115 protein-coding genes, 1 tRNA gene, 2 pseudogenes and 1 riboswitch (2 of these 119 cut by a window edge) are annotated in these 110,000 nt (G+C 66.4%); of the genes and pseudogenes, 73 read left to right on the forward strand and 45 right to left on the reverse strand.

Annotation, left to right across the window (positions count from 1 at the left end; all coding sequences use genetic code 11):
- The 6 genes from OK349_RS15320 to OK349_RS15345 form a co-directional block, all read right to left on the reverse strand.
- On the reverse strand, positions 1–825 hold the 5' end (the start) of the coding sequence (locus OK349_RS15320; RefSeq protein ID WP_265118779.1) for a peptidoglycan D,D-transpeptidase FtsI family protein. The gene continues 933 nt to the left of window position 1, outside the view; the window shows 825 of its 1,758 coding nt (coding positions 1–825); the start codon lies at positions 823–825; the stop codon falls past the left edge of the window.
- Complete coding sequence (locus tag OK349_RS15325; protein ID WP_265118780.1) at positions 822–1,502, reverse strand: hypothetical protein; 681 nt, start codon at positions 1,500–1,502, stop codon at positions 822–824. Before OK349_RS15325 ends, OK349_RS15320 begins: the two co-directional genes overlap by 4 nt.
- 10 nt (positions 1,503–1,512) lie before the next feature.
- A complete protein-coding gene (gene rsmH / locus OK349_RS15330; RefSeq protein ID WP_372340584.1) occupies positions 1,513–2,451 on the reverse strand; it encodes a 16S rRNA (cytosine(1402)-N(4))-methyltransferase RsmH in 939 nt (312 codons plus the stop codon).
- Positions 2,452–2,459: 8 nt separating this feature from the next.
- The gene (locus tag OK349_RS15335; RefSeq protein WP_265118782.1) at positions 2,460–2,945 is read right to left on the reverse strand and encodes a division/cell wall cluster transcriptional repressor MraZ; all 486 of its coding nucleotides are present in this window, start codon (positions 2,943–2,945) and stop codon (positions 2,460–2,462) included.
- A 355-nt stretch (positions 2,946–3,300) separates the two neighbouring features.
- Entirely contained in the window at positions 3,301–3,603 is a 303-nt protein-coding gene (locus tag OK349_RS15340) for a hypothetical protein (RefSeq protein WP_265118783.1), read from the reverse strand.
- A 60-nt stretch (positions 3,604–3,663) separates the two neighbouring features.
- Positions 3,664–4,656, reverse strand: a complete 993-nt coding sequence (locus OK349_RS15345) for a cysteine synthase A (RefSeq protein ID WP_265118784.1) — start codon at positions 4,654–4,656, stop codon at positions 3,664–3,666.
- 134 nt (positions 4,657–4,790) lie between these two features.
- Here OK349_RS15345 and OK349_RS15350 point away from each other — a divergent pair, with 134 nt between their 5' ends.
- Positions 4,791–5,210: a hypothetical protein gene (locus OK349_RS15350; protein WP_265118785.1), complete on the forward strand. Its 420-nt coding sequence runs from the start codon at positions 4,791–4,793 to the stop codon at positions 5,208–5,210.
- Here the strand turns inward: OK349_RS15350 and OK349_RS15355 are convergent.
- Positions 5,207–5,533, reverse strand: a complete 327-nt coding sequence (locus OK349_RS15355) for an Mpo1-like protein (protein ID WP_265118786.1) — start codon at positions 5,531–5,533, stop codon at positions 5,207–5,209. The two genes, OK349_RS15350 and OK349_RS15355, sit on opposite strands and share 4 nt — an antisense overlap.
- 25 nt (positions 5,534–5,558) lie before the next feature.
- Here OK349_RS15355 and OK349_RS15360 point away from each other — a divergent pair, with 25 nt between their 5' ends.
- The 10 genes from OK349_RS15360 to OK349_RS15405 all read left to right on the forward strand — a co-directional run bounded on the left by OK349_RS15360 (position 5,559) and on the right by OK349_RS15405 (position 16,171).
- On the forward strand, positions 5,559–6,065 hold the full coding sequence (locus OK349_RS15360) for a DNA-deoxyinosine glycosylase (protein ID WP_265118787.1): 507 nt from the start codon (positions 5,559–5,561) through the stop codon (positions 6,063–6,065).
- Positions 6,066–6,153: 88 nt separating this feature from the next.
- Positions 6,154–6,501, forward strand: coding sequence for an ArsR/SmtB family transcription factor (locus OK349_RS15365; RefSeq protein WP_265118788.1), 348 nt, complete (start codon positions 6,154–6,156; stop codon positions 6,499–6,501).
- Positions 6,485–6,970 carry an SRPBCC family protein gene (locus OK349_RS15370; protein ID WP_265118789.1) on the forward strand — a complete coding sequence of 162 codons (486 nt, stop codon included), beginning with the start codon at positions 6,485–6,487 and terminating at the stop codon, positions 6,968–6,970. The genes OK349_RS15365 and OK349_RS15370 overlap by 17 nt, the downstream gene beginning before the upstream one ends.
- Entirely contained in the window at positions 6,967–7,371 is a 405-nt protein-coding gene (locus OK349_RS15375; RefSeq protein WP_265118790.1) for a DoxX family protein, read from the forward strand. The genes OK349_RS15370 and OK349_RS15375 overlap by 4 nt, the downstream gene beginning before the upstream one ends.
- 23 nt (positions 7,372–7,394) lie before the next feature.
- The gene (locus OK349_RS15380) at positions 7,395–7,808 is read left to right on the forward strand and encodes a VOC family protein (RefSeq protein WP_265118791.1); all 414 of its coding nucleotides are present in this window, start codon (positions 7,395–7,397) and stop codon (positions 7,806–7,808) included.
- Positions 7,808–8,242 (forward strand): VOC family protein, encoded by a 435-nt coding sequence (locus OK349_RS15385; RefSeq protein ID WP_265118792.1) that lies wholly within the window; start codon positions 7,808–7,810, stop codon positions 8,240–8,242. The genes OK349_RS15380 and OK349_RS15385 overlap by 1 nt, the downstream gene beginning before the upstream one ends.
- Positions 8,243–8,297: 55 nt before the next feature.
- Positions 8,298–8,500: riboswitch (cobalamin riboswitch) on the forward strand.
- A 112-nt stretch (positions 8,501–8,612) separates the two neighbouring features.
- The gene (gene metE, locus OK349_RS15390; protein WP_265118793.1) at positions 8,613–10,913 is read left to right on the forward strand and encodes a 5-methyltetrahydropteroyltriglutamate--homocysteine S-methyltransferase; all 2,301 of its coding nucleotides are present in this window, start codon (positions 8,613–8,615) and stop codon (positions 10,911–10,913) included.
- 144 nt (positions 10,914–11,057) lie between these two features.
- Complete coding sequence (locus OK349_RS15395) at positions 11,058–11,825, forward strand: acyl-CoA thioesterase (RefSeq protein ID WP_265118794.1); 768 nt, start codon at positions 11,058–11,060, stop codon at positions 11,823–11,825.
- A gap of 351 nt (positions 11,826–12,176) precedes the next feature.
- Entirely contained in the window at positions 12,177–14,708 is a 2,532-nt protein-coding gene (locus OK349_RS15400; protein WP_265118795.1) for a TonB-dependent receptor, read from the forward strand.
- Entirely contained in the window at positions 14,708–16,171 is a 1,464-nt protein-coding gene (locus OK349_RS15405; RefSeq protein ID WP_265118796.1) for a CehA/McbA family metallohydrolase, read from the forward strand. The genes OK349_RS15400 and OK349_RS15405 overlap by 1 nt, the downstream gene beginning before the upstream one ends.
- Before the next feature lie 90 nt (positions 16,172–16,261).
- Here the strand turns inward: OK349_RS15405 and OK349_RS15410 are convergent, their stop codons facing one another.
- Positions 16,262–16,816, reverse strand: coding sequence for a DUF2939 domain-containing protein (locus OK349_RS15410; protein WP_265118797.1), 555 nt, complete (start codon positions 16,814–16,816; stop codon positions 16,262–16,264).
- 103 nt (positions 16,817–16,919) lie between these two features.
- Here OK349_RS15410 and OK349_RS15415 point away from each other — a divergent pair, with 103 nt between their 5' ends.
- The gene (locus tag OK349_RS15415; protein ID WP_265118798.1) at positions 16,920–17,180 is read left to right on the forward strand and encodes a helix-turn-helix domain-containing protein; all 261 of its coding nucleotides are present in this window, start codon (positions 16,920–16,922) and stop codon (positions 17,178–17,180) included.
- Between the two features lie 3 nt (positions 17,181–17,183).
- Here the strand turns inward: OK349_RS15415 and cas1 are convergent, their stop codons facing one another.
- Positions 17,184–18,254 (reverse strand): CRISPR-associated endonuclease Cas1, encoded by a 1,071-nt coding sequence (cas1, locus tag OK349_RS15420; protein WP_265118799.1) that lies wholly within the window; start codon positions 18,252–18,254, stop codon positions 17,184–17,186.
- A 75-nt stretch (positions 18,255–18,329) separates the two neighbouring features.
- Here cas1 and OK349_RS15425 point away from each other — a divergent pair, with 75 nt between their 5' ends.
- From OK349_RS15425 to OK349_RS15440, 4 genes are all read left to right on the forward strand, one after another.
- Positions 18,330–18,932 (forward strand): hypothetical protein, encoded by a 603-nt coding sequence (locus OK349_RS15425; RefSeq protein WP_265118800.1) that lies wholly within the window; start codon positions 18,330–18,332, stop codon positions 18,930–18,932.
- A gap of 102 nt (positions 18,933–19,034) precedes the next feature.
- Positions 19,035–19,604: a hypothetical protein gene (locus OK349_RS15430; RefSeq protein ID WP_265118801.1), complete on the forward strand. Its 570-nt coding sequence runs from the start codon at positions 19,035–19,037 to the stop codon at positions 19,602–19,604.
- Positions 19,605–19,617: 13 nt separating this feature from the next.
- The gene (locus OK349_RS15435; RefSeq protein WP_265118802.1) at positions 19,618–19,962 is read left to right on the forward strand and encodes a hypothetical protein; all 345 of its coding nucleotides are present in this window, start codon (positions 19,618–19,620) and stop codon (positions 19,960–19,962) included.
- Positions 19,959–23,027: a hypothetical protein gene (locus OK349_RS15440; protein ID WP_265118803.1), complete on the forward strand. Its 3,069-nt coding sequence runs from the start codon at positions 19,959–19,961 to the stop codon at positions 23,025–23,027. Before OK349_RS15435 ends, OK349_RS15440 begins: the two co-directional genes overlap by 4 nt.
- 157 nt (positions 23,028–23,184) lie before the next feature.
- Here OK349_RS15440 and OK349_RS15445 read toward each other — a convergent pair whose 3' ends face one another.
- The 3 genes from OK349_RS15445 to OK349_RS15455 are packed head-to-tail and all read right to left on the reverse strand — an operon-like array spanning position 23,185 to position 28,309.
- Entirely contained in the window at positions 23,185–24,006 is an 822-nt protein-coding gene (locus tag OK349_RS15445) for a winged helix-turn-helix domain-containing protein (protein WP_265118804.1), read from the reverse strand.
- Between the two features lie 15 nt (positions 24,007–24,021).
- Positions 24,022–25,791, reverse strand: coding sequence for a hypothetical protein (locus OK349_RS15450; protein WP_265118805.1), 1,770 nt, complete (start codon positions 25,789–25,791; stop codon positions 24,022–24,024).
- 1 nt (position 25,792) lies between these two features.
- Positions 25,793–28,309 (reverse strand): ATP-binding protein, encoded by a 2,517-nt coding sequence (locus OK349_RS15455; RefSeq protein WP_265118806.1) that lies wholly within the window; start codon positions 28,307–28,309, stop codon positions 25,793–25,795.
- A 264-nt stretch (positions 28,310–28,573) separates the two neighbouring features.
- On the opposite strand from OK349_RS15455, the gene OK349_RS15460 reads away from it, so the two are divergent.
- Both OK349_RS15460 and OK349_RS15465 read left to right on the forward strand, forming a co-directional pair.
- A complete protein-coding gene (locus tag OK349_RS15460; protein ID WP_265118807.1) occupies positions 28,574–28,924 on the forward strand; it encodes a hypothetical protein in 351 nt (116 codons plus the stop codon).
- Positions 28,914–30,185, forward strand: a complete 1,272-nt coding sequence (locus OK349_RS15465) for a site-specific DNA-methyltransferase (RefSeq protein ID WP_265118808.1) — start codon at positions 28,914–28,916, stop codon at positions 30,183–30,185. The genes OK349_RS15460 and OK349_RS15465 overlap by 11 nt, the downstream gene beginning before the upstream one ends.
- Before the next feature lie 440 nt (positions 30,186–30,625).
- Here the strand turns inward: OK349_RS15465 and OK349_RS15470 are convergent, their stop codons facing one another.
- Together OK349_RS15470 and OK349_RS15475 are read right to left on the reverse strand one after the other, a co-directional pair.
- On the reverse strand, positions 30,626–31,321 hold the full coding sequence (locus OK349_RS15470) for a DUF899 domain-containing protein (protein WP_265118809.1): 696 nt from the start codon (positions 31,319–31,321) through the stop codon (positions 30,626–30,628).
- A 21-nt stretch (positions 31,322–31,342) separates the two neighbouring features.
- The gene (locus tag OK349_RS15475; protein ID WP_265118810.1) at positions 31,343–31,570 is read right to left on the reverse strand and encodes a hypothetical protein; all 228 of its coding nucleotides are present in this window, start codon (positions 31,568–31,570) and stop codon (positions 31,343–31,345) included.
- 79 nt (positions 31,571–31,649) lie between these two features.
- Between OK349_RS15475 and OK349_RS15480 the strand changes: the two genes are divergently transcribed.
- From OK349_RS15480 to OK349_RS15510, 7 genes are all read left to right on the forward strand, one after another.
- On the forward strand, positions 31,650–32,870 hold the full coding sequence (locus tag OK349_RS15480) for an HTH domain-containing protein (protein ID WP_265118811.1): 1,221 nt from the start codon (positions 31,650–31,652) through the stop codon (positions 32,868–32,870).
- A 29-nt stretch (positions 32,871–32,899) separates the two neighbouring features.
- Positions 32,900–33,313 carry a GFA family protein gene (locus OK349_RS15485; protein ID WP_265118812.1) on the forward strand — a complete coding sequence of 138 codons (414 nt, stop codon included), beginning with the start codon at positions 32,900–32,902 and terminating at the stop codon, positions 33,311–33,313.
- A gap of 29 nt (positions 33,314–33,342) precedes the next feature.
- Complete coding sequence (locus OK349_RS15490; protein WP_265118813.1) at positions 33,343–33,990, forward strand: NHL repeat-containing protein; 648 nt, start codon at positions 33,343–33,345, stop codon at positions 33,988–33,990.
- 171 nt (positions 33,991–34,161) lie between these two features.
- Positions 34,162–35,466: a Y-family DNA polymerase gene (locus tag OK349_RS15495; RefSeq protein WP_265118814.1), complete on the forward strand. Its 1,305-nt coding sequence runs from the start codon at positions 34,162–34,164 to the stop codon at positions 35,464–35,466.
- Positions 35,467–35,563: 97 nt separating this feature from the next.
- Positions 35,564–35,950, forward strand: a complete 387-nt coding sequence (locus tag OK349_RS15500; protein WP_265118815.1) for a hypothetical protein — start codon at positions 35,564–35,566, stop codon at positions 35,948–35,950.
- Positions 35,951–36,091: 141 nt separating this feature from the next.
- Positions 36,092–36,562, forward strand: a complete 471-nt coding sequence (locus tag OK349_RS15505) for a carboxymuconolactone decarboxylase family protein (RefSeq protein WP_265118816.1) — start codon at positions 36,092–36,094, stop codon at positions 36,560–36,562.
- Positions 36,563–36,564: 2 nt separating this feature from the next.
- Positions 36,565–37,422 carry a sigma-70 family RNA polymerase sigma factor gene (locus OK349_RS15510; RefSeq protein WP_265119296.1) on the forward strand — a complete coding sequence of 286 codons (858 nt, stop codon included), beginning with the start codon at positions 36,565–36,567 and terminating at the stop codon, positions 37,420–37,422.
- A gap of 9 nt (positions 37,423–37,431) precedes the next feature.
- Here OK349_RS15510 and OK349_RS15515 read toward each other — a convergent pair whose 3' ends face one another.
- Positions 37,432–39,045 (reverse strand): serine hydrolase domain-containing protein, encoded by a 1,614-nt coding sequence (locus OK349_RS15515; protein ID WP_265118817.1) that lies wholly within the window; start codon positions 39,043–39,045, stop codon positions 37,432–37,434.
- A gap of 68 nt (positions 39,046–39,113) precedes the next feature.
- Positions 39,114–39,245 carry a hypothetical protein gene (locus OK349_RS15520; protein ID WP_265118818.1) on the reverse strand — a complete coding sequence of 44 codons (132 nt, stop codon included), beginning with the start codon at positions 39,243–39,245 and terminating at the stop codon, positions 39,114–39,116.
- Positions 39,246–39,328: 83 nt separating this feature from the next.
- Here OK349_RS15520 and OK349_RS15525 point away from each other — a divergent pair, with 83 nt between their 5' ends.
- Together OK349_RS15525 and aat are read left to right on the forward strand one after the other, a co-directional pair.
- Positions 39,329–40,054 (forward strand): ParA family protein, encoded by a 726-nt coding sequence (locus tag OK349_RS15525; protein WP_265118819.1) that lies wholly within the window; start codon positions 39,329–39,331, stop codon positions 40,052–40,054.
- Positions 40,051–40,809 (forward strand): leucyl/phenylalanyl-tRNA--protein transferase, encoded by a 759-nt coding sequence (gene aat, locus OK349_RS15530; RefSeq protein ID WP_265118820.1) that lies wholly within the window; start codon positions 40,051–40,053, stop codon positions 40,807–40,809. The genes OK349_RS15525 and aat overlap by 4 nt, the downstream gene beginning before the upstream one ends.
- 35 nt (positions 40,810–40,844) lie before the next feature.
- On the opposite strand, the pseudogene OK349_RS15535 reads toward aat, so the two are convergent.
- The 5 genes and pseudogenes from OK349_RS15535 to OK349_RS15555 form a co-directional block, all read right to left on the reverse strand.
- Positions 40,845–41,273: pseudogene (locus OK349_RS15535) on the reverse strand (DUF2155 domain-containing protein); the annotation flags it as partial.
- A complete protein-coding gene (locus OK349_RS15540; protein WP_265118821.1) occupies positions 41,273–41,665 on the reverse strand; it encodes an NADH:ubiquinone oxidoreductase subunit NDUFA12 in 393 nt (130 codons plus the stop codon). The gene OK349_RS15540 and the pseudogene OK349_RS15535, both read right to left, overlap by 1 nt.
- A 170-nt stretch (positions 41,666–41,835) precedes the next feature.
- On the reverse strand, positions 41,836–42,300 hold the full coding sequence (locus tag OK349_RS15545; RefSeq protein WP_265119297.1) for a DUF192 domain-containing protein: 465 nt from the start codon (positions 42,298–42,300) through the stop codon (positions 41,836–41,838).
- A 7-nt stretch (positions 42,301–42,307) separates the two neighbouring features.
- Positions 42,308–42,865, reverse strand: coding sequence for a cold-shock protein (locus OK349_RS15550; protein ID WP_372340577.1), 558 nt, complete (start codon positions 42,863–42,865; stop codon positions 42,308–42,310).
- A 101-nt stretch (positions 42,866–42,966) separates the two neighbouring features.
- A complete protein-coding gene (locus OK349_RS15555; protein ID WP_265118822.1) occupies positions 42,967–43,512 on the reverse strand; it encodes a regulatory protein RecX in 546 nt (181 codons plus the stop codon).
- Positions 43,513–43,648: 136 nt separating this feature from the next.
- Between OK349_RS15555 and OK349_RS15560 the strand changes: the two genes are divergently transcribed.
- The 5 genes from OK349_RS15560 to OK349_RS15580 all read left to right on the forward strand — a co-directional run bounded on the left by OK349_RS15560 (position 43,649) and on the right by OK349_RS15580 (position 50,798).
- A complete protein-coding gene (locus OK349_RS15560) occupies positions 43,649–45,418 on the forward strand; it encodes a fatty acyl-AMP ligase (protein WP_265118823.1) in 1,770 nt (589 codons plus the stop codon).
- Positions 45,419–45,514: 96 nt separating this feature from the next.
- On the forward strand, positions 45,515–47,878 hold the full coding sequence (locus tag OK349_RS15565; protein WP_265118824.1) for a putative bifunctional diguanylate cyclase/phosphodiesterase: 2,364 nt from the start codon (positions 45,515–45,517) through the stop codon (positions 47,876–47,878).
- A 54-nt stretch (positions 47,879–47,932) separates the two neighbouring features.
- On the forward strand, positions 47,933–48,856 hold the full coding sequence (locus OK349_RS15570) for a helix-turn-helix domain-containing protein (protein ID WP_265118825.1): 924 nt from the start codon (positions 47,933–47,935) through the stop codon (positions 48,854–48,856).
- 146 nt (positions 48,857–49,002) lie between these two features.
- Complete coding sequence (locus OK349_RS15575; protein ID WP_265118826.1) at positions 49,003–50,175, forward strand: hypothetical protein; 1,173 nt, start codon at positions 49,003–49,005, stop codon at positions 50,173–50,175.
- Between the two features lie 26 nt (positions 50,176–50,201).
- Complete coding sequence (locus OK349_RS15580) at positions 50,202–50,798, forward strand: hypothetical protein (RefSeq protein ID WP_265118827.1); 597 nt, start codon at positions 50,202–50,204, stop codon at positions 50,796–50,798.
- A gap of 110 nt (positions 50,799–50,908) precedes the next feature.
- Here the strand turns inward: OK349_RS15580 and nusG are convergent, their stop codons facing one another.
- The 6 genes from nusG to OK349_RS15610 all read right to left on the reverse strand — a co-directional run bounded on the left by nusG (position 50,909) and on the right by OK349_RS15610 (position 53,481).
- Positions 50,909–51,445: a transcription termination/antitermination protein NusG gene (gene nusG, locus OK349_RS15585; protein WP_265118828.1), complete on the reverse strand. Its 537-nt coding sequence runs from the start codon at positions 51,443–51,445 to the stop codon at positions 50,909–50,911.
- A gap of 23 nt (positions 51,446–51,468) precedes the next feature.
- Positions 51,469–51,666 carry a preprotein translocase subunit SecE gene (secE, locus tag OK349_RS15590; RefSeq protein ID WP_265118829.1) on the reverse strand — a complete coding sequence of 66 codons (198 nt, stop codon included), beginning with the start codon at positions 51,664–51,666 and terminating at the stop codon, positions 51,469–51,471.
- Positions 51,667–51,878: 212 nt separating this feature from the next.
- Positions 51,879–52,130: a hypothetical protein gene (locus OK349_RS15595; protein ID WP_265118830.1), complete on the reverse strand. Its 252-nt coding sequence runs from the start codon at positions 52,128–52,130 to the stop codon at positions 51,879–51,881.
- A 244-nt stretch (positions 52,131–52,374) separates the two neighbouring features.
- Entirely contained in the window at positions 52,375–52,626 is a 252-nt protein-coding gene (locus tag OK349_RS15600; RefSeq protein ID WP_265118831.1) for a hypothetical protein, read from the reverse strand.
- 176 nt (positions 52,627–52,802) lie between these two features.
- The gene (locus OK349_RS15605; protein ID WP_265118832.1) at positions 52,803–53,381 is read right to left on the reverse strand and encodes a YqaA family protein; all 579 of its coding nucleotides are present in this window, start codon (positions 53,379–53,381) and stop codon (positions 52,803–52,805) included.
- Positions 53,382–53,404: 23 nt separating this feature from the next.
- Positions 53,405–53,481: transfer RNA gene (locus OK349_RS15610), tRNA-Trp, on the reverse strand.
- Positions 53,482–53,727: 246 nt separating this feature from the next.
- On the opposite strand from OK349_RS15610, the gene rplK reads away from it, so the two are divergent.
- Positions 53,728–54,159, forward strand: coding sequence for a 50S ribosomal protein L11 (gene rplK / locus OK349_RS15615; RefSeq protein WP_265118833.1), 432 nt, complete (start codon positions 53,728–53,730; stop codon positions 54,157–54,159).
- A gap of 2 nt (positions 54,160–54,161) precedes the next feature.
- Positions 54,162–54,860, forward strand: a complete 699-nt coding sequence (gene rplA / locus OK349_RS15620) for a 50S ribosomal protein L1 (RefSeq protein WP_265118834.1) — start codon at positions 54,162–54,164, stop codon at positions 54,858–54,860.
- A gap of 57 nt (positions 54,861–54,917) precedes the next feature.
- Here the strand turns inward: rplA and OK349_RS15625 are convergent, their stop codons facing one another.
- The 3 genes from OK349_RS15625 to OK349_RS15635 are packed head-to-tail and all read right to left on the reverse strand — an operon-like array spanning position 54,918 to position 56,149.
- Entirely contained in the window at positions 54,918–55,541 is a 624-nt protein-coding gene (locus tag OK349_RS15625; RefSeq protein ID WP_265118835.1) for a protein-L-isoaspartate(D-aspartate) O-methyltransferase, read from the reverse strand.
- Positions 55,542–55,567: 26 nt separating this feature from the next.
- The gene (locus OK349_RS15630) at positions 55,568–55,849 is read right to left on the reverse strand and encodes a DUF3175 domain-containing protein (RefSeq protein WP_265118836.1); all 282 of its coding nucleotides are present in this window, start codon (positions 55,847–55,849) and stop codon (positions 55,568–55,570) included.
- A 6-nt stretch (positions 55,850–55,855) separates the two neighbouring features.
- On the reverse strand, positions 55,856–56,149 hold the full coding sequence (locus tag OK349_RS15635; protein WP_265118837.1) for a plasmid stabilization protein: 294 nt from the start codon (positions 56,147–56,149) through the stop codon (positions 55,856–55,858).
- Positions 56,150–56,471: 322 nt separating this feature from the next.
- On the opposite strand from OK349_RS15635, the gene OK349_RS15640 reads away from it, so the two are divergent.
- The 12 genes and pseudogenes from OK349_RS15640 (at position 56,472) to OK349_RS15695 (ending at position 65,784) form a co-directional block, all read left to right on the forward strand.
- Entirely contained in the window at positions 56,472–58,184 is a 1,713-nt protein-coding gene (locus OK349_RS15640) for a DEAD/DEAH box helicase (RefSeq protein WP_265118838.1), read from the forward strand.
- Positions 58,181–58,639, forward strand: coding sequence for a YaiI/YqxD family protein (locus OK349_RS15645; protein WP_265118839.1), 459 nt, complete (start codon positions 58,181–58,183; stop codon positions 58,637–58,639). Before OK349_RS15640 ends, OK349_RS15645 begins: the two co-directional genes overlap by 4 nt.
- Positions 58,640–58,704: 65 nt before the next feature.
- Entirely contained in the window at positions 58,705–59,526 is an 822-nt protein-coding gene (locus OK349_RS15650; protein ID WP_265118840.1) for an alpha/beta hydrolase, read from the forward strand.
- Between the two features lie 13 nt (positions 59,527–59,539).
- A pseudogene (locus tag OK349_RS15655) lies at positions 59,540–59,710 on the forward strand (multidrug efflux SMR transporter); the annotation flags it as partial.
- A gap of 78 nt (positions 59,711–59,788) precedes the next feature.
- On the forward strand, positions 59,789–61,288 hold the full coding sequence (locus tag OK349_RS15660) for a L,D-transpeptidase family protein (RefSeq protein WP_265118841.1): 1,500 nt from the start codon (positions 59,789–59,791) through the stop codon (positions 61,286–61,288).
- Positions 61,289–61,434: 146 nt separating this feature from the next.
- On the forward strand, positions 61,435–61,743 hold the full coding sequence (locus tag OK349_RS15665; RefSeq protein ID WP_265118842.1) for a hypothetical protein: 309 nt from the start codon (positions 61,435–61,437) through the stop codon (positions 61,741–61,743).
- A gap of 110 nt (positions 61,744–61,853) precedes the next feature.
- Complete coding sequence (locus OK349_RS15670; RefSeq protein WP_265118843.1) at positions 61,854–62,369, forward strand: regulatory sequestration protein YfiR; 516 nt, start codon at positions 61,854–61,856, stop codon at positions 62,367–62,369.
- Positions 62,366–63,583, forward strand: coding sequence for a diguanylate cyclase DgcN/YfiN (locus OK349_RS15675; protein ID WP_265118844.1), 1,218 nt, complete (start codon positions 62,366–62,368; stop codon positions 63,581–63,583). The genes OK349_RS15670 and OK349_RS15675 overlap by 4 nt, the downstream gene beginning before the upstream one ends.
- Before the next feature lie 5 nt (positions 63,584–63,588).
- On the forward strand, positions 63,589–64,080 hold the full coding sequence (locus OK349_RS15680; RefSeq protein WP_265118845.1) for an outer membrane lipoprotein YfiB: 492 nt from the start codon (positions 63,589–63,591) through the stop codon (positions 64,078–64,080).
- Positions 64,081–64,378: 298 nt separating this feature from the next.
- On the forward strand, positions 64,379–64,894 hold the full coding sequence (rplJ, locus tag OK349_RS15685) for a 50S ribosomal protein L10 (RefSeq protein ID WP_265118846.1): 516 nt from the start codon (positions 64,379–64,381) through the stop codon (positions 64,892–64,894).
- Between the two features lie 53 nt (positions 64,895–64,947).
- Positions 64,948–65,325: a 50S ribosomal protein L7/L12 gene (gene rplL, locus OK349_RS15690; protein ID WP_265118847.1), complete on the forward strand. Its 378-nt coding sequence runs from the start codon at positions 64,948–64,950 to the stop codon at positions 65,323–65,325.
- Between the two features lie 93 nt (positions 65,326–65,418).
- Positions 65,419–65,784: a hypothetical protein gene (locus tag OK349_RS15695; protein WP_265118848.1), complete on the forward strand. Its 366-nt coding sequence runs from the start codon at positions 65,419–65,421 to the stop codon at positions 65,782–65,784.
- Here OK349_RS15695 and OK349_RS15700 read toward each other — a convergent pair.
- The 5 genes from OK349_RS15700 to OK349_RS15720 all read right to left on the reverse strand — a co-directional run bounded on the left by OK349_RS15700 (position 65,781) and on the right by OK349_RS15720 (position 72,337).
- Positions 65,781–66,968, reverse strand: a complete 1,188-nt coding sequence (locus tag OK349_RS15700) for a hypothetical protein (protein ID WP_265118849.1) — start codon at positions 66,966–66,968, stop codon at positions 65,781–65,783. The genes OK349_RS15695 and OK349_RS15700 overlap by 4 nt on opposite strands.
- 116 nt (positions 66,969–67,084) lie before the next feature.
- Positions 67,085–68,512: a hypothetical protein gene (locus tag OK349_RS15705; RefSeq protein WP_265118850.1), complete on the reverse strand. Its 1,428-nt coding sequence runs from the start codon at positions 68,510–68,512 to the stop codon at positions 67,085–67,087.
- Positions 68,513–68,683: 171 nt separating this feature from the next.
- The gene (locus OK349_RS15710; protein ID WP_265118851.1) at positions 68,684–70,093 is read right to left on the reverse strand and encodes a M16 family metallopeptidase; all 1,410 of its coding nucleotides are present in this window, start codon (positions 70,091–70,093) and stop codon (positions 68,684–68,686) included.
- A 1-nt stretch (position 70,094) separates the two neighbouring features.
- A complete protein-coding gene (locus OK349_RS15715) occupies positions 70,095–71,513 on the reverse strand; it encodes a M16 family metallopeptidase (RefSeq protein WP_265118852.1) in 1,419 nt (472 codons plus the stop codon).
- Positions 71,514–71,581: 68 nt separating this feature from the next.
- A complete protein-coding gene (locus OK349_RS15720; RefSeq protein ID WP_265118853.1) occupies positions 71,582–72,337 on the reverse strand; it encodes a competence/damage-inducible protein A in 756 nt (251 codons plus the stop codon).
- Positions 72,338–72,400: 63 nt separating this feature from the next.
- On the opposite strand from OK349_RS15720, the gene map reads away from it, so the two are divergent.
- From map to OK349_RS15735, 3 genes are all read left to right on the forward strand, one after another.
- Complete coding sequence (map, locus tag OK349_RS15725) at positions 72,401–73,228, forward strand: type I methionyl aminopeptidase (protein ID WP_265118854.1); 828 nt, start codon at positions 72,401–72,403, stop codon at positions 73,226–73,228.
- Positions 73,228–73,410 carry a hypothetical protein gene (locus tag OK349_RS15730; RefSeq protein WP_265118855.1) on the forward strand — a complete coding sequence of 61 codons (183 nt, stop codon included), beginning with the start codon at positions 73,228–73,230 and terminating at the stop codon, positions 73,408–73,410. Before map ends, OK349_RS15730 begins: the two co-directional genes overlap by 1 nt.
- A gap of 142 nt (positions 73,411–73,552) precedes the next feature.
- Positions 73,553–74,737, forward strand: coding sequence for a BaiN/RdsA family NAD(P)/FAD-dependent oxidoreductase (locus OK349_RS15735; RefSeq protein ID WP_265119299.1), 1,185 nt, complete (start codon positions 73,553–73,555; stop codon positions 74,735–74,737).
- 15 nt (positions 74,738–74,752) lie between these two features.
- Here the strand turns inward: OK349_RS15735 and OK349_RS15740 are convergent, their stop codons facing one another.
- On the reverse strand, positions 74,753–76,567 hold the full coding sequence (locus OK349_RS15740) for a DUF885 domain-containing protein (RefSeq protein ID WP_265118856.1): 1,815 nt from the start codon (positions 76,565–76,567) through the stop codon (positions 74,753–74,755).
- Between the two features lie 299 nt (positions 76,568–76,866).
- Between OK349_RS15740 and OK349_RS15745 the strand changes: the two genes are divergently transcribed.
- From OK349_RS15745 to OK349_RS15770, 6 genes are all read left to right on the forward strand, one after another.
- Positions 76,867–77,205: a P-II family nitrogen regulator gene (locus tag OK349_RS15745; protein ID WP_265118857.1), complete on the forward strand. Its 339-nt coding sequence runs from the start codon at positions 76,867–76,869 to the stop codon at positions 77,203–77,205.
- A 108-nt stretch (positions 77,206–77,313) separates the two neighbouring features.
- A complete protein-coding gene (glnA, locus tag OK349_RS15750) occupies positions 77,314–78,726 on the forward strand; it encodes a type I glutamate--ammonia ligase (RefSeq protein WP_265118858.1) in 1,413 nt (470 codons plus the stop codon).
- 226 nt (positions 78,727–78,952) lie between these two features.
- Positions 78,953–81,274: a TonB-dependent receptor plug domain-containing protein gene (locus tag OK349_RS15755; RefSeq protein WP_265118859.1), complete on the forward strand. Its 2,322-nt coding sequence runs from the start codon at positions 78,953–78,955 to the stop codon at positions 81,272–81,274.
- The gene (locus OK349_RS15760) at positions 81,274–82,338 is read left to right on the forward strand and encodes a phytase (protein WP_265118860.1); all 1,065 of its coding nucleotides are present in this window, start codon (positions 81,274–81,276) and stop codon (positions 82,336–82,338) included. The genes OK349_RS15755 and OK349_RS15760 overlap by 1 nt, the downstream gene beginning before the upstream one ends.
- A gap of 116 nt (positions 82,339–82,454) precedes the next feature.
- On the forward strand, positions 82,455–83,930 hold the full coding sequence (locus OK349_RS15765) for a PQQ-dependent sugar dehydrogenase (protein ID WP_265118861.1): 1,476 nt from the start codon (positions 82,455–82,457) through the stop codon (positions 83,928–83,930).
- A 38-nt stretch (positions 83,931–83,968) separates the two neighbouring features.
- Positions 83,969–85,261, forward strand: coding sequence for a M20/M25/M40 family metallo-hydrolase (locus OK349_RS15770; RefSeq protein ID WP_265118862.1), 1,293 nt, complete (start codon positions 83,969–83,971; stop codon positions 85,259–85,261).
- Between the two features lie 143 nt (positions 85,262–85,404).
- Here the strand turns inward: OK349_RS15770 and OK349_RS15775 are convergent, their stop codons facing one another.
- Positions 85,405–86,379 (reverse strand): quinone oxidoreductase family protein, encoded by a 975-nt coding sequence (locus OK349_RS15775; protein ID WP_265118863.1) that lies wholly within the window; start codon positions 86,377–86,379, stop codon positions 85,405–85,407.
- Between the two features lie 88 nt (positions 86,380–86,467).
- Between OK349_RS15775 and OK349_RS15780 the strand changes: the two genes are divergently transcribed.
- Positions 86,468–87,892 (forward strand): aldehyde dehydrogenase family protein, encoded by a 1,425-nt coding sequence (locus OK349_RS15780; RefSeq protein ID WP_265118864.1) that lies wholly within the window; start codon positions 86,468–86,470, stop codon positions 87,890–87,892.
- A 38-nt stretch (positions 87,893–87,930) separates the two neighbouring features.
- On the opposite strand, the gene OK349_RS15785 is transcribed toward OK349_RS15780, so the two are convergent.
- Together OK349_RS15785 and OK349_RS15790 are read right to left on the reverse strand one after the other, a co-directional pair.
- Positions 87,931–88,296 carry a TFIIB-type zinc ribbon-containing protein gene (locus OK349_RS15785; RefSeq protein ID WP_265118865.1) on the reverse strand — a complete coding sequence of 122 codons (366 nt, stop codon included), beginning with the start codon at positions 88,294–88,296 and terminating at the stop codon, positions 87,931–87,933.
- 66 nt (positions 88,297–88,362) lie between these two features.
- On the reverse strand, positions 88,363–88,566 hold the full coding sequence (locus OK349_RS15790; RefSeq protein ID WP_265119300.1) for a hypothetical protein: 204 nt from the start codon (positions 88,564–88,566) through the stop codon (positions 88,363–88,365).
- A 194-nt stretch (positions 88,567–88,760) separates the two neighbouring features.
- Between OK349_RS15790 and OK349_RS15795 the strand changes: the two genes are divergently transcribed.
- The 3 genes from OK349_RS15795 (at position 88,761) to OK349_RS15805 (ending at position 90,405) form a co-directional block, all read left to right on the forward strand.
- Positions 88,761–88,961, forward strand: a complete 201-nt coding sequence (locus OK349_RS15795; protein WP_265118866.1) for a hypothetical protein — start codon at positions 88,761–88,763, stop codon at positions 88,959–88,961.
- 27 nt (positions 88,962–88,988) lie between these two features.
- Complete coding sequence (locus OK349_RS15800) at positions 88,989–89,834, forward strand: amidohydrolase family protein (RefSeq protein ID WP_265118867.1); 846 nt, start codon at positions 88,989–88,991, stop codon at positions 89,832–89,834.
- Between the two features lie 121 nt (positions 89,835–89,955).
- The gene (locus OK349_RS15805; protein WP_265118868.1) at positions 89,956–90,405 is read left to right on the forward strand and encodes a hypothetical protein; all 450 of its coding nucleotides are present in this window, start codon (positions 89,956–89,958) and stop codon (positions 90,403–90,405) included.
- Here OK349_RS15805 and OK349_RS15810 read toward each other — a convergent pair.
- Positions 90,402–91,022 (reverse strand): S24 family peptidase, encoded by a 621-nt coding sequence (locus tag OK349_RS15810; RefSeq protein ID WP_306310669.1) that lies wholly within the window; start codon positions 91,020–91,022, stop codon positions 90,402–90,404. The genes OK349_RS15805 and OK349_RS15810 overlap by 4 nt on opposite strands.
- A 117-nt stretch (positions 91,023–91,139) precedes the next feature.
- On the opposite strand from OK349_RS15810, the gene OK349_RS15815 reads away from it, so the two are divergent.
- Positions 91,140–91,313 carry a hypothetical protein gene (locus OK349_RS15815; RefSeq protein WP_372340578.1) on the forward strand — a complete coding sequence of 58 codons (174 nt, stop codon included), beginning with the start codon at positions 91,140–91,142 and terminating at the stop codon, positions 91,311–91,313.
- A complete protein-coding gene (locus OK349_RS15820; RefSeq protein WP_265118871.1) occupies positions 91,310–91,624 on the forward strand; it encodes a hypothetical protein in 315 nt (104 codons plus the stop codon). Before OK349_RS15815 ends, OK349_RS15820 begins: the two co-directional genes overlap by 4 nt.
- 10 nt (positions 91,625–91,634) lie before the next feature.
- On the opposite strand, the gene OK349_RS15825 is transcribed toward OK349_RS15820, so the two are convergent.
- Both OK349_RS15825 and OK349_RS15830 read right to left on the reverse strand, forming a co-directional pair.
- Positions 91,635–92,717, reverse strand: coding sequence for a hypothetical protein (locus tag OK349_RS15825; RefSeq protein ID WP_265118872.1), 1,083 nt, complete (start codon positions 92,715–92,717; stop codon positions 91,635–91,637).
- On the reverse strand, positions 92,687–93,928 hold the full coding sequence (locus tag OK349_RS15830; RefSeq protein ID WP_265118873.1) for a TIGR04063 family PEP-CTERM/XrtA system glycosyltransferase: 1,242 nt from the start codon (positions 93,926–93,928) through the stop codon (positions 92,687–92,689). Before OK349_RS15830 ends, OK349_RS15825 begins: the two co-directional genes overlap by 31 nt.
- A 92-nt stretch (positions 93,929–94,020) precedes the next feature.
- Here OK349_RS15830 and OK349_RS15835 point away from each other — a divergent pair, with 92 nt between their 5' ends.
- Genes OK349_RS15835 through OK349_RS15845 form a run of 3 tightly spaced genes read left to right on the forward strand, consistent with a single transcriptional unit; the run spans position 94,021 to position 97,285 of the window.
- Entirely contained in the window at positions 94,021–94,170 is a 150-nt protein-coding gene (locus tag OK349_RS15835; RefSeq protein WP_265118874.1) for a hypothetical protein, read from the forward strand.
- Positions 94,163–95,524 (forward strand): DUF5935 domain-containing protein, encoded by a 1,362-nt coding sequence (locus OK349_RS15840; protein WP_265118875.1) that lies wholly within the window; start codon positions 94,163–94,165, stop codon positions 95,522–95,524. Before OK349_RS15835 ends, OK349_RS15840 begins: the two co-directional genes overlap by 8 nt.
- An 18-nt stretch (positions 95,525–95,542) precedes the next feature.
- Positions 95,543–97,285 carry an asparagine synthetase B family protein gene (locus OK349_RS15845; RefSeq protein WP_265118876.1) on the forward strand — a complete coding sequence of 581 codons (1,743 nt, stop codon included), beginning with the start codon at positions 95,543–95,545 and terminating at the stop codon, positions 97,283–97,285.
- On the opposite strand, the gene OK349_RS15850 is transcribed toward OK349_RS15845, so the two are convergent.
- Positions 97,282–98,151 (reverse strand): dienelactone hydrolase family protein, encoded by an 870-nt coding sequence (locus OK349_RS15850; RefSeq protein WP_265118877.1) that lies wholly within the window; start codon positions 98,149–98,151, stop codon positions 97,282–97,284. The two genes, OK349_RS15845 and OK349_RS15850, sit on opposite strands and share 4 nt — an antisense overlap.
- 89 nt (positions 98,152–98,240) lie before the next feature.
- Complete coding sequence (locus OK349_RS15855; RefSeq protein WP_265118878.1) at positions 98,241–98,924, reverse strand: winged helix-turn-helix transcriptional regulator; 684 nt, start codon at positions 98,922–98,924, stop codon at positions 98,241–98,243.
- A gap of 127 nt (positions 98,925–99,051) precedes the next feature.
- On the opposite strand from OK349_RS15855, the gene OK349_RS15860 reads away from it, so the two are divergent.
- Positions 99,052–100,185: an acyl-CoA dehydrogenase family protein gene (locus tag OK349_RS15860; RefSeq protein WP_265118879.1), complete on the forward strand. Its 1,134-nt coding sequence runs from the start codon at positions 99,052–99,054 to the stop codon at positions 100,183–100,185.
- A 39-nt stretch (positions 100,186–100,224) separates the two neighbouring features.
- Here the strand turns inward: OK349_RS15860 and OK349_RS15865 are convergent, their stop codons facing one another.
- Positions 100,225–100,884: a DUF1013 domain-containing protein gene (locus OK349_RS15865; RefSeq protein WP_265118880.1), complete on the reverse strand. Its 660-nt coding sequence runs from the start codon at positions 100,882–100,884 to the stop codon at positions 100,225–100,227.
- Between the two features lie 219 nt (positions 100,885–101,103).
- Between OK349_RS15865 and OK349_RS15870 the strand changes: the two genes are divergently transcribed.
- From OK349_RS15870 to OK349_RS15905, 8 genes are all read left to right on the forward strand, one after another.
- Positions 101,104–101,379, forward strand: a complete 276-nt coding sequence (locus OK349_RS15870) for a hypothetical protein (RefSeq protein WP_265118881.1) — start codon at positions 101,104–101,106, stop codon at positions 101,377–101,379.
- Positions 101,380–101,444: 65 nt separating this feature from the next.
- Complete coding sequence (locus OK349_RS15875) at positions 101,445–101,618, forward strand: hypothetical protein (RefSeq protein WP_265118882.1); 174 nt, start codon at positions 101,445–101,447, stop codon at positions 101,616–101,618.
- Between the two features lie 4 nt (positions 101,619–101,622).
- A complete protein-coding gene (locus tag OK349_RS15880; protein ID WP_265118883.1) occupies positions 101,623–102,555 on the forward strand; it encodes an aldo/keto reductase in 933 nt (310 codons plus the stop codon).
- Position 102,556: 1 nt separating this feature from the next.
- The gene (locus OK349_RS15885; protein WP_265118884.1) at positions 102,557–103,381 is read left to right on the forward strand and encodes a phytanoyl-CoA dioxygenase family protein; all 825 of its coding nucleotides are present in this window, start codon (positions 102,557–102,559) and stop codon (positions 103,379–103,381) included.
- Positions 103,382–103,624: 243 nt separating this feature from the next.
- Positions 103,625–104,521, forward strand: a complete 897-nt coding sequence (locus OK349_RS15890; protein ID WP_265118885.1) for a LysR family transcriptional regulator — start codon at positions 103,625–103,627, stop codon at positions 104,519–104,521.
- Positions 104,522–104,664: 143 nt separating this feature from the next.
- Positions 104,665–105,879, forward strand: a complete 1,215-nt coding sequence (locus OK349_RS15895) for an FAD-dependent oxidoreductase (protein ID WP_265118886.1) — start codon at positions 104,665–104,667, stop codon at positions 105,877–105,879.
- Between the two features lie 48 nt (positions 105,880–105,927).
- The gene (locus OK349_RS15900; RefSeq protein WP_265118887.1) at positions 105,928–108,945 is read left to right on the forward strand and encodes a TonB-dependent receptor domain-containing protein; all 3,018 of its coding nucleotides are present in this window, start codon (positions 105,928–105,930) and stop codon (positions 108,943–108,945) included.
- 189 nt (positions 108,946–109,134) lie between these two features.
- Positions 109,135–110,000 carry the 5' portion of a dicarboxylate/amino acid:cation symporter gene (locus OK349_RS15905; RefSeq protein WP_265118888.1) on the forward strand. The gene runs 445 nt beyond the window's last position, so the window shows 866 of its 1,311 coding nt (coding positions 1–866); the start codon lies at positions 109,135–109,137; the stop codon falls past the right edge of the window.

Genomic DNA, 110,000 nt, shown 5'->3' on the forward strand with positions numbered 1-110,000 from the left:
ATAGACGCTCTGCGTCACGTTGTTGCGGAAATGCTCGGGGTTCGAGCCCTTGATGTTGTTGGGGTTGAAGGTCGGCAGCGAAGCCAGCGCCACCACCTCGCCGCTCGCGACGTCGAGAATCACGCCGGCCGCGCCGCGCGCCTGAAACGTCGTCATCGCCGCGCCCAGCTCGCTCTCCAGCGCCGCTTGCGCGCGCAGGTCGAGCGACAGCGCGACCGGCTCGCCGCGTCGCGCCGGATCGGTCAGCTGCTTGTCGAGCGCCAGCTCCATGCCGGTGACGCCGTTGCCGTCGAAATCGAGATAGCCGAGCACATGCGCGCCGAGGCTCGCCTGCGGATAGAGCCGCTGCGGCTCGCGCGCGAATTCGATTCCCGGCTCGCCCAGCGCGTGTACCGCCGCGACCAGCTCGGGCACCGCCCGGCGCTGGAGATAGGTGAAGCGCGAATCGCTGTTCAGCAGCCCGGCATATTCGGCCTCGCTCTTGCCGGGCAGCGTCGCTGCCAGCATCCGCGCCAGCCCGGCCTTGTCGCCGATCACCTTGCCGGGTCGCACCCCGATCGACCAGGCGTCGATCGTGCGGGCGAGCGGGGCGCCGTTGCGGTCGACCAGGTCGCCGCGCAGCGGCACCAGCATCGCGTTGACGCTGGTGGCGCCGGCGGGCTCGGCGATCAGCGCGAGCAGTGTCAGCCGCCCGACGATCACCGCGATCCCCGCCGCGAACACCAGCGCCAGGATCATCAGCCGCACATGCGCGACCGCCATCGTCGCGTGCCGGGAACCCGGGCGCGTGCGATTGCGGGGGGCAGGCGCGACGAGGACGGTCACCGGACGCGGCGCGCCTCGGCGCGGACGCCCTTCATCAGGTCGCCGAAGCTCGAATCCTTGAGCAGCTTGCGGTCGAGCATCGCCACCTCCGCTTCGCGCGGGGTCCGGGCGGCGAGCTTGACGGGCTTCGGCGCGGCCTTCTCCGCCACGTTGACTGGCTTGGGCGCCGTCTTTTCCGGCGCCTTGACCGGCTTGGGGGTGACCGCTGCCACCTTCTCGGGCTTGGGCGCCGGCTTGACCGCAGCGACGGCCGCGTCCTTCACCTTCGCGCCCGCGGGCGCCGCCGCCACGGCGTCCGACGCGGTCCGCGGCGTTCCCGCCACGACATCGGGCACGCCCTCGGGCACCACCATCGCGGCATAGCGTTCGGCCACGCCCTCGGTCTCGAGCGCGCGCATCGAGGCGAGCGCGGTGTCACTCGCCAGGAACTGCTGCGGCGTCGGCGCGGTGTAGCGCATCACTTCGCCGTTCCAGCGCTCGAGCTGGGCGAGGTTGGCGCGCGTGTCGAACTCGGTCTCGAGCCCGCGAATGTCCTTGTGCGCCTCGGCGATGGCGCGCTCGACCGCATCCACCCGCGTCCGCTCCGCCGCGACCATCGACGAGACGAGGTAACAGCCCGGCGCGACGATCAACCCCGCAGCATACCAGCCCAGTCCGTTCAGTGCCTTGATCGCCATGTCCGCCTCCTCAACTCGCCCACGCTTCGGCCGCGGTGCGCCGCGCGACGCGGAGCGTCGCCGATCGGGCACGCGGGTTCGCCGCAATCTCTTCCTCGCTCGCGCGCACCGCCTTGGCCGGGGCCTCGAAGCTCGGCGCGCGCGCCGCGGCCACCGCCGGGCGGTGCCGCGATCCGGCGGGCTCGCTGCCCGAGCGCTCGCGCAGGAATTTCTTGACCATCCGGTCCTCGAGGCTGTGGAAGGTCACCACCGCCAGCCGCCCGCCGGGCTTGAGCACCCGCTCCGCCGCCGCCAGCCCCTCGGCCAGCTCGTCGAGCTCGCGGTTCACATGGATGCGGATCGCCTGGAAGGTCCGCGTCGCCGGGTCCTTCTTGTCGTGCGGCTTGTGCCCCAGCGCCCTGCGCACGACGTTGGCCAGCTCGCTGGTGCGCGTCAGCGGGCGCGCGGCGACGATCGCCCTGGCCACGCGCCGCGCGCGCGGTTCCTCACCATAATGATAGAGCACGTCGGCGATCTCGGTCTCGTCCGCCTCGTTGACGAAATCCGCCGCGGTCATCCCCTCGCCCGCCATGCGCATCGACAAGGGGCCGTCCTGCTGAAAGCTGAACCCGCGCTCGGCCTGGTCGAGCTGCATCGACGAGACGCCGATATCCATCGCCACGCCGTCGACCGGCGTCAGCCCGCGCGCCTCGAGCTCGCGATCCATGTTCGAGAAGGGCGCCTCGATCAGGATCAGCCGGCCATCGCTCGCAGTGAGAAGGGCTTGGCCGCCCTCGATCGCGTCCGGATCGCGATCAAAGGCGGCCACCTCGGCTCCCCGCTCGAGGAACGCCAAGCTGTAACCCCCTGCGCCGAAGGTCGCGTCGACGATGCGCTCGCCGGGCTGGATCGCGAGCGCTTCGACGGTTTCGTCGAGAAGCACGGAGACGTGTGGACGCACACCGGGCAGCGCGGCGCTCACAGCGTCACCTTCTTCTCTTCGAGGTGGTAGCGGCACGCCGCCTTCATGCTCTCGGGCAGCGAGGGATGCGCGAGCAGCGTGGCGGGGTCCCAGATCTCGACCACCGGGCCGACGCCATAGAAAAAGGCGTAGCCTGACTTGCGGATGCCGGCATGCTGGCACAGCATCCCCGGCATGACGAACCGGCCCGAAGGGTCGAAGGCGATGTTCTCGCTGGGGCCGACGCCTTCGCGCCAGATGTTCGAATCCGTGCGCCCACGATCGCCGGCATATTCCAGCGAACGCGCATTGAGCCGCTCCATCAGGGCATCGAAGTAAGGCTCGTCATAGGCGATCAGGCAACGGTCGCTCTCATGGGCGGAGAGGATGGCGACGCGGGAATCCTTGGTGTCGACGGGGGCGCCGCTGTTCTTCTCGAGCGTGGCGCGCAGGGTCGAGGGGATGGCGACACGACCCTTGTCGTCCACCAGCTGCAACCCCACGCCTCTGTACCCCGTCCGGTTCACTCCCGCCCTCGCTTGCGGCGGGCAAACCTTTCCCGTCCCCGAAAGCGCACGTTCCCGCGCGCCCCGGACCCGATTCCGGCTGACGATAAGGTTGCCCTGTTTAACCAGCGGCGTATCGTAACAGCCGCTGGTTTTCAATGCCTGAACGCGGGAATCTACGGTATTCAGCCCCACTTTCTGCCTGAAACGGGACGTGTTTTACCAATATTCGTCAATTGGACATCTTATGTTCCAAGCGCGTTTGGACTGCCAAACCTGTCGTTTGGAAGCCGATGACTGGTTGTGGGGCGATTTCCCGTAAGACCCCGCGGCCGGCGCGGGGGCGGCGCAGTTACGGTTCGGGGATCGGATAGGGCGTGATCGCGGGCTCGGGGGATTCCGCGGTGCGCGGCGCGATGCCAAGCTCGGCGATCGGCTCGTCCTTGGTCGCCATGTCGTTGCCGAGCACGCCGTCAGTCATGTTGGCGACCACCTCGGGCTTCGACGCGCCGTCGGCGCGCACCGGCCGCTCCTTGTTCGCCGAGGAGAAGATCGCGCTCGCGATGCCGATCAGCAGCAACACGCTCGCCAGCCCGGTCAGGCCGACGCGGACGCGCTGCATGCTTTGCTTGGGATCGGTCGGAAGCGACTTCATGGCTGTGGCATAAATGTAACGCCTAGCCAGCCGATTGCGAACCCCTGATTTTAAACTGCATCAGGCCCGGTCGAGCCAGGGCGGCACCGGCAGCCCCTTGGAGCGCAGCCAGTCGCAGTTGTAGAGCGTTGAAAGATAGCGGAAACCCGTGTCGCACAGGATCGTCGCGATGCGCTTGCCGGGCCCGAGCTCGCGTCCCAGCCGGATCGCACCGGCGACGTTGATCCCCGATGACAGGCCGAGGCACAGCCCCTCCTCGGCGAGCAGCCGCTCGACCCATTCCAGCCCTTCCTCGTCGGAGATGCGATATTGCGTGTCGATCGGCGCGCCCTCGAGATTGGCGGTGATCCGTCCCTGCCCGATCCCCTCGGCGACCGAATGGCCCTCGGCCTTGAGCTCGCCATGCGCATAATAATCGTAGAGCGCGGCGCCGTGCGGATCGGACAGCGCGATCGTGACCGTCTCGTCTTTCTCCTTGAGCCCGAGGCCGACGCCGGCGATCGTCCCGCCGGTCCCCGCCGAGCAGGTGAAGCCGTCGATCCGCCCGTCCATCTGCGCCCAGATCTCCTCGGCGGTGCCGACGATGTGCGCCTTGCGGTTGGCGATGTTGTCGAACTGGTTGGCCCAGACCGCGTTGGGCGTCTCCTCCGCGATGCGGCGGCTGGTGTGCACGAAATGGCCAGGGTTCGAATAGGGCGCGGCAGGGACCAGCACCAATTCGGCGCCGAGCGCGCGCAGCGTGTCCATCTTCTCGCGGCTCTGCGTCTCGGGCATGACGATGATCGTCTTGTAGCCCTTGGCGTTGCCGACCAGCGCGAGGCCGATGCCGGTGTTGCCCGCGGTCCCCTCGACGATCGTGCCACCCGGCTCGATCAGCCCGCGCTCCTCGGCATCGCGCACGATGAACAGCGCGGCGCGATCCTTCACGCTCGCCCCGGGATTGGCGAACTCGCACTTGCCGAAGATGTCGCAGCCCGCCGCCGCGCTCGGCCCCTTGAGCCGCACCAGCGGCGTGTTGCCGATCAGCGCGATCGTATCACTTGCTACCTGCATGCCCTGACCATTTGCACGCCATGCGGGAGCGGGCAAGCAAGCGATGCTTGGCGCGGGGCAATATCCCGGCGCACTCGCTTGACCCTTCGCCGCGTATTGACTACAAGTGTAGTCATAACGTCGGGAGAGGACGAATGACCTGCATTCCATTGTTCGCGATCGTCTCGATCGCCGCACTCGCCGCCACACCGGGCAGCGCCCGCGACAAGGCCGGCGAGAAGCTGTCCAAGGCGATCCACCGCGAGATGGCCGCACAGGGGCCGATCGTGACCGACGCCGATCATGCGCTGATCGCCAGGAAGTGCGGCGACACGCCGGGAATGAAGAATGCGGACATCCACATCGACGACGACACGCTGCATTGCGCCAACGGCAGGCATGTCGCCATGGACGGCGAGCTCCGCGCGATGACACGGCGCATCTCGGCACGGGCGCAGCGTCATGCCGATCGCGCGATGAAGAGCGCCGCGGTGGCGGAGGCCCAGGCTCGGGTCGCGGAGGAAGCAGCGGCGCGCGCGATGAAAGAGGCGCGCGCGGCCCTCCGGCAACGCTAGGCGACGCCAGCCTGTTTGAGATGCGGCCCCAGTCGTCCGGTCAGCCACAGGAAGAACATGCGATAGTCACTGACCAGCGACCACAGCGGATAGGTGAAGGTCGCCGGGCGGTTCTTCTCCACACCGAAATGCGCCGCCCAGGCGAAGCCGTAGCCGGCGAGCGGGATCGCCAGCAGCCACCAGGCGCTGAGCCAGATCCCCGCGGCCAGCGCGGCGAAGGTCAGCGCGGTCCCGGCATAGTGCAGCGCCCGCGTCTCCGCCTTCGCATGTTCGCGAAGATAATAGGGCCAGAACTCGGCATAGCGGGTGATCGCGCGCGCCATGGCACGATGCTAGGACGGCGGGACGATGCAATCAACTCCGCTCAAGGCCAGCTTCCCGCCCGTCGTCGACCGCCATGTCCGCGTCCTCATCTGCGGCAGCCTGCCCGGCGACCGCTCGCTCGCCGCGCGGCAATATTATGCGCATCCGCAGAACCAGTTCTGGCGGCTGATCTCCGCCGTGATCGGCCGCGACCTAGTAACCCTGACCTACCCCGAACGCCTTGCCGCGCTCCTCGGCGCGTATGTCGGCCTGTGGGACGTTGTCGCCACCGCGCAGCGCCGGGGCAGCACCGATGCCGCGCTCGTCTCGATCAGCCCGAACGACATCGCCGCGCTCGCTGCCACGTTGCCCGATCTCCGCGCGATCGCGTTCAACGGCGGCACCGCGCTCAGGCACGGCCTGCGCCAACTCGGCGCCGCCGCCGGCCACCACGCGATCGTCGCCCTGCCCTCCTCCAGCCCGCTCCACACGATCGGCTTCGAAGCCAAGCTCCCCGCCTGGCTCGGTCTGCGCATGCATCTCGACGACTGATCTCCCGGCAAATCGCCGCGATTTCCAGCGTGCTTGACATCGTCCGTCACTGTATTTAACAGATCGGTTAAATACAGGACCTGAGTCGATGCACAGCGATCCCTTGAGCACCCAGTTCGCCGCCCTCGCCGATCCCACCCGCCGCGCGATCCTCGCCCGGCTGGCGCAGGGCGAGGCGTCGGTGAACGAACTCGCCGAGCCGTTCGACATGAGCCTTCCGGCGGTGTCGCGGCACATCAAGGTGCTGGAGAATGCCGGGCTGATCAGCCGCGGCCGCACCGCGCAATGGCGCCCGGCGAAGTTCGAGCCGCTGGCGATGAAGAGCATCGCCGACTGGCTCGACCAGTACCGCCATTTCTGGGAGTCGAGCTTCGACCGGCTCGACGCCTATCTCAAATATATCCAGACGGCGGGCGGCAATGACGAGCGCCACTAAGCCCGCGCCGCCGCCGGTGCTTCGCCTGATGCGCGTGTTCGATGCGCCGCGCGACCTGGTCTGGCTCGCCTGGACCCGGCCCGAGATGACCGTCGCCTGGCTCGGCCCGGTCGAGTGGCCCGCGGTCAAGGTCGAGCAGGACCTGCGCGTCGGCGGCGCGTGGCGCGCCTGCCTGCGCTCGCCCGAGGACGGCCGCGTGTTGTGGCAAGGCGGCACCTATCGCGAGGTCGTGGCGCCAGAGCGGCTGGTCTATACCTTCAAATGGGACAGCGACGATCATGAGGACGGCGTGCCCGTCGATACGCTGGTCACCGCGCTGTTCGCCGAGCTTCCCGACAATCGCACGCATCTCGACTTCACCCATGAAGGGCTCAAGTCGGCGGAAAGCCTTGCCGGGCATCGCCATGGCTGGACGAGCACCTTCTCGCGCTTCGACGCTTGGCTCGCACAACAGGAGAGGAATCGATGAACACCACCACCCCGGCAATGCTGTGGACCGGCCGCGTCCTGACCGGCCTGTTCGCGCTGTTCATGCTCGGCGCCTCGGTCGCGCCCAAGCTGCTGATGCTGCCGATCGCCGAAGAGACCATGGCGCAGCTCGGCTGGCCCGCCGGCTATGCCTTCATGATCGGCATCTTCGAGCTGGCCTTCCTCGTGCTCTACCTCATCCCGCAGACCCGCATTCTCGGCGCGGTGCTGATGATGGCGCTGCTCGGCGGCGCGATGGCGACGCAGATCCGCGCCGGCAGCCCGCTGTTCAGCCACATCCTGTTCAGCGTCTATCTCGGCCTGTTCATGTGGGGCGGGCTGTGGCTGCGCGATCCCCAGCTGCGCGCGCTGTTCCCCTTCGCATCCACCCCCAAGGCCTGAGCGCCAACCCCAGGAGAGAAGCCATGTCCACCAAGTCGATCTTCATCAACCTGCCCGTCCGCGATCTCGCCAAGTCGACCGCCTTCTACGAAGCGCTCGGCTTCACTAAGAACGACATGTTCAGCGATGACAACGCCTCGTCGATGATGTGGTCGGAGAACATCGTCGTGATGCTGCTGGTGCGCGACTATTACTCGACCTTCACCACCAAGCCGATCGCCGACGCCCACGCCACCAGCGCGATGCTGATCGCGCTGTCGCAGGACAGCCGCGAGGCGGTCGATGCGATCGTCGAGAAGGCCGGCGCCAATGGCGGCCAGGCCGATGTGCGCGCGCCGCAGGACCTGGGCTTCATGTACGGCCGCAGCTTCGCCGATCCCGACGGCAACGTGTTCGAGCCGATGTGGATGAACCCCGCGGGCATGGGCGAAGGGTGATGCCGACGCCTCCGCCCTTCGCCCCACCGTTCAAGATGCGCGGGATCGATCACATCGTCCTGCGCGTCGTCGATCTCCCGCGCATGCTTGCCTTCTACCACGACGTGCTCGGCTGCACCGACGAGCGCGAGCAAGAAGCGATCGGCCTCTACCAGCTCCGCGCCGGCGCCGCGCTGATCGATCTGGTGACGATCGACGGCAGGCTCGGCGCGCGCGGCGGCGCAGCGCCGGGCGCGGAAGGCCGCAACCTCGATCATTTCGCGCTGGCGATCGACCCGTTCGATGATGCCGCTCTGCGCGCGCACCTTGCCGCTCACGGCGTCGAGATCGTCGAGGAGGGCCCGCGCTACGGCGCCGAGGGCGAAGGCCCCTCGATCTATGTCCGCGACCCCGAGGGCAATGTGATCGAGCTCAAGGGCCCGACCGAACATTGATATAAAGACATAAAGAAATCTTTATATCATACTTGACGAGACCCCCGGCCCGCGCGATATTGCAAGGGTCGAAGGTTCTCCGGCCGGCGTCGCTCGCGCCGGAGCTAAGACGGGAAGCCGGTGCAAATCCGGCGCTGCCCCCGCAACTGTAAGCGGCGAGCGGCGGTCGATACGTGTCACTGGAGCTTGCTCCGGGAAGGCCAGACCGTCCGCATTGACCCGTGAGCCAGAAGACCTGCCCGCGACGCGATAACGTCCACCGGCGGGGTGCCCGGTCTGGCCGCATGCGCAATGCGCGGCCGGATCCCCACCGGCGGCGCAGGCCCGCACGCGTCCGGCTTCTCCCCGCCCTCTTCGGGGTAGAAGACCAATGACCGTCACCATCGCCACGCTCGGCTTCCCGCGCATCGGCCCGCGCCGCGAGCTCAAGTTCGCGCTCGAATCCTTCTGGTCGGGCAAGTCCGGCGAAACCGCCCTGCTCGAAGCCGCCGCGGGTCTCCGCACCGCCGCCTGGGCGCGCCAGACCGCGCTCGGCGCCGACTGGCTGCCGTCGAACGATTTCTCGCTCTACGACCATGTCCTCGACTTGAGCGTGATGCTCGGTGCGATCCCCGCCCGCTACGGCGCAGCGGACGGCGAGGCGACGCTCGCCACCTATTTTGCGATGGCCCGCGGCACCACCGGCGCGTTGGAAGGCTGCGCCCATTCGCACAGCCTCACCGCGTGCGAGATGACCAAATGGTTCGACACCAACTACCATTACATCGTCCCCGAGCTTTCCGCCGGACAGAAGCTCGCGCTCGGCCGCCTCAAGGTGGTCGAGGAATATCGCGAGGCCAAGGCGCAGGGTTATGAGACGCGCCCCGTCCTGCTCGGCCCGGTCACCTGGCTCAGCCTGGTGAAAGCCGCGGGAGTCGATCCGTTCGACACTCTCGACGAAGTACTCGGCCTCTACGGCGTGATCCTGGGTCACCTCGCCCATGCCGGCGCCGAATGGGTTCAGATCGACGAGCCGATCCTGGTCACCGACCTCAGCGAGCAGCAGCGTCGCGCCTTCACCCGCGCCTATGCCCGGCTCGCGCGCTCGACGCCGCAGATCATGCTCACCACCTATTTCGGCGGGCTCGGCGACAACCTCACCCTCGCAGCGGCGCTGCCCGTCGCAGGCCTGCACGTCGATCTCGTCCGCGCGCCCGAGCAGCTGACATCCGTGCTCAAGGCCGCGCCCAAGTCGCTCGCTTTGTCGCTCGGCGTGATCGACGGCCGCAACATCTGGCGCGCCGATCTCGCCGCCTTGCTCGACTGGATCGAGCCGCTCGCGGCCGAGCGCGACCTGATCCTCGCGCCATCCTGCTCGCTGCTCCACGTCCCCGTCGATCTCGGTCTGGAGAGCAAGCTCGATGCCGAAGTCAGGCAGTGGCTCGCCTTCGCCGTCCAGAAGGTCGAGGAGCTCACCATCCTCAAGCGCGCGCTCAACGAAGGCCGCGCCGCCGTCGCCGCCGAGCTGGAGGCGTCGTCGCAGGCTGCCGCCAACCGCCGCACTTCGCCGCGCATCCACGACGAAGCCGTCGCCGCGCGCATCGCCGCGATCACCCCCGACATGCGCGAGCGCCGCTCGGATCATGCCACCCGCATCGCCGCGCAAGCCGACGTACTGGGCCTTCCGCTCTTCCCCACCACCACGATCGGCTCCTTCCCGCAAACCGCCGAGGTCCGCCGCGCCCGCGCCGAGCACAATCGCGGGAATCTCGACGCCGCTGCCTATGAGGCGTTCCTGCGCGCCGAGACGCTGCGCACGATCCGCTGGCAGGAGGAGGCCGGGCTCGACATGCTCGTCCATGGCGAGTTCGAGCGCAACGACATGGTCCAGTATTTCGGCGAGCAGCTCGCCGGCTTCGCCTTCACCGTGAATGGCTGGGTCCAGTCCTACGGCTCGCGCTGCGTGCGCCCGCCGATCCTCTACGGCGACGTCTCGCGCCCTGCACCGATGACGGTCGAATGGTGGCGCTACGCCCAGTCGCTCACCGACAAGCCGGTCAAGGGCATGCTCACCGGCCCGGTGACGATCCTCAACTGGAGCTTCGTGCGCGACGACCAGCCGCGCGAAGCCTCGTGCCGCCAGATCGCGCTCGCGATCCGCGACGAGGTGCAGGACCTCGAGGCGGCGGGCTGCCAGGCGATCCAGATCGACGAGGCCGCGCTACGCGAGGGCCTGCCGCTGCGCCGCAAGGACTGGCAGCCCTATCTCGACTGGGCGGTCGACAGCTTCCGCCTCTCCGCCGCGGGCGTCGCCGATGTCACCCAGATCCACACCCATATGTGCTATTCGGAGTTCAACGACATCCTGCCCTCGATCGGCGCGATGGACACCGACGTGATCTCGATCGAGACCGCGCGCTCGCAGATGGAGCTGCTCGAGGGCTTCGCGGCCTATGACTATCCCAGCGCGATCGGCCCCGGGGTGTACGACATCCACGCCCCGCGTGTGCCGGGCAAGGACGAGATGGTCGCGCTGATGCGGCTGGCGCAGCTCCACCTCAAGCCTGCGCAGCTCTGGGTGAACCCCGATTGCGGCCTCAAGACCCGCAAATGGGAGGAAGTGCGCCCCGCGATCGACGCGATGGTCGCCGCCGCCCGCACGCTCCGCGCCGAAGTGGCGGTGGTAGCGTAGGCAAATCCTCCCCCGCCAGGGGGAGGTGGCGCCGAAGGCGACGGAGGGGGAGGACGGCGGCACGACTTGAGTGCATCGCGACCTCCCCCTCCGTCAGCTGCGCTGACACCTCCCCCTGGCGGGGGAGGATTATTGGAAACAGCAATGCCCCACTCCGACGAACCGATCGTCCGCCTGATCGACATGGTCTTTCCGGGCGATACCAACCACCACGGCACGCTCTTCGGCGGCGTGGCGCTCGCGCATATGGACAAGGTCGCGTTCCTCGCCGCCAGCCGGCACGGGCGCGCGCCCTTCGTCACCGCGGCCTCGCAACGCATCGACTTCGCCGCCCCGGCACGCGCCGGCGAGATGGTCGAGGCGTCGGGCCGCATCGTCCGCATCGGCACCAGCGCGCTCGACGTCGAGGTGACCCTGGTCGCCGAAGCCCCGGTCAGCGGCGAGCGGCGCCTGTGCACGCGCGGCGTGTTCACCCTCGTCGCGGTCAAGGGTCCGGACACGCATCTGCCCCTTCCCCCGCTCACCCCGCCGACGCCTCCGGAGCCCGGCGTGCTGCGCATGGCCGAGATGGTCTTCCCGCCGCAGACCAACCACTACGGCACCCTCTATGGCGGCGATGCCTTGAAAATGATGGGCAAGGCCGCCTTCATCGCCGCCACCCGCCATGCCCGCGCGGTGATGGTGATGGCCGCCTCCGACCGCGTCGACTTCACCCGTCCGATCCGCGCCGGCGAGACGGTCGAGCTGGTCTCGCGCATCCGCATGACCGGGCGCAGCTCGGTCGCGGTCGGGGTCGAGCTCTGGTCCGAGGACCTGCTCTCCGGCGAGCGCCGCCATGCCGCCACCGCAGCCTTCACGATGGTGGCGGTGGGGCCGGACGGGAAGGCCACGCCGATCCGCGGCGCCGGGTGACGCCATCTTGCGATGGTGCATGGATCGGTTACCATAGGCGCGGGGGGATCATCATGTCGCGACTTTGGATCGTCACGCCGTCCGTCGTGCTCACCATGGCATTCGCCGCATCTGCGATCGCGCGGAACGCCGCCACACGCGTGGTGCCGAGCGCGCTTCCTACCCGGATCGGCTCTCGCATTCCCGACTGATCAGCGCGGACTGAAGCCATCCGCCGCGGCCACGCGTCGCAAATCGGTCATGCAATCGTAATCACCCGGTCATGAACCCGCCGCCATTGTGAAACCGGTTCCCCCTAGGGCCGCGCGAGCAGCACCGCTGCCCATGAAATCCATATCAAAGGGGACGACCATGACCATCCGCACGGCGCTTGTTCGCGCCAGCGTTTCCGCGCTCCTGCTTTCCGTCAGCCTGCCCGCCCTGGCGCAGGACCAGGCGCAGAACCAGACGGCGAGCGCGCCCGAGGTCGGCACCCAGGATGACGAGATCATCGTCACCGGCCGCGCCGGCGCCGGCGAGCGCACCAAGCTCGAGACCAGCTACGCGATCACCACGCTGTCGAACGACATGCTGCGCTCGCGCGCGCCGTCGAGCGTGACCGAGACGCTGAAGTCGGTCCCCGGCTTCTGGGTCGAGGCGTCGGGCGGCGAGGGCTCCGGCAACGTCCGCGCGCGCGGCATCCCGGTCGATGGTTTCGGCTCGATCAACCTGCTCGAGGACGGCCTCCCCGTGCAGCACGATCCCGCGCTCGGCTATCTCAACGCCGACCAGGCCTTCCGCATCGACGAGTCGATCGACCGGATCGAGGTCGTTCGCGGCGGCCCGTCATCGGTCTTCTACTCGAACGCCCCGGGCGGCGTGGTCAACTACATCACCCGCCGCGCGACCGACGAGGTGACCGGCAACGCCCGCCTGCTCTACGGCCCGACCGCCGATCTCTACCGCTTCGACGGCTGGGTCGGCGTACCGGTAGCCGAGGGCTGGTCGGTCGATGTCGGCGGCTTCTACCGCCATGAGCGCGGCGTGCGCGATCCCGGCTATACCGGCAACAAGGGCGGCCAGATCCGCGCCGCGGTGCATGGCGAGTTCGCCGGCGGCCGCACCTCGATCAGCTACAAGCACCTCGCCGACAACGCGATCTTCTACACCGGCATCCCGCTGACCAAGGACAGCGAGGGCGACGTGGTCGGCCTGCCCGGCTTCGACCCGCATTACGACACCACCGCCAGCCGCCAGACCCGCCGCCTGACGCTCAAGAGCGCCACCGGCCCGGTCGACTTCCGCCAGGAGGAAGGCTCGCGCATCCGCCTCGACCAGCTGAGCTGGATCACCGACTGGGAGTTCGGCGACGGCTGGAAGCTCAGCCACAAGCTGCGCTACCGCGAGTCCGACACAGTGCGCAACGGCGTCTATCCTGCCTCGGTCAGCACTGCGACCGCGCTGCTCAACACCTATCGCCCGCAAGTCCTCGCCGCCTTCCCGGGCGCGACCAGCGTCCAGCTGCGCTATGTCGATGACGGCAGCGCGTTCGACGTCACCGGCCAGAACGGCAATGGCGACGTGTTCATCAACGCCGCGCGCCCGGTGACGATCGAGGAGAGCGAGCTGCTCAACGACGTGCGCATCGCGCACCAGTTCGAGGCAGCGGGGACGCACGATGTCGCGGTCGGCGTTTATTACGCCTATATCGACGAGACCTTCCGCCGCTACTCGGCCTCGACCGTGCAGGACGTGTCGGGCAATTCGCGCCTGCTCAACCTCGTCGCCTTGAACGCCGCGGGCCAGGTGGTCGGCGCGCTCACCGAGAACGGCGTCGCACGCTACGGCTCCGAGTTCGCCAACGGCTATGGCTCGCAGAATACCTTCGCGGTCTATGCCTCGGACGAGTGGCAGATCACACCGCAGCTGCGCATCGACGGCGGCCTGCGCTATGAGGAAGTCACCACCCGCGGCGCGCAGGAAGGCAGCCGCACCGTCAACCTCGGCAACGCCGCGACGCTTGCTGACGACAGCGTGCTCACCGGCAACGGCGTGTTCACCCCGTTCAGCCGCAAGTTCGACCGGCTCGGCTGGACGCTCGGCGCCGACTGGCAGTTCGCCGAGCGCGCGGGCGTCTTCGCGCGCTACACCTCCGCCTTCCGCCTGCCCAGCGTCGGCAGCTTCATCACCAGCGCCACCGCGCAGCCGGTGACCCAGGGCATCGACATGTGGGAAGCGGGGCTCAAATACAGCTCGCGCTTCCTCAGCCTCTACGCGACCGCTTTCCTCACCGACTTCGACTCCTTCGGCATCGGCAACACCCGTTTCGATCCGGTGACTCAGGGCTATGTCAGCCAGACCGTCTACACCGACACGCGTTCCTACGGCGTCGAGTTCGAGGGCACGGTGCGCCCCGCCCCGTGGTTCGACTTCACGCTCAACGCGACCTGGCAGGACCCGACCTTCCGCAACCTGCGCTATGACGAGCTCGGTCAGGACAATTCGACGACGCCGCCAACCCCGACGCTGATCCCGCGCGACTATTCGGGCAATCAGTTGCTGCGCGTGCCGCGCCTCGCGTTGCGCGCCACCCCGGCGGTCACCCTGTTCGGCGACCGCCTGCGCGCGCAGGCGGATGTCGAATATTATTCGAAGCGCTATGCCGATGCCGCCAACATCTCCGAGCTGCCCGCCTATACCGTGGTCAACGCCAGTGTCCGCTTCAAGGTGACCGAGAGCATCCAGCTCTGGGCCTATGGCGACAACCTCACCAACACGATCGGCCTGACCGAGGGCAATCCGCGCGCGGGCGAGCTAACCAGCGGCCAGGCCAACGACCTCTTGTTCATCGGCCGCCCGATCCTTGGCCGCAACTTCCGCTTCGCCGTGGACTTCAAGTTCTGATGCGCGCGGTCCATCTCCTGCTCGCGGCACTTGTGTGCCTTGTCACACCGGCCGCCGCGCAGGAGGCGGACCGCACCGTCACCGGCGAGATCACCGGCACTGACCATCAGACCTATCGCGAGATCCCGTTCGACGTCCCCGCGGGCGTCGAACGGATCACCGTGCGCCTGACTTACGACAAGGCCAACCGCACCGTCGTCGATCTCGGCGTGTTCGATCCCGAGCGCTTTCGCGGCTGGAGCGGCGGCACGCGCGACCGCTTCACCCTCGCGCCCAGCGACGCCACCCCCGGCTACCTCCCTGGCGCGCTTCCGCCAGGCCGCTGGCACGTCCAGTTCGGCGTCCCCAACGCGCGCAAGGACAGCCACAGCGCCTTCCGCGTCGAGATTTTCTTCGACCGCGGCGACACCCGCAACGCCAGCGCCGCGATCGCCGATGCGCCGGTCCGCTCCGGCCCCGGCTGGTACCGCGGCGACCTCCACATGCACGACGCGCATTCGGACGGCAGCTGCGCCAGCCAGCAGGGCAAGCGCGTGCCCTGCCCGCTCTACCGCACCGTCGCGGCGGCGGCCGATGCGGGCCTCGATTTCATCGCGGTCACCGATCACAACACCAGCTCGCATTTCTCCGCCCTGCGCGAGCTTCAGCCTTACTACGACCGGCTGCTGCTGATCCCGGGCGCAGAGATCACCACTTTCGGCGGCCACGCCAACATCTTCGGCCAGTCGCGCTGGGTCGACTTCCGCGTCGGCAGCGCGAACGTGCCCGACATCGCCGCGCTCCAGCGCAACGTCGCGGCGGCGGACGCGATCCTCTCGGTCAACCATCCCGCCTTGCCCTCGGGCGAGGCATGCATGGGCTGCGGCTGGGTCTGGCCCGGCACCGACTGGCGCCAAGTCACTGCGATCGAGGCGATCAACAGCCTCACCACCCAGCCCCCGCTCGCCGGCCTCGACTTCTGGTACGACAAGCTCAACCGCGGCTATCGCATCACCGGCATCGGCAGCAGCGACAATCACGATCCCGCCGCTGGCCCCGGCAAGGCGCCGATCGGCCGCCCCGCCACCGTCGTCCATGCCCGCGAGCTCTCGCAACCCGCGATCCTCGACGGCATCCGCGCCGGCAACGTGTTCATCGATGTCGAGGGCACGCGCGACCGCATGCTCGAGGTCGCGGTCGTCGCGGGCAAGACGCGCGCCGCGATGGGCGAAACGATCGCGGCGCCCGCGGCCAGGCTCGAGGTCGAGGTGCGCGTCACCGGCGTCGCGCAGGGGATTGTGCAGCTCATCGCCAACGGCAAGGAACACAGCCGGCTCCCGCTCGGCACCTCCCCCGCCGCGCTCCCGATCGACCGCGCCGCCGCCTGCGGCTGGGTCGCGGTCAATGTGCTCGGCCCGAACGACCGCAAGCTGCTGATCGGCAACCCCGTCTACATCCAGTGCAAGGCGGCACCCCGGCGCTGAACGGCCAGTCCATCATTCCTCCCCCCGGAGGGGGGGTATAGTGATAGCGGGTGGAAATTGTCTCTGAGACCACAGTGGCGCAGGAGACCGTCACTCCGGATGCGGAATCATGGCCGTGTCGGTCGGTCGAGCAAACGCTCGATGGAGGTCATAGGGTAACTTCACGTCCGTTACCTGCCAGCTCAATCCACGCCGCTCAAATCTTACGGCGATCGTGTCGTCCGGATCGAGGGGTAGATGAAACTGATTGAAGCCGTCTCGGCGAATGGGTTGGAGGCCGATTGAACCTTCGGGCTCATTGCGTTCGGTTTGCTGTGCAACGCGTTCCATCCCTAGCCGAATTGCTTGCGGGCTAACCAGGCCATCCACCATCGCTTCAACGGATTGGAGTCGGGTCGCCGCGTATTCGGGATTCAATCCGGGCCGACTAACATTGTTGCCCATAAGGCGAGCGGCGAATTGCGCTTTGAGATTGGAGCGTAGCGCGTCGAAATCGATATAGCCGTTCAGCGCTACCCCATCGCGATTGAGTATGGCCGACCGAAATCCCTGCACCGTCCGATATGGAGACGTGTAGTCCCAAACGCCGAACATCGCTCCACCCAGCAGCGTTGCTCCGATGGCAAGTTTGATCATCTTCCGCATTGCTGACCCCCCACTGGCGAGGGCCCGAGAATACGTCGGCATTCGTTAATTAGATGGATATAGCCAGTGGTTTATTGGCCTTCAAAAAGTTTGCTGTCACGTCATGCGTGGGCGCGAACTTGTGGGATCAAACCTTCGGCGGCTGCGCATTGAACGGGACATTTCGCAGGAACGGCTCGCCTTCGATTCCGGCGTCGATCGATCCTATCTCGGTGGAATGGAACGGGGCGAGGAAAACCCCACAGTGGATATTCTCGACCGGGTAGCCGCAACTCTTTCGGTTCCAGTTGGAGAGTTGTTCCTTCCGATCGAAGGCAAGGTGCCGAAAGGATTGCGGCGCGGACGGAAGCCGTCGAACGCCTGACGTTCAAAGGATCAGGCTGGCTACCGCACGGGCGAGTTGCGGGGATAGGCGACAAACGCCGTCCCTTGTAATGATGAAGTCAGCGGCGGCGAACGTCTGCTCACGAACGAACTGCAAGATCGCCGCATCGACCGCTGCCCGTTCCAGCTCGATCATGTCCAACACCCATGCTGGGCTGCCACGCTGGCTATTGTGCACGATGCCAAGCGTCGGATCGAAGCCATCGGCAATTGCTTCGATCTGCATCTTCGCGAGCTTCACCGCATAGGCATAATTCAGCATCGCGTTAATCGGGTGAGAAGCGTTGCGGTTCTTGGACTTCAATCCATTCGCACGGGAGCTGCGCCCGTCATAGGCGTGCCACTCGGACGGAACCGGACGACGCTCGATCCCTTTCCAGCGAACAGGGAGTCCATGCCATGACCGGAAATAGGCAGCCGCGCACTCGCCTTCGATCGCAAAGAGCGTAGGGATATCTCCGATATATTCTCGGTCCAGCCGCTCAATCCCGGCGTTCGCTTTTTCCAGCGCCGTATCGCGGGCTTTGGAGAGTGGAATATGGACCTCCAGCGTAGGAATACTGGATATGATTTTCCGTCGGATCAGATCGGCGGCAAACGCTAGACGCTTAGTCTCATCTGCGCGGGTGGCCTGCTGCCACTCGACCTTCTCGCGATCGGCGGCATAGCCTGTGCCGCTTGCGACAGTCGCAATCTCTCCGCTTCCCCTGATGCGGGCGAGCGCGACCCCCTGTTCAGCAAGCCAGGACAGCACGTCGAATGACAATGTGCCGCTACCGTCGAGCAACAGGATACGGGTCGGCAAATCGAGATCGCGCGGGAAAAAGCGATATCGTGCCTGCTGTTGCGGATAATGCGTGAAGCCGTCGCGAATAACCAACGCACCATTTTCGACGCGAAGTGACACGCCATGACCATTGAGGATTAAAGGCGCCGGGTTTCGCTGACGGAGTTTTCGCGAGGGTTTTTGCGCGTCGGCAGTACGTTGCCAGAAGGCGGAGCGCACCGCCCAATCGTCGTCGCTATCGGGCGTGAAATCTGTTTCGAGCAACATGCGCCATTATAGCCGAAATCCGCCGCGAAGGCGCGGAAATTCAAAGTTAATTGGTCCGGTTTAGGTGCAATCGCAATGGCCAGCCCGCGATCCAAAACGATATGGGATGCGAGTATCGCTCTATCGACTTATGTCGTTCGGGAAGCCGTACGCAAATCGGACGATGGGCCGTTCGTTGCTACATCATCAGCTTGGCAAATACTCGAATATTTGATGCGCTTCGCTGATAGCTTTTTCGGGGAGGAGTGCATCCCCGACCAAGTGCGAGACGACATAAAGCGCGGTCGATTGATCGCGACCGGTATTCGCGACCTTCCGTCGCGGAGCACGGGGCCGGTCAGAATTCCGCCCGATCAATTTTTGACCGGACGGTTCCGTTTGTTGTGCGATGTCGTTGAAAGCAGCGAATTCCGGTATGATCACGTGCGGCTAATTGAAAAGAGCGCCTTATCGGAAGCGCTAATCATCGATCGCCCAAACCAGCGAACGCGTCGAAACCGCATAGCTGAGACAATTCGCCAATTAGCAAAATCGGGAAATTTGGACGGCAAATTGCGCAAGCAGCAAATTCCGATCGCACGAGATGCACTCGAAAAAGCTGGTATTGAAAATATCGGTACGGATAAAACAATCGAGCGGCTAATTCGAGATTATAGCGGCGATCTAATAGCCAAATAAGCGTTCGCACTTTGCGCCAGCTCGGTCGAGACTCTTCGCGCCACTTCCCACGATCCTAACGCTGAGGGCGACGATTCGCGTCGGCCCGACAGAGGATCGATCGTGGCGCGGACACGCGACTATCAAGCGGAATATCGACGGCGGATCGAGCGAACCGCGGCACGCGGATTGAGCCGTTCGCAAGGCCGTGGGCATGCTCGTGTCGGTGAAGCGCCGATCCGCGTTCGCAATGCGCCAAGTGACGATCGGCTGGAAGCGGCACTCAGAAACTATCGGCGATCAGGAAGCCAAGCCGTCGCGGCTAGAGAGGTTGGCGTATCGCCCGAACGGCTGCGTCGGTTCCTACGCGAGAACGTATCGATCGAGGGACACGGCCGATCGCGTAGGATTATCGACCGCCGGCATCGTGTCATGTGGGTCATTTCGGGCGGTGAGATACGCGAGCGCCTGCTGCTCGATTTTGAGCAGGCCTCGCTCAACGGGACTTACCTTAACGCCGTTAAAGCCTTCCTGCTTAGAAACGATATCGATTTGCTTGTGCCATTCGTCGGCCAATTCGTGATCGACGCCAAAGGCAAGCGGCACGTTTTCGAGACCAATCCGAACATGCTCTACCGCCTCGCTGCCGCTGGCAACGAGGTATTCCACGACATCTACCGACTGGTGCTTTGAGAAAGGAAAATCCGTGCTCGACGACGATCTGAAAAGAGAGGCTCGCAAGCAAGCGCGGCTCGAGGCGCTAGATAGCAATGATCCAGCGTGCGCGATGTGCGGCGAAAGCGATTGGCGGTGCATGGAACTGCACCATGTCGCTGGCCAGCAACACGATGCAGCGGTCGTGTGCCTATGTCGCAATTGCCATCGTAAAGTGAGCGACGATCAGCGTGACTATCCGCCAATCGCGCGAGGCGATCCGATGCTCGACTCGATCGGCCGCTTCCTGCGCGGCTTGGCCGATATGCTGCGCGTGATTGTCGAGCGGCTATATGCGTTTTCCGCGTTGCTGATCGAGCAGGCGGCGTTGCAATGACGATCCCACCGATCAGCGACGAGCTGCGCATCGCCTTGCGCTGCTACGCTGGCCCGCAGTTTAGCGAGCTGCGTGCACCAGTCCGTGAAGGGCGTCGCAAGCAGCCGTTGGGGGCGTCGGGCTGGGCAATCATCTTCGATACCGAAACAACGACCGGTCCAGATCAGGCATTGCGGTTCGGCACCTACCAAGTCCGGTATCGCGATGCACTGCGCGAGAGTGGTATTTTCTACGATCCCGAAGGCGTGTCGGCGGCCGAATTGGCGACGCTTCAAGCATATGCGGCGGAAAACGACCGTACACTCCTTTCCCGCGATGCCTTTGTCGATGATGTTTTCTTCCGGATCGGCTGGCAGCTTCGCGCGACGATCATCGGCTTCAACCTGCCATTCGATATTTCGCGGCTCGCTATCGCGCATGGTCCAGCGCGACGTGAGATGCGCGGCGGCTTCAGCTTCACGCTGTCCCGCCAGAAAATCTACCCGCATGTTCAAGTCAAACACCTGTCGCGCCGAGCTGCGTTCATTCGCTTCGCTGGCGTCATGGGACAGCTCGATGCGCGCAGCGCCCGCAAACGCGGCACGTTGAAGCCGCATCGCGCTGGTCATTTTGTCGATGTCAAAACGATCGCAAGCGCGCTGCTGTCGCGTGGCTTCTCACTCGATACGCTGGGGCAGTTTCTCGGCGTCGAAAACCCCAAGCTAGCGCATGATGATTTCGATGGGCCGATCGACGATGCGATGATCCGCTACGCCGCGCGCGACGTGCAAACGACGTGGGAATGCTATGTCGCACTGCGCGATCGGTTAGCTAGCTTGAATCTGTCCGATCTCGCGCCGGAAAAAGTCTATAGCGAGGCGAGTATCGGGAAAGCCTATCTTCGAGGGATAGGGATCGTGCCATGGCAGAAGAGTCAGCCTGATTTCCCGACCCAGCGCACCGCCTATATCATGAGCGCCTATTTCGGCGGCCGATCGGAGGTGCGGATACGGCGCGAGATATGTGAGGTGATGCTCTGCGACTTCCTGGCGATGTATCCGACCGTTTGCACGCTGATGGGATTATGGCGCTTCGCAATTGCCGAGGGTGTCACTTGGACGAGCAGCACAGCCGAAACGCGCACCTTCCTCGCCAATATCGATCTCGATGCTTTGCAGAAGAAAGCGGTCTGGCCCGAGCTCGCGACCTTGGTGCGAGTGAAGCCGGTAGGAGACATCTTTCCCGTTCGCGCCAGCTACGGCGGTGGGGCGCAGCATACGATTGGTGCGAACCACCTCACCAGCGAACCGCTCTGGTTTACGCTCGCTGACTGCATTACGGCGAAACTCCTTACCGGCCAAACTCCCGAAGTTGTGGAAGCCGTGACGTTTGCGCCGGGGCCGGTACAAACCGGGCTTCGCGCGATCGATGTCAACGGCAATCCCGCGTTTCGTGTCGATCCGCAAACGGATGATTTCTTCAAGCGCGTCACCGAACTGCGCCAAAGGACCAAGCAAGCAAGGGATGCCGCCGAAGGCGATGCGCGGGCCGTCCTCAATATCGAGCAGAACGCGCTCAAAATCTGCGCCAATTCGACCAGCTATGGCGTGTGGATGGAGGTAAATGTTGTCCGTCAACCGGAGAAGCGCGCCGTCACGGTGAAAAGTGCGATCGGAGATCCTTTCAGCTTTCGTGCCGACAAGATCGAGGAACCGGGACCGTATTTCCATCCGTTGATCGCGACGTTGATTACCAGCGCGGCCCGCTTGATGTTAGCGATTGGCGAACGACTGATCGGCGATCACGGCTTAGGATGGGCGTTCTGCGATACCGACAGTCTGGCGATTGCGAAGCCGTCTGATTTATCGCGCGATACATTTCACGAGCGCGTCATCAAGATTGTCGATTGGTTTGCGGCGCTCAATCCGTATGATTTTGCCGGGTCGATCCTAGAAATTGAAGAGGTCAACCAGTCACTCGAAACAGGCGAACCCGAACCACTCCATTGTCTGGCGATTTCGTCGAAGCGCTATGCATTGTTCAACCTAGGCCGCGACGACCGGCCAATCCTGCGCAAGGTATCGGCGCATGGTTTAGGACATTTGCTCTCACCGTATCAGGCCGGTGAAACAAATGCCGGTATTCCTGCGCCGCATCCGTCTGTTCTGGGCGAGGGAATCGCTCACTGGCACTGCGACCTATGGTATCGGATTGTGTCAGCGGCACTGAACGGCACTCTTGATCGGCTGTCCTTCGCGAACGATACCGTCATGCGTCGGGCAGCCCTCAGCCGATACGCCGCGACCTCACCCGATCTCCTGCGCTGGTTCAATCCCTACAATTCAACCCGCGCCTATCGTGATCAGGTGAAGCCGTTCAATTTCATGCTCGCGATGAGTGAAGCCGCCCAGCTCAATTGCGAGCCGGTCATCGGTAAGCGCAAACGGGGTCGGCCGCGAAAGGTGGCGAAGCGCAGGCCTGTCGCACCATTCGATCAGGATGTCGCCAAGGCGGCCGATCATGCGTTCGATCGGGATACCGGCCTGCCGGTTCCGGTTGGCCACTTGAAAACCTACGCCGAAACCTTGGCGCAATATCATCTGTCACCGGAGAGCAAATTTCTGAATGGCAATTTTGTTGACCGTGGCGAGACATTGCGACGGCATGTGCGGGCGACCGGTGTTCGCTTGATTGGCAAGGAATCGTATGATTGGGAGCGGCAAGCTCTGCTTGGTCTCAATCTCGATAGTGAGATCGCCTACGATCAGCCTGTCGATGATCTATCTACAAAGCTTCAATCGCTGATCGATCAATTTGGCGAACGAACCGCAGCGAAGGCGTTGGGCATTCCCGTCGCAAGAGTACGGAAGCTGGCGATAGCCTCGAAAGGCGATTCAAACACCCTCGCAACTCAGGTTGTCGCGGTACGCCTTCCGGCAGCGCTTAACTTACGTGTGAAACTCAACCGGGATCGGAAAACAGAGCTGGAAGGGCTGCGAGTGGCTGTGAAACGCGATGGACTGCGTCACACGGCGCGGCGTTTAGGGATTGACCCGTCGAACCTACGGCGCAGGCTCCATTCGTAATCGAACACGCAGCAATGCGCCCTCAACTCGGTCATTCGGGCCCTTTGCCGATTTCCGAAGCAGACGTCGGATAGATCTCGGTTAAACGGCTAATGTGGGACGATCCGAACAGTTCGTTTCCATCGCACTGCAGGTAAGTAAGCTTCGGATCGCACGATCATTCAAGCGCCATTTTATGAAGTGAGTCATGCCAAGCGCGGTCCACCCGCTCTCGGCAACATCGTACTCTTTCGCCAGCAGTCCTAACATCACTTAATTCAGTCAGGATCAACTGCTCCATTTTGTAAGCCTCTGCTGCATTGTTCCATGGATGGCGGATAGCCGACATCCATTTATCCTGAATTACTTCATGCGGAATGTGCTGATTCAGCTGCCTAGCGCGACCGTCAACGTCACACGCAAGTCCAATTTTCCAAATCGAGGTTTGGCCGAACTGCATCGCATACGTCCAGCACAACGACTTTGTGGAGCGGACGATTGTCCCGACCCAATCTACCGGGACGGGCCCCCTAGTCGGAGCAAATCCCTCACTTGATAGAACTTCTCCCTCCACATCCGCACCGGCAGCACCATGGCGCCGAGCAACAAGGGCCCTGGCACCGTCAACGGTAAGAAAAGTGGTTTCGCCAGCAGGCGTTAAACCCCACTTCCCGTTTCGCTCTCGCTTAATCAAACTTGCGCCGAAAAGCTCCTGCCGGGCAAATCGGACCTCCTTGTGAAACCTTGATCCGCCATCCTTCTGAATGATGACCTGATCATCCTTGCGAGCAATACCTTGCTCAATCATCCATCGATAGGCGTCTTGTGGAGACGTAGGCCCACGGCGCCGGATGAAATCTAGCAATGCAATCATATAGAGGTAGCGAGATCTAACTGGCTGGATATCTCTAGCTATACGACTGCGAACCTTAGCCAAAATGAACACCCCGCGATGATGGTCGAAACGTTCGAGCCGTTCAGTGCCCGCCCCCTTCCTCACTCCACTAACGGCTCCTCAAATGGTGTAATCGCTATCGAAGGCGCGCCTCCCTAGCGTCCTTAGGGCTCGTTCAAGCAGGAACGCCGAGTACGGTGCGCGAATCCGGCCTTCTCTTCGTAAGAACCAAGTTACTCTATCGGGCAAAGCCTGCAGATGATGACCAGGAGGTGGCACGTACGCTTCCATACGCACTCCCATACGGACGCGCTCCCAAGGCGCATTACTACTCATCGTGAGCAGGAGTCGATCGTCGATCGGCATTCGCTGACCAGGCGCTGCGGCTATTGGAACTGGTGCCGCAAGACAACTATCCGCAGCACTAGTTCGTCTTTCGTAGATAGATTTTCCTCCGGCCAATAATCCAGACGGCGGACTGTGACCGGCTTCAACCCTCACACAACCATCCGGACGTAGGCAGGCCAGATCGAGCACATCCAATCGGACATATGCCAACCTACGCAGATCGAGTTTGAATTTCTTTGACTGGAAGCGAAAAGGCAGCTCTGGCGATTTGTCGGAATCATCTTCATGCGGGTCGTTAGGATCTGGGACCGGCAAGCCGTCGTCACCCTGCTCGATCAACGGCACGAGCATAGCTACGTCACTTACGCGCCTTCCGTCTGGTCGTAGCATAATGTCACACGGTTGACCCAGAAGTACAAAAAGTCGAGGCGAATTTGGTGAACTAGGATCTTTGTTATCAAAACAAAACACATCTCCATTTGCGAGCGGTGTGAAGGCTGCGTTGATCACTTCACTACCATCCCAGACCTCAGAGTTTCGTAGGTCCGCGAGGATAGGCCCCGCATCCTGGGCTCTAGTGTCGAGTGGGATACTCTGTAAGGCGCGCAAAGCCGACATACCCGCAAGGACAATAGCGTTAGAGGCAAAGAAGGTTCGCAAATCCTTGGAAGCACCAGCGCTAAGAGCTCTCTCGACAACACTCAGCTCTGAGACGCCCTCCACTCTACCTCGCTCATATACAAACTGTTCCAACCGTTCCGGTTCAACCGTAAGTAAAGACGCCGCGGTCGCTTTATACGCCTCGGATGCACGACTTGATGCAGCGGTCAAAACTCTATGCAAAGTCCGTCGCAATCCAGCTCGTTTTAAAGCAATGGAGAGCGCGCCTTCGATATTAGCACCGTCCGCAGTTAGTCTTCCCTTCGAAATTACCGTCAACGGCTGGGGAAGTGCGACTTGCGCGCCAGCTGCGCCAGCTATTGCATCTGCAAGTTGAGTTTCAAGGACTGCTTCACCACCTATAGCAGCTTCGTGGGTCAGGATAAAAGCTACTCCCGCTGAATTCGCAGCGCGCAGTTGAGCCAACATGTCCAATCCACGTTGCCCCGGGCCTCCTCCTTCTTTCAGGTCAATCACGTACGCAACTGAAGCATCATCGCCATTATTCTGGGCGAGCTGCGCATCCCCCTCTTGGAATGCCCATCGATCCTCTTTAGCGACCCCGAGATGACCGCAAGCCTCCTCAATAACATCCGCCGACAGTTCCTGTGTAGGCGCCTGCTCGGCATCCTGCTGAAGCAATACTTCCCGTAGCGCCGTGCGGCGGTCGTCACCAAGATCGCGAATAGCCTGAGCTAACTCAGCGTCCACATCGCCGAAGCCTTCAATCTGGAAAGCAGCCCTGAGTTCGGGAAACTCATCTTGAATGTTCGGGTGCGCTCTAGCCAAAATAGCGAGATCAACAACGGGATCTCCAAAAACGTCGTCGATCCAAATCACCCGATCGATACCGAGCGCTGCCTTGATATCCCCCAATGCCATACTAGCTTCCTCGACGAACTACCGATAAGTCGATGAAAAACTTATATTTTCTCCTATTCCGATTCCGATCCGGCAACAGCGAAATGCTGCAGCCATCGAGTGCAAGTAGTTCGCTCGATATGAACAATCCGAGACCTTGCCCGCCCTGTTCATGCTGCCGTGTCGTAACAAATAGGTCGAATAATGTTTCTTCTACAAGCGGATCAATCCCGGGGCCATTATCCGAGAATATGAAACCTCGCTGATCAACAGCCACATCAATGCGCCTATCTCGACCTTTAGGGAGCTGGCTCAACCAAAAAATACTATTTCTGGTTAGATTGTCGATTGCTTGTAGCAGCCTCGACTCGCTCATGCGGACAACGAGATCGCCACCCGTCACTTCCACGGAGATATCCACCGTACTCAGAATCCCTGCTCTTTGCTCGAAATAGGATCTAATCACACTATCCACCGAGAACGAGTTCTTTGGCTCGCGTACGCGCGGTATTAAGGGGTCCACCTGCGCAGCGGCTTGAGCAATCGCGTTACACGACCTTCGAATAGCAGTGAGATGGGCAGAGACCTCTCGGCTGACTCCAGCGCTCCGCTCGATGTTAGTCACTCGATGCCTAATTTCAGCAAGGTGCGCTCTTAGCTCGTGGGTAAGCCCGCGTGAGGCTAGGCCAGCAGCAGCGCTTTCGATGAGCGCGATTGTTCGTTCACGGCCTTCGTTAAGCTCCCTTTCGATGCGGCCTACGAGAATCTCAGGAGACTCGGCCCCAGACATAGCGGCGCTCGATAGGCTCTCCGCATTCTTTGTGAGGGCAATGACACGATTTTTACGTTCTTCGTTGTCGTTCTTCTCGCTGCCCAGTTGCGACACTTCATGCGCAATGCTTGTAATAAGCTCACTTAATTTAGTAGTAGCTTCCGCCAGGGAGCCGACCCGCGAGAGATCGTCATCAGAAGAGGTGGTTGATCTCTGAGCGTCCTTTAGCTCTTTATCATATTCGTCAAGTGACCTGCGTACATTTACAATCGCATCATTTGCAAAATCACGGCAAGTGCGAGCAATAGCGAGGAACCCCCGATAGGCGGCGTTGTCAACAAATCCTTCCCGGTCAGATTTTTCAGTAAGCCTATAATTTCTTTCGCCACTGAGCGAAAAATATCCAAGTGTATTTTCAGGTCGGAGATTGTAGGTGCTTCCGGAAGTCATGCCCGCAGACAGGCCGAGCCAATCTCCTCGGTTTCTAACTTGGAAGCCGTCCCTTAATATTGCGATTCCTGCCAAATCCCGAACGATACGTAGATTTGCTCCAGTTCCAGATGCCGCCCCTGTCTGATCTTCTTCATCACCTACAAAATGGAAGAAGTAAAATGCTCCAGAGAATATGCCAGGATTCTGTGTTGAATGGTCCGATTTCGAGAAAAGGTCCGATCCTTTATATATATGCTCAATCTCGGCGAACCATGGCGTTTGTGGATCGATAGTCTTGCTTGCGTAGCCCTTCAAGCGCCGGCTGCTTTTGAGATACTCTGCAAACGCCCTTCCTCCATCCTCCTCAAAGACTCTAGCAGTCCTCTCGCGCAGAGCTCGAGTGCGCTGGGAGGTCAGAAGACGGCGATGCAGCCTTGCTTTCGCGATAAGGACTGGCTTTCCGTCGATGTTCTGCCAATCAAATTGAAAATCGGCGACGGCTCTTGCAAGCAGCTCTTCCGTGACGAGCGCCAGCGATTGCTCTCCCTCGTTCAGCTCGACAGTAACTGGAAAGGTTGAAGCGGCCTCAAAGGGAGAGATCAGTCGGGCTAGGCTGCGCGTAACTTCCCCTAATCGGTCTTTTCGCCGCCACTCCTCCAGGTCCCGTAATCCAAGGACGGAAACACGTGTCCCCTTAAAGCCAGTGGTGTTCTCAGTTCGGGAAAGTTTTACGGGGATTTCGTCAACCGTCTGCGCGCGCTCGCAGTCCGCCCATCGAAACCACGCGGAGGCGATTTCACCTGAGGGAGACGTTGCCGACTCAACGAGCAGGATGTCGCCGAGTTTCATCGTTCCAAGGCGGCCCAATCCCTTGTCCCCTAAGGGCGTGCGGCCGAGCACAGTCTTGCTCTTTGGCCCATCATTCCCACTGCGCTTAATCGACGCACTGATCACCAGCCATGATCTGCTCAGGTCTTCAAAGGAAATTCCCGTCCCTGAGTCTTCAATCGATATTCTACCCTGATACTCGATCCTTCGCACAATGGGGGCGGGCGGATCGGGCTGCCTTTGAAGAGGGCTGCCATCTTCCGTCACGAACCTGACGGTCACATTTTCTGCCGGATCCCGAAACTTGTAGAGGGCCTCGGAGCTATCGCTCTCCTCAAGGTGGCCCCGCTCCTCGGTTTGAATTTTAATTCTGCAACCAGGTGAGTCAGCGTCGTAGGCGTTCTTAACGCACTCAAGTAGCGCTTGCTCGACGTCAGTGACGAGTTCGCTCCCAAGTTGAACAAGTACGTGTGCGCCAACACGTAGGGCGCCCCGTTCATCAGTCACAAAGCATGCCCCTTAAGCGCCCTCCAACTCACCGTAGCCATGCGAGCACGGGACAGCAACTACGGCATTGTTAGACCAGTAAGCCGACACTCCGAGAGAATGCAATTGGCCCGATGGATTTGCTGACTGGGTGGAGCGGTGGACGGCTCGCCCAGGTTGAGCACGAGCCCTCGCCCACGAGATAAGAACGCATCTGTAACGACGGCCATCACGGTGTATCGGTTGTTGCGCATAAGACAAACATGCGATACATCATGAAACACGATGCCAAAAGTCCATCCCGACACCGCCCTCTATAACGCCGTCGAGGCACTCGTCGATGCAGCCGGCGGCAATGAATCCGAAGCCGCTCGTCGTGTGGGTACAACAAGGCTCAGGATAAATCGAATTCGTAAATCGCGGGGAGCGGTAACGCCAGCGGTCCGCAGCGAATTATGGAAAAAACTTGAACTTTTTGCGCAAGGTAATCCGCCTGCGCAGAAAAGTGATACATTTGATACGGAAACGATACAGATTGTTCGGGATGTTCCCGGAGTGGCACTTCAAGTGCTCCGATACATGACCGGGATTATCCAACGGGATATTGGCCGGGAGGGTCATGCAAATGAGCGTTGAAATTCAGTCGCCGCAGCCTGTCAATTTCAGAACAGACCCGCTCGTCGCGGCGCCGGCATCACGACCCTCGGAATATTTGACGCTGTCAGCACAGGAAGAGGCCGCGCTTGTCGAAACCGCGCGTGATCCACGAAATGTTGAAGGCCTGACTCACCGGCATTACCACTACCCAGCTCGCTTTTCACCAGTCTTCGTCGGTCAAGCCATTGATACGTTTACCGATCCTGGTGATCTAGTTGTTGATCCATACGTTGGCGGTGGAACAACGCTTGTTGAGGCTTATGCCCGTGGAAGAAACGCGGTCGGTAGCGATATTAGTACTTTGGCGACGTTCGTCTCCAAGACAAAATTGCTCCGCCTATCGTCAGACCAAGCTGAAGTTTTTCTGCAGCTAGCAGGTCATGTCACTAATCAGATTAATGTTCATCGCCCAGAGCCTGCTTTCGAAAGCTGGGTCCAGCTCGGATACTTTCGCAACCTCAATAGCTCCAAGCGTTGGCGCATTCGAAAGGCAATTGCGCAAGCCATTGCTGCGATTGAAGAAATTGCTGATCCTGTGTTCGAAGATTTGGCTCGTTGTGCAGTATTGCGTACCGCGCACTGGGCTCTCGACGGACGAAAGCAGTTGCCTTCCATGGCGGATTTTCGGCGAATACTGGAAGCCAGCTCCGAGGGGATTTCGAGAGGTGCAGTGGCACTTCATGAAGCCGTTCGCGAGCACCCGATTGCTTGTCCAACAGTCATCAATCGTTCTATTATCGGCCTTGAAACGGACGCGCATGTTCGCGAGGCGGGTCCCCCACGCTTAATCATCACGAGCCCGCCATACCCAGGCGTACACGTCCTCTATCACCGTTGGCAGGTTGATGGACGAAAGGAATCGCCCGCGCCGTTCTTCATTGCAAAAGCCTTGGACGGTTCCGGTGAAAGTTACTACACAATGGGCGGGCGCAAGGCTCATGGACTCCGTACTTATTTCGAGCAGTTGGAGGAAGCGCTTCGGTCGCTTGCCGCTATAGCAGATGACAAGACCACATTGGTGCAGGTCGTGGCATTCGCCAATCCAGAGTGGCAATTGAACCGCTATCTAGAAGTCGCGAGAAACTCGGGCTGGCAGGAACTCGGCCTTTCGTGTCTGATCAGCGAAGAAGATGGCCGACTGTGGCGTATCGTCCCAAATCGGAAATGGCACGCTACGAGCCGTGGGCAGACGGGCGGCGCGCGTGAAGTGGTACTTTTCCATCGACTGCAGAAGTGTTGATTGCGGGCGACTAGAGATTTGCACTCAACTCTGTGCATCGGCGAGTGACGATGCGGCGACAAGTAACGAAAGGGCTAGTGTGGATTCAGCTACCTCATGCATGTTCTCGCTCGGTAGCCCGCACGCCCTTTCCTCGGGCATCGCCACGCCGTTGGTCACGCATGGCATTTTCTTCGGAAACCTTCGTTCTAATAGCCTGCAGATTAGAATGATTTCGACGCCTTCATCGCGTCGGCTGATAGTGATCTGATTGCGATCAACAAGCCGCCGAACCGGCCGGATTGATTAGGATGCCCACCCATCCCTCTCGAAAGCCGATCATCTGCTACTGGCCCAACTGTGGTCATAGGAGCAATTACTGTCCAATATCACTATACCCCCCCCCCGGAGGGGGAGGAATAGCTCGTCCTCGAATGTCGGCGCGCTCTCGCGCGAAGCCCTCAATATTCGTCGTGCAGCCGCACCCAGCTCATCGTCCCGCCGGTCTCGTTGCGGCCCTTGGGCGTCAGGTCGAGCCAGTTCATCGCACCCATCAGCAGTTCGGTGCCGCGATGATAGGTTGAGTAGCTGTGGAAGATCTCGCCCGCGTCGTTCTTCGCGAACACGCTCACCCCGAACATGTCGGCGCTACGCTGGATCTGCGTCAGTCCGTAGTTGTAGAGCGCGGTCCCCGCTTCCCGGTCCTCCTGCTTGAACGAGACGCAGAAGTCATAGTTGAAGTCGCCCTCGTCCGACGAGACCCAGGGGAAGGTCCAGCCCATCCGCTGCTTGACCGCCTCGATCTGCTCGACCGGCGCACGTGACACCGCGGCAAAGGCGAGGTCGGCATGCTCGAAATGCTGCCGCGCCGCGTCGGTGTGGTCCATCGTGTAGGAGCAGCCGGGGCAGAGATGCTCCGATCCCGGCGCCAGCATGAAGTGATAGACGGCGAGCTGGCTGCGCTCCCCAAACAGGTCGCCCAACGTGCGCGGCCCGTCCGGCCCTTCGAATACATAATGTTTCTGCACCCGCACCCAGGGCAGCCCGCGCCGCTCGGCGCGCAATTCGTCGAGCGCATGGGTCATCGCGCGTTCCTTCTCGAACAGCGCCTTGCGCGCGGTCATCCATTCCTCGCGCGATACGATTTCGTGTTGCATCTCTCGTCTCCTTCTTGATCGTCAGCCGCGCCCGGCAAACCTCAGCCAGGGCGGCAGGTGGAACAGGCTCATCAGCAGGTACATCGCGGTCATGCCGTCGATCGGCAGCAGCGTGGCGCCCGCCGCGCAGAGCGCGAGCGGCGGGGCGTCGGCGGCCGAGATCAGCGCCATCGCGGCGAAGGCCGGCGCGGCGGCGAGCGCCAGCCAGTGCGCCGGGGCTTGCTTGTTCGCGGGTTCGGACCTTGCCATGTTCGCAGCTCCTGCGGTTCGATCCTGAACCTAGGTGCGCCGCGCGCCGGGTGAGAGTTACAAGTGTGACGCGATTTAGATGGACTCGCTGATCAACGCCGCCGCTCGAGCGCTCGCCGCGGGCAATCCGCTCGCTGCGCTCGACCGCGTCGCGCTGCGCGAGGACCCGGCTGCACTCGCGCTGCGCGGTATCGCCATGGCGCAGCTCGGCGACCTGGCCCGCGCCCGCGATCTGCTGCGCCGCGCCGCCCGCGCCTTCGGAACGCGCGAGCCGGTGGCACGCGCCCGCTGCATCGTCGCCGAGGCCGAGATCGCGCTGGTCTCGCGCGATCTCGGCGCACCGATGCGCGGTCTCGACGCCGCGCGCGCCACGCTCGCGGCGCATGGCGACCGCGCCAATGCCGCGCATGCCGGCTATCTCGAGGCGCGGCGCCTGCTGCTGATCGGGCGGCTCGAGGATGCCGCAGCGACGCTCGCCGCCCTCGATGCCGATGCGCTGCCGCTCGCGTCGCGCGCCGGCGCTTGGCTGGTGGCGGCGGGCATCGCGATGCGCCGCATCGAGGCCGCACCCGCCCGTGCCGCGCTCGACCGTGCAGCCAGCGCCGCGCATCAGGCCGGCATCCCCGCGCTCGTTGCCGAGGTGGATCAGGCGGTCCGCGCGTTCGAGGCACCCGCCGCTCGGCTGGTGACGCAAGAGGACGCGCGGCTGCTCGGCCTTGCCGAGGTCGAGGCGCTGCTCGCCTCCGATACGCTGGTCATCGACGCCTGCCGCACGGTGATACGGGCGCGCAAGGCCACCGTCCCGCTCGCCAGCCGCCCGGTGCTGTTCGCGCTCGCCAGCACGCTGGCCGAGGCGTGGCCGGGCGACGTTCCGCGCCTCCAATTGCTCCAGCGCGCGTTCCGCGCCCGCGAGGCCGACGAGTCGCATCGCGCCCGCCTGCGCGTCGAGATCGGCCGGCTGCGCGCCGAGCTCGAATCCCTGGCGGAGGTCAGCGCCACCGAGGACGGTTTCATTCTGAAGCCACGTGCCGGCCGCGCGGTCGCGCTGCTCCTCCCCCCGCAGGAGGAAGCCCATGCCGATGTGCTGGCGCTGCTCGCCGATGGCGAGGCCTGGTCGAGCTCGGCGCTCGCGCTCGCGCTCGACGTCAGCCCGCGCACCGTCCAGCGCGCGCTCGAGGTGCTGACGGCGGCGGGCAAGGCCGACGGATTCGGCCGCGGCCGCGCGCGCCGCTGGATGGCGCGGCAGACCGTGGGTTTCCCGACAAGCTTGTTACTCCCGGCGGTTCTGCCGGGGGCTTAGGTCTGGCTCCGCAACCAAGGAGTGACGACATGACCGAACCCTATACCGGCGGCTGCGCCTGCGGTGCGATCCGCTACCAGGTCTCGAGCGAACCGGCGATGATGAACCTCTGCCAGTGCCGCCAGTGCCAACGCGACAGCGGCACCGGCCATGCTGCGCACGTCACCTTCGTCGGCGCGCAGGTGGAGACCAGCGGCCAGCCCAGCTTCTGGGAAATGGTCGGCGAGGGCGGCACCCGCAAGCATCGCGCTTTCTGCCCGACATGCGGCTCGCCCGTCTACATCGCCTTCCCCGACATGCCCGAGGTGTTCGTGGCGAGCGCCGGCAGCCTCGACGATCCGTCGCGCTACCATCCGCAGGTGGTGCTGTGGACCGCCGCGCGTCAGGCCTGGGATCATCTCGATCCCGCGCTCACCGCCTTCGACAAAATGCCCCCGATGTGATCCCCCGCCCCTCAAGCCGGAGAAATGACATGAACCATGCAGCATCCGCAGAAATCATCCGCGAATACGGCCCCTTTCCCACCGGCGACGTCGCCGGCGTCAGCTTCGACGGCGCGCGCGTCTGGTTCGCCACCGGCGAGCGCATCGAGGCGCTCGACCCCGACAGCGGCGAGATCACCGGCGGGGTGGATGTTCCCGCCGACGCCGGCACCGCGTTCGACGGCACCCACCTCTGGCAGATCGCCGAGGCGGTGATCCGCAAGGTCGATCCCAGGACCGGCGCGGTGCTCGCGACCATCCCCGCCCCCGGCAAGGGCGGCGACTCCGGCCTCACCTGGGCCGAAGGCTCGCTCTGGGTCGGCGAATATCGCGCCGCCAGCATCCACCAGATCGATCCAGCGACCGGCAAGGTGCTGCGTACGATCAAGTCCGACCGCTTCGTCACCGGCGTCACCTGGGTCGATGGCGAGCTGTGGCACGGCACCTGGCAGGACGATGCCAGCGACCTGCGCCGCATCGATCCCGACAGCGGCAAGGTGCTGGAGCGGCTCGACATGCCCGAGAGCACCGGCATCTCCGGCCTCGAATCCGACGGCGCCGGCCGCTTCTTCGCGGGCGGCGGCCAGAGCGGCAAGGTCCGCGCGATCCGCCGGCCGGGTCATGCGGCGGCCGCTTGAAGGGCCTGCTTTTCTAACCCTCTCCCGCTTGCGGGAGAGGGAGGGCCCCGCCGCGAAGCGGTGCGAGGGTGAGGATCTTCTTCTTTTTGGGCGCCAGAAAGAAGAGGGGCTATTGTGGCCTACCCCTCACCCTCGCGTGACTCCACCGCGCGGTTCCTATATTGTTCCGGCATGGCGACGGCGCCTCTCCTCGACTTGCCCCCGCGGCCGCTGCGCTGGCTGTATCTCGACCTCAACAGCTTCTTCGCCGCGGTCGAGCAGCAGCTGAATCCGGAGCTGCGCGGCAAGCCGGTGATCGTCGCGCCGGTCAACAGCGACACCACCGTCGCCATCGCCGCCTCGGTCGAGGCCAAGAAGTACGGCATCCGCACCGGCACCCCCGTGTGGGAAGCCAAGCGCCTGTGCCGCGACCTCCTCATCGCCCCCGGCCAGCACGAGAAATATGTCGAGTTCCACAATGCGATCGTCGCGGAGGTGTGGCGGCACATCCCGGTCACCCATGTCTGCTCGATCGACGAGGTCGCCTGCCGCCTGCTCGACAACGAGAACGACCCCGCGACCGCGATCGCGCTGGCGAAGCGGATCAAGGCCGGCATCCGCGCCAATGTCGGCGAGTGTCTGACCAGCTCGGTCGGCATCGCCCCCAACCGCCTGCTCGCCAAGCTCGCCAGCGACATGCAGAAGCCCGACGGCTTGACCATGCTGACGCAGGACATGCTGCCCCACCGCCTGTTCGACGTCCCCTTGCGCGACATCGCCGGGATCGGCGCCAAGATGGAGAAGCGGCTGGCGCAGCAGGGCATCCTCGACATCGGCCAGCTGTGCGAGCGCCGCCCGCGCGATGCCGGCTCGGCCTGGGGCGGGGTCAATGGCGACCGGCTCTGGTATCTGCTGCACGGCTTCGACCTGCCCGAGAAGCCCACGCAGAACAGCACCATCGGCCACAGCCACGTCCTCTCGCCCCGCAAGCGCGGGCTCGAACCCACCCGCCTGACCGCCCGCCGCCTCGCGCTCAAATCCGCCAGCCGGTTGCGCCGCAAGGGCTATGTCAGCCGCCTGCTCGTGCTCCACGCGCGGTTCGAGGACGACAAGTCGACCTGGCGCACCTCGATCAAGCTGCCTTCGACTCAGGACAGCTTCACCGTGCTCCATGCGCTCGACTCGATCTTCCCGCGCCTCGCCGCCGCCGGCCGCACCCGTCCCGGCGTCTTCGCGATCCGCATGGTCGGCGTGACGCTGGCCGAGATCGCCCCGCTCCAGGGCGAGCAGCAATCGCTGTTCGCCGCGCTCGACCCCAACGATCCGCTCGCCCGGGAGACGCGTACTCTCTCGCTGAGCAAGGCGATGGACCGAATCAACGAGAAGTTCGGGCGCCACGCGGTCTCGGTCGGGCCGATGGATGGCAGCCGGATCGATCGCGTGGGAACGAAAATTGCGTTCGGCCGCATCCCCGATCTCGATGAATTTCACGAATGATCCAAGACACTTTCCTGTTGCACCGCAAAATCGATTGTCCCGCGGTATCATGTCGGTCTTGACGTTAAATGCTGCATAAGCAAAAGGAACGTCCGCTATGAAGATGCGCCTCCTCCCCGCCGCCGTCGCGATCGTCCTTCTGCCGCTCGCCGCCTGCAAACCCGAACCCGAAGTGGTCGACAGCCGCTCGCCCGACCCGATGGAGACTCAGCTCAAGAACGCCCCGGCCGTCGAGCTGCCGCCGGCGATCAAGGCATCGGTCTCGATGCGCTGCCAGCCGGGCAACGCGGTGGTGTGGGCCGAATTCTTCCAGGGCGACAAGCTGGTCAAGCTGCGCACCGAGAAGAACGGCCCGGCGACCGATCTCAAGGCCCCCGAGGCCGGCCAGCCCTACACCGCCGAAGGCGGCTACAAGCTCACCGGCAACGACAAGTCGGCCACGGTCGAGCTTCCGGGCAAGGGCTCGCTCACCTGCAAGGGCTGATCCGCGCGAAATTCCAACCGAAAGGGCCGGCGGCATCCACCGCCGGCCTTTTTCGTTGCGGCACCGCTTTTTTCGCCGGCAATGTCACATCCGCCGCGCCCCGCTCGTCATGACTATGCAACCCCGATGAGGAGCATGACCATGACTGCCAAGCTCAATCCCTACACCGCCGCCCCCAGCGTGATGAAGCCGTGGTTCGCGGCCTCCACCGCGATCGAGGCGAGCCTCGAACCGTCGCTGATCGAGCTGGTCAAGATCCGCTCGTCGCAGATCAACCAGTGCGCCAACTGCATCAACATGCACACCGAGGAAGCGCGCGCCAAGGGCGAGACCGAGAAGCGCATCTATCTGCTGTCGGCATGGCGCGAGGCGCCGGACTATACCCCGCGCGAGCGCGCCGCGCTCGGCTGGGTCGACGCCTTGACGCGCCTTTCCGAAGGCCACAACCTCCGCGAAGCCTATGACGCGCTCGCCGCCGAGTTCAGCGAGGAGGAACAGGTGAAGCTCACCCTGATGATCAACATCATCAACGGCTGGAACCGGCTCGCGGTCGGCTTCCACCTGTGGACCGAGCCGGCGGCGATCAAGTCCGTCCAGGCGCAGGTCGCGTGACGCTGAACGAACAGGAGCGCGCGGGCGCGGCGGAGTCGTTCGACCCGCTGCGCCCCAAGCTCATCCGCGTCGCCTATCGCATGCTCGGCTCGGTCGCCGATGCCGAGGATGTGGTGCAGGAGGCGTTCGTACGCTGGATGGGTACCGACCGCTCGGTGGTGCGCGAGCCCGAGGCGTTCCTGCGCCGCATCGTCACGCGCCTCTGCCTCGACCAGCTCAAGTCCGCGCGGCACCAGCGCGAGACCTATATCGGCCCGTGGCTCCCCGATCCGGTGATTGAGGAGGAGCCGGAGGAGGACGTCACCCTCCCGCTGATGCTCGCGCTCGAACGCCTCTCGCCGCTCGAACGCGCCGCCTTCCTGCTCCACGACGTGTTCGGCGTGTCGTTCGACGAAGTGGCGAAGACGCTCGACCGCGACGCCGCCGCCTGCCGCCAGCTCGCGACACGCGCCCGCGCGCATGTTCGCGAGGCGCGGCCGCGCTTCCAGGTCGAGCAGCAGCACGGGATCGAGATCGCCGAAGCCTTTTTCGCCGCCTCGCGCACCGGCGACATGACCGCACTCGGCGCGATGCTCGCGGCGGACGTCAGCATGCACTCCGACGGCGGCGGCAAGCGCGCCGCGGCGATGCAGGTGGTGCTCGGCTTCAGGCACGTGATGAAGCTGCACAAGTCGCTCGCCGTGCTGTTCGGCAAATATGGCTCGAAACTCGTCCGCACGTGCTTCGTCAACGGCCTGCCCGGCTTCGTCACGCTCGAGGCGGACGGCGAGCTGCAGACCACCGCGCTGGAGATCGAGGACGGCCGCATCACCGCCATCTATCTCACCCGCAACCCGGACAAGCTGCGGCATCTGCACTAAGGTTCCCGCTCAGCGCGGATTGCCGCCGCGCGCGATCAGCGCGAGCTTCCGGTCGAACTCCCACCCCTGGTTGGCATTCCGCGAGATGCGTGCCGAATGCCACAGATGCGCGCGGCCCTCCGCCGTCCGGCCCGTCTCGATTTCGTGAAGGCCCAGGCGCTCGCAGGCCTGCGCTTTCATTTCCTCGTCATCGAAACCCGGACGATCGCACAACCGCGCATAAAGCTTCATCGCATCCGGAATATTGCCGGTCTTCTCGAGGACATTGCCGCCCCAGAAGGCGGTGACGGGACGCGGGTCCGCATCAAGATCGAAGCTCGCCACAAGTCCCTGCGCGGCTGGCGTCAGGCGCGGCGACGCGACGTCGGAGAGGAGCCGCAACATATAGACGTCGGGCTGCGCAAAGCGCTCCGGCGCGACGCGTAGCAGGAGCTCGCTCAGCGCAACCGCCCGCTCGCCGCTGCTGCCCGTCATGCGGGCGCGGAAAGCCTGGAGCAGCGCTTCGTTGAGCAATTGCTCCACCGCCATCGGCGTGGGGCGCGCACCCAGTGCTTGCGCGATTTCCGCGACCGGACGGTCGAAATCGATCGTCCGGTCGCCCGTCACCCAGCCGCTCAGGAAGGCGAGTCCGAATGGCTGGCGCAGCACATCGGCATAGTCGAGCTGGGCGAGCGCCGACGGCGTGTCGGCATTGGCCAGGAAGATGAAGGTCAATTTCTTGTCAGGGACGCGCAGGAACAGCGCCGATTCCGCCTGGCCATAGCCGAATACCCAGTGCAGCCGCACGTCCGCGCTCTTCTGCGTGAACCAGCCATAGCCATAGGGGTGGCCGTTGCGCGGCGCGGTGAGCCGGTCGTAGCCGGCCTGGTCGATCAGCGCATTGCGATCGAGCGCGGCGGCATATTTGACCATGTCGTCGATCGTCGAGATCAGGCCCGAGGCGGGATAGGCCGCATCCCAGTCATAGGGCCGCTCGACATAGCGCCAGCCGGTGGCCGAGGGTTCCGCCTGATAGCGTTTGACCGCGCGCCCCGCGAGCGGGCTGGCTTTCTGATAGCCCGCCATCGTGTCGTTCATGCCGAGCGGCGCCAGGATGCGCTGGCGGTTCTGCACGACATAGCTTTGCGGGGATTCGATGCGGCTGATCTTGTCGAACACACCCGACAGCAGATTGAAGCGCGCGCCATTATATACATAAGTGGCTCCCGGGCGTCCGCCGGCGCTCATGCTGAGGACGTCCCCGATCGTGATGTTGGGATCGCCGATCCCCTCGGGCGGATGCCAGCCCGTGTTGAGCGGATAGGCGAGCAGCGGATCGTCGAAGCGGAGTTTCCCCTCGGCCTCGAGCTGCGCGAGGATGATGCCGGTCATCGACTTGGTCACCGACGCGATGCCGAACAGCGAATTGCGCGCAATCGGCGTGCCGGCCGCACGGTCGGCGACGCCTTCGTGATGGCGATAGACGACTTTGCCGTCGCGGACGACGACGGCGCTGAACCCCGGCAGATCGAGTTGCGCCGCGATGCGGTGCAGCTGCGCCGTGAACCGGGCGTCCTGCCGTCCCTGCGCCGGAACCGCGAGCAGCAGCGCCGCAGCGGCAAGTCCCCAAAGTCGCCTGCGCATGGTCCTCTCCCGCGTACCCGATTCGATGCTGCAGCGTGCCGTATCATGAAACCGGTTACAACTTCGGATCACGCCCGGAACGAGCCGCATCCTTCAGAGCCTGCGATCCGATCCATCACGAACCGCGCCCGCCCCGCGACCGAGGCAAGCGGCAGCGAGCCCGGTCCGCCGGTGATCACGAACAGATGGTCCGTCCTCATCTTGTTATCTCCATCGGGAACAATGCATGATGGGGCGCCGGATGCTGGTCCGGCGCGGCGGATCAATGGAGCGGAGGCAGGGCTTGGCGACGATCGCGATCTACAGCCTGAAGGGCGGCGTCGGAAAGACCACGCTGGCGGTCAACCTCGCCTGGTGCGCGGCGACGCTCTCGGCGCGCCGCACCCTCCTGTGGGATCTCGATCCGCAGTCGGCCTCGACCTTCCTGCTCGGCAGCAGCAGAGGCAAGGTCCAGGCCCAGGCGGTGTTCACCCGCGACGTCGAACCCTCGAAGCTCGCGCATGCCACCGATGTCGACCGGCTCGACCTGATCGGCGCCGACGCGTCGCTGCGCGGCCTCGACCTTCTGTTCCACGAACTCGACAAGAAGAAGCGCCTCGCCAAGCTGCTCGGCCAGCTCGACCGCGCCTATGACCGCATGCTGCTCGACTGCCCGCCCGGCCTCACCGAGACCAGCGAGCAGGTGATGCGCGCCGCCGACCTGATCGTCGTCCCCGTCATCCCCTCTCCCCTCTCCGAACGCGCGCTGACCGAGGTCGAGGCGCATCTCGGCAAGGGAAAAGTGCCGCTGATGCCGGTCCATTCGATGGTCGACCGCCGCCGCAAGCTCCATGCCGAGGCGCTCGAGCGGCATCCCGACTGGCCGGTCATCCCGATGGCCAGCATCGTCGAGGCGATGGCCGCGCGGCGCCAGCCGGTCGGCGCCTTTGCCGGCCGCACCACCGGCGGCAAGGCCTTTGCCGAACTGTGGCAGGCGGTCGAGCGCCGGCTCGCGAAGAAGAAGAAATGACGCGCCCCACCCCCCGCTCGGCCGATCTCGACCCCGATCTGGTGCTGCGGGCCTATGCCATGGGCGTGTTCCCGATGGCCGAGCATCGCGACGAGGACAGCGTCTTCTGGGTCGAGCCGCGCCAGCGCGCGATCCTGCCGCTCGACGGCTTCCACCTCTCGCGCTCGCTGCGCAGGACGATCATCAGCGACCGCTTCCGCGTCACCGCCGACGCCGCGTTCGAGCAGGTGATCGCGCTCTGCGCCGAATCCGCGCCCGACCGGCCCGATACCTGGATCAACCCGTCGATCGAGAAGGTGTTCGGCGAGCTCCACCGCCGCGGCTTCGCGCATTCGGTCGAGGTGTGGGAGGGCGAGCGGCTGGCAGGCGGGCTCTACGGCCTCGCGCTCGGCCGCGCCTTTTTCGGCGAATCGATGGTGAGCCGCGCGCGCGACGCGTCGAAGGTCGCGATTGCCGCGCTCGTCGCGCGGCTGCGTGTCGGCGAGTTCGAGCTGCTCGACTGTCAGTTCATGACCGATCACCTCGCCTCATTGGGCGCGGTCGAGGTCCCGCGCGAGACCTATCTCTCGATGCTGTCCGACGCGCTCGGCGAAGGCGCTGCGGGGCTCGCCTCGGGCGCCGCCGGCGTCTCGGCGGACTTCGGCGCGCTCGACGCTTTCGCCGCGCCGCCCGATCCGTTGGCGCCGGCCCCGCTCACTTCCTCGCCGCCCGTCTCGGGGAAGGTCATCGCGCAGCTCTTGACCCAGACGTCATAGACCGGGTGCTGCACGACGTTGAGCGCCGGGCGCTCCTTGTAGAGCCAGCCCGAAAAGGCGCGCTTCCACTTGCCGTCGGCCTCATGCACGTCGACCTGCGCGAAGGCGCCGGTCAGCTGGTCGCTCTCCCATGGCGCGCTCTTCTCGCATGCGCGCAGCCGCACGATCACCTCGCCCGCGCGCACCGCCTGGCCGGGCTTGAGCGTGATGTCGCGCGCCTGGCCGTTGCGCTTGTTGAGCAGCCCGAGCACCGCGACTCGCTCGGCCATCGGCGTCGCGCCGGCGGCCGAGGCCGCGGCAGCGCCGGGGTCGACCGTCACGATCTCCTCGCCCGGCCCGGCCTTGGGCGCGACCTCGACCTTGTCGGCGGCGGCGGTCTTGTTCTCCTGCGCGCCGCCCAGCCAGCCGCAACCCGCCAGCGCGAGCGGCGCCAGCGCGATAACGGCAGGACGGAACGAGGTCATCAGGCGCCGGGCGTCCAGGCTTCGTAGTCGCCGGTCGCGCCGATGCGCTTGCCGCCCGCCTCGAGCGCGCCCGCCGGGCGATAGGCCTGGGCGGTGCCGGTCAAGTTGGGAATTGCCGGCTTCTCCCACTGGCGCACGGGCGGCAGCGCGCGATCGGGCACGTCGTCGATCTGGTGGTGCAGCCAGCTGAACCATTCGGGCGGCACGCGGCTCGAATCGTTCGAACCCTTGTAGATCACCCAGCGGCGCGGGTTGCCGGCGGTGTCGGTACCACCCTGGTAATAGACGTTGCCGAGCGCGTCCTCGCCGACCTTGTCCTTGCCGCGCAGGCCCATCCAGGTGCCGAAGGTGGAGCCGTTCCACCAGGTGAACATATTCGCCAGGATTCCCATGCCCCGCGCTTTACGCGGCAAGCGCGGCGGCGGCAACGGGGGTTTGGAGGTGGGGGCGCCTTGGGTACGTTTCTGGCGAGAGACAACATACCGGCGACTGCGACACTTCTTAGCCCTCTCCCGCAAGCGGGAGAGGGCTAAGAAGGTCACCGCCCTTTCGTCGATTCACCCTACCGCCAGCTCACCTTGTCCCCCGGCGAAATCCCCAGCTCCGCGGCCTTGCCGCCCAATATCTCCAGCACCGCCGCGACCGGCTCGCCCGAGCGCACCGGATCCTCCGAGAAGGGCACGGTATTCTCGGCGATATGCGCGATCGTGCCGTCGGCGCGGATGAAGATGATGTCGAGCGGAGTCGGCGTGTCCTTCATCCAGAAGCTCGCCTCGCGGGGTCCCCCGCCCTCGGCGGGATAGGGCGCGAACAGCATGCCGCCATCGGCCGCAATGTCGGTGCGGAACATCAGGCCGCGCTGCTGCTCGGCCGCGGTGCGCGCGACGTCGACCTTGAAGACGTGCTTCGCCCCGGCGCTCTCGACGGTGACCACCGCCTTCGCCGCCTGCTGCGCCGCGCCGGCATTGCCGGCCTCGCTTCCCTTGCATCCCGGAACCAGCGCCAGCGCGCCCAGCGCCAGCAGCAGCGCGGCTTTAGTCCGCCGCCTCGACGACGACCGCGAGCGGTCCCTTGTCCCCCTCGACGATACGGGCACGAAGCGGCTGATCGGGTTCAACGTCATAAATCTCCGCCCGGCGAAGCGTTTCCATATGCACGAATATATCGGCCGAATCGCCGTCGCGCACCAGAAAGCCATAGCCCTTGAGGCGATTGAACCATTTGACGGTCACCGGCTCGAACGGCCCGGCCTCGGAAATCAGCTTGGTCCGGTCGGTGCGATCGGCGGTGCCCGACCGCGCCTTGGGCTGCTCGACCGCGTCGGTGAGGTCGATCGACAGGATCTCGCGCGCCTGCAGGCCGCGCTCGCGCCGCACCACGGTGCATTCGACTCGCGCGCCCTCGGGCAGGCTGCGCCGGCCGTGCGGCTGGAGCACCGAGAAATGGATCAGGATGTCCCCGGCCTGCGGATCATCGGCGACGATGAACCCGAAGCCGCGGGTCACATCGAACCATTTGACGGCGCCCACATGGCGCTCGTCGTCGGCGTCGGATTCGAGCACGGGAAGCACCGCGCCGGCCGGCACGGGCACAAAATCGCTCGACGCTCGGTGCGGGTCGGCACGCATTCAGACTCTTCCCCCTGACCCGCAACATTAACACAGCATTTCCAGCGTGTGCGAATCCTTTGTTACTAATCCTCGTTGAGCAACGGTTCGACGCTTTCTCCGGGGGGCATGCGTGCGATTTTCCACGCCAGCTCGGGCGCGTGGCCGGCGCGCATCATCGCGCCGACCTGTTTCGCCATCGTGACTCGATCGGCGGGCTCCGCTGCGAACGGCCCGATCCGGCGCTTGCGGGCGAATTCGACCGCCGTCGCACGCGCGCGGCCGTCGAGCTGCGGTGCGATCGCCTCGGCGTCCCGTTCCTGAACACCGGCGTGGCGCAGCGCGTCCTTCACGCGGCGGGCACCGAGGCCGCGCCGGGCCATCGCCGAAGCCTTTGATTCGGCGTAGAGCCGGTCGTCGATATAGCCGAGTTCGGCGAAGCGTTCCGCAATCGCGACGGGATCCGCGGGCTCGCCTTCCCACCCCCGCTCGCGCACCTTGCGCGCGAGGTAGACGGCCAGTTTTCCGCGGGTCGTGGCGAAGCGCTCGACATAGCGCAGCGCCAGCCGTTCGAGGGCGGAACGATCCAGTGGCGGCGGTGGGCGGCGCCCAGAGGCGGTGTTGCGGCGCATGCGCCTTGTTTGTGCCACAGTGCCAACCGAATTTGAACGACAGTGCGTAGCAGAGCCGCCCTCATTTCTGGTGTGGGGCCCAGCGTCGTGAAGACCGCGGGCGGGCTGCCACGATCAGGGGCACGGATTTTGGAATATGGCTTTGAACGTGAACGACACCGGGGATAGCGGCGCGACTCTGCAGCCCACCCCGACCGAAGACAATCTTCCCCGCCGCCTCGCGGATTTCGCGACGCTGGGCGAGGCGCTGGACTATGCCGCCACCGGGGTGCGCGGCCTCAACTTCCACGATGCGCGCGGCACGCTCATGCGCGCCTATCCGTTCCGCGAGATGCGCGAGGATGCGCTGGCGCAGGCGCGCCGCCTGGTCGCCGCGGGCGTGAAGCCCGAGGACCGCATCGCGCTGATCGCCGAGACCGGCGCCGACTTCGCCGCACTGTTCTTCGGCGTGATCTATGCCGGCGCCTGGCCGGTGCCGCTACCGCTGCCCACCAGCTTCGGCGGCAGCCAGCATTATATCGACCAGCTCGCCGTCCAGCTCGAGAGCTGTGACCCCAAGATGCTGTTCTACCCGGCCGAGCTCGCCGCGATGGCGGGCGAGGCGGCGCGCCTCAAGGGCGTCGAGGGCATCGACTGGGAGAGCTTCGCGACGCGCGCCGCGCCCGCGGCCGAGCTGCCTCAGGCGAGCACCGACGACATCGCCTATCTGCAATATTCGAGCGGCTCGACCCGCTTCCCGCACGGCGTCGCGATCACCCACCACGCGCTGCTCAACAACCTGTCGGCGCACAGCCACGGCATGGAGCTGCGCGACAGCGACCGCTGTGTCTCGTGGCTGCCCTGGTACCACGACATGGGGCTGGTCGGCTGCTTCCTGTCGATCGTCGCCAACCAGGTCTCGACCGATTACTTGAAGACCGAGGATTTCGCCCGGCGTCCGCTGGCGTGGCTCGACCTGATCACCCGCAACACGGGCACCACCCTCTCCTATTCGCCGACCTTCGGCTACGACATCTGCGCGCGCCGCATGTCGAGCCAGACCAAGGCGTCGGACCGCTTCGACCTCAGCCGCTGGCGCGTCGCGGGCAACGGCGCGGACATGATCCGGCCGGACGTGATGCAGTCGTTCGTCGACGCCTTTGCCGATGCCGGGTTCAAGGCCAGCGCCTTCCTGCCGAGCTACGGCCTCGCCGAGGCGACGCTGGCGGTGTCGATCATGCCCCCGGGCGAGGGCATCGTCGTCGAGCTGGTCGAGGAGACCCAGCTCTCGGGCGGCGAGCATGGCGCCAATGGATCTCGGCGCCCGCAGCGCTTCCGCGCGATCGTCAACTGCGGCAAGCCGGTCAAGGACATGGAGGTCCAGATCCGCGAGGAGGACGGCACGCCGCTGCCCGAACGCGCGATCGGCAAGGTCTGGTGCCGCGGCCCCAGCGTGATGGTCGGCTATTTCCGCGACCAGGCCTCGACCGACGCGTGCATGGTCGATGGCTGGCTCGATACCGGCGACATGGGCTATATGTCCGATGGCTATGTCTACATCGTCGGCCGGGCGAAGGACATGATCATCATCAACGGCAAGAACCACTGGCCCCAGGATATCGAGTGGGCGGTGGAGCAGTTGCCCGGGTTCAAACAGGGCGACATCGCCGCCTTCGCGATCACCACGCCGGGCGGCGAGGAGACGCCGGCGGTGCTCGTCCAGTGCCGCACCAGCGACGATGCCGAGCGCCAGAAGCTGCGCGAGGAGATTCGCGAGCGCGTGCGCACCGTCACCGGCATGAACTGCGTGGTCGAGCTGATCCCGCCGCGCACCCTGCCGCGCACCAGCTCGGGCAAGCTTTCCCGCGCCAAGGCGCGCAACCTCTATCTCAACGGCGAGATCAAGCCCTACGCCATCGCCGCCTGAGGGGTCGGAATCGCTCCGGAACGGCGCGAAAAATTTTCGCCGTTCCGGGCCCGCACCTAACCTCTCGCTAACCTCACCGCGGCTAATGCGGCAGGCGTGACGAGCCAGACGACTTCCCAATTTGCGAAGCCGCGCATCGATGTTCGTGCGCTGCTCGGCCTGTACGACCCCGCGGATACCACCGACTGGGGCCCGATTCGCGCTGCCCAGATGAATGCCGGCAGCCAGCTCGCGCTGTTCATGCTCGCCGCCAACGTGATCGGCGCCGCGCTGATCACCCTCGCCTTCGCGCCGACCGTTCCCTTGTGGCAGCTCGCCAGCTGGAGCGCGCTGGTCGCTGCCGTCGGCGCCGCGGTCGCGTTCCGCCGCCTCGCCGTGCGCCACCGCACCGAGCGCGTCGCCACGCTCAAGGACGTGCGCGAGACCGTGCTCGACGGCATCGCGCTCGGCGCGGTGTGGTCGATCGCGCCCTTGCTCTTCGGCCCTTCGGCCAGCGCCGAGGCCGCCGCCGCGCTGTGGATCATCGTGTCGATCCTGATGGCCGCGTCCGCCGTGGCGATGGCGGCGCTGCCGCTCGCGACGATCGCCTTCCTCGTGGTGCTGGGCGGATCCGCCGCGGTCTCGCTCGCGCTCACCACCTCGCCCGCGCTCGGTGCGGCGTCGCTGGTGTTCACTGTGCTGCTCAGCATCGGCTGCTTCACCCGCGGCAAGGCGCTGGTCGTGATCCGCGCCGGCGAGATCGCGCTCGCCGAACGGGACGAGACGGTCAGCCTGCTGCTCCGCGAGTTCGAGGACAAGGGCTCCGACTGGCTGTGGGAGACCGACGCGCAGCGCCGCGTGGTCCGCGCCAATCCGCGCTTCGCCGTCTCGCTCGGCGTCGATCCCAAGGCGATCAACGGCATGCCCTTTCTCCAGGTGCTCGCGGGCACGGCCTGGGAATCGGGCAATTTCGCGCAGGGCCTGCGCGAGATGGCCGAGCGCCTCAAGAAACGCGAATCGTTCCGCGACCTGCTGCTCCCCGTCTATGTCGACGGCGCCGAGCGCTGGTGGGAAATGACCGGCTCGCCGCGCTTCAACGAGGAGGGCGCCTTCCTCGGCTTCCGCGGGGTCGGCTCCGACGTCACCGAGGCACGCGAATCCGCCAACAAGATCAGCCGCATGGCGCGCTTCGACACGCTCACCGGGCTGCCCAACCGCCTGCTGATCAACGAGACGCTGGCGCGGGCCATGGCCGAGGCCGAGAAATGGGGGTCGCGCTGCGCCTTCATGATGATCGACCTCGACCGGTTCAAGGCGGTCAACGACACGCTCGGCCACCCCGTCGGCGACCGGCTGCTGACGCGCGTCTCCGAGCGCCTCAAGCAGCTGATGACCGCCAACGACGTGATCGGGCGGCTCGGCGGCGACGAGTTCGCGGTGGTGGTGCACGACGCGACCGACAGCGCCGCGGTCGAGCGGCTCGCGCATACCATCATCGGCGTACTGTCGCAGCCCTATGAGGTCGACCAGCACACGCTCTATATCGGCGCCAGCGTCGGCCTCGCCATCGGCCCGCGCGATGGCCGAACCGCCGAGATGCTGATCCGCTCCGCCGACCTCGCGCTCTACCGCTCGAAGGATGCCGGCGGCGGCGTGTTCCACGCCTATGAGCCCGAGCTCCACGTCCAGGCCGAGGAGCGGCGCGTGCTCGAGATGGCGCTGCGCGCGGCGCTCGAGAATGACGAGTTCCACCTGCTCTACCAGCCCGTGGTCCAGGCCGGCAGCGGCGCGCTGATGGGGTTCGAGGCGCTGCTGCGCTGGACCCATCCCGAATTCGGCAACATCTCCCCCGCCAAGTTCGTGCCCCTCGCCGAGGAAGCCCGCCTGATCGCACCGATCGGCGAATGGGTGCTGCGCGCGGCCTGCGTCGAGGCGGCGCGGTGGGACGATCCGATCCGCATCGCGGTGAACGTCAGCCCCGAGCAGCTCCACAACCCCGGCTTCGCGTCGCTCGTCGCCGCGGCGCTGCGCGACAGCGGCCTGCGCGCCGACCGGCTCGAGCTCGAGGTCACCGAAAGCGTGTTCATGCGCGAGGGCACCGCCGCGGTGCGCACGCTCGAGGCGATCCTCGACATGGGCGTGCGGCTCAGCCTCGACGATTTCGGCACCGGCTATTCCTCGCTCGGCTATTTGAGCCGCACGCGCTTCTCCTCGATCAAGGTCGATCGCAGCTTCATCCAGGGCGCGTCGAAGGGCAGCAAGGAAGCGATCGCGATCATCCGCGCGGTGGTGGCGCTCGCCGACAGCCTCGGCATGGCCACCACGGCGGAGGGCGTCGAGACCGAGGACGAGCACCGCATGGTCCAGGCGCTCGGCTGCACCAAGGTGCAGGGCTATTATTTCGGCCGCCCGCTCCCCGTCGCCGAAGCACGCGCCCTCGCCATGCGCGACAGCCAGGACGGTGCGAGCGTCGCTGCCTGACGCGCGGGGCAAGCCGCCCTTGCAATGTTGGAATAGGTTTTGGAACACTGGCCGATGCCCAGCACCGGCCCCAGCACCAATCCACGCCCGTTCAACCGCCGCCAGGCGCAGGAGAACCAGGCCTTCCTCGCCGCGCTGCGCCGCACCGGCAATGTGCGGGAGGCGGCGCGCAGCCTCGGCTACCACCGCTCGACCATGGTCAAGCGCCGCAACCGCGACGCCGCCTTCGCCGCCGAATGGGATGCGGCGCTCGCCCTCGCCCATGCCCGCCTCAACGCCGCAGAGCGCGCCGAACCGGTGGAGGGCGAGCCGCACATCATCCGCACCGCCGCGGGCCGCCTCCAGCTCCGCCGTGCCCAGCCGCGCCGGCTCGACCGCGCGGCGGAACAGGCCTTCCTCGCCGCGCTGAGCGCCACCGCCAACGTCCGCCTTTCCGCCGCCGCAGCGGGGTTCAGCCACTCCGCCTTCTACGCCCGCCGCCGCGAGAGCCCGGCCTTCGCGCGCGAAATGCGCCTCGCGCTGGAGATGGGCTATGAACGGCTGGAGATGGCGCTGCTCGAAGCCGCCGACCCCGACAGCTATCGCGATGACGCCTGGCGCTACAACGATCCCCCGCCGATCCCGCAGATGAGCGCAGGCGAGGCGCTTCAGCTCCTCCATCTCCACCAGAAGGAGGTGCGGCTGCAGGCCGAACCGGCGCACATCAAGCGCCGCCGCGGCGAGAGCCGCGAGGCGCACAGCTTCCGCCTCGCCGCAATGTACGAGGCCCGGCTGCAGCGCGATCGCGAAGCGTTCGATATCGCCGAGGCCGAACGCCGCGCCGCGGGCGAGCCCTCCCCCTTCGGGCCGAAGGTCCTGCCCCTCCCCGCGCTCGATCAGGTCAAGGGCTGGAGCAAGGCCGACCCGGCGAAACGGCCACAGGATCGCGAGCGGCCGATGTTCGGGGGCTGGCGGATCGGGGATTGGAAGAAGGAGTGAGACTGCAGCCTCCGCTCCGCGCCAAATCCAAGCTGTTCGGAGCGTAACGCAACGCTCTCGGTCGTATGCCGAGCAGCGAAGAGCGTTGCCAATTGCAGAGCCACTCTGCAATTTCATCCCTTGAGTTTGGTTGGAAAGGTGCTGCGGTGGAGAGAAGACTGAGGACGCTTGCGGTACTCGGCGCCACGCTGATGGCGACCACCCCGGCGATGGCCGTGGACAAGATGGTCATCGACATTCAGGGTATCTCGCCGAGCAGAGTCATCGTCTATCTCGACGATCATTCCACCGAAAAGACCCCAGTCGGCGCCGACATGGCCGGCCCCGTTCGCATCCGCGAGATCGACCTCACCATGGTCTATGAGGCGCCGGGTCAGCCCTACTGGACCGAAACCGCGCTCCAGTTCAAATGCCCGAACCCCAGCTACGGGAAAAAGGCGCCGCGCAAGGGAAAGGCCGACGCGGCCTGGGTGCTGCCCGACACTGACTCGGTCGAGTTCCGGATGGAGGGCGGGCACAAGCGGATGAAGAATTCGCCTCAGATCGAAACGCTCACCGGCAGCGGCTGGCAGACCGCGTCCAATTATCTGATGCTCCAGGTCTATCGCGTCGCCTGCAATGACATCGCGATCGGCCAGGCGAAACAGGCCGCGGTCATTCCCGGCGATAGGCTCGACCCCGGCAAGCTGCGTCAGAGCATGCGCGCGCTCGGTCTCGATACCGCCGAATTCCTGCCCGCCGAGGGTCTGTCGATGAACATGCTCGCCAGCTACACCTGGGAGCATTTCTGGAAGGACGTGCCCAAGCCCGCGCTCAACAACGGCCGCAAGCTGACGCCGCAAGAGGCGGCGGCGCTCGAAAAGCAGTTGCAGGACCAGATCGCGATGCTCGAAAAGCAGCGCGACATCGTCGGCGCGCGCATCCGGAAGATGGACGACGAGAACCGCTTCATCGGCGAAGCCGCGAAGCTGCGCGGCGGCCGCCGGGTCAGCAGCACCGAACAGTCGCTGATCAGCGTCTGGCTCGGCAAAAATGAAAACGACGTTGTCACCGCGATGGGCGCACCGACTGTCAACGAGGCGGGCGGGCTGCGCTATCTCACCTACGCACGCGAATATGACGGCCGCTACGCGCTGGTGCGCCCGGGCGGCGAGATCGTCTCGACGCAGGGCCTCTATGAGAGCTGCCGGGCGCAGTTCGTGCTCAAACCCGACAGCGGCGGCGCGATGCGGGTCGCCGACGTCATCGTCGACGAACAACGCAGCGGCCCCGGCCGCGCCTATGTCTGTTCGGAACTGCTGAACGCGCCGCGGCCGTAACCCAATTTTCGCACCCGGAGGAATCGATGTCGATGAACATGAAGCAATGGATTGCCGCGGCGCTGTTTTCGACCTTCGCAATCGCTTCGCCCGCCTTCGCCCAGCTCCCGCCCGAGCTGCTCCAGGGCGGCGGCGGAAGCGAAGGGACGCTCTACAGCGACGCCTTTTACAAATCGAAAGACGGCTTCTGGGTGGTGATGCGCAACCGCACCGACGATGGCCTGCGCTGTTCGGTCAGCTATATCGCCAACGACTGGCTGTACGCGATCCACGGTCCCGCCAACGCTCGGGAGGTGAAGGAAAATGCCGGGCAGATCTGGTTCAGCGGCAAGGCGATCCCCGCGCCCGCAGCCAAGGTCGAGCAGGTCGAACTCTTCATCCGCGCGATGAAGGGCAAGACCGCCACCTATCCCGCCGCGCTCACCAAGGTCATTCCCGAGCACGGAACCTTCGTCCTGTTTCTCAACGTGAAAAACTATCTGCGCACGGTCATCAAGAAGGGCGAGGATAGCGACGAATTCGCCGTCGATCTTCGCGGCAAGCAGGTCTACGCGGCCAAGCTTCCCCAATTGCAGAAAGCCTATGCGATGCTCGACAAATGTATGGCCGCAAAAGGCGGCTGAGCCAGCCGGACGCTCGTGCTCGGGCCCCCGATTTCGAACCCGGATCGCTCAAAACAAAAAGGCCGGAGCTTTAGCCCCGGCCTTTTCGATTTCCGTGAAGGCGCCGCGTTCTACTTCGACCGCTCCACCTGGTCGAAGTCCAGCTCCACCGGCGTCGCGCGCCCGAAGATCGACACCGACACTTTGACCTTCGACTTGTCGAAGTCGAGCTCCTCGACCACGCCGTTGAAGCTCGCGAACGGGCCTTCCAGCACCTTGACCGCGTCGCCGATCTCGTAGTCGACCTTGATCTGCGTCTTGGGCGCGGCGGCTGCTTCCTCCTTGGTGTTGAGGATGCGCGCGGCCTCGGCCTCGCTGATCGGCTGGGGCTTGCCCGAGCTGCCGAGGAAGCCGGTCACCTTGGGCGTGTTCTTGACGAGGTGATAGACGTCGTCGTTCATCGCCAGCTTGGCGAGGACGTAGCCGGGGAAGAATTTCCGCTCCGACTGCACCTTCTTGCCGCGGCGCACTTCGGTCACCGTCTCGACCGGGACCTCGACCGCCTCGACCAGCGCGTCGAGGCCCAGCCGCGTCGCATCGGCCAGGATCTGGTCCCGCACCTTGTTCTCGAAGCCCGAATAGGCGTGAATGATGTACCAGCGCGCCATTGTCGTTCCGTTCTTTGGCTCTGTTATGCGGCGAGGCCGAGGAGGAAGTTCACGATCGCGCCGAACAGGCGGTCGACCCCGAAGAAGAAGATGCCGAGCAGCGACGCCATGATCAGCACCATCACCGCGGTCATGATGGTCTCACGGCGCGTCGGCCAGACGACCTTGCGGGTCTCTGCCTGCACCTGGCGCATGAATTCGAGCGGACTGGTCTTGGCCACCTGCTTGCCTCGCAAATTGGTTGCCCGGCTTCGGGACAGGTTCCGCCGCCCGGCCCCTTCGAAGAGACCCGGCGAGACCCACCCACGCTGTCGGATTGGGGCAGGTATCTAGCGACTTGCCCGGCACGGGGCAAGGGGCGTGATACGGGACCGAAAACGGGCGCTCCCGGATGGAAGCGCCCGCAACCGGGTTCGGAACCGGAGCGATTTGCTCAGGGGCTGTCGGGATCGTCGTCGCCGCTTACCAGCTCGACAGCCGCCCAGATCGCCAATCCGCCCACAACGGCCAGAAGGACGAAACCAAGGGCATTGCCTGCCGCCTCGTTGCTCGGACCGGCCGTGGTAGCGGCGCGGCCGGAGACGCCCGGGCTGTTCGCAAGGCTGAGCGACTGAGCGGAATTTGCGGCGGTTGCACCCAATAGCGCGATGCCTGCCAGCAGCGTGGCGACGGATTTATGGATCATGTGGGCCTCCTCTCGTGCGATATGGGGCGCTGTGGCCATTGCCAGCCTGTCTCGCGCCGGAAGCGGACAGCGAGAGGTAGAACCCGCCTCGGGCACAACTTGTTCCGTTTGAAGGCCATGCCGCACGCCCGAGGCATGGCGGGTCGGGCGATCCGGTTGGACGAAAACTGGAAACCCGCCTCAACAAAAAATGGCGGCCGAGGCCACCATTTTCCGTAATCTGTGGCGATGATCGCCGGACAGCTTAGGGGCTGTCGGGATCGTCGTCGTCGCTGATGATGTCGATCGCACCGGTGAGCTCGAGAACCACGAGCACGCCGATGATGCCGCCGATGATGAACAGCGGGCTGATCGCGCCAGCAGCTTCGTTCGAGTTGGACGTCGCGGTCGCAGCGCGAACATTCTTCAGGCTGAGCGACTGCGCCGCCGAGGCATGAGCGACACCGCTCAGAGCCATCGTCGAAGCTGCCACAGTGAGGGCGATCTTCTTGAACACGTTACTTCCCCTTCGTTGCGCAAAGGCACCGGGGAGATAGGCGGCATTCCACGATTTCGCAAGTGCAATAATTACTTCGAAATACGAAAAATCACGGAAATTGTAATGAAAAATTCACATTACTTGCAGTCGCGGGTGCAAAAAAATCGCTGCACGCGCGCGGCGCAACACGAGCCTCAGATCAGCGCGACCAATGCGAATCCACCGATCAGCGCCGCCAGCACGATCCAGCCGATCAGGTTGAGCCGTTCCTCGATCACCTTCTGCACCGGTTCGCCGAATTTCTTGAGCAGGAACGCGACGAGGAAGAATCGCGCGGCGCGCGTGATCGTCGCGGTGACGACGAAGATCGGGAAGTTGAACTCGGCGAGGCCGCTGGCGATCGTGACCAGCTTGAACGGGATCGGGGTCAGCCCCTTGATCAGGATGATCGCCGCACCCCATTCGGCATACCATTGGCGGAACTGGTCCATCTTGCCGGCCAGGCCGTAGAAGGCGATCAGCCACTGGCCGACGCTCTCGTAGAGGAAATAGCCGATCGCATAGCCGAACATGCCGCCGAGGATCGAGGCGATCGTGCAGATCGTCGCGATCCAATAGGCCTTTTCGCGCCGCGCCAGGATCATCGGCACCAGCATCACGTCGGGCGGAATCGGGAAGAAGCTCGATTCGGCGAATGACACCGCGGCCATGTAGCGGTCGGCATGACGATGACCGGCGAGCCTCAGCGTCCAGTCATACAACGCGCGGAACATGCGGGGGAGATCCTTGGCAAGGATGGCAGGGGAGCTCGGATTCGAACCGAGGGCCTTCGGTTTTGGAGACCGACGCTCTAACCAGCTGAGCTACACCCCTGTGCGGCCGCCGCTCCTAAAGTTTGCCGCGCGGGAAGGCAAGTGCAACCGAATCCTTATGTCATGCGAAATCCAACATGTATCCAACAATCGACACCGCGCTTGCCTTGAACGCGCGATGGCGCTAAGCGCGCCGCCTTCCACCGTTCACCGATGGAAACCTGCGGGAGCTCCGGATCATGTCCGGGGCGCATGTACCGCTAAACTTGAACCGGCCGGGGCAACCTAGCCAGCTAGAGAGTGAAACATGGCTAAGAAGATCACGGGCTATATCAAGCTCCAGGTGCCTGCGGGCGCCGCCAATCCGTCGCCGCCGATCGGCCCTGCACTGGGTCAGCGCGGCGTCAACATCATGGAATTCTGCAAAGCGTTCAACGCGGCGACCGATGGCCAGGAGAAGGGCACGCCCCTCCCCACCATCATCACCGTCTATGCCGACCGCAGCTTCTCGTTCGAGACGAAGCAGCCGCCGGCGACCTACCTCATCAAGAAGGCGGCCAACCTCAAGTCGGGCTCGAAGGAGCCGGGCAAGGTGAAGGCCGGCACGATCAAGCGCTCGGCGCTGTCGGCCATCGCCGAGACCAAGATGAAGGATCTGAACGCGAACGACATCGACGCCGCGACCCGCATCCTCGAAGGATCGGCGCGTTCGATGGGCCTCGAAGTGGTGGAGGGCTGAACATGGCGAAGCTGACGAAGAAGGCTCAGGCCATGGCGACCGCGGTCGACCGCGAGAAGCTGTACACCGTCGACGAGGCGATCGCGCTGGCCAAGACCAACGCGACGGCGAAGTTCGACGAGACGATCGAGGTCGCGCTGAACCTCGGCGTCGATCCGCGTCACGCCGACCAGATGGTCCGCGGCGTGGTGACGCTGCCCAAGGGCACCGGCAAGACCGTGCGCGTGGGCGTGTTCGCCAAGGGCGCCAAGGCTGACGAAGCCAGGGAAGCCGGTGCGGACGTGGTCGGCGCCGAAGACCTGCTCGAGATCGTGCAGGGCGGCAAGATCGACTTCGACCGCTGCATCGCGACCCCGGACATGATGGGCCTGGTCGGCCGTCTCGGTAAGGTGCTCGGCCCCAAGGGCCTGATGCCGAACCCGAAGCTCGGCACCGTTACCATGAACGTCGCCGAAGCGGTCAAGGCCGCCAAGGGCGGTCAGGTCGAATATCGCGTCGAGAAGGCCGGCATCATCCACTCAGGCATCGGCAAGGCGTCGTTCCCGGCGGAGGACCTGCGCGCGAACTTCGACGCGCTGGTCGACGCGGTGGTCAAGGCCAAGCCGTCGGGCGCCAAGGGCAAGTATCTGCGCAAGGTCGCGGTCTCGTCCTCGATGGGCCCGGGCGTGAAGGTCGACGTCGCCGACGTGTCGGCCATCTAAGCCGGCCGCGCACCGCGAAACGAATGAAGGGCCGGGGGCAACCCCGGCCCTTTTTCGTCAACCCTCGTCCGCCCACCCATGCGCGCCGACCAGCGGGACGAAGCGCACCGCGCCCAGATCCTCGCGATCGAAGCTGTCCGCCGCCGTCCGCGTTACGCGCATCAGGCGCTGTTCCTCGATATCCCCCACTGGCATCACCAGCCGGCCGCCGATCGCGAACTGGCGGCATAGCGGCTCGGGCAGCTCGGGCCCGCCCGCGGCGACCAGGATCGCGTCGAACGGCGCACATTCGGACCAGCCGGCGGTGCCGTCGGCGGTGCGGATTTCGACATTGTCATAGCCGAGTTGCGCCATTCGCCCGCGTGCCAGCGCGGTGAGCTCGGCATGCCGGTCGATCGTGTAGACATGGCCCGCGATCCGGCTCATCACCGCGGCGGCATAGCCCGAGCCCAGGCCGATCTCGAGCACGCGATCCCCGGGCCCGATCCGCGCCGCCTCGATCATCAGTGCGACGATATAGGGCTGGGAGATGGTCTGCCCCGCCTCGATCGGCAGCGGCGAATCTTCATAGGCGAATTCGCGCACGGCCTCCGGGACGAACGCCTCGCGCGGCACCTCGCGCATCGCGTCGAGCAGCGCCGGGTCGGCAATGCCGCGCCCGGCGATCTGGCGCTCGACCATCTCTGCGCGCAGCGTCTCGGTCGCGGTCAGGCGCGCTCCTCCTCAAACAATGCCCGGAGCTTGTCCTTGGCTTTTTCGAGTTTGTCCCGATCAGCCTTCGACAAATTGTCGCCCGCGCGATTGATGTAGAAGGTCAGCATCCCCATCGCCGATTGCAGCACCGTTCCCTTGCGGCGCTCGTTGTGCTCGGCCGAGCGCTTGAGCGATCTGGCGATCTCCCCGGGATCATTCTTGCTGAACACGCCCTCCTCCAGGTCGAGCGCATTGGAATGCTTGGTCACCTCCTGCGACCATTTCTCCTTCGGCATGGCATGTCAGCCATGACCGTGCTTGCGGCGCGTGACCCAGCCCTTGCGTGCGGCTGCCGAGCGCTGCTCGGGGGATCCGGATTTATGTGCGCGGCCGCCTCGTGAAGAAGAAACGTGCGTGTCCGGCTTTCCACGGCCTGAGCCCGACTTGTTGCCGCCGCCTGATTCCTTGTTCACCGTGGCCCAGGCTCGCCGTTCGGCCTCGTCCTTGGGAACACCGCGATCCTCATAGCCTTCCTCAATATGCTCGGCCTTGCGCTTCTGCTTGTCGGTGTATTTGTCCTTGTCACCCTGGGGCATGATCCGTCTCCATGCGCCGCCCCGCATGGGGCGAAGAACGAGCGGCGGCGGGCGTGGTTCAATCGGTCCCGCGAGGCGGATTTCAACTTTCCTACAGACTCTGTTCCGGCATATCTGTCCCGTCCCCTTGAAGGCCTCGAAGGCGGACGCCGGCATGAAATTGACAACCGCGCATGAAACACGTCGAAACTATCAACTTCGTCAATCGTGTTACGTTGACAACACACCTCGCGACCGCCCTCGCCAAACGCAGTCGAATGCGCTAGGGGGCAGCGCTTACCCGCGCCTCTGCCGATTTGGCCGCGCGATCATCGTGAGCTGCATGACCTTTTCCAATCTCCCCACCAGCCTCGCCGAGGCGCTGGCCGCGCGCGGCTATTCCGACCTCACTCCGGTGCAGGCGGCCGTCACCGAAGACGCCGCCAAGGGCCGCGACCTGCTCGTTTCCGCCCAGACCGGTTCGGGCAAGACCGTCGCCTTCGGCCTCGCCATGGCTGACGAACTGCTGGAGGATGGCACCCTTCCCGCCCCCGGCCTGCCGCTCGCCCTCGTCATCGCGCCGACCCGCGAGCTCGCGCTTCAGGTCGCCAAGGAGCTGACCTGGCTCTACGCTGCGGCCGGCGCCCGCGTCGCGACCTGCGTCGGCGGCATGGATCCGTCGCGCGAGCGCCGCACCCTCTCCCACGGCGCGCATATCGTCGTCGGCACCCCCGGCCGCCTGCGCGATCATGTCGAGCGCGGCGCGCTCGATCTCAGCCAGGCACGCGTCGCGGTGCTCGACGAGGCCGACGAGATGCTCGACATGGGCTTCCGCGAGGAGCTCGAGGCGCTGCTCGACGCGACCCCGGCGGAGCGCCGCACCCTCCTCTTCTCCGCGACGATGCCCAAGCCGATCGTCGCGCTCGCCAAGCGCTACCAGCGCGATGCGCACCGCATCTCGACCGTGGGAGAGGAGCGCGGCCACGGCGACATCAGCTACCAGGCGATCGCCGTCGCGCCCGCCGATATCGAGCATGCCGTGATCAACCTGCTTCGCTTCCATGAGGCGGAGACGGCGATCCTGTTCTGCGCCACGCGCGACAATGTCCGCCACCTTCACGCCGGCTTGACCGAACGCGGATTCGCGGCGGTCGCGCTGTCGGGCGAGCACAGCCAGAATGAACGCAACGCCGCGCTCCAGGCGCTGCGCGACCGCCGTGCGCGGGTCTGCGTCGCCACCGACGTCGCTGCGCGCGGTATCGACCTGCCCACCGTGACGCTCGTCATCCATGTCGAGCTTCCGCGTGATGCCGAGACGCTGCAGCACCGCTCGGGCCGCACCGGCCGCGCCGGCAAGAAGGGCACCGCGGTGCTCATTGTGCCCTATCCGCGCCGTCGCCGCGTCGAGATGACGCTCAAGCAGGCGCGGATCGCAGCGGAATGGCTGCCAGTGCCGAGTGTCGAGGACATCCGCGCCAAGGACCGCGAGCGGCTGATGGCCAAGCTCACCGCGCCGGTCGAGGTCGAGGACGACGACCGCGAGATCGCGGAGGCACTGCTCGCCGAGAAGTCGCCGCTCGAGATCGCCGCCGCTTTGGTCCAGGCGCACCGCGCGTCGATGCCCGCGCCGGAGGAGCTGATCGATCGCGGTCCCTCCGACCAGCGCGGTCCTGTCCACCGCCCCGGCTTCGACGACACGGTGTGGTTCGCGATCAATATCGGGCGCCGCCAGAATGCCGATCCGCGCTGGATCCTGCCCCTGATCTGCCGCCGCGGCCATGTCACCAAGTCCGAGATCGGCGCGATCCGCATCGGCGCGGGCGAGACCCGTTTCCAGGTGCCGCGCGCCATCGCCGACCGTTTCGCCAAGGAGGTCGCCAAGTCCGCCGGACCGGATGACGAGGATGTCCGGATCGGCCTCGCCGACGGCCCGCCTCCGCCCGGCACGCGCGGCGATCACCCCCCGCGCCATGGCAAACCGCGCGGCCATAGCCGGCCGGTTCATCATGCCCGTCCCGCCAAGCCCCATCACCGGGGCAAGCCGCCGAAAAAGTGAGTGCCGTCCGCATCCTGGTCGACGCCGACGCCTGTCCGGTGAAGGACGAGGTGTACAAGGTCGCCTGGCGCCGCGCGGTGCCGGTGACGATCGTCGCCAACGCCTTCATCCGCATTCCCGATCACCCGCTGATCGCGCGCGAGGTGGTGTCCGACGGGTTCGACGCCGCGGACGACTGGATCGCCGGGCAAGCGGGCGCGAAGACCGTGGTGGTGACCGCCGACATCCTGCTCGCCGACCGCTGCCTCAAGGCCGGCGCGACCGTGCTCGCGCCCAACGGCAAGCCGTTCACCACCAGCTCGATCGGCGCGGCGGTCGCGACGCGCGCGATCATGGCCGATCTGCGCGCGGGCGGCGATCAGGTCGGCGGGCCGCCGCCGTTCCGCAAGGAAGACCGCTCGCGCTTCCTCTCGGCGCTCGACGAGACGCTGGTGCGCCTCGCGCGGGGTGCGTGACGAGAACGCATTCGTCCTCGTTACGAATCCGTGATAATCCTGCGCCACCCATTTCGGAGGCAAGCATGACCGAAGAGCGGATCACTCACCCCGACGGCACCGGCATCAACCTGCACAGCTGGCCCGCGACCGGCACGCCCCGCGCGGTGATGGTGCTGCAGCACGGGTTCAACGCGCATGGCGTCCACCTCGCCTGGGCAGCCGGGCAGTTCGCCGCTGCGGGCTTCGCCTGCTACGCGGTCGACCTGCGCGGCCGCGGCAAGTCGGACGGCGAGCGCTTCTTCGTCGACGATTTCGACAAATATCTGTCCGATCTCCAGCTCGCCTTCGATCGCGCCCGCGCCGATCACCCCGGCCTGCCCGTCTTTCTGATCGGCCACAGCGCGGGCGGCGTGATCGCGACCAGCTACGCGCTGCGCCACCAGAGCGAGCTCAAGGGGCTGATCTGCCACAGCTTCGCCTTCCGCGTGCCCGCCCCGCGGCTCGTGCTCAACCTGTTGCAATGGCTGAGCGGCCCCTTCCCGCGTTTGAAGGTGCTCAAGCTCAAGAACGAGGATTTCTCGCGCGACCCGGCCTGGGTGGCGATGATGAACGCCGATCCGCTGATCGCCGATGAGAACCAGCCCGCCAAGACCGTGGGCGAGATGTGGAAGGCGGACAAGACGCTCGAAGTCTCCTTCGGACGGCTCACCCTCCCGGTGCTGATCATCCACGGGACACAGGATCACGCGACACTCCCCGCCGGCAGCCAGTTCTTCTTCGACAATGCCGGATCGGCCGACAAGACGCTCAAGCTCTACGAGGGGCATTATCACGACCTGCTCGCCGATACCGGCAAGGAAGAGGTGATGGCCGACCTCCGCGCCTGGCTCGACGCGCGGCTCTGAAACCGGGCATTGACGAGGGCGGCCTGCGGGCACCGCCTATGCGATCTGGACCGGGCTCGGCGCGGTTGGCGTGATCCTTGCCGGGATCATGTTCTTCGGCGACCGCGTGTCGCCGCTGCAGGCCGGATTCATGGCGCTGATTGTTATCGGAGTCGTGGGAACAAAAGCTTTCGCTCCGGCTTGAGCATCGCGGCCGCGAATGGGTGACTTTCACGCACGCGGCCTTTATCATTGGCCTTCGGTGAAAGGGATAATGCTCTTGATGTTCGGACGATTGCAGCCGCGGAGTTTTGCGGCGCTGCCCCTGCTTGGCCTCGCTTTCAACGTTCCGGCGCTTGCGCAGCAGGTGACGGCACCCCCGCCCGCGACCTCGACGATCCCCGCGCCTTCGCAGAACACGCCCCAGCCCGCCCCAGTGCAGATCGCGCCGATCCAGGTGCCGCTGCCGACGCTCAGCGCCGAGCAGGCCGAGCAGGTCCGCCGCCTGATCGTGCAGGGCCGCATCGCGCAGGGCCTGCGCTATTCGACCGCCGAGGCCGAGGTGCTGCCGGCCGATGACGAGGGCCTGGTGCGCACTGCGCTCGACTATGCCCGCGCGATCCATATCGGCCGCCTCGACACCGCCGATTTCCAGGAGGACTGGGCGCTGCGCCCGGCCGCGTGGGATCCGCTGCCCGGCTTCGCCAAGGCCGTGGCCGACAACCGCATCCCGCAATGGTTCGCCAACCTGACCCCGCCCTATGAGGGCTATGACAATCTCCGCAAGGGCCTCGCCCGCTATCGCCGGATCGAGATCGCCGGCGGCTGGAGCAGCATCCCGGCCGGCCCGGACCTCTCGGTCGGATCGAGCGGCGCGCGCGTCGCGGCGCTGCGCGCCCGCCTCGCGGTCGAGGATGGCGAAGTCAGCGGCGCGGGCGACAAGTTCGACGCGGCGCTCAAGGAAGCCGTGGTCCGCGCGCAGCGCCGCTACGGCCTGGCGCCGACCGGCACCGTCTCCACCGGCACGCTGACCGCGCTCAACGTTCCCGTTTCCAGCCGCATCCGCCAGATCATGGCGAACATGGAGCGCTGGCGCTGGATGCCCAAGGAGATGCCGGTCGACCGCATCCAGGTGAACATCGCCGTGGCGCAGGTCGCGGTGTTCGAGGGCGACCGCCCGGTCATGTCGATGCGCGGCGTCACCGGCAAGCCCGGCGGCGGCGAGACGCCGATGCTGCAGTCGAGCATCCACTCGGTGGTGCTCAACCCGCCGTGGAACGTGCCCGCCGGTATCGCCGCCAAGGAGCTGTTCCCCAAGGGCGCGGGCTATCTCGCGCGCAACGGCTTCAAGGTGATCGGCACCGGCCCCAACCGCCGCCTCCAGCAGCAGCCGTCGCACTCGGCGCTCGGCAAGTACAAGTTCGACTTCAACAACCCGTTCGCGGTGTACCTCCACGATACGCCGACCAAGGGCACCTTCTCGCGCTATGACCGGCTCGCCTCGCATGGCTGCATCCGGCTCGAGCGTCCGGCCGACCTCGCCCGGCTGCTGCTCGAGGGCAGCACCGAGTGGACCCCCGAAGCGATCGACGGGGCGCTGGCCAAGGGCGATACGGTGCGCGCGGGACTGCCCAGCCAGGTCGCGGTCTATCTGCTCTACTGGACCGCCTTTGCGAACGGCACCGGCACGATGAATTTCCGCGGCGATCCCTATGGCTGGGACAAGACGCTCGCGACCAAGATCGAGAAACGCTCCGCCGCCCAGGCGCTGGCGGCGCGTTAGAGTTTGGATTCAGCTGCGCTGAATCGCGGTGCCGGCCCTCTCCCCCACCCGGCCACCCATATGATACTGACGTGGGTGGCCGGGTGGGGGAGAGGGCCGGCACCGCAACCGGTTCAGCTCTGCTGAACCAACAAAAGGAGAACCGAATGAACCGTCGCCTTCCGCTCGCCGCAACCCTTCTCGCCGCCGCGTCGCTCGCGGCCTGCTCGGGCGGATCGGACGAACCCGCTCCGGCCGCCAACGAGACCGAGAATGTGGTCGAGGTGATCGACGAGACGCCGGTCCAGAACTTCGCCGAGCCGGAGCCGACGCCGTCGCCCACCCCCTCGCCCACGCCGATCGTCGAGGACGACCGTCCGACCGAGGAGCAGGTGCAGGACGATGCCGATGCGGTCGGCATGACCGCGCGCCTGCCGCGCGAGGAAGCGTCGAACGAGACCGCGCCCGTCGAGTGACGTTGCGCATGGTTAATGAAAAACTGGCCAATCGAGGCTCGATGCGCTAGCGCCATAGCCATGGTTTGGAGCGGAAACGATCGCCGCTCGGGGGATATGGCGTGGCGTTCATGGTGGCGCTCCTGATCGGGAGCGCAAGTGTCAGTTCGACCGGCCTGGTGGCCGAGACGCGCGTGGCGCCCGGCCAGCATGACGCCGCGGTCGCCCGCACCGTGGGCGGGATGATCAGCTACACGCGCTGGCCGGCGGAGCGTGCCGTGCTCCACATCTGCGTCAGCGGCGCCACCGTCCATGCCGCCGGCCTTGGCCGCATCGACGACATGCTCGGGCGGCAGGTGGAGGCGCGGCGCATTCCGCCAGGCAACGCGGCGCAGGACTGCGACGTGCTCTACCTCGGCACGATGGGGACCGCCGACCGCCAGCGCGTGATGCGCTCGATCCGCGATCGGCCCGTCCTGTCGATCGCCGAGGCGGATCCCGATTGCCGCGGCGGCGCGATCTTCTGCCTTCAGGTGCTGCCCGACCGGATCGGCTTCCGCCTCAGCATCGACGCCGTGTCGCGCAGCGCGGTGCGGATCGATCCGCGTGTGCTGCGCATCGCCCTGCCCGAAGGAGGCGCGCGATGAGCGAGGCCGACCGGCTCCCGACGCTGCGCCGCGTGCTCGCGCGGATCCATCTGCGCGTCACCCTGTTCGCGGTCGGGCTCACCGGGCTTACCGTGCTGCTCGCCGGCTTTGCCGCGATCGGCGCCTATGCCGGACAGAATCTCCACCTCATCGCCCGCTCGGCCGGCTACAGCGCCGCGCCCGCTCTGGTGTTCGACGATCCGGCGGCGGCGCGGCAGAGCATCACGCCGATGCTCGAGCCCGGGGTCGCGGAGATCGCCGTGCTGCGCGAGGACGGCACGCCGCTCGCCACCGTCGAGCGGCAGGGCGACGACGGCTCAGTCGCGCGGATGATCGCGGACCGGCTGTTCTTCGCGGCGCCGATCGAGGAACCGGTTTCCCATCTTGGCCGGCGCATCGGCACGATCCGCGTGCGCGGCGAGGGCAGCGCGATCGCCGCCTATATCCGCGACGGCTTCCTCGGCACGCTGGTGTGCCTGCTGATCACCGGGGTCGCGGCCTATCTGCTTTCGCGCCGGCTGCGCGCCGAGATCGTCGCGCCGCTCAACGCGATCGCCGAGGTCGCGCATGCCTTCCGCCGCGAGGAGGCGCTCGACCGGCGCGTGCCACCCGCCTCGATCCGCGAGGTCGAGACGCTACGCACCGACTTCAACGCGCTGATCGCCGAGCTCACCGACTGGCGCCAACATATGCGCCGCGAAAACGAGACGCTGAGCCACAAGGCGAGCCACGACGCGCTCACCGGACTGCCCAACCGCGCCAATTTCGAGCGCAAGGGCGCGGAGATGATCGCGGAGGCGCGCGCCGGCGATGCCAGCTTCGTGCTGCTCTATGCCGATGGCGACGGCTTCAAGCAGATCAACGACCGCCACGGTCATGCCGCGGGCGACGCCGTGCTGGTCGAGGTCGCGGCGCGAATCCGCAGTTGCCTGCGCGCGCGCGACGTCGCCGCGCGCCTCGGCGGCGACGAGTTCGCCATCCTGCTCGCCGCGCCCACCGGATCGGACGCGGCCGAACGCGTGGCGAGCGAAATCGCCGCGCGCATGGCCGAGCCGATCCAGCTTCCCTCGGGCGAGGCGTTCGCGATGCGCCTCAGCCTCGGCACGGCGATCTATCCGATGGACGGCCGCGACCTCAGCGCGCTGGTCAACCACGCCGACGCGGCGATGTACGCGAGCAAGGATTCCAATCGCACGCAGACTCAGGGAGGCTAAGGATCATGTTCTCGTTCATGCGCACCGGCCCGTTGCTCGCGCTCCTCGCGCTCGTCCTGGGCGGGTGCCAGATGTCGCAGAACGGCTCGCGCTTCACGCGCGCGCAGGTCGCGGTGCTGACCTCCGAAGGGTTTGCCGAGACCCAGCGCGGCTGGGAGTTCAGCATCAACGACCGGCTGCTGTTCGATACGGACGAAAGCGCGGTACTTCCCGACCAGTCGGCGCGGATCCGCCGCGTCGCCGAGCGGCTGCTCGCCGTGGGCATCCGCCGCGCCGCAGTGGAGGGCCATGCCGACGATACCGGCAGCGCCGAGCATAATCAGCGCCTGTCCGAGCGCCGCGCGGCGACCGTCGCGCAGGTGCTGGTGAGCGCGGGCTTCACGGCGACCGGCGTCTCCACCGCCGGCCTGGGCGAGCGCTTCCCGATCGAGGACAATGGCACCACCGCTGGACGCCGCGAGAATCGCCGCGTCGTCATCCTGATCGCCGCGCCCTGAGCCGCGGCGGTTGACTTTCCCCGCATAGCCGCTATTGGCGCGCCTTCGCTTGGCCGGCTCGTCCGGCCTTGCGTACCGTCCGAGACAGTGGGTGCGTGGTTTCCACGCTTAATCTCCCGCCAAGACGGGGACAGAGATTTATACCGGGTCCTTCCGTGCGATGGAGTGTCCGGGTCAGCCCGCCGGAGCAAGTCCGGCCCTGACGATCATGCCCCTCGGACGAGGGGGTCGGGCACCCGCCCTTCCCTCGGCGTAACCGGCTCCAACCTTTTGGTTGGGGTATTTTGAGGAGACCGGCATGGATCGTGCTCAGAAGACCGAAGCCGTTGCCGAGCTGAACCGCACCTTCAACGAGGTTGCCGTGGTGGTTATCACCCGCAACCTCGGGATGACCGTCAAGCAGTCGACGGACCTCCGCAACAAGGCGCGCGAAGCCGGTGCGAGCTACAAGGTCGCGAAGAACCGCCTTGCCAAGATCGCGATCGAGGGCACCGACTATTCGGTGCTCGCGGACCTGCTCACGGGTCCGACGGCGCTGTCCACTTCGACCGACCCGGTCGCCGCCGCCAAGGTGGTCGCCGAGTTCGCCAAGACCAACGATCGCATCGAGATCGTCGGCGGCGCGATGGGGAGCATGCTGCTCGACGCGGAAGGCGTGAAGGCGCTCGCATCGCTGCCTTCGCTCGACGAACTGCGCGGCAAGATCGTCGGCCTGCTTCAGGCCCCGGCGTCGAAGCTCGCAGCCGTCACCCAGGCACCGGCGGCCCAGCTCGCCCGCGTGTTCAAGGCATATGCGGAGAAGGAAGCCGCCTGAGGCGGCGTTCGTTCGCGACTGAATTCGAACCAATCTGATTGAAGGAAAATATCATGGCTGACCTGAACAAGCTCGTCGATGCTCTCTCGGAGCTGACCGTCCTCGAAGCCGCTGAGCTCTCGAAGCTCCTCGAAGAGAAGTGGGGCGTCACCGCTGCCGCTCCTGTCGCCGTTGCCGCCGTCGGCGGTGGTGGCGCCGCTGCTCCGGCCGCGGAAGAGAAGACCGAGTTCGACGTGATCCTCACCGGCGACGGTGGCAAGAAGATCAACGTCATCAAGGAAGTCCGCGCCATCACCCAGCTCGGCCTGACCGAGGCGAAGGCTCTCGTCGAGGGCGCGCCGAAGGCCGTCAAGGAAGGCGTGAACAAGGACGAGGCCGAGAAGCTCAAGAAGCAGCTCGAGGAAGCCGGCGCGACCGTCGAGATCAAGTAATCTCGGTCGGCTGCACCAGCAGTCTTAAGAAGGGGGCGGTCCGGCAACGGGCCGCCCCTTTTCGTTGCCTGCGATCCGCTCTATCCTGAAACCGTGACCGAGCACCTGATCAGCGTCGGCCTGGGCGGCGATGGCGACGAGATCGCAGCTATCGAAGATGTCGAGGCGGAATTCGGCATTGCGCTCGATGTTGCCGACGCCAATGAATGGTCAACGGCAGGGGATGTGTTCCAGTCATTGGCCAAGGCGCTTCCCGCGGGCGAGGCTGCGCATCCCGGTACGTGGCGCCGGTTCGCTACCGCCTTGACGCAACAGACCGGCATCGATGCGAACCGGATCACTGCCGAAAGCCCGCTGCTTTGCGAGACCCATTGGAGCCGGCTGAGCGTCGCGGCCCATCTCATCGGAATCGCCGCAGCAGGATTTGCGCTCGCCCTGCTGTTCAGCGTGATCGGCTAGGCCCCGGCCTTCGCCACATAGCGCTTCGCCGCCAGCCGGCCAAAACCGTCCGCCGCGCGCTCGACCCAGAGCGGGCCGAGCTTGTCGTTGCCCGGCGCGGGCGCGGTGCCGATCATGAAGCTGTCGCGCAGCGTACGGATGCTGAGGCCGGCATACCATTTGAGCGCCAGCGGAATGATCGGCACGAACATCGCCTTGCCCTGCACTGTCACCACCTGCATCTGCTCGCCAGGCAGGCTGACCTGCGCGTTGAGCTTGTGCACCGCGCCCGGCGCGACGCTGAACGGCTCCGACCCAGTGGCAAGCCGTGCCGCCGAATGGAAGCGCGCGATCTGCGCATCCTGCTCGGCATTGGCACCGAGCAGCGCGAGCACCGCGCGAATGTTGTCGGCGGGTTCGTGCCCGCGATTCTGCACGAACAGCTCGAAATCGAGCGTCACCTGCCCATCCCGGATCGCCGCGCGCAGCGGGCGGATCTCCGCCACGAGCGGACCGTCGGGCGGTGCAACCGGGGCGACCGGCGCCGGGGCGGGCGGCGGTGACGCGGGCGGCATCGATGCGTCGGGCGGCGTCTTGCGCACCAGCGGCGGCGGACCCGGCGTGGGCACCGGCGGCGCGACTGGCGGAGGCGGAGCGACCGTCACCTCGTCTTCGATCGCATCCTCGCGCGCACGGCGGCGCCGGCCGATCCACCAGCCCGCCAGCCCGCCGGCCACAAGCAGCGCGACACCGCCAAGCGCCGGCCAGAACCAGGCCGGAAGGCCCGGTTCCGCGGCGGGCGTGGCGGTCGCGCTCGGCGTGGGCGCGGCCTGAACGGTTGTCGGCGCGATCGGCGACGGGCTCAGCGAAGGCGCTGGCGTCGGGGTGCCCGCCATGATGGGCGTGACCGCCGTCGCCGCAGGCGCCTGGGCGCGGCGCGGCGCGGTCGCGCGCGGTGACGGCGCGACGGGGGTCGGTGTCGGCTGCGGGATCGGGATCGGTTGAACGATCGGCGCGGAGGTCGGCGTGGGGGTCGGCGCCGCGGTCGGGCGCGGGGTCGGCGTCTGGCCGGAGGGGGGCAGGCTGAAGTCGCCCACCGGCGGCGTGATGACGACCGGGGGCTGGCTGGTCTGCCCGGCGGCCGGCGCGGCGAGAAACACGAGGGGGATCAGCGCGGTGGTTGCGCGAAGGTTAAGCACGGTCACGCGCCGCGCGTTAGCATGATGGACATGAACCGGGGCACCAAAAAATGCGTGCGGCCGGTCTCAAACAAAGCCCGCCCCACCGTGCGACCGCGGTGGGGCGGGCAGCGCGCTCTCGCTCAAACCTTGGCGGGCACGCTATGGAGCCGCGCTTCGATATCGGCATAAGTCGCCGGATCGTCCTGTAGCGCAATCGGAACGAGCCGCTCGCCGCCGTTGACGCGCCCGATGGTGAACGCCGCGGCGGTGCGGCCCTCGCTGCCGTCGGGCAGACGGTAACGCGCGTCGGCGACGAGCACCGGCGTGAAGTCGTGGCCATCGCCCGCAACCGCATCGACTTGCTCGCGCGGCAGCGTGACCGACGCATTGAGCTGCTTGCCGTCGCCCGGCTCGATGCGTTCGGCCGGAACGACCTGGCCGGCCGGCGGGTTGGTCAGCAGCCGCTCGATCTCCGACGCTGCCGCGGCATTGTCGCCCAGCATGAACGCGCCAATCCGCACGTCCTCGGCGGGCGTGTCGCCGGCATTGGCGACGGTGAGCTCGAACGCGACCGTGGCGCCGCGGCTGCTCATGCCGGCCTGGGTCGGCCGCATCGCGAGTTCGAGTTGCGGGCGGCCGTCATGCTGCCTCGCGCCGCCAAGCACGGCGTCGATGTCCGCCGAATCGGGGGTGACCAGCTCGGCATTCTCCAGCGCGGGCTCCGCTTGATCCTTCTTCCGGGCAGGCCGCGCCGGCGGTTCGACTGGCGGACGCGCCGTTTCGTTCAGCCCGGCCGTCTCCGGCCTGGTCACGAACAAGGGCGCCGCCGCGACCGGATCGACTGCACGAGGCGCAGCCGCCGCCGGGGCTTCGCGAACCGGCTCCGGTCGGACCACGGGTTCGGCGCGTTCGCGAATCGGCGCGACCGCCTCGGGCTCGGCGCGATACTCATAGGCCGCCTCCTCGTCGCGCGGGCGGCGGCGCAGCAGCAGGAAGGCGGCGAACGCCGCGGCGGCGAGGCCGAGCGCGGCGAGGATCAGCCACATCGAGCTGGCCCCGTTGACCGGCGCGGGCTCGGTCGCGGGGGTTTCCACGGTCGTGGTCACGGGCTCGGCGGAAGCCGGCGCGACCTCGGCAGGCGGCGGCGTGACCTCGGGTGTGCCAGCAACCGGCGCAGCCGGCTCCGGCGCGACCGGCGCTATGGGTTCGGGCACGGCTCGTGGCGCCGGCGTCGCGGCGCGTGCCGCCGCTTCGGGACGCTCCACGGCCCGGGTCGGGCGGGCCGGACGCGACGGCCGCGCCTCGGCGCGCTCGGCGCGGCGCGCGGCGGCGCGCTCCTGCGCCTCTTGTTCGGCCTGTTCGAGAACGCCCGGCGCGATCCGCGTACGCGATTCGCCGGTCTGCGCGGGTGCGGGGGCCGGCGCGGGCGTCTGCGCGCTCGGCGCCGGCACCGTCGGCGGGGTCACCGTTTCCTGCGCCAGCGCGGTGGAAGGAAGGGCAGCGGCGGCAAGAAGCACCGCGAGCGCCCGGCGATGCGCATGACGCGCGATGTCCGGTTGGTGGGTCATAACGGGGGTTCAATGAATGGAACCCGGGTTTCGCCCCGTGAGCTGCATCAGAATTGCGACGAACCGTTGACTGTCATCGCCCAGACGAAAAGCCGTTGCGTACCCAAAACAAAAATGGGGATGGCTCACATCCATCCCCATATTACTTGTTCAACAAACCTGAATATTTGTTCAGGGAACGGTCACCGTCTTGAACTCGATTCCCTTCAACTCGGGTAGCGCCTGGAGTTGCGGCGTGATCACCTTGAGATCACCCACCACCACCAGCGTCAACTTGTCGAGCGGAAAGTTCTTCGCGGCTTCGCTCATCTGCGCCGGGGTCACCGCGAGTGTGGCAGGGACGTACTTGTCCATCCAGTCGCGTGGCAGGCCAAGCGAGTCGCGCGTCGCGATCGTGTTCACCAGCGCGCCCGGCGTCGAGTTCTGGATCACGAACAGGCCGGCCATATATTGGCGCATGCCCCCTGCCTCCTCCTCGCCCGGCGGGGTCGCCTGCAGCGTGCGGATCTCGTGGAACACTTCCTTGAGCGCCGGGCCGGTCACCGCCGTCGTGACGTCCGCGTTGAAGGTCCACACCGCATTGGCCGGATAGAAGGCCACGCTCGATCCCGGCGAATAGGTATAGCCCTTCGCCTCGCGAATGTTGCGCGTGATGCGCGAGCTGAACGAGCCGCCGAGCAGCGCGTTCGACACGCGCATCGGGATGTCCTCGGCAGTGCCAGCGCGCGGCGCGGGATAGGCGATGCTGAAGGTCGATTGCGGCGCGCCCGGCCGGTCGACCAGCAGCACCTGCGGCCCCGGCTTGGGGGTCGGCGGGAGCGACAGCCGATCGGCCCCCGCGGCCCAGCCGCCGAACGCCTTCTCGATCGCCGCCTTGACCGCCGCCGCATCGAACTTGCCCGCGATGTAGAGATGCGAGCGCTTCGCGCCGTAATTGGCCGCATGCCACGCCTTGAGCTGCGCGGTCGTGTAGGCGCCGAACTGCTGCGGCGTCGGGAGCACCCGGCCATAGGGGTGGTCGGGACCATAATAGGCCCGTGTGATCGCCGCATTGGCAAGTGTCCCCGGCTGGCTCAGCGCGACCGCGAGGCGGCGATTCCAGTTCGCCTTGACGCGGGCGAGCTCGCCATCGGGATAGGCCGGGCGCTGCGCCACGTCGGCGACCAGCGCGATCGCCTCGGCGGCACGCTCCGACAGCACGTTGAGCGTCACCCCCGAGCTTTCGAGGCCCGAGCCGATGCCGAGCCCGCCGCCCATGTCCGCGGCCTTCTGCGCGATCTGCGCGCCGGTCATCCCAGCCGCGCCTTCCTTCATCATGTCCACCGCGAGCAGCGCGAGCCAGGTATTCTCGGCTTCGTTGAGCTGCCCGGCATAGGTCTGCAGCGACACCACGACCTTGGGCGCGACGCCATAGGGGACCAGCGTCACCTTCATCCCGTTGCCGAGCGTATAGGTCTCGGACGCCGGCACGTTGAACGCCTTGGGCGCCGGGATCGGCGGTGGAGTGGAAGGAAGCTCCTGCGCGAAGGCAGGCGCGGCGATCAGGGCGGCAGCCATCAGGCTTGCGATCATGCGGCGCATCTTACTTGGCTCCCGCGGGCTTAGGCGCAGCGGCGGGCGCCGCGCCGGGGTCGATGACATAGATCGAGCGGTTGGTCGGGCGCAGATATTCCTGCGCGGTCTTCTGGATCAGCGCGGGCGTCACCTTGGCGAAGCCGTCCTCGATTCCGTTGACCTTGGCCGGGTCGTTGTCGAACAGCGCATAGACCGCGAGCAGGTCAATGAGGCCGATCCGCCCCGTCCCGTCGATCGTCGAATAGAGCGAGGAGCGCATCTTGGTCCGCGCCCGCGCCAGCTCCTCGGCCGAGACCGGCCTGGTGCGCAGATCCTCGATCACGCTGTCGACCGCCGCCTTGATCTCCTCGCGGCTGCGGTTGGCGTCGTGCGTGAAGTTGAAGCTCCACAGCATCGGGCCCTGATAGTTGAACATCGTGCCGAGCGGGAAGTTGATCCCGCCGCCGACCTCGCCGGCGATGCCGGTGTCGGCGACCAGCTTGCGGTAGAGGCGGCTGTCCTGCCCCTTGACCAGAATCTGGTCGATCAGGCCCATCGCATACCATTCGGGCGTCCCGCGTGGCGGTACGTGATAGCCCGCCGCCCAGCCGGGCTTGGGCGCCAGCTTGTCGACGCGGCTCTTGAACTTCTCCTGCGTCTGGCGCGGCTCGCTGATATCGGGGAGTTTGGCCGGGGGCGCCTTGGGCATCCAGCCGAAATATTTCTCAATCATCGCGCGCGTCGCCGCATAGTCGATGTCGCCCGCGACCACGAGCACCGCGTTGGACGGCTTGTAGAAGGCGTCGTGGAACTGGCTGGCATCGGCCACCGTCGCCGCTTCAATCTCCTTCAGCTCGCCGTAGAAGTTATGGCTGTTGTACCAGTTGGTGTTGGCCAGCATCGGCAGGTCGATCCACGGCCAGGTGGAGTAGGGCTGGTTGAGGACGTTGACCTTGACCTCGTTGCCGACCACGCCCTGCTGGTTCTTGAGCACCTCTTCGTTGATCACCGGGCTCGCCATGCGGTCCGCCTCGAGCCACAGCATGCGCTCGAGCGCGTTCGACGGAACGACCTCGAAATAGTTGGTGAAGTCGTAGCGGGTCGATCCGTTGAGGATGCCGCCGGCATTGCTGATCGTGCTGATGTGCACGCCCTTGGGCGCGTTCTTCGATCCCTGGAACAGCAGATGCTCGAACAGGTGGGCGAAGCCGGTGCGCTCGCGCGGCTCGATGCGAAAGCCGATGCCGTAATAGACGCCGACCGTGACGGTGGGCGAGATCGTGTCCTTCGCCAGCACCACGCGCAGGCCATTGGACAGCGTGAAATATTGCGTCTCGACCGACAGCTTCTGCGCGGCCCCCTGCGCCGCTGCGGGCGATGCCGCCAAGCCGAGCGGCAACGCCGCCCCGGCCAGCGCAAGCGCCGCCATCCACCGTTTCATCTTCATGTTGATCCCCTCAGCAACGACGAACTGTGTTACCATATCAGTACAGCATCGCACGTAAAGGGCGGGCGTCAGATTCCGCCGGGCACGATCTCATATCCCGCGGCGGCGAGTTGCACGCCGAGCTGCCCGATGCACGCCTCGACCAGCGCCGGGTCGGTCGCGCGCACCACGAAATTCGCTCCGGTGCGGCCTTCGCGGAAAAAGGGGTAGCTGCCGATCGCCACGCCCTCGAACGCCTTCTCGGTCTCGCCGAGCAGTCCGGCGATCTCGCTCTCGGCAACCCAGCAGCCGATCGTCGCGCTGACCACCGGCCGCCCGCCCTCGAGCGTGCCGGTGAGCGCGTCGAGCATGCCCGCGGTGATGTGCGGCACGCCGGCGAGGATGAACAAATTGCCGATACGGATGCCCGGCGCGCCCGACATCCGGTTGGGGATCAGCTCCGCGCCCTCCGGCACGCGCGCCATGCGCAGCCGCGCCTCAGTCAGCCCGCCGCGGGTCTCGTAATAGCGCTCCATGAGCGCCCGCGCGCCCGGATGAACGACCACCGGCACGCCCAATGCTGCGGCGATCGCATCGACCGTGATGTCGTCATGCGTCGGGCCGATGCCGCCGGTGGTGAAGCAATAGTCATAGGTGGTACGGATCGCGTTCACCGCCTCGACGATGCGCGACTCAATGTCGGGTACCACCCGCACCTCGGCGAGGCGGATGCCCTGGACGTTGAGCCACACCGCGATCTGCGCGACATTCTTGTCCTGCGTGCGGCCCGAGAGGATCTCGTCGCCGATCACCACCAGGCCCGCGGTCCAGATGCGCTCGCTCATGGAGCGGCCATAGCTCGCCCCGGCGGTCTCGCAAAGCGGCGGCTTTTCCCCTATATCGCCGCGATGACCGAATATGTTGCCGTGACCGCCGACACCAATTTCGCCCGCGACGGGGCGATCAAGCTCTATGGCCCGGACGGGTTCGCCGGCATGCGCGCCGCCGGCCGGCTCGCGGCCGAAATCCTCGACGCGCTGGTGCCGCACGTCGTGCCCGGCGTGACCACGCAGGAGCTCGACGATTTCGTGCGCCAGCGCATGCTCGACGGCGGCGCGGTGCCCGCGACGCTCGGCTATCGCGGCTACACGCATAGCTGCTGCATTAGTATCAACCATGTCGTGTGCCACGGTATCCCCGGCCCGAAGACGCTCAAGGACGGCGACATCGTCAACATCGACGTGACGCCATTGCTCGATGGCTGGCACGGCGACACCAGCCGCATGTACCTGGTCGGGAACGTCCCCCTGAAGGCGAAGCGCCTGGTCGACGTCACCTATGAGTGCTTGATGCTCGGCATCGAGCAGGCCAAGCCCGGCAACACGATGGGCGATGTCGGCCATGCCATCCAGAAATATGCCGAGAAACACCGCTACGGCGTCGTCCGCGACTTCTGCGGCCATGGCCTCGGCCGCGTGTTTCACGACGCGCCCGAGGTGGTCCATGTCGGCCGCCCCGGCACCGGCCCCGAGCTGCGCCCCGGCATGTTCTTCACGATCGAGCCGATGATCAACATCGGCCGCCCCGACGTGAAGCTGCTCGACGACGGCTGGACCGCGGTGACGCGCGACCGCTCGCTCTCGGCGCAGTTCGAGCATTCGATCGGCATCACCGAGGACGGCTGCGAGATCTTCACGCAGAGCCCGACAGGCCTGCACCAGCCGCCTTACGCCTGATGGCAGAAGGCAAGTTCGAGCGGCACCGTCAGCCCTGGCGGCCGGATGAGGTGCAGAAGCTGCACACGCTAGCCAAGAAGGGCATGGCGCTGAAAGCCATCGCCAAGGCGCTGACCCGCAGCGAGGAATCGGTCAAGGACCGCGCCAAGGCCGACGGGCTGTCGATCGCGAAATTGCGGTAGGTCCACGCCCTTCACCCCCCAACCGTCACCCCGGCCTTGTGCCGGGGTCCACGGTGCCGCAAATCCCGCGCAAGAGGCTCGAAGCCAGCGTTTGCCTCCCGGTGGACCCCGGCACAGGGCCGGGTGACGAAGGAGTGCGAAGCTGACCACCCCGCCGACAAATTACGACGCCATCATCCTCGGCGCGGGGGCGGCTGGCCTCATGTGCGCCCTCACCGCCGGCCAGCGCGGCCGCCGCGTGCTGCTGATCGATCATGCCGATCAGGTGGGGAAGAAGATCCTGATCTCGGGCGGCGGGCGGTGCAACTTCACCAACCTCCACACCGCGCCCGACCGCTATCTCTCCACCAACCCGCATTTCGCCAAGTCGGCGCTGCACCGCTATACCCAGCACGACTTCATCGCCCTGGTCGAGCGCCATGGCATCGCCTGGCACGAGAAGACGCTGGGCCAGCTCTTCTGCGACGGCAGCGCGAAGCAGATCGTCGCGATGCTGCTCGCCGAATGCGAGGCCGGCGGGGTCGAGATCGCGCTTGGCCAAGCCGTCCGCGACGTAATCCACGCCGACGGCCGCTATCGCGTGACGGTCGGCGAACGCCAGGCGGAGGCTCCCGCCCTCGTCCTCGCCACGGGCGGCCCTTCGATCCCCAAGATGGGCGCGACCGGCTTCGCCTATGATCTCGCGCGCAAGTTCGGCCTCAAGATCGTCGAGCCGCGCCCTGCGCTCGTCCCTCTCACGCTCGGCGGCGGCGAAGTGCTGTTCCGCGACCTCTCCGGCGTCGCCGCGCCAGTCGAGGCGCGCGCGGGCAAGGCGAAGTTCCGTGAAGCCGCCCTGTTCACCCATCGCGGCCTCTCCGGCCCTGCCATCCTCCAGATCAGCTCCTATTGGCGCCACGGCGAGCCAGTCGAGATCGACTTCCTGCCCGATCGCGGCGCCGGCTGGCTGGTCGAGGCCAAGCGCGCCCAGCCCCGCGCCACGCTACGCAAGCTGCTCGGCGATGCCCTCCCCAACCGCCTCGCCGACACGCTCGCCGACCAGCTCGCGCTCGATACCGAACTCGCCAACACTCCCGACAAGAAGCTCGCCGAAGCCGAGCGCCGCCTCGCCGCCTGGCGCTTCCACCCCAATGGTACCGAAGGCTACGCCAAGGCCGAAGTGACGATCGGCGGCATCGCCACCGCGGGTCTGTCATCCCAGACGATGGAAGCGCGCGACGTCCCCGGCCTCTACGCGATCGGCGAGGGCGTGGACGTCACCGGCTGGCTCGGCGGCTACAATTTCCAATGGGCCTGGGCGAGCGGCTGGGCGGCGGGCCAAGCGATCTGACCCGCCGACGCGGCCTTACTTCCGCGCTGCGATCCAGTCGTCGATCTTCTTCTCCAGCACCGGCATCGGCAGCGCGCCGGTATCGAGCACCACCGCATGGAAGGCGCGCGGGTCGAACTTGTCGCCCAGCGCCGCCCTGGCCTTGGCCTTCGCCTTGAGGATCGTCAGCTGCCCGACCTTGTAGGCCAGCGCCTGCCCCGGAATCGCGATGTAGCGCTCAACCTCGGCGACCGCGTCGGTCTTGGGCATCGGCGAGTTGGCGAGCATATAGTCGATCGCCTGCTCGCGGCTCCAGCCCTTGGCGTGGAGCCCGCTGTCGACCACCAGCCGCATCGCGCGCAGCATCTCGTCGGAAAGGCCGCCCATCCGCTGGTACGGCTCAACCGCGACGTCCAGCTCCTTGTACAGCGTCTCGGCATAGAGCGCCCAGCCCTCGACGAAGGCAGTGTTGCCGCCGAAACGCATGAAGGCGGGCAGCTTGTCATTCTCCTGCGCCAGGCTGATCTGGAAGTGATGCCCCGGCACCGCCTCGTGCAGGTAGAGCGTCTCCATCCCCCAGGTGTAGCGCACCGGAAGATCGTGGGTGTTGTAGAAGAACACCCCCGGCCGCGACCCGTCGGGCGTGCCCTGGACATAGCTGCCCGCCGCGTCGCCCTCGGCGCGATAGTCAGGCACCGGGCGGATCTCGAGCGGGGTCTTGGGGATGAGCGAGAATTGCTCGCGCACCCGTGCGTCGACTCGCTTGCCGATCGCCTCATACCCCTCGCGCAGCGCCTCGGCGCTCTTGGGCTGGAACTGCGGGTCGGTGCGCAGGAAGGTGAAGAATTCGGGCAGCGTGCCCGTGAACCCGACCTTGGCCTTCTGCACCTCCATCTCGGCGAGGATGCGCTTGACCTCCGACAGGCCGAGATTGTGGACATGGTCCGCGGTCAGCGGCAGCGTGGTGTTGCTCTCGATTGCGTAGGCGTACACCGCCGCGCCGCCCGGCAGCGCCGAAGTGCCGACGCTGTCGCGCGCCGCCGCGAGATACTCGTTCGCCAAGAAGTCGCGGATGCGCTTGTGCGCCGGGATCAGCACGTCCTTGACCTGCGCCGCATAGGCCGCGCGCAGCCGCGCCTGATCGGCCTCGCTCACGCCCTCGGGGAACTTCTTGACCGGCGCGTAGAACACCGAACCCTCGACGCCCTGCGCGATCAGTCTGTCGAACTGGCCGATCATGTTGCGCACCACCAGCTTGGGCTGGACGATCTTGCGCTTCATCCCCTCGCGGAACAGGCCGATCACCCGGTCGTAGGTCGCGGCATATTCGGCGTTGCGCTTCAGATTGTTCTCGTAGTCGAGCACCGTCTTGAACGGCGCCGCCCCCTGCCCCGAGGCGAAGTCGGGGTAGAAGGTCTGGAAGCCGTTGAAATGATCGATCGGCAGATATTTGGTGACGCCGAGGATCGCGGGACGAAATCCCTTGAGGCTGCGTTCCTGATCCGCCTTGAACACGTCATAGGCGATGCGGTTGACCGGGTTCAGCTTCGCGCGGTCGATCCGCTTGAGTCCGGCGAGGTCCGCCTCCGCGGCCGCCTTCTCCGCGGCGTTGAAGGCGTCGGTGTAATAGGTGCCGAGCCGGTCGGCATAGCGCAGGTCGCCGCGGAAGATCGCCTGCAGCGGCTGGCGCTTGAGCAGCGCCTCGTCGCTGTCGTGGAACAGTTTGCGCAGCTTCGCATCCTCCACGCTCTCGTCCGGCTGCGCCGCCGGCGGCGGAACCTGCTGCGTCAGCGTGGCGGAAACGGCGGTGCTGGCGAGCAGCGAAGCGAACAGCAACGTGGCGAAGCGCATGCGGAGAGTCCCCGATCAGGTGTTATAGCGAACCGCTACACCCCCGTTCCACCGCCCGCAAGGTTGCCCCGCAATCGCGCAGGATTTGCCGCCTGCTGCCCAATTGTTAGGCACGCCGCCGCGCGCTGCCGCCGCCCGTCCGCGGATTCCCGCAGTGCGAATCTTGGCACGGCTCGTGCAACCCGCGCGCCGAGGGGCGTTTCGCTTGATCCTTTCCCGCGCCTTCGCCAGCATCGGCGCGGGACCAGGCGAGCGGACAAGCCCGCGAGACATGAAGGCCCATAAAGCAGGGGAAGGCCGTGAAAAAGATCGAAGCCATCATCAAGCCGTTCAAGCTCGATGAGGTGAAGGAGGCGCTGCACGAGGTGGGGGTGTCCGGGATCACCGTGACCGAGGCCAAGGGCTTCGGGCGCCAGAAGGGGCATACCGAGCTCTATCGCGGCGCGGAATATGTCGTCGACTTCCTGCCCAAGGTGAAGCTCGAAGTGGTGGTCGAGGATGCGCTGACCGACCGCGTGGTCGAGGCGATCGCCACCGCCGCGCAGACCGGCCGGATCGGCGACGGCAAGATCTTCGTCACCGCGGTCGAGACGGCGCTGCGCATCCGCACCGGGGAGCGCGACGACAACGCGATTTGATCGGGCAATTTGACGCACTGCAAAAATTTCACGAAACTGCGCTGCGGCGCAATATGATTCTCCGGCAGCTGCCGGTTCTGACAAGCGAGAGAAAGGGGCTTGGTTCCAATGGCTAACACCGCCGCCGACATTCTGAAGATGGTGAAGGATCAGGAGATCGAGTGGATCGACCTGCGCTTCACCGACCCCAAGGGCAAGTGGCAGCACCTGACCATGGTCGCCGGCGTGATCGGCGAGGACGAGCTGACCGACGGCCTGATGTTCGACGGTTCGTCGATCGAGGGCTGGAAGGCGATCAACGAGTCGGACATGATCCTCAAGCCCGATCTGGACGCCGTGTGGGTCGATCCGTTCAGCGCCACCCCGATGCTGATCCTGGTGTGCGACATCGTCGAGCCCTCGACCGGCGAGCTCTATGCCCGCGACCCGCGCTCGACCGCGAAGCGCTCGGAGGCCTATCTCCAGTCGCTCGGCATCGGCGACACCGTCTATGTCGGCCCCGAGGCCGAGTTCTTCATGTTCGACGACGTCCGTTTCGAGAACAGCTATTCGACCAGCTATTACGCGCTCGACGACATCGAGCTGCCGGGCAATTCGTCCAAGGAGTATGAGAGCGGCAACATGGGCCACCGCCCCCGCGCCAAGGGCGGCTATTTCCCCGTCGCGCCGGTCGACAGCGCCGTCGACATCCGCGGCGAGATGGTCTCGACCATGCTCGAAATGGGCCTGCCCTGCGACAAGCACCACCATGAGGTCGCCGCCGCGCAGCACGAGCTCGGCCTGACCTTCGGTACGCTGGTCCAGACCGCCGACCGCATGCAGATCTACAAGTATGTCGTGCACCAGGTCGCGCATGCCTATGGCAAGACCGCGACCTTCATGCCCAAGCCGATCAAGGAAGATAACGGCTCGGGCATGCACACCCACATGTCGATCTGGGACGGCGGCAAGCCGCTGTTCGCGGGCAATGGCTATGCCGGCCTCAGCGAGATGTGCCTCTACTTCATCGGCGGCGTGATCAAGCACGCCAAGGCGCTCAACGCCTTCACCAACCCGACCACCAACAGCTACAAGCGGCTGGTGCCGGGCTATGAGGCGCCGGTGCTGCTCGCCTATTCGTCGCGCAACCGTTCGGCCTCGTGCCGCATCCCGTACGGCGCGGGCACCAAGGCGAAGCGCGTCGAGTTCCGCTTCCCCGATGCGCTGGCCAACCCCTATCTCGCTTATGCCGCGCTGCTGATGGCCGGCCTCGACGGCATCCAGAACAAGATCCATCCGGGCGACCCGATGGACAAGAACCTCTACGACCTGCCGCCTGAGGAACTGGCCGAAGTGCCGACCGTGTGCGGTTCGCTGCGCGAGGCGCTCGACAGCCTGGAGGCCGATATGGACTTCCTGCTCAAGGGCGACGTGTTCGGCAAGGACCAGATCGACGCCTATATCGAGCTCAAGCGCGCCGAAGTCGCCCGCTGGGAGATGACCCCGAGCCCGGTCGAGTTCGACATGTACTATTCGGCCTGAGCCGAACCCCGTTCCCAAGCGCCGCCTCCCGGGGGGGAGCGGCGCCGGACAGCGAGACGCCCGGACCTGCAAAGGTCCGGGCGTTTTCGTTGCCCATGCGACGAAAACGTGTCGCCTGTGCAACGTCATATGATCGTCATCGTTTTGCAATCAAACCGAAACACGAATCGCACCTGACTGACACCTGCCAGCCCTAGTCGCGCCCTCGACTCAATCGGGGGATCCCATGAACACCAGCTCGATCTTCGCCACCCTCGCGGGCGCCAGCCTGCCTGCGCTTGCCCTTTCGCTCGCCGCACCCGCCGCCGCGCAGACCACCGACGCGGACGCCCAGCCGGCCCCCGCGACCGGCGAGATCGAGACCGCCGCCGACGTCGTCGTCAACGGCACCATCGCCTATCGCAACCGCACCGAGGGCGCCGAGCCCGAGCTGGTCTATGACAATGAATTCTTCCAGCGTTTCGAGCCGCTGACGGCCGGCGATGCGCTCAAGCGCGTCCCCTCGGTCACCTTCCTCTCCGACGTGATCGAGAGCGATGGGCCCCGCCTGCGCGGCCTCGATCCGGGCTATACCCAGATCCTGATCAACGGCGAGAAGGTGCCGGGCAACCAGGCCGACCGCGGCTTCTTCATGGACCGCATCCCGGCCGAGCTGATCAAGCAGGTCGAGATCGTCCGCTCCTCCTCGGCGCGCCGCACTGGCGACGCGATCGCCGGCACGCTCAACATCGTGCTGCGCGACGGCTACCAGCTCGACGGCGGCTATATCCGCGCGGGCGGCCTGTTCTTCGACGATGGCGAGGTGAAGCCGAGCCTCGGCGCGGTGCTGGGGACGAAGGCCGGTCCGGGCCGTCTGCTGCTCGGCGCCAATGTGCAGGGGCGCTACAACCCCAAGAAAAAGTTCAGCCTGCGCTTCGACGAGCCGGGCGGCACGCTGCAGAACCGCGAGGATCAGTCGGACGTCCGCGACGGCACCGATTATGCCTTCAACGCCAGCTACGGCATCGAAAGTGAGACCACCGATTTCGAGCTCAGCGGCTTCTATGTCCGCACCGACCGCCTCGAGACCGAGCGTTCGTTCGAATATAATTCGGCCACCGGTTCGGGCGGTTCGATCCGCAACGGCGCGGGCGGCAACCTGCTGGTTGATAACTCGAACATCAATAATATCGACCAGTATAACTACTCGATCGGCGCCAAGGTCAGCCACGAATGGTCAGCGGGCGAGACCAAGCTCAAGTTCGGCTACGCCAAGATGAACGACGAGCAGTGGGAGACCGAGAACGAGATCGAGTTTGATCGCGCCGCGCCGCGCTTCACCGGCGACCGCTTCGACACGCATATCGTCGATACCGAGCTCAGCGCCGGCTTCGAGCACAAGGCGCCGCTCGGCGAGGATATCGACCTGGCGTTCGGCGGTTTCTATCAGAACAAGGTCCGCAATGCCGACGTCGAGGAAGCGACGCGCCAGCGCTTCAACCTCGCGACTGCCTTCCACACCAGCTACAGCCAGTTCGAGCTGAGCCCCGAGCTCTATGTCGGCGGCTTTGTCGGCTTCGCCCCGACCGCCGACAGCCGGGTCAAGGAAGAGCGCAAGGATGTGTTCGCGCTAGTCGAGGGTGATACCGGCGCGGTACGGTGGGAAGTCGGCCTGCGCTGGGAGAACACCAACAGCCGCATCAGCAACCGGGTCGACGGCCTGTCCGTGCGGCAGGATTATGATCACCTGCTGCCCAGCGCTTCGGCGAAGATCGACGTCGGCAATGGCGGCCGCATCACCGTCTCGGGCGCGCGCACCGTCCGCCGCCCGCGCTTCGACCATATCACGCCGGGTATCTTTGAAGAGATCGGCGACAATGACCTCGCCGGCAATCCCTTCCTCAGGCCCGAATCGGCATGGGGCGCGGACCTCGGTTACGAACACCGCATCGGCGCGACCGGCGTGATCGGGATCAATTTCTTCTATCGCGACGTCCAGGACCTGATCGAGGTCGTCAACACCCAGGAAGAAGGCAGCAACGGCCCCGGCACCTTCGTCTACACCCCCGCCAATACCGGCGACGGCAAGGTCTATGGCATCGAGTTCGACCTCTCGACCAGCCTCGGCTTCCTTGGCCTGCCCGACACCGGCGTGTTCGGCAACTTCTCGCTGCTCGACAGCGAAATCACCGACGAGTTCGGCGAGCGCCGCTTCAACGGTCAGTCCGACTATGTCTACAATTTCGGCTTCATCCAGAACTTCCCGAGCTTCGGCGCGGCGTTCGGCGCGACCTACCGCAAGCAGGGCGGCGCGCTCGACCGCAACTATCTGGAAGAGATCACCACCACCTATGGCGCGGACCTGGAAGTGTTCGTCGAGAAGCGCTTCGGCAAGAACATCACCATCCGCGCGGTCGGCTCCAACCTGCTCGACGGCGAGAAGCGCGAAGCCTTCGACAAGTTCAACACCATCGATGGCCAGAAGGCACGCAACGACTACGAAGAATATGAGCTCGAGCGCGAGAATGCTGGCCCGGTGTTCCAGGTCATAGCACGTCTCGCCTTCTGATGCTGAAGAACGCCCTGATGATCAGCCTGCTGCCGCTCGCGGCGGCAGGCTGCGCCTCGACCGGGGCTCAGGTCCCGGTCGTTCCCACCACCCCCGCCCAGATGATCCAGGCGCGCGGCGAGACCGAGGCGGTCGGCACCGCCAATGCCGACGCCGCGGACGATCCCGCGATCTGGCGCAACGCGGCGGACCCCGCCGCCAGCCTGATCGTCGGCACCGACAAGAAGGCCGGGCTCCACGTCTATGACCTGAGCGGCAAGGACCGCTTCTTCATCGACGCGGGCCAGGTCAACAATGTCGATCTCAAGGACATGGGCGACGCCGGCGTGATCGTCGCGGCGAGCGACCGCAACGATCGCAAGAATGCCAAGCTCGCGCTGTTCCGCCTCGACACCGCGGCCGCGAAGCTCGTGCCGCTTGGCACCGTGCCGGTTGGCGCGGGCGAGGCCTATGGCGTGTGCCTCTACCGCCCAGAAACCGGTACAGGGGCCGGCAAGCTCCACGCCTTCAACGTGATCAAGGACGGCACCATCCGCCAGTTCGAGCTCGATCTGTCGGGTGCGGCGCCCACCGGCAAGCTCGTCCGCACGATGAAGCTCGCGACGCAATCCGAAGGCTGTGTCGCCGACGAGCGCACCCACCGCCTCTATGTCGGCGAAGAGAATGCCGGCGTATGGCGCTTCGACGCGCGCGCCGCGGGCGCGGTCGCGGGCGCGAAGATCGCCGCGGCGGATGGCCAGAACCTCACCATCGATGTCGAGGGCGTCGCCCTCGCAGCCGAGGGTGAGGGCAATGGCGGCTATCTCCTGGTCTCGAGCCAGGGCGACCACGCCTATGCCGTCTATCGCCTGTCCGACGAGACCTATGTCGGCCGTTTCCGCGTCGCCGCGGGCAAGTTCGGCTCGACCGAGGAAACCGACGGGATCGAAGTGATCACCGGCGATTTCGGTCCCGATTATCCCGGCGGCCTGTTCATCGCGCAGGACGGCTACAACCCGCCCAAGGCACAGAACTTCAAGTTCGCCGCCTGGGCCGACATCAAGGCCGCGCTGGGCCTCGACTGATACCGTGACCGCGCGGCCCGCCCGCGCGGTCATTCTCCGCTAACCACGACTCTTCCCGGCCCGCGGGAACAAAGCTGCGCTCACGCGTTTCGGCTGTGTCACGACGGGAGGAAATGATGCGGCTGGTCATCCTCGGCATGGCGGCGCTGGCCGCCGGGTGCAGCAGCGGCGGGAATGGCGGAGGCGGCACGCCCACGCCAACCCCCACACCGCCCCCCACTAACCGCGCGCCGACCTTCACCTCCGCCACGACCGCTTCGGTCGCGGAGAACACAGCCGCCGCCTATACCGCCACCGCGAGTGACCCCGACGGCAACCCGCTCACCTTCTCGATCGCCGGCGGCGCCGACGCCACGCGCTTCACCATCACCCCCGCCGGCGCGCTGACCTTCGCGCCCGCGCCGAACTTCGAGCTGCCCGCCGATGCCGATGGCGACAATGTCTATCGCGTCCAGCTGCAGGTCAGCGACGGCTCGCTCACCGCCACGCAGGACGTCGCGATCACCGTCACCGACAGCCGCGAGGGCATCGCGGTGCGTCGCGTCGGTGCCGGCTTCAGCCAGCCGCTCTATGTCGCGCCGATCCCCGGCTCGGCGCAGGTCTATGTCGTCGAGAAGGGCGGCGGCATCTTGCGGCTCGATCCGGCAACGGGCGTGAAGACGCTGGTGCGCACCGTGGGCAGCCTGGCGACCGACGGCGAGCGCGGCCTGCTCGGCCTTGTCGTCAACACCAATGCGCCGGCCACCTATGGCGAGGCGCTGGTCGTCGCCACCGCCCCTGATGGCGCGGTCGAGCTCCGTTCGCTCTCGCTGAGCAGCCCGGCCGCGCCCTACATCGTGGTGCTGCGCACGCCGCATCCCACCAACAACAACCATAATGGCGGCTGGCTCGGTTTCGGGCCGGACGGGCATCTCTATATGGCGATTGGCGACGGCGGCGGCAGCGGCGATCCGGGCAACAACGCGCAAAACACCAATGTCCGCCTCGGCAAGATCCTGCGGCTCGCCCAGAGCGGCGGCAACTATGTCCCCGCTCCCGGCAATCCCTTTCTTGCGGGGGGCGGCGACCCGCATGTCTTCGCGTTCGGGCTGCGCAATCCGTTCCGCGCCTCGTTCGCCCCCGACGGCCGGCTGATCATCGGCGATGTCGGCCAGGGCGCGCGCGAGGAGATCGACGTGCTGCGCCCCGACCAGCCCGGCCTTAACTTCGGCTGGCGCTTCCTTGAGGGGACCCAGCCGTTCAGCGGCACCGCGCCCGCCGGCCTGACCGCGCCGGTCACCGAATATACGCACGGCACCGGACCGCGTCAGGGCCGCTCGGTGATCGGCGGCTATGTCTATCGCGGCCCCGTCACCTCGCTGATCGGCGCCTATGTCTTCGGCGATTTCATCAGCGGCAATATCTGGAGCGTGCCCGCAACCTCGCTCGTCGCAGGCAGCACACTCGCGTCGAGCAGCTATGAACGCCGCAATACCGACTTCACCCCCGATGCCGGCACGATCAACCAGCTCGCCTCGTTCGGCGAGGATGCGGCGGGCAACCTCTACATCGTCGATCTCGACGGCGAGATCTTCATGGTGACGCCCGGCTGAGGCTTGCGGCGCGCGCAGCCAACCGCTTTAACGACCGCATGTTCCGCGCTCTCGCCCCGCTCGCCCTCCTTCTAGCCCTCCCCGCCGCTGCGCAGAACGGCGTTGAACAGAAGATGGCGGCCACCGTCGCCGCCGAGACTGAGCGCCACGTCGCGCTGCTCGAGAAGCTGGTCAACCAGAACTCGGGCTCGCTCAACCTCGACGGGGTGACCAAGGTCGGCGCGATGGTCCGGGCCGAGCTCAAACCGCTCGGCTTCCAGGTCGAGTGGATCGACATGAAGGAAACCGGCCGCGCCGGGCACCTGATCGCAACGCACAAGGGCAATGGCCGCGGCAAGCGCATCCTGCTGATCGGCCACCTCGACACGGTGTTCGAGCCCGAATCGCCCTTCCAGAAATTCGTCCGCGAGGGCGACCGCGCCAGCGGCCCCGGCGTCGGCGACGACAAGGGCGGGGTCGTCGTGATCATCGCCGCGATGCGCGCGATGCAGGCGGCCGGCACGCTCAAGGGCGCCGACATCAAGATCGTGCTGACCGGTGACGAGGAGCGCACCGGCGCCCCGCTCGCGATTGCGCGGCGCGACCTGATCGCCGCGGGCAAATGGGCCGATGTCGCACTCGAATATGAGAATCTCGCGCGCGAGGACGGCAAGGACACCGGCACCGTCGCGCGCCGCAGCTCGACCAACTGGACGCTCACCACCGCCGGCAAGACCGGGCACTCGAGCGGCGTGTTCGGCGCGAGCCTGGGCTATGGCGCGGCCTATGAGCTGGCGCGTATCCTCGACGAGTTCCGCCGCACGCTGCCCGAACAGAATTTGACCTTCAACGTCGGCGTGATGGCCGCGGGCACCCCCGCGACGCTCGCCGCGAACAACTATCAGGTCAGCGCCGGCGGCAAGACCAACATCGTCGCCGAGCAAGCTGTCGCGCGCGGCGACCTGCGCGCGCTCACGCCGGAGCAGGAGGCCAGGACCCGCGCCGCAATGCTGGCGATCGTCGCCAAGAGCTTGCCCGGCACCAGCGCCAAGCTCGATTTCCAGGACGGCTATCCGCCGATGGCGCCGACTGACGGCAACCGCGCGCTGCTGGCCAAGCTCAACGTCATCAACCGCGAGCTCAAGCTCCCCGAAATGGCCGAGATGGACCCCGCGCGCCGCGGCGCCGCCGACAGCGCCTTCGTCGCGGCGGATGTCGACACACTCGCCGGGCTCGGCGCCGCCGGTGGTGGCGCGCATGCCGAAGGTGAGTGGATCGACCTGACCTCGATCCCGCTCCAGGCGCTGCGCAGTGCCGCGTTCATCACGCGGCTGAGCAAGGAAAAGCGCTGAGACTCTTCGTTCCTCACCCGGAGGGCGAGGGGAACCATGCGAAGCATGGTGGAGGGTAGTTTCGGCAAACGGTGTCGCGTGGGGAGAATATCCCTCTGTCATCGCTTCGCGATGCCACCTCCCCTCCGGGGGAGGAGTTACGGTTACGGCACCAGCAGCGTCGCGCCCATGGTCTCGCCCGCCGCGATTGCGCGGTGCGCCTCGGCGGCGTCCTCCAGCGCGAACCGCTGGCCGATCTCGACGTTGAGCACGCCGCTGGCGACCAACTCGAACAATCGCGCCACGCCTGTCGCACGCTCCGCCGGCGTCACGTAATAATCCCACAGCGTCGGCCGGTGGACAAACAGCGAACCGTGGCGGCTCAGCACGCCGAGGTTGACGCCCTCCACCGGCCCGCCGGCATTGCCGAAGCTCACGATCAGCCCGCGCCGCGCCGCCGATTTGAGCGAGGCCTCCCAGGTCGATCCGCCGACCCCGTCGAGCACCACCGGCACGCCCGCGCCCCCGGTGATCTCGCGCACGCGTTCGGCGATGTCCTCGCTCTTGTACTCGATCACATGGTCCGCGCCGATCGACCGGGCGCGCGCCGCCTTTTCCGCCGATCCTACGGTCCCGATCACGCTCGCGCCGAGATGCTTGAGCCACTGCACCAGCAACTGCCCGGTCGCGCCCGCCGCCGCGTGGACCAGCACGGTCATCCCGGCCTGCACCTTCGCCGCGCGCTCGATCAGATACTCCGCGGTGCAGCCCTTCAGCATCACCGCTGCCGCGATCTCGTCGGAGATCGCATCGGGCAGCTTTACCAATATCTCCGCCGGCACGTTCCGCTCGGAAGCATAGGCGCCCATCCCCGGCCCGAAGGTCGCCACCCGGTCACCCGGCGCAAGCGAAGCCACCCCTTCGCCCACCGCCTCGATCACCCCGGCCGCCTCGCTCCCGAGCCCGCTCGGCAGCGGCACCGGATAGAGGCCCGAGCGGTGATAGGTGTCGATGAAATTGAGCCCCACCGCCGTGTGCCGCACGCGCACCTCGCCCGGTCCGGGCGGCGGCAGGTCGCGCTCGACCCACTCGATCACCTCGGGTCCGCCGGTCTTCTCGATCACCGCCACACGCGCCATGCACTCGCCTCCAGTTTCGGGTTGCAACCCTTCGGTTCCGCCGCCATCTAATCCGCCATACCCGATCTTGGAAAATCCGGAGGCGAGGATGCGCAGCTATCTCAGGCACTATATCGGTGGTGAGTGGGTCGAAAGCGAGGGCGGCACGCGCCACGAGGTGATCAATCCCGCGACCGAAGCCGCCGTCGCCGAAATCACCCTCGGCTCGGAGGCGGACGTCGACAAGGCCGTCGCCGCGGCCAAGTCGGCGTTCGAGACCTTCTCGCGCACCAGCGTAGAAGAGCGGCTCGCCCTGCTCGAAGCGATCCTCGCCGAGTACAAGAACCGTGTCGGCGACCTCGCCGAAGCGATCGCCGCCGAGATGGGCGCGCCTATTTCGCTCGCCAGGACTGCGCAGGTCGGCAGCGGCATCGGCCACCTCATGTCGACGATCAAGGCGCTGCGCGACTTCCAGTTCGAGGAGCAGATTGGCAACAGCCTCGTCGTCCACGAACCGATCGGCGTCGTCGCGCTGATCACGCCGTGGAACTGGCCGATGAACCAGATCGTCGCCAAGGTCGCCCCGGCGCTCGCCGCCGGGAACACGATGGTGCTCAAGCCCAGCGAGGAAGCCCCATCCTGCGCCGCGATCTTCGCCGAGATCATGGACAAGGCCGGCGTTCCCGCGGGCGTGTTCAACCTCGTCCAGGGCGACGGCCCCGGCGTCGGCACCGCGCTCAGCCGCCACCGCGGCGTCGACATGGTGAGCTTCACCGGCTCGACCCGCGCGGGTGTGCAGGTCGCCAAGAACGCCGCAGACACAGTGAAACGCGTCCACCAGGAGCTCGGCGGCAAATCGCCCAACGTGATCCTCCCCGGCGCCGACCTCGGCAAGGCGGTCCAGGTCGGGCTGTTCAGCGTGCTGATGAACTCGGGCCAGAGCTGCATCGCCCCCGCGCGGATGCTAGTCCATGAGAGCCAGGCGGCCGAAGCCGCGCAGATCGCCAGCGGCGTGATGAAGGCGGTCGAGACCGGCGACCCCGCCGAGGAGGGCCGCCATATCGGGCCCGTCGTCAACAAGACGCAGTGGGAGAAGATCCAGGGCCTGATCCGCAAGGGGATGGAGGAAGGCGCGAAGCTCGAAACCGGCGGCCCCGGCCGTCCCGATGGCGTCGAGACCGGCTATTTCGTCAAGCCCACGCTCTTCTCGGGCGTGCGCAACGACATGACGATCGCGCGCGAGGAGATCTTCGGCCCGGTCGTCACGATCATCCCGTACAAGGACGAGGAAGAGGCCGTCCGCATCGCCAACGACACCGACTACGGCCTCTCCGCGGTGGTGTTCGGCTCGCCCGACGAGGTCAAGCGCGTCGCCCCCCGCCTGCGCGCCGGCATGGTCTATGTGAACGGTGGCCAGCCCGACCCCAGCCTGCCCTTCGGCGGCTACAAGCAGTCGGGCAACGGCCGCGAGCACGGCAAGTTCGGGCTTGCCGAGTTCATGGAAGTGAAGGCGATGGTGGGAGCGCTGGTTTGATTCCTAATCCTCCCCCGCCAGGGGGAGGATATTCAGGCTCAGTCGAACAGGTCCTCGAGGAAACTCTTCTTGCGCTTGTGCTTGTAGTAGCGCGGGTCCTGGCCATAGCCGCCATGCCCGTAACCCTGCTGCCCATAGCCCTGCTGCTGCGGATAGCCCCCGCCCTGCTGCCATGGTCCGCCCTGTTGCTGTGGCGGCGGAGGCGGCGCCTGGGGCGCTGCGGGCGCAGCCGGCGCTTCGCCCGCGCCGCTGCGTTCGATGATCTTGTCGAGCTCGCCGCGGTCGAGCCAGATGCCGCGGCATTGCGGGCAGTAATCGATCTCGATCCCCTGCCGGTCGCTCATGTGGAGACCCGTCTTGCACACGGGGCACAGCATTCCGGCAACGGCTTCGGGGGTTCGCATCGGCTACTCCTGTCGTGGTCGATGCCTACAAACTAGGGAGCCGTCGCCGCCGCCGCAACGCCACTATCAGTGAACCGTGCCCACCGCGCGGTTGACGCTCATCAGCACGATCAGCCGTTCGATCTGGCGCCAGCGGCAGAAATTGATGTGGTTACCGAGGTCGCGATAGCGGTCCGCGCGCGCCGCCGCCTCGAACCCCGCATCGTCGCCGAATAGCTGCATCAGCTCCGCCGCGTCGGTCACATGCGCGCGGTCGGCGAGATAGGGCATGGCGGACGACATGAGCGGGGGCACTCCGGCGTGGGAATGCGCGACAGTACGCACTGCGCGTGCCAGCTATGGGAACCCCGGCTCTTCTGCGCTCTGCGAGGGTAAACTCACAGAAACCATACGCTTTTCGCCGTTCCAGCCGTGCCGCAACGGGACGGTGGCGTCCCGCCGCGGGACGTGGCAAGGACACGTCCATGGACCGCAAGCCAGCCTCCGCCGCCAAGGGCGCCCCGATCGCCGGCGGCGCACTGCTCGCCCTCAGCCTGATCGTCGGGACGGTGATCGGGGTACTCAGGGGCCAGCCTTCGCTCGGCTTCATCGGGGGGCTGGGGGTCGGGCTGGCGCTGCTGCTGATCGCGGCGCTGCTCGATCGCGCCCGGCGCCGTGACGGCTGAGCGAAGCATCGAAACGGAGGGACTCGCGTGAAATCGCTGTTGCTCGCCAGCGCCCTGCTGGCCGCATCGGGACCGGCATTCGCCCAGGAGCAAGTGTTCGACGCCCATGTCCACCTGCACAAGGGCGAGGCGTCGATCCCCGATTACGAGGCGCAGCTCAAAGCCGCGAACGTCAAGGTCGCCGGCTTCAGCGCAATGTGGTTCGGCGGCCCGCACCAAGCGCCCGAGGGCAAGGTCGAAGAGACCCGCGCCAACAACGACACGCTGATCGCGATGGCCGCGCGGCACCCCGGCATGCTGCCGGTCGCGACCGTCCATCCTTATGACGGCGCCGCCGCGGTCGCCGAGCTCGAGCGGGTGGCGGCACGCGGGGTCAAGGTGCTCAAGATCCACCCGCACACCCAGCGCTTCGACGCCGCCGACCCGCGCGTGCTGACGCTGGCGAAGCGTGCGGGCGAACTCGGCGTGGTGGTGATGATGGACAATGCCGCGATCGTCCCCGACGATTGCGAGAAATTGTTCAACCTCGCGCTGGCCGCGCCCAAGACCAAGTTCCTGTTCGCGCACATGGGCGCGCTCAACTTCCGCTTCTGGAACATCCTCCCGCTCGCGCGCACCGCCGAGAATCTGTTCGGCGACAACATCTATTTCGACATCTCCGGGGGCGTGAACATCGCCGCCGGCTCGCCGATCCAGGACGAGTTCGTGTGGACGATCCGCAATGTCGGTATCGACAATGTCCTGCTCGGCTCGGACTTCCCCCAGCTCTCGCTCCCGGCGACACTCGTCGCGCTCGACAAGCTGGCTCTCACGGATGAGGAGAAGGCAAAGATCCGCTACGGCAACGCGAAGCGGCTGTTCGGGCTGGAGTAACCGCCGCTCACATAGCCCCTCCCGCTTTCGCGGGAGGAGTTGGGGAGGGTCTTCTTCTTTACCGGCTCACCCCCGTAAAGATGCCAAGGATCATTCCTCAGCCTTTCCTCACCTTCCGCTCATGCTGGTCATCCTCGCTTGTGCCACGACGGCCCTCAATTCCACAGGAGGCGAGCACATGACTGGATCAAGCGAACGGGCGAGCGGAAGCTGGAACTACCGTGGCGGCGTTGCCGTTGCATTCGTGGCATCGTTCCTGACGGTGTGGACCACCATCGTCCGCGACGATGGCGGCGGCATGGGCTTCTTCATGCTGATCATGGCCACGGGCGTGGGTTGGTTCGCCGCCTGGTTCCGCCCCGCGGGCATGGCGCGGACCATGGTCGGTGTCGCGATCATGCAGGCGTTGCTCTGCCTGGCCTACGTAACCGCGCCGTCGACCGCGAGCCTGCCGGGTGGTGCATCCAGGATCATGCTGTGGAGCGCCGTCTTCATCATGCTGTGGCTGACATCGGCCGCCTTCTTCCGCGCCGCTGCCAAACAGGATCGCAAAGCGATGGCGACCGCCTAGACCAGCGCCCGGTGCAGCCACACAACCCGCCCCACCACGTCGATGGCCCGCGCCGGCACCACCTCGTCCGCGAAGGCGGGATTGTCGCTCACCACCTCCACCTCGCCGCCCATCGCGCGCAGGCGCTTGACCGCCACCAGCCCCTCGCGCCGGAACACATAGATCGCCGGCCGCGCGCCCAGCGCCCGCCGCGCACCGTCGACCAGGATCTCGTCGCCATCGCATAAGGTCGGCTCCATCGACGCGCCCTCGACCCGGATGGTCGAGGCCATGTCGGCGCGCACGCCCAGCCGCCGCAGCAGCGCCGGGTCGAGCAGCAGCGTGCTGCGCCGCTCGCTCTCGACCAGTCGCCCGCGCCCCGCCGCCGCGCCCGCATCGACTCGCGCCACCGGCACCAGCCCCTCCGCCGCGGGACCGCCGAGCGCCACGTCGCTGATCCCCAGATAGCGCGCCAGCTTGCGCCGGTCGGCCTCGGCCAGCAGCCGCGGGCTGCCGCGCGTCACGAACTGCTGGAGATAGGCGGCATTGCGCCCGATCAGCCGCGACAGCGCCGCCAGCGACTCCCCGCGCGCCGCCGCCGCGCGCTCCAGCGCCTCACGTTGCTCGATCGATTCCATGTCCACTCCATAGCCGTAGGATTTTTCCTAGACAAGTTGGAAATGGGAACATTTAATGAACATCCGAGTCGAATCGCGGGAAAGGAACGGGTGTGGTCGATGGCAATTTTGAGCAAGGTGGAACGGTATCTGCGCAAGCACGACATGCCGCAAACCAAATTCGGGCGGCTGGCGGTGCGCGACCCGCGCCTGGTGGGCGACTTGCGCAATGGGCGCGAATTGCGGGCGCGTACGCTGGCACGAGTCGAGGCGTTCCTCGCCTCGCCCCCGCCGCCGGAGCCGCGGCCATGAGCTGCTGGCTTGACGCCGGAACGCAGCTCGAACGCGCGCTGGCGCGCAGCGCGGAGGCGGAGGGGATCGCGCTGACGATCCTCGTTGCGGACTGGACAAGCTGGGCAAGCGCGACCTTCACCGGCGCGCGGCACCGCATGACGATCACCGCGGCCGCATCTCCGCTGCTCGACCGCTGGCTGGCGGCGCTACCCGAGGCCGAGTTCAGGCTGCGCGGCCATCTCGTCGCCGATCTGGCGGTGGCGGGCGAGCAGCGCATCGGCACGCAGGCCGAGGTCGAGCTCGAAGCGCTGACCGTGGAGGATTGCTAGGGTCCAGACCCTAGACGCGGACCGCGAGCTTGCGCAGCGCTGCGAGCGCGCCTTCCAGCCCCAGTGCTTCCGGTTCGGGCGACGGCTCGGGCGGCGGCGCCGGGGCTGTTTCGGTTTCGGCTGCCGGAACCTGCTCGCTGCGGCGGACGATCCCGCGCTCAAGGCGGTCGAGCAGCGCGTGGACGCTCGCCTCGGTCTCGGGCGCGGCAAGGCTGTCGGAGCGCGGTGGGACAACGGGCGCGACAGATGCAGCAAGCGCTGGACGCGACGACGGTGTGAACTCGAAGGTCTCGAACCGCTCGCCCTCGGCGAACACCGGCGATGGCGCGCGGTGCAGCGGCTTGAGCGGCGGCGGCGGCGCCAGCGGACGCTCGGGAATGGCTTCGGGATCGAAGGCCGAGAGCGGCTGGTCAAGGTCGGCGGGCAGCGGCTGCGGATCGAGTGGCGGCGCGGACCGCGCGACGATCGACGGCATCTCCACCTTGGGTTCCACTTGCGGCTGGGGAATCGCGACGGCCGGAACCGACTCGGCCGGCGGCGCGGGCGACCCCATCGCGATGACGGGCTCGGGCAGCAATTCGGGCAGATGCAGATCGCGAACATCCGCGTTCACCGTTTCCGCTTTCCCCTCCGCCCCGGCGAAGATTCGCGCATCGGCAAGCGAATCCTCCGATTCGGCGTCCACTTGTTCCACCTTCGCGCGGTAAGGCATGCCGAGATCGCGCGTCGCGAGCAGCGGCGGACGCGGCGGCGCGTCGGGATGAGCATCGGCGCGGCGCACCGCGGGACGGCGGATACCCTCCTCCTCCACCTTGCCCCGCGAATCGCGCCAGACGAGCAATGCCGAGAGCAGGAACCAGGCGATCAGCGCCGCGGCGCCGCCCGCGAACACGCCCACGCAGATTCGCGCGGTCACGCCCAGCGGCGGCTCGGCCGCCGGAACGAAGGCGGCGATGCCGCTCGTCACCACGAGTTCCTCGAGCAGGGGAGCCGGAATCGCCAGCGTCGCCAGCGCCACGAGCACGCCCGCCAACCCCGCGCCGGCCAGCGCGAGGTTTGGAGTCAGACGTTGAACGAGGGTGTACGCAACCATTTCCCATCCCGCCCACGGGCCGCGATCAGCCTTTGGTAAACAGGTTCGTAGCGTGAAATGTTTGACGACCAGTTACGCTCTTTCTCAACGAATGTCCGCCCCCGCTCGCGCTGCGCGTCCCAGCCGGCGCGATTGTCGAACACCGCCGCGACCGCCTGGGCGAGCGCCGCCGGGTCGTCGGGCGGGAACAAAGTGCCGGTGTCGCCGTCGCGGATCAGCTCGCGATGCCCGCCGACGTCCGACGCCGCGACCAGCCGCCGCTGCGCCATCGCCTCCAAGGGTTTGAGCGGCGTGACGAGGTCGGTCAGCCGCATATGCTTGCGTGGATAGACCAGGAGGTCGATCAGCGAATAATAGCGCTCGACCTGTTCGTGCGGCACGCGCCCGACGAAGTGGATCGCGCCGGCCGCACTCGACGCCGCGGCCTGCGCGCGGAGCTTCTCCTCCATCGGCCCGCCGCCGACCATCAGCAGCCGCGCCCGGGGCCGCAGCGCCACCAGCGCGGGCATCGCCGCGATCAGGTCGTCGAGCCCCTCATAATCGTAGAAGCTGCCGATGAAGCCGATCACCTCGGCATCGTCCAGCCCCCACTCCGCCGACAGCACCGTGTCGCGCGCCGGCGGCTCGCCGAACAGATGCAGGTCGACGCCGTTGGGCGAGATCATGATCTTGTCCGCGTCGATCCCGCGCGCCACCAGGTCGCGCTTCAGCCCCTCGCAGATCACCGCCACGGCATCGGCGCGCTTGCACGCGAAGGTCTCGAGCGCGCGCGTCGCGCGGTATTTGAGCGAACCCTCGCGCCCCGTGCCATTGCCCACCGCCGCGTCCTCCCAGAAGGCGCGAATCTCGTAGAGCAGCGGTATCCGGTGCTTCTTCGCCGCGCGCATCGCCGCGAGCGGATCGATCACCGGCGAGTGCGCGTGGAGGATGTCGGGCCGGAAGCGCTGCACCACCTGGTCGATCCGCCGCGCGAACGCCGCGATCTCCGCCGCCTCGCCCAGCACCGGCGGGAGGCGGCGCATCTGCCTGGTGCGGTGGAAGTCGATCCCGTCGAGCGTCTCGAACGGCGCGTCGCCGGTATGGTAGCGCGGCCCGGTCACCCCGGCGACGGTCCAGCCGCGCTCGATCTGCGCTTTCAGGATCGCACGGGTGCGGAAGGTATAGCCGCTGTGCAGCGGCAGCGAGTGATCGAGGACGTGCAGGATGCGCATGACGCGATGCCCTTGCCACGCCAGCACTTAACGCCGCGTCAACCGAGCCGGGCTAGGAAGGTCGCCGGTTTCACGCGCGTAGAGGGACGCCAATGATCGACAGTCTGGTGCTTGCCCTCACCCATGGGCTGCTGCTGCTCACCGCGTGGCGGCTGATCCACAGCCCCACGCTCGACGACGAGACCCCGCCGCCCGCTGGCGATTCCGCGCCGAAGAACCGCTGGGGCCGCAAGCGTGCGTGATCTCGCCTTCATTGCATTCCTCGCGGCGATCTTTGCGCTCGGCTTCCGCCGGCCGTTCATCTTCGTGCTGGCCTATGTCTATATCGACGTCGTCTCGCCGCAGCGGATGAGCTACTTCCTGCTCAACGCCTTCCCGATCTCGGCGATGGCGGTGGGGTTCGCGGTCGTCACCTGGCTCGCCTTCGACGACAAGAAGGATACGCGATTCGCCCCGCGCCAGGGGCTGATGCTGGCGCTGCTCGCCTATTGCTGGTGGACCACGACCAAGGCCGATTTCCCGATCGACGCGGCGTTCAAATGGGACTGGGTGTGGAAGGCGCTGGCCTTCGCGATCTTCCTCCCCCTCACCCTGCGCACCAAGCTCAGGATCGAGGCGCTGTTGCTGTTCATGCTGCTCTCGGTCGCGACGATCATCATCTCGGGCGGCCTCAAGACCGCGCTCGGCGGCGGCGGCTATGGCCAGCTGAAGCTCATCGTCGACAATAATTCCGGGCTGTTCGAAGGCAGCATCATCTCCGCCGTCGCCATCTGCATCATCCCGCTGATCCTGTGGTTCACGCGCTACGGCACGATCTTCCCGCCCGACTGGCGCGTGAAGCTGTTCGGCTATGCGCTGATCTTCGCCTGCCTGCTGATGCCGGTGGGGACCGAGGCGCGCACCGGCCTCGTCTGCATCGCCCTGCTCGCAGTGCTGATGCTGCGCGACGTCAAGCGGCGCATGCTCTATGTCGGCGGCGCGGCGCTGCTCGGCCTCGCCGCCATTCCCTTCTTGCCCACCGCGTTCACCGAGCGGATGGGCACGATCCGCACCTATCAGGCCGATGCCTCGGCCTCGACCCGGATCGAGGTGTGGAAATGGACCTGGGAGTATGTGAAGGACCACCCGTTCGGCGGCGGGTTCGAGGCGTATCGCCAGAACGAGATCAAGTACGACAAGGTCTCGGTGGTCGGCGAAGGCCCCAACGTCACGGTCGTGCGCACCCCCGAGATCGACAAGGCCCGCGCCTATCACTCGGCTTTTTTCGAGATGCTCGGCGAGCAGGGCTGGCCCGGCCTCATCCTGTGGCTGATGATCCATCTCGGCGGCATCCTGCGCATGGAGGTGCTGCGCCGCCGCTACTGGAAGGCGCCGCCCGACCAGGCCTGGGTCTCGCCGCTCGCCACCGCGCTCCAGCATGCGCACATGATTTATCTGTTCGGCTCGCTGTTCGTCGGAATTGCGCTCAATCCCTTCGTCTACATGCTGGTCGGCGCGCAGATCGGGCTCGACACCTATCTCGCCCGCAAGCGCGCCGAGGAGGGGATGCAGCCGATGCGGAAACCGCGCAATTCCCCCGCGCCAGCCGCCACGTGATCGGCTAAAGGCGCCTCTATGGCCGGCCTGTTTCTCGCGCGTAACGACGATCCCGCCTTCGCCGAATCCGCCCTCGGCGCCGCGCGGACGGCATTCGCCGCACAGGGCTTCCCCGCGCCCGCCGCGCACGCCCTGCGCGGCTGGTCGCTGCTGCACTTCCCCTATATCGTCGGCGGTCCCGAGGGGCTATTGGTGCGCGGCGACGATCTCGTCGCGGCCGCCGGCACGCCGGTGGTCGACGGCAAGTTCGGCCACCCCGCGCTCGAAGCGCTGCTGATGATGGATCCGCTCGCGCTCGACTGGGACCGGATCGGCGGCCAGTTCGTCGCCCTGGTCCGCCGCGGCGGGCGCAGCTTCCTGTTCGGCGATTATTTCGCGGCCTTCCAGTTGTTCCGCGACGACCGCGACCGGCTGTTCTCGACCTCCTTCCTCGCCGCAGCCGAGGCGCTGCCACGGCTCAGCTTCGATGCGCAGGGCGTCTATGAGCTGGCGTTCAACGTCATGCCGCTCGGCGACGACAGCGTGTTCGCCGAGCTCAAGACGCTCTCCCCCTTCGAGGTAGTCGAGCTCACCGAGCGCGGCACGATCCGCCACCGTGTCGACAAGCCGCTGCCGGCCGCGCCGTCGGACCTGCCGCTGGCCGAGCAGATCGCGCACCACCACGCCCCGCTTGCGGCGATCGTCGGCGCGCATGTCGCGCAGTTCGGCGACCAGATCCGCAGCCCGCTCTCGGGCGGGCTCGACTCGCGCCTCGTCCTCGCCGCACTGCGCGAGGCGGGCTGCCGCCCCGAGCTCTATGTCTATGGTCTGCCCGGCGACGAGGATGTCGAGATCGCGCAGGCAATGGGCAAGGCGCTCGGCTTCGAGGTCGCCTGGACCGACAAATACGCCGAGACCCCGCCGCCCGACGCCTTTCCCGAGCTGGTCGAGCGCAACTTCCACCAGTTCGACGGCCTGCCCACCTTCGGCAACATCTTCGACAATGGCGCGCATGGCGCCGCGCAGCTCGCACGCCATGCCGGCGGCGCGCTCGCCGTGTCGGGTGGGTGCGGCGAGATCTACCGCAACTTCTTCTATTTGCCCGACCGCCGCTTCAGCGCGAAGGACGTCGCGCGCACCTTCTTCGCCCGCTTCGTCCCCGGCGACGCCACCAGCGCCTTTGACCCGCGCGCCTTCCTCGACTCGATCGCCGAGAAGATCCGCACCGCGATCGAGCCGCCCGCCGCCACCAGCCGCCTCGACCGCGCGCGCATCGAGCAGATCTATCCGCGCATCCGCTGCCGCGCGCTGTTCGGGCGTGAGATCAGCCTGGAGGGCCGCTACAGCCCCTATCTCATGCCCTTCCTCGACCATCGCGTGGTGGCGCAGGCGATGACGCTCCCGCTCGCACGCAAGCATGCCGGCCGGTTCGAGGCGGCGTTGCTCAATGCGATCGACCCGCAGCTCGCCGCCCAGCCCTCGGCCTATGGCCACGACTTCACCGGCCCGCCGGGGCGCAAGCACCGCTTCGCCGAATGGTCGACGCGCATCCGCCCGATATGGCTGCGTCAGCACACCTATGCCATCCGCCGCCGCCTCGGCCCGATGGGTGACGAGCATGGCGGGCTGCTCGAACCCGACTATATGAACCGCGTGATCGATCCGGCTTTCCCGGCGATGCGCCGCTTCTTCCGAATCGAACACATCACCGACAGCGGCCTGTGGCGCCGCGTCGCCAATCTCGAATATCTGGCGGCGAAGCTGGGCTCGAAGCTCGCCTAGGCGAGCGCCTTGCCGAACAGCGCGAGCAGCCGGCCCCAGGCCTTCTCGGCCTGCACCTGATTATAGGCCGGGCTGTCGGGCGGGCACCAGCCGTGCATCGCTCCGGCATAGACCTCGATCTCGGCCGGCAGCCCGGCGTCGGCGAACGCCTTGCGCAGCGTTTCCTTCTCGTTCGGGTTGCGCTGGTCGTCATTCTCGGCGACCGCGAACAGGAAGCTCGCCTTCATTTTCGGCACCAGCAGGTGCGGGCTGTCGGGCCTGTCGGTGGCGAGCCCGCCGCCATGGAACGAGGCCCCCGCACGGATGCGGCCGGGCACCGCCGCCGCGGTCTGCATCACCATCGGCCCGCCCATGCAATAGCCGGTCGTCCCCATGCCGCGCTTGGTGTTCACCTCCGGCTGCTTGTCGAGGAATGCCGCAAAGGCCACCGCATCGCGCATCACCGCATCGGCGGTCAGCAACTTGCGCCACTCCATCAGCTTCGCGCGGATCTCCGGCTGGCTCCACGTCTCGCCCTCTTTCACGATCGGCAGTGGCGCGGAGCGGTAGAACTGGTTCACGGTCAGCACCGCATAGCCTGACTGCGCCAGCCGCTCGCCCATCTTGCGAAACGACGGCCGCAGCCCGCCGATATCGGGCCAAACCAGTACGGCGGGATGCTTGCCCTTGTCCGGCGCGACGAAATAGGCCTGCGCGACTCCGTCGGGCGTCTTGATGGTGATATCGCGGCCCTTCAACGGTTTGGCATTGGCCGGCGCGGGCAGCATTGCGGTGAGCGCGGCCGCGCCCGTCATCCCCGTGAACTCGCGGCGCGAGACCTTCCCGAACAGGCGCGCATTGTCGGCATCGGTCAGCTCGTCACACATCGTCCTGCTCCCGGAATCGCGTTGCCGAGCGAGCCTATCTCACGCCGCGCGATACCACCAGACGCCGTCCCGCAGATACGCCGTCGAGCCTAGGCGGCCATCCGCGCGTGCTTCGCGAAGCTGCTGAGGCCGAGCCAGTGCTGCATCTGCGCGGCGATCGCCGGGTCGCCGGTGACGATCACCCGCTCCTCGTCCAGCGCGGCGCGGAGGCTCTCATATCCCATCCAGACCGCGGTCATCGTCCGCAGGTCGGTGGAGACATACAGGTCGACATCGAACCCCGGATCCATCGAGCAGAGATCGACCGCACCGTCCGGTGCGACCACCAGCCACCAGCGCCGGTGCACTTCCGGCTGCTCGGGATAGCGGAACTGGATCACCGAGCGCCGCGGCGGCAGCGGCGTGGGATCGAGATTGCGGCGCATGTCCCACATCAGCAGCTGCGCATCGAGATGCTCGAGCGAGAGCTCATGGTCGATCCAGCGCTGTCCCCAGATGCCGAACGCATCGACGATCGGTTCCAGCTCGCGCCCGGCCGCGGTCAGCCGGTAATCGAGCCCGTTCGCATCCCGCACGACGATGCCCGCCGCCTCGAGGTCCTTGAGCCGCTGCGACAACAAGGCTGGCGACATCCGCGGAACCCCGCGCCGCAGATCATTGAATCGGGTCGAGCCGGCGATCAGTTCGCGCACCAGCACGATCGTCCAGCGCGTGCACAACGTCTCGGCCGACATCGCGACCGGACAGAATTGTTTGTAGCTGCCTTGCGCCATCGTTCGTCCTCTCCGACATTGCGCGAAGCGTTAGTTCAGTAACTGTATCGGGCAAGTTCAGTTTCTGAACTGGAACCAGCCTAGCATGATCGGCGAAGCCCTCCGGTGCAACTACGGAGAATCTCGAATGCTGACGCAAGTTAACGAACAGCCCCGCGACTGGGTCGCCGACGCGCATATCATTGCCGCCGACATCGCCCAGCTCGCCGGCCAGTACGATGCGGAGGAGCGCTTCGTCGCCGAGGGCTATGCGCGACTCAAGGCCGCCGGCTTCTTCAAGGCGCTGGTGCCCGCGCATCTCGGCGGCGGCGGCGCGGAATTCGCCGACATCTTCGCCGCGATCCGCGTGCTGGGCGCGGCGTGCGGCTCGACCGCGCTCGCCTTCTCGATGCATACGCATCTCGTCGCCGCCGCGGCGTGGCGCCTCGCGCACCAGAATGCGCCGACCGAGGGACTGCTCCGCCGCGTCGCCGCCGAGGACCTGATCCTCGTGTCGAGCGGCGGCTCGGACTGGCTCGACAGCGGCGGCGTCGCGGAGAAGGTCGAGGGCGGCTTCCACATCACCGCGCGCAAGCCCTTTTCGAGCGGGTGCGAGATGGGCGACCTGCTGATGACCAGCGCGGTCCATGACGATCCCGAGGCGGGTCCGACCGTCCTCCATTTCGGCGTGCCGCTCAACGCGGCCGGCGTGTCGATCGAGGAGACCTGGCACGTGCTCGGCATGCGCGGCACCGGCTCGAACGACATCGTGCTCGACCATGTGTTCGTTGCCGATGCGGGGATCGCCGGGCGCCGGCCCAAGGGCAAATGGCACATGCTGTTCCACACGATCAGCATGATCGCCTTCGCCTCGATCTACTCCGCCTATATGGGCATCGCCGACGGCGCCCGCCGCCGCGCGCTGGAGATCGCGAGCAAGCGCCCGGCCGATGGCGACCTCCTCCGCCTCGCCGGCGAAATGGAGAATGCGCATCTGCGCGCCGAGCTCGCGATGCGCGAGATGGTCGAGCTCGCGACCGACGGCCAGCCAGGGCCCGAGACCACCGGCCGCGCGCTGGCCTGTCGCACGCTCCTGGGCGACGCCGCGATCGAGACGGTCGAGCGCGCGATGGAGCTCGCCGGCGGTGCGAGCTTCTATCGCAAGAACGAGCTGGAGCGCGCGTTCCGCGACATCCAGGGTGCGCGCTTCCATCCCTTGCGCGAAGGACCGCAGCTCACGCTCGCCGGCCGGCTCGCGCTGGGCCTCGACATCGACGGGTAAAAGGCCTCCCGCGCCGTCACCCGGCGCGGCGGCTGCCGGTCAGCTGCGGAAGATGCTGTCCGGCGTCGGCTCCGCGCCCGGCTCGTCGGCCTCGCGTGCCGCGGCCTCGCGCTCGGCGCGCAGCTGCTCGATCAGCGCCTCGCGGTCGCCTTCCAGGCGCGTGTCGACCGGCGCCTCGATCCCCGCCGCCTTCGCCGCCTTGGCCACCGCCGCGTCGAGCTCGCGCTGGGTGGTCAGGCCGAGCGTGACCGGATCCTTCGGCGTGATGTTGGCGATGTTCCAGTGCGTGCGGTCGCGGATCGCGGCGATCGTGTTGCGCGTGGTGCCGATCAGCTTGCCGATCGCGCCGTCCGAGATCTCGGGATGGTTGCGGATGATCCAGGCGATGCCGTCGGGCTTGTCCTGGCGCTTGCTCACCGGGGTGTAGCGCGGGCCCTTGGTGCGGCGGACCTGGTCGGGGCCTTTGCTCATCTTGAGGCGATAGTCGGGATCGGCCTGACCCTTCTCGATCTCCTCCATCGTCAGCTCGTGCGCGCGCACCGGATCACGGCCGGTGAGCTTGGTCGCAGCGGTATCGTCCGCGATCGCCTGCACTTCCAGGATGTGCAGGCCGCAGAACTCGGCGATCTGCTCGAACGAGAGCGCGGTGTTGTCGACCAGCCAGGAAGCGGTCGCATGCGGCATGAGCGGCTGGGCCACGTCAAAGTCTCCAGAAACAATAAGGGCCGCCCTCATCGGGCGGCCGTTCATGCTGCCCGATCTAGGCGCGTGCGGCGCCAGAGGCAAGTCTCTTGGCAAGCGTCTTGGGGCGCTTGTGCGCTGCCATATGCCCGAAACTTGCGGCATACATTGCGCATGCCCTAGGGTTGCGCCGGGCGCCTCACGCGGGCGCACCGGCCAAGACAGAGAGGAATTTGCATGAAACGAGTCCTTCTTCCCCTCGCCGCGGTTGCTGCGCTGGGTCTCGCCGCGTGCAGCGAAAACGCGCAGAACGAAGCCGCGCAGGCCGCGAACGCGATCGCCGCGGACGCCAATCAGACGATGGGCGAAGCCGCGCAGGACGTCGAATCCGCGACCGACAGCGCGCTCGGTGCCGCCGAGAATGCCGCCGACGGCCTCGGCAACGCGATCGACGCCGGTGTCGAGAAGGCCGGCAACGCCGCCGACGCCGCGGGCGACGAACTCAAGAAGTGATGTGTTCCGGGGCCGTCCGCCGCGGCGGCCCCCTTTTCCGCCCTCCTTTTCGACAGGGTGCCGTGATGCGCGCGATCCTCCTGCTCCCGCTGACGCTGCTCGCGGCGTGCAACTCGACCGACGACTCCACCGGCGTCAGCGGCGACGAGGCCGCGCAGCTCAACGCCGCCGCGGACATGCTCGACATCAACGCCACCGATCCCGATATGTCGGCCAACGCGCCCCAGGCGAAGGAGTAAGGCGATGCGCCAGCTCGGCGTCACTGACATCAAGACGCCTCCCATGGTGTTCGGCGGCAACGTCTTCGGCTGGACCGCCGATCGCGACATGAGCTTTGCGCTGCTCGACCGCTTCGCCGATGCGGGCGGCACGCTGGTCGACACCGCCGACGTCTATTCCAACTGGGTTCCCGGCCACCGGGGCGGCGAATCCGAGTCGGTGATCGGCGAATGGCGCAAGGCGTCGGGCAAGCGCATCGGCATCGCGACCAAGGTCGGCTTTGCGCCCGATCGCGGCGGCCAGCTCGACCCCGCGCATATCGCCGCCGCCTGCGACGCCTCGCTCAAGCGGCTCGGGGTCGAGACGATCGACCTCTATTATGCGCATCAGGACGACGAGAAGGTGCCGCAGGAGGACGTCCTCGCCGCCTTCGGCAAGCTGATCGACGCGGGCAAGGTCCGCCACATCGCCGCCTCCAACTTCGGCGCCGCGCGGCTCAAGTCGGCGCTCGACATCGCCGCGCGCGACGGGCTGCCGCACTATCGTGCGCTCCAGCCCGAATATAATCTCGTCAGCCGCCACCGCTTCGAGGGCGAGCTCCAGGACCTGTGCGTCCAGCACAATATCGGCGTGCTGCCCTATTACGGCCTGGCTTCGGGCTTCCTCACCGGCAAGTATCGCAGCGAGGCCGATCTTGGCAAAAGCGTGCGCGGCGGCCGCATGGGCGAGCTGCTCAAGGGCAAGGGCGGCCAGGTGCTCGCCGCGATGGACGCGGTGGCGGCCGAGACCGGCGCCACGCTCTCGCAGGTCGCACTCGCCTGGCTCGCCGCGCAGCCCGGCGTCACCGCGCCGATCGCCAGCGCCACCAGTCTCGCCCAGCTCGACGAGCTGATCGCCGGCTGGGATCTGCAGCTTTCGAAGGATCAACTCGACCGGCTGACCGCCGCGGGAGCGTGAAATGGACTATCTCGCCGATTATCGGGAGAAGGGCTACGCGATTGTCCGCGGCCTGTTCGCCCGCGACGAGATCGCCGCCATCGCCGCCGCCATCGACCAGATCTATCTCGAGGGCGAGGCCCATGGCCGCAGCTTCCGCCACGGCAACCTCTTCTACAAGCTGACCCCGGACGCCGACGGCCAGCAGCTGGTGCGCATGGTCCAGTGGCCTTCCTATCACCAGCCGGTGCTCAACGCCGTCCGCCTCGATCCCCGCTTCGCCGAGACGCTCGCGCCGCTGATCGGCGGGGATCTCAAGCAGATCATCAACCAGGTGCACTGGAAGGCGCCCGGCTCACGCGGCGACTTCGCCTGGCACCAGGATTCGCGCTTCCGCAAGCCCGACGACGCCTATCGCAACCTCGGCGCGAGCTATGTCCAGACCGGCCTCGCGATCGATCCGCACACACCGGAGAGCGGCGCGATGCGCTTCATCCCCGGCAGCCACCGCGCCGGGCAGCTCGAGCTCGATACCGAGACCGAGGTGCTCGGCACCGAGATGAGCGACGAGGCGCTGGTCGCCGCGGGAATCGACCCGGGCAACGTGGTCGACCTGGTCCTTGAGCCCGGCGACCTCGCACTTTGGCATCCGCATCTCGTCCATGGCTCGGGCCGCAACGGCGCCGATCATCAGCGCCGCCTCTACATCAACGGCTATGTCCGCGCCGCCGATTGCGACCGCGGCGAATGGGCGTTCCGCGGCGGCCAACCCGTCCCGCTCGGCCCCGAACCCGCGCTCGTCCATTATGAAGAGCTGCGCGAACGGCCCGAGCCGCATTACGTCTAGGAGCGCGTAGGCGGACGAGGCACGAATTCCTCCCCCGCAGGGGAGGGGGACCGCCGAAGGCGATGGAGGGGTAGTTTCGGCAAGCGGCATCGCCCGAGGAGAATACCCCTCCGTCACCGCTTCGCGGCGCCACCTCCCCCTCCGGGGGAGGAATTTAGAACGCCGCCCTCCCGAGTCTCGATCTGCCCCAGGCCGCCCCGCCGATCCCGTTGCCAGCGCCGCATCGCGCCCTAAGATGCGCCGATGCGCTTCCGTCAGCTCGAAGTCTTCCACGCCGTCTATCACCATGGCTCGATCAGCGCCGCGGCGCGCGCGCTGGGCGTCTCGCAGCCCTCGGTGTCCAAGACGCTGCACCATGCCGAGGATAATCTCGGCTTCCCGCTGTTCCAGCTCTCGCGCGGCCGCCTCATCCCCACCGACGAGGCGCATGCGCTGATGCGCGAGGCCGGCGACCTGTTCGACCGGCTCGGCACGCTGCAGCAGACCGCGCGCAACCTCTCCCAGGCCGGCGGCGGCCATATCCGGCTCGGCATCGTGCCCAGCCTCGCACTCGACATCGTCCCTCAGGCGATGGCGCAGTTCCGCCGCGAAGCGCCGCGCGTCACCTTCGAGGTCCACACCCATCACCATGACGACCTCGTCAGCTCGCTGATCGAGCGCGAGATCGACCTCGCCATCGCCTACACCCCGCCGCCGCATCCGCGTCTCAGCCGCCAGGTGCTGGCCGAGGGCGAGCTCGTCGTGTTGTTCCCCGACGGCATGTTCGGCCCGCTCGGCCCGCGCTTCCCGCTCGATCTGCTGGCCGACCGCGACGTGATCGGCGTCACCGCCGCGGGGCCGATCGGCGACGTGCTCACCCGCGCCGCCCGCGAACGCGGCCTCGTCTTTCGCGAGACGGTGTCGGTGCAGACCTTCTTCATCGCCGCCCGCCTCGCCCAGCTCGAGGGCGGCGTCACCGTGATCGACGAGTTCACCGCGCGCGCCCGGACGGCGCCCGGCTTCACCTGGCTGCCCACCGATCCGCCGCTGCGCTTCACCATTTCCTGGGCGACGCTGGAGGAGCGCCAACCCTCGCGCGTCGCGCGACAGTTCCTGCGGACGCTCGAAGCGACTCTTAGCGAAACCCGCAGCCACGCATAACCTGCGGCTATAATACGCAAACAAAAACCATATTTTTCGACCCTCGCTCGAACGATAATTTCTCCTGAGTCCGGAAGGGGGCTGGACCGGGGGAGACATCGACTGCGTAGCGTATCCATTCCATCCCCGCGCGGGAGTCGCTGATGCGCGAGAAGGAGATCATCGTCGTCGGTGCCGGCGTGGTCGGCATGGCGACCGCGCTCACGCTCGCCGATCGCGGGCATCGCGTGACGGTGGTGGATTCGGCGCGCGGCCCCGGTCTCGGCGCGTCCTTCGCCAATGGCGCGCAGCTTAGCTACGCCTATACCGACGCGCTGGCGAGCCCGGCGACGCTGCCGCAGATCCCGCGCATGCTGCTCGGGCTCGATTCGGCGCTTCGCTTCCATCTGCAGCTCGATCCGGACTTCCTGCGCTGGGGCATCGCCTTCCTGCGCAACTGCAGCGCCGCTCGGTTCCGCCGCAACACGCTGCAAGGGCTCGCGCTCGCCGCCGAATCGCGGCGCGCGCTGGACGCGCTGAGCGCCCGCCACGGCCTCGATTACGGCCATGCCGTGCCCGGCAAGATCCACATCTACCGCAGCGCCCGGTCCTTCGCCGCCGCCCAGGCCATGGTCGCGCTCAAGCAGGCCGGTGGCGCGGTCCAGACCTTGCTTGATCCCGATCAGGCGGTCGCGCTCGAGCCGATGCTCGCGCCCGTGCGCGACGCGATCGTGGGCGCGCTGCATACCGCCGACGAAGCGGTCGGCGATCCGCACCGCTTCTGCACCGGTGCGCACGACGCATTGCTCCGCGCCGGCGGCAGCTCGCTGTTCGGCACCGCCGTCGACCGGATCGAGGCGAACGGCAGCAAGCCCGCGATCGTCACCGCCGAGGGCAGCCGCGTGCCGGCCGACCGCATCATCCTGTCGGCCGGAGTCGCCGCGCCGCGGCTGGCGCGCCGGCTCGGCGTGTATCTGCCGGTCCAGCCGATGAAGGGCTATTCGATCACCACGCAGCCGGGGCCCGCCGCGCCGGCCGCGAGCATCACCGATGTCGCCAACCGGGTGGTCTTCGCGCGGCTCGGCAATCGCATGCGGATCGCGGGGCTTGCCGAGCTCGGCAATCGCGACATACGCGTTGATTCCAGGCGGTTGTGCGCGCTGGTCGACAGCGCGCGCGCCGCGCTGCCGGGGGCGGCGGACTATGCGAATATCGAATCGAGCTGGGCCGGGCTTCGCCCGATGACGCCCGATTCGCTGCCGATCACCCAAGGGATCGCGCCCGGGGTGATCGCCAATACCGGGCATGGCGGGCTCGGCTGGACCTATGCTGCAGGGTCGGCCGAGCGCGTCGCGCGGATCATCGAGGGGACAGCCTGACGGTGCACCAGACGCCGCAGACGGGAACATCAGGGAAGGGGTAACATCATGAAGCGTACAATCCGTATCGCTGGCCTGCTCGGCGGCATCTCGCTGCTCGCCACGGCCGGCGCCGCGCTGGCCCAGGACGCGCCGCAGACCGCCGCTGACATCGCCGCGCAGGAAGCCGAACAGGGCGAGGAAGTCGTCGTCATCGGCTCGCAGATCAAGGGTGCCGACGTCGCCGGCGCGCTGCCCGTCACCGTGCTCAACGAGGACGACATCGCCGCCACCGCCGCGACCAGTGGCGACGAGCTGTTCCGCTCGATCCCGCAGGCGGGCGACGTCGCCTTCAACGAGAGCCGCGACGCCGGCGGCATCAACGACGCGCGCGGCGACACCGCCTCGATCAACTTGCGCGCGCTCGGCACCGGCAACACGCTGGTACTGCTCAATGGCCGCCGCATGGTGCTCCACCCCGGCACCCAGAGCGAGAACCTCGTGCCGGTGCAGAGCGTCAACACCAACGCCATCCCTGTGCTCGGCATCCGCCGGGTCGAGGTGCTGCTCGACGGCGCCGCCGCGATCTACGGCTCGGACGCCGTCGCGGGCGTGGTCAACACCGTGCTCAAGGACAATTTCAAGGGCATCCGCGCGACCGGCGAACTGAGCTTCACCGAGGATTCGGGCCAGATCGAGACCGAGTTCGCGTTCGAGGCCGGCCACAGCTTCAACGGCGGCAAGACCAACATCTCGCTGTTCGGCTCGTACAACCACCGCGACCCGCTCTACGCCCGCGAACGCCGCAACTCGCGCTCGGCCGACCTGCGGCCGCTCGTCGCCGGCACCCCCTTCGCGAACGACACCGATTTCGACAACACCTCGACCGACAGCATCTGGGGCGAGTTCCAGCGGCTGACCAACAGCTATGTCGCCTCGACCACTGCGGCGCAGGTCAACGGCACGACGCTGACCACCAACGGCATCTTCCACATCCAGCCGACCGGCAACGGCAGCTGCGTCGCCCCAACACCCTATGCCGGCACCTGCTGGGACAACAGCTCGCTGTCGACCGCCTCGACCGACAACAATCTCAAATACGACATCAACAGCGTCCGCACGCTGATGGGCCGCAACGACCGGCTCAACCTGTTCGGCTTCTTCAACCACGAGTTCGACAGCGGACTCGAATTCTTCGCCGAAGCCGCCTGGTACCGCGCCGACTATGAATCGGTGCGCGAGCAGGACACCTCGCTCGCCAGCCAGCGGCTGATCATCCCGGCCAACGGCTTCTACAACCCGCTCGGGCCGGTCGGCAGTCCCAATCGCATTCCGGGCCTTACCGGCGTGCTCAACGCCGGCGTGCCGATCGAGCTGATCGATTATCGCCCGATCGATGCTGGTCCGCTCGTGGTCAACGTCCGCAACGACACGATGCGCTTCCTCGGCGGGTTCCGTGGCGAGATCTTCGGCTTCGATTTCGACAGCGCCGTGCTCTACTCCCGCGCCCGTACGCGCGACAGCATGCGCACGATCAGCATGACCAGGTTCCAGGAAGCGCTCTCGCGCACCGACGCCAGCGCCTACAACCCGTTCAACGGCGGCGATCCCCTGCGTCCCGGCTGGCTCGACAGCACGCCCAACCCGCAGAGCGTGATCGACAGCTTCATGGTCGACATCTACCGCATCAGCACCTCCGAGCTGGCGATGGCCGACTTCAAGCTCAGCAAGAACGACCTGTTCAACCTGCCGGGCGGCCGCGTCGGCATGGCGGCGGGCGTCGAGTTCCGCCACGAGACCTTCTTCGACGATCGCGATCCGCGGCTCGACGGCACGATCGCCTTCACCGCGCTCGACGGCTCGTCCAACGGCAGCGACACGATGGGCGCCAGCCCGACGCCGGACAGTGGCGGCAAGCGCAACGTCTTTTCGGGCTTTCTCGAGTTCGCGGTGCCGGTGGTCTCGCCGCGCATGGATGTGCCGCTGATCCGCTCGCTCGACCTGCAGCTCGCCGGCCGCGTCGAATCCTATGAAGGTTTCGGCACCGTCGCCAAGCCCAAGGTGGCGGCGTCCTGGTATCCGTTCGCCAACCTCCAGCTGCGCGGCTCCTGGTCGCAGGGCTTCCGCGCGCCCAACCTGCCGCAGCTGTTCGAAAGCGGCATCCAGCGCTCGAATACCCGCACCGACTGGATTCGTTGCGAAGCTGATTTCCGCACCGGGGCAATCAGCAATTTCGACGACTGCACGCGCAGCCAGGGCGTGGTCAGCAACCGTTCCGGCAGCCAGGATCTGAAGCCCGAGGAATCGGACAATCTCTCGCTCGGCGGAACCTTCCAGCTCAATATGGGCCGCGCGGGACGCCTCACCTTCACCGCGGATTACTGGGAAATCCGCCAGAAGAATGTGATCGGCCTGTTCGGGGATACGAACGCGCTGATCCTCGACTATCTGCTGCGCCTGTCGGGATCGTCCAACCCGAATGTCCAGCGCACCGCACCGACGCAAGCAGACATCGATGCGGTTGCCGGCACCGGCATCGCACCCGTCGGGCGGATCATCCAGGTGATCGACAACTACACCAACCTCACCCCGCGCACCGTTCGCGGCTATGATCTCGGCGTCTATTATCAGGTCAAGGACACGGGGATCGGCGACTTCAGCGTCCGCGTGAACGCCGCGCGCCTGCTCGAATTCTATCAGGTTCCCAACGAGACCGTGCAGTCGCTGATCGATGCGCAGGCGGACGGAACGATCGACGGCACGATCAACATCGTCGGCGCGCAGAGCCTGATCGAGGAGAATGGCAGGCCCAAGTGGCGCGGCTCGGCGAGCCTCACCTGGCGCTACAGTGGCTTCGGCATCGGCTATTTCGCCAGCTATGTCGGCGCGGTCACCGACACCTCGGCCCTGCTCGCCGACGGAACGCGCTGGCGGGTCGACGACTATCTGACCCACAGCCTCTACGCCCAGTACACCGTCGACGGCGGCCCGATGGACAGCCTGCGGCTGCGCGTCGGCGCGCGCAACCTGTTCAATGAACTCGCCCCGCTCGCCGACCAGCCGACCGGCTATATCGGCGACCTCTAGAGCAACCGTGGCCGCCAGGTGTATTTCTCGGTGAGCAAGCGTTTCTGATCCACGTCTCCTGCCCCCGCGCCATTGCCGTGGCGCGGGGGCGGGCCTTTTCGGCGCGTCGCACTTCGCGATCCGCCCGTGATGACCTAGGCTGGCCCCGTCCCGCGCCCAGCCGCACCCAACTCAAGCCGGAGCTGCCCGATGACCGAGACGACCACTCCCGAGCAGACCGAACCCCCCGCCCGACCCCGACCGCTCGCCCGCGCACTCGGCTGGTGGTTCGGCGTGGCACTGTGGAAGCGCATTCTCGGCGCGCTGGTGCTCGGCGTGATCGCCGGACTTATCTGGGGTGAGGGCGCCACCAGCATCGCCTGGATCGGCGAGTTGTTCGTCCGCCTGATCCGCATGCTCGTCGTGCCGCTCGTCTTCCTCACCATCGCCGCGGGCGTCGCCGCGCTCGCCGATCCCAAGCGGCTCGGCAGCATCGGCGTGAAGACGCTCGCCATGTACGTCTTCACCACCGCGCTCGCGGTGACCACCGGCCTCACCGTCGCCACGCTCATCGCCCCGGGCCTCGGCGCGACCTTCGCCGATGCGGTGCCCAAGGCGATGGGCACCCCGCCCGATACCGCGCGCATGTTCATGGAGATCATCCCCGACAATCCCGTCGCCGCGATGGCGAACGGACAGACGCTGTCGGTGATCTTCTTCGCGATCCTGGTCGGCGCCGGGGTGATCGCCGCCGGCAAGGGCGCCGAACCGGTGCGCCAGTTCCTCAACGGCGCGTCCGACGTGATGCTCAAGATCGTCGGCTTCGTGATGGAGACCGCGCCGTTCGGCGTCTTCGCCCTCATCGCGGTGGTGATGGGCACCAGCGGCCCGTCGAGCTTCCTTGCGGTGCTCAAGCTCGCAATCTGCGTCGTCGTCGGCTCGGCGATCGTCACGCTGGTCATTCACGGGCTCATCGTCGTGCGGCTGATGGCGTGGCTGTCGCCCTTGCCCTTCTTCCGCGGCATCGCCGACGCGATCATGGTCGGCTTCTCGACTTCGTCGAGCTCGGCCACCCT

This window comes from Sphingomonas sp. BT-65 (assembly GCF_026107375.2).
Classification (GTDB): Bacteria; Pseudomonadota; Alphaproteobacteria; order Sphingomonadales; family Sphingomonadaceae; genus Sphingomonas.

What these genes read in the sequence shown, in the direction of transcription:
- OK349_RS15630 (WP_265118836.1), bottom strand. Translation starts at nt 55,849, where the DNA reads ATGCCGAAGGAGAAATGGTCGCAGGAGGTGACCAAGCATTCCAATGCG.
- OK349_RS15500 (WP_265118815.1), top strand. Translation starts at nt 35,564, where the DNA reads ATGAAGATGCGCCTCCTCCCCGCCGCCGTCGCGATCGTCCTTCTGCCG.
- OK349_RS15740 (WP_265118856.1), bottom strand. Translation starts at nt 76,567, where the DNA reads ATGCGCTTCGCCACGTTGCTGTTCGCTTCGCTGCTCGCCAGCACCGCC.
- OK349_RS15580 (WP_265118827.1), top strand. Translation starts at nt 50,202, where the DNA reads ATGTCGATGAACATGAAGCAATGGATTGCCGCGGCGCTGTTTTCGACC.
- OK349_RS15595 (WP_265118830.1), bottom strand. Translation starts at nt 52,130, where the DNA reads ATGATCCATAAATCCGTCGCCACGCTGCTGGCAGGCATCGCGCTATTG.
- OK349_RS15410 (WP_265118797.1), bottom strand. Translation starts at nt 16,816, where the DNA reads ATGCGGAAGATGATCAAACTTGCCATCGGAGCAACGCTGCTGGGTGGA.
- OK349_RS15570 (WP_265118825.1), top strand. Translation starts at nt 47,933, where the DNA reads ATGCCCAGCACCGGCCCCAGCACCAATCCACGCCCGTTCAACCGCCGC.
- OK349_RS15640 (WP_265118838.1), top strand. Translation starts at nt 56,472, where the DNA reads ATGACCTTTTCCAATCTCCCCACCAGCCTCGCCGAGGCGCTGGCCGCG.
- OK349_RS15440 (WP_265118803.1), top strand. Translation starts at nt 19,959, where the DNA reads ATGACGATCCCACCGATCAGCGACGAGCTGCGCATCGCCTTGCGCTGC.
- OK349_RS15875 (WP_265118882.1), top strand. Translation starts at nt 101,445, where the DNA reads ATGCGCGCGATCCTCCTGCTCCCGCTGACGCTGCTCGCGGCGTGCAAC.
- OK349_RS15775 (WP_265118863.1), bottom strand. Translation starts at nt 86,379, where the DNA reads ATGGCGCGTGTGGCGGTGATCGAGAAGACCGGCGGACCCGAGGTGATC.
- rplK (WP_265118833.1), top strand. Translation starts at nt 53,728, where the DNA reads ATGGCTAAGAAGATCACGGGCTATATCAAGCTCCAGGTGCCTGCGGGC.
- aat (WP_265118820.1), top strand. Translation starts at nt 40,051, where the DNA reads ATGACGCGCCCCACCCCCCGCTCGGCCGATCTCGACCCCGATCTGGTG.
- OK349_RS15855 (WP_265118878.1), bottom strand. Translation starts at nt 98,924, where the DNA reads ATGGCGCAAGGCAGCTACAAACAATTCTGTCCGGTCGCGATGTCGGCC.
- rplA (WP_265118834.1), top strand. Translation starts at nt 54,162, where the DNA reads ATGGCGAAGCTGACGAAGAAGGCTCAGGCCATGGCGACCGCGGTCGAC.
- OK349_RS15895 (WP_265118886.1), top strand. Translation starts at nt 104,665, where the DNA reads ATGCGCGAGAAGGAGATCATCGTCGTCGGTGCCGGCGTGGTCGGCATG.
- OK349_RS15340 (WP_265118783.1), bottom strand. Translation starts at nt 3,603, where the DNA reads ATGAAGTCGCTTCCGACCGATCCCAAGCAAAGCATGCAGCGCGTCCGC.
- OK349_RS15820 (WP_265118871.1), top strand. Translation starts at nt 91,310, where the DNA reads ATGAGCTGCTGGCTTGACGCCGGAACGCAGCTCGAACGCGCGCTGGCG.
- glnA (WP_265118858.1), top strand. Translation starts at nt 77,314, where the DNA reads ATGGCTAACACCGCCGCCGACATTCTGAAGATGGTGAAGGATCAGGAG.
- OK349_RS15780 (WP_265118864.1), top strand. Translation starts at nt 86,468, where the DNA reads ATGCGCAGCTATCTCAGGCACTATATCGGTGGTGAGTGGGTCGAAAGC.
- OK349_RS15885 (WP_265118884.1), top strand. Translation starts at nt 102,557, where the DNA reads ATGGACTATCTCGCCGATTATCGGGAGAAGGGCTACGCGATTGTCCGC.
- OK349_RS15385 (WP_265118792.1), top strand. Translation starts at nt 7,808, where the DNA reads ATGCCGACGCCTCCGCCCTTCGCCCCACCGTTCAAGATGCGCGGGATC.
- nusG (WP_265118828.1), bottom strand. Translation starts at nt 51,445, where the DNA reads ATGGCGCGCTGGTACATCATTCACGCCTATTCGGGCTTCGAGAACAAG.
- OK349_RS15720 (WP_265118853.1), bottom strand. Translation starts at nt 72,337, where the DNA reads ATGAGCGAGCGCATCTGGACCGCGGGCCTGGTGGTGATCGGCGACGAG.
- OK349_RS15730 (WP_265118855.1), top strand. Translation starts at nt 73,228, where the DNA reads ATGGCAGAAGGCAAGTTCGAGCGGCACCGTCAGCCCTGGCGGCCGGAT.
- OK349_RS15705 (WP_265118850.1), bottom strand. Translation starts at nt 68,512, where the DNA reads ATGACCCACCAACCGGACATCGCGCGTCATGCGCATCGCCGGGCGCTC.
- OK349_RS15520 (WP_265118818.1), bottom strand. Translation starts at nt 39,245, where the DNA reads ATGAGGACGGACCATCTGTTCGTGATCACCGGCGGACCGGGCTCGCTG.
- OK349_RS15345 (WP_265118784.1), bottom strand. Translation starts at nt 4,656, where the DNA reads ATGCAGGTAGCAAGTGATACGATCGCGCTGATCGGCAACACGCCGCTG.
- OK349_RS15635 (WP_265118837.1), bottom strand. Translation starts at nt 56,149, where the DNA reads ATGCCCCAGGGTGACAAGGACAAATACACCGACAAGCAGAAGCGCAAG.
- OK349_RS15755 (WP_265118859.1), top strand. Translation starts at nt 78,953, where the DNA reads ATGAACACCAGCTCGATCTTCGCCACCCTCGCGGGCGCCAGCCTGCCT.
- OK349_RS15665 (WP_265118842.1), top strand. Translation starts at nt 61,435, where the DNA reads ATGAACCGTCGCCTTCCGCTCGCCGCAACCCTTCTCGCCGCCGCGTCG.
- OK349_RS15515 (WP_265118817.1), bottom strand. Translation starts at nt 39,045, where the DNA reads ATGCGCAGGCGACTTTGGGGACTTGCCGCTGCGGCGCTGCTGCTCGCG.
- OK349_RS15355 (WP_265118786.1), bottom strand. Translation starts at nt 5,533, where the DNA reads ATGGCGCGCGCGATCACCCGCTATGCCGAGTTCTGGCCCTATTATCTT.
- OK349_RS15350 (WP_265118785.1), top strand. Translation starts at nt 4,791, where the DNA reads ATGACCTGCATTCCATTGTTCGCGATCGTCTCGATCGCCGCACTCGCC.
- OK349_RS15625 (WP_265118835.1), bottom strand. Translation starts at nt 55,541, where the DNA reads ATGGTCGAGCGCCAGATCGCCGGGCGCGGCATTGCCGACCCGGCGCTG.
- OK349_RS15395 (WP_265118794.1), top strand. Translation starts at nt 11,058, where the DNA reads ATGCCCCACTCCGACGAACCGATCGTCCGCCTGATCGACATGGTCTTT.
- OK349_RS15380 (WP_265118791.1), top strand. Translation starts at nt 7,395, where the DNA reads ATGTCCACCAAGTCGATCTTCATCAACCTGCCCGTCCGCGATCTCGCC.
- OK349_RS15845 (WP_265118876.1), top strand. Translation starts at nt 95,543, where the DNA reads ATGGCCGGCCTGTTTCTCGCGCGTAACGACGATCCCGCCTTCGCCGAA.
- rplL (WP_265118847.1), top strand. Translation starts at nt 64,948, where the DNA reads ATGGCTGACCTGAACAAGCTCGTCGATGCTCTCTCGGAGCTGACCGTC.
- OK349_RS15770 (WP_265118862.1), top strand. Translation starts at nt 83,969, where the DNA reads ATGTTCCGCGCTCTCGCCCCGCTCGCCCTCCTTCTAGCCCTCCCCGCC.
- OK349_RS15370 (WP_265118789.1), top strand. Translation starts at nt 6,485, where the DNA reads ATGACGAGCGCCACTAAGCCCGCGCCGCCGCCGGTGCTTCGCCTGATG.
- cas1 (WP_265118799.1), bottom strand. Translation starts at nt 18,254, where the DNA reads ATGTTGCTCGAAACAGATTTCACGCCCGATAGCGACGACGATTGGGCG.
- OK349_RS15810 (WP_306310669.1), bottom strand. Translation starts at nt 91,022, where the DNA reads ATGGAATCGATCGAGCAACGTGAGGCGCTGGAGCGCGCGGCGGCGGCG.
- OK349_RS15560 (WP_265118823.1), top strand. Translation starts at nt 43,649, where the DNA reads ATGGCTTTGAACGTGAACGACACCGGGGATAGCGGCGCGACTCTGCAG.
- OK349_RS15785 (WP_265118865.1), bottom strand. Translation starts at nt 88,296, where the DNA reads ATGCGAACCCCCGAAGCCGTTGCCGGAATGCTGTGCCCCGTGTGCAAG.
- OK349_RS15830 (WP_265118873.1), bottom strand. Translation starts at nt 93,928, where the DNA reads ATGCGCATCCTGCACGTCCTCGATCACTCGCTGCCGCTGCACAGCGGC.
- metE (WP_265118793.1), top strand. Translation starts at nt 8,613, where the DNA reads ATGACCGTCACCATCGCCACGCTCGGCTTCCCGCGCATCGGCCCGCGC.
- OK349_RS15675 (WP_265118844.1), top strand. Translation starts at nt 62,366, where the DNA reads ATGAGCGAGGCCGACCGGCTCCCGACGCTGCGCCGCGTGCTCGCGCGG.
- OK349_RS15485 (WP_265118812.1), top strand. Translation starts at nt 32,900, where the DNA reads ATGACCGAACCCTATACCGGCGGCTGCGCCTGCGGTGCGATCCGCTAC.
- OK349_RS15715 (WP_265118852.1), bottom strand. Translation starts at nt 71,513, where the DNA reads ATGAAGATGAAACGGTGGATGGCGGCGCTTGCGCTGGCCGGGGCGGCG.
- OK349_RS15405 (WP_265118796.1), top strand. Translation starts at nt 14,708, where the DNA reads ATGCGCGCGGTCCATCTCCTGCTCGCGGCACTTGTGTGCCTTGTCACA.
- OK349_RS15890 (WP_265118885.1), top strand. Translation starts at nt 103,625, where the DNA reads ATGCGCTTCCGTCAGCTCGAAGTCTTCCACGCCGTCTATCACCATGGC.
- OK349_RS15790 (WP_265119300.1), bottom strand. Translation starts at nt 88,566, where the DNA reads ATGCCCTATCTCGCCGACCGCGCGCATGTGACCGACGCGGCGGAGCTG.
- OK349_RS15805 (WP_265118868.1), top strand. Translation starts at nt 89,956, where the DNA reads ATGCTGGTCATCCTCGCTTGTGCCACGACGGCCCTCAATTCCACAGGA.
- OK349_RS15795 (WP_265118866.1), top strand. Translation starts at nt 88,761, where the DNA reads ATGGACCGCAAGCCAGCCTCCGCCGCCAAGGGCGCCCCGATCGCCGGC.
- OK349_RS15900 (WP_265118887.1), top strand. Translation starts at nt 105,928, where the DNA reads ATGAAGCGTACAATCCGTATCGCTGGCCTGCTCGGCGGCATCTCGCTG.
- OK349_RS15460 (WP_265118807.1), top strand. Translation starts at nt 28,574, where the DNA reads ATGCCAAAAGTCCATCCCGACACCGCCCTCTATAACGCCGTCGAGGCA.
- OK349_RS15365 (WP_265118788.1), top strand. Translation starts at nt 6,154, where the DNA reads ATGCACAGCGATCCCTTGAGCACCCAGTTCGCCGCCCTCGCCGATCCC.
- OK349_RS15480 (WP_265118811.1), top strand. Translation starts at nt 31,650, where the DNA reads ATGGACTCGCTGATCAACGCCGCCGCTCGAGCGCTCGCCGCGGGCAAT.
- map (WP_265118854.1), top strand. Translation starts at nt 72,401, where the DNA reads ATGACCGAATATGTTGCCGTGACCGCCGACACCAATTTCGCCCGCGAC.
- OK349_RS15870 (WP_265118881.1), top strand. Translation starts at nt 101,104, where the DNA reads ATGAAACGAGTCCTTCTTCCCCTCGCCGCGGTTGCTGCGCTGGGTCTC.
- OK349_RS15650 (WP_265118840.1), top strand. Translation starts at nt 58,705, where the DNA reads ATGACCGAAGAGCGGATCACTCACCCCGACGGCACCGGCATCAACCTG.
- OK349_RS15470 (WP_265118809.1), bottom strand. Translation starts at nt 31,321, where the DNA reads ATGCAACACGAAATCGTATCGCGCGAGGAATGGATGACCGCGCGCAAG.
- OK349_RS15880 (WP_265118883.1), top strand. Translation starts at nt 101,623, where the DNA reads ATGCGCCAGCTCGGCGTCACTGACATCAAGACGCCTCCCATGGTGTTC.
- OK349_RS15415 (WP_265118798.1), top strand. Translation starts at nt 16,920, where the DNA reads ATGCGTGGGCGCGAACTTGTGGGATCAAACCTTCGGCGGCTGCGCATT.
- OK349_RS15425 (WP_265118800.1), top strand. Translation starts at nt 18,330, where the DNA reads ATGGCCAGCCCGCGATCCAAAACGATATGGGATGCGAGTATCGCTCTA.
- OK349_RS15860 (WP_265118879.1), top strand. Translation starts at nt 99,052, where the DNA reads ATGCTGACGCAAGTTAACGAACAGCCCCGCGACTGGGTCGCCGACGCG.
- OK349_RS15400 (WP_265118795.1), top strand. Translation starts at nt 12,177, where the DNA reads ATGACCATCCGCACGGCGCTTGTTCGCGCCAGCGTTTCCGCGCTCCTG.
- OK349_RS15710 (WP_265118851.1), bottom strand. Translation starts at nt 70,093, where the DNA reads ATGCGCCGCATGATCGCAAGCCTGATGGCTGCCGCCCTGATCGCCGCG.
- OK349_RS15765 (WP_265118861.1), top strand. Translation starts at nt 82,455, where the DNA reads ATGCGGCTGGTCATCCTCGGCATGGCGGCGCTGGCCGCCGGGTGCAGC.
- OK349_RS15680 (WP_265118845.1), top strand. Translation starts at nt 63,589, where the DNA reads ATGTTCTCGTTCATGCGCACCGGCCCGTTGCTCGCGCTCCTCGCGCTC.
- OK349_RS15760 (WP_265118860.1), top strand. Translation starts at nt 81,274, where the DNA reads ATGCTGAAGAACGCCCTGATGATCAGCCTGCTGCCGCTCGCGGCGGCA.
- OK349_RS15360 (WP_265118787.1), top strand. Translation starts at nt 5,559, where the DNA reads ATGCAATCAACTCCGCTCAAGGCCAGCTTCCCGCCCGTCGTCGACCGC.
- OK349_RS15475 (WP_265118810.1), bottom strand. Translation starts at nt 31,570, where the DNA reads ATGGCAAGGTCCGAACCCGCGAACAAGCAAGCCCCGGCGCACTGGCTG.
- OK349_RS15325 (WP_265118780.1), bottom strand. Translation starts at nt 1,502, where the DNA reads ATGGCGATCAAGGCACTGAACGGACTGGGCTGGTATGCTGCGGGGTTG.
- OK349_RS15555 (WP_265118822.1), bottom strand. Translation starts at nt 43,512, where the DNA reads ATGCGCCGCAACACCGCCTCTGGGCGCCGCCCACCGCCGCCACTGGAT.
- OK349_RS15375 (WP_265118790.1), top strand. Translation starts at nt 6,967, where the DNA reads ATGAACACCACCACCCCGGCAATGCTGTGGACCGGCCGCGTCCTGACC.
- rplJ (WP_265118846.1), top strand. Translation starts at nt 64,379, where the DNA reads ATGGATCGTGCTCAGAAGACCGAAGCCGTTGCCGAGCTGAACCGCACC.
- OK349_RS15850 (WP_265118877.1), bottom strand. Translation starts at nt 98,151, where the DNA reads ATGTGTGACGAGCTGACCGATGCCGACAATGCGCGCCTGTTCGGGAAG.
- OK349_RS15490 (WP_265118813.1), top strand. Translation starts at nt 33,343, where the DNA reads ATGAACCATGCAGCATCCGCAGAAATCATCCGCGAATACGGCCCCTTT.
- OK349_RS15505 (WP_265118816.1), top strand. Translation starts at nt 36,092, where the DNA reads ATGACTGCCAAGCTCAATCCCTACACCGCCGCCCCCAGCGTGATGAAG.
- OK349_RS15605 (WP_265118832.1), bottom strand. Translation starts at nt 53,381, where the DNA reads ATGTTCCGCGCGTTGTATGACTGGACGCTGAGGCTCGCCGGTCATCGT.
- OK349_RS15660 (WP_265118841.1), top strand. Translation starts at nt 59,789, where the DNA reads ATGTTCGGACGATTGCAGCCGCGGAGTTTTGCGGCGCTGCCCCTGCTT.
- OK349_RS15835 (WP_265118874.1), top strand. Translation starts at nt 94,021, where the DNA reads ATGATCGACAGTCTGGTGCTTGCCCTCACCCATGGGCTGCTGCTGCTC.
- OK349_RS15465 (WP_265118808.1), top strand. Translation starts at nt 28,914, where the DNA reads ATGAGCGTTGAAATTCAGTCGCCGCAGCCTGTCAATTTCAGAACAGAC.
- OK349_RS15670 (WP_265118843.1), top strand. Translation starts at nt 61,854, where the DNA reads ATGGTGGCGCTCCTGATCGGGAGCGCAAGTGTCAGTTCGACCGGCCTG.
- OK349_RS15825 (WP_265118872.1), bottom strand. Translation starts at nt 92,717, where the DNA reads ATGGTTGCGTACACCCTCGTTCAACGTCTGACTCCAAACCTCGCGCTG.
- OK349_RS15495 (WP_265118814.1), top strand. Translation starts at nt 34,162, where the DNA reads ATGGCGACGGCGCCTCTCCTCGACTTGCCCCCGCGGCCGCTGCGCTGG.
- OK349_RS15540 (WP_265118821.1), bottom strand. Translation starts at nt 41,665, where the DNA reads ATGGGAATCCTGGCGAATATGTTCACCTGGTGGAACGGCTCCACCTTC.
- OK349_RS15450 (WP_265118805.1), bottom strand. Translation starts at nt 25,791, where the DNA reads ATGGCATTGGGGGATATCAAGGCAGCGCTCGGTATCGATCGGGTGATT.